Below are 100,311 nucleotides of genomic sequence, written 5' to 3'. Positions count from 1 at the left end.
CTGCGGATCTGCTGGTCATGACCTCGCTACAGATCGGTGCGTGCAGTCGTCAGCAGGCCGAGGAGCAGCACAGGTATGAGGTTGGAAAAGGCTCAAGGAGTGGTCGGGGCCGACGGGAGTGGCGACACTCGCTTTAGGAGTTCGATCGCTGCTCGGCACTGCTGGGGACCTCCCCGGTCACACTGGCCGCGTCGGACCGCCCAGCAGTGTTGGCGCCCGGCGTCGTTGAAGTCACTCGTAGATGTCAGAGCGGAGCAACTCGCGCGCTCGCTGGCACGATGATCCTGTGGGTGACCTGGAGCGCATCAAGGCAGAGACCGTGGCGTACTTCCGAGCACTCGATGAGAACGCCACACTGCGGCACCACTTCCGCGGCACTGACGAGGATGGCGGCTTCTGGTACTTCGAGGCCGTGCCCGACCGCGGTGAGTTGATCGCCGTCAAGCAAGCCGAGCTGACCTCGGCCGGCCAACTCCACCGGTACAGCTGGGAGCACCTGGAGGACGAGCACGGCTTCCTCACAGACCAAGCGATCGACCCCGTACAAGATCCGCTGGAGGCCATCCCGCCCGAAGAGTTCCAGCGGGTGTGGACTCGGTGAGCGGGCTGGACGACCACTTTAGGAGAGAGGCTGGGGCGCCAGGCCGGTGACCTGCGGCCTCGTTGGCTGAGCTAGCAGGCGCGGACGCGCCCGCTAGCCACGATCGTTGACCGCTGCTGACCCCTGTTTATGGCACGGCTATGGCACGCAGGCAGGAGTTTGAGGTGCGGCGAGCACCTAGGCCATAGATCTACAGGGATCGGTCAACGGCGTCATACGTGCTCGGCTGGTTACCGCGCGGAAGTCCTCTCCGAACGGTAACCCTGACGTGGATGCTGCCCACCAGGGACGACCCACTGCCGATTGCAGCGACCGTTGCAGCAGCCCCAGCGGCACCATTCCACGCGAGCAGTGCTGCGGTGATTACAGCAATGAGCCCCGTGAGCGCCGTGATCCAGCCCAGTGCGGTGGACCCGTCGACGCACCGTGTGCGCCCTCGGGGGTGTCACAGCCGCTTGTGATCGGACAGCCCGGAGACCGCCACCTTGAGCTGTCCGGTCTGTTTATGCAGGTGCGAGGTGTAACCGGACGGCCGGACAGCTAGGAGACCCCACCAGCAGGGGTGCTCGCGGGAAGTTGGTTCCTGCAGATCAGGCACACTGGCTTGTGGTGATAGTCGTACCAGGTCGTCGCTATCTGCCCTTGTCCGCCACGTTGATGTCAGATGCTGCTAGGTACTGATCAGAGTGTGACGTCCTCTCCCTGTCGGTAGGACGGGCTCATGTTCCGGAGATATCTTCAGGCCCAATACGCCACAGGTGCCTGAGTGGGCCACGGTGAAGGGGCCGAACGACCAATGGAAACCGACGCTGCCACGCGCACCCGCCTCAGTGTCCGACAGCAGGAACTTTTGGACGAACTTGAGCAGGTGCAAGCCGAGTTGATCCAACTCGACACACAGGTAGTCGTGTCTCAGTGGTGGGACAGGCCTAGCGGTCCGTATGGGCGGGGCAGCATCTATCACACGGGTCTAGATGAGCGCTGCCGCCCCACTAACCTCCCGGAGCAGATCACGCTGTACCGAGCCTTGCGTGCGAACCTTTCCCCGTGTCCGAGGTGCAGGCCGGCGAAGGCGTAGCGCAAGTTCCATCGGCAGGAGTGGCCACCGGCATCTTGTGCTGTTTCGACGGAGAGGTCGGCACGCCGACGGGCTGTAACACCCGGGCGTGTTGCAGCCTTCTGTGACCGGACAGCCCGGACAGCGGTCCATCGAGCTGTCCGGGCTGTGACGGCCCTTGCCGTGTTGCCAGTTTTGGTTCGTGACCAGAACCAGCGATCGTATGGCGTCATGTTCATGGTCGCAATCGAACATTCATGGTAACAGTTACGGCAAATATTCAACTTGCAAGATCTCCGGCGCCCGCCCCTGGCGAGCGGTCCGAGTGAGCGCAATAATCTCAGGGTGGCGAAGATGTAATCTGCCGGAGGAGTTATGGGGGAGCGTAAAAGCAGCTGGCTCGGGCGAAATAGCGAGAGCTTAAAAGAAGGCTGTGCGGTATCGGGGTGCTCGGGCTTATTTTTCTTCCTCATTTTTGTTGTTGTTTTGATAACTCCGTTTGCCGGCTGCGGTACGGCTGGCTTCTCAACGGATGACCAGGTGACTTTCCAGTCAAGCGTGGTGAATGATCGGAAAAAGTTATTCGGTGGCGAATTGCGTTATAGGCCCGTTATCTCCAAATCGATTGGTAGTGAATTTTCCTACAGAGTCGACCTTACGGCGTTTGGGCAGAAGGAGGCTAAGAAAGCTGCAGCTGGCTGCCCACCCGTGCCATCCACGGCTTGGTCATCTGAGGGGCGGGGTATGAGGGTCATGCGCTGTCGACCCTTTAGGGTCGGCGGAATCGAGGGAGCGGAGCTCGAACCTACTAGCCGAAACGTCGAAGTGCGTCCAATTTCGGGAGCCAAGGCGAAGCAAGTCATTGCAGAGCCAGGTGACTCCGTCAGCTGGATTTGGATTGTTTCCGCCAAGGAGCCTGGAAATTACACCCTGTGTCTCACTGTTACTACTTATCAAGGTAACTCTAATCGGGCTCTCGACGTATTGAGGCCTCCAGTGTATGTGCAATTTGTTGTCGAGGAGACTGCCTCGCATCGGATTCACTCGATGACGGGATTCCTTGCTGGTGTCGGGGGTATTATCGGTGGGCTCACTGCCGCCTTTTTGGCACTTTTTACGTTCCGCTCACAGATAGTTCAATCCTTCCGAGAGTGGAGGGAGGGTGTCCGGAGGAGTCGCGATGAATCCCGACATGACTTCCGAAATAATAAATATAGGTGATTTGTTCACGCTCCTGTTAGTAGCTCACTGCAGTCTTTCGGCGCCCACCGAAATTCACAGTTGTCGGTCTAGAGCAAGCAGTGAAATTTTCGGCCCTGCTGGGAGCCCGGCTGCAGCGAGTAGATCGGAAGTCACTTCCGGCTCCTGCGTCCATTGATGGGTCGGCTTCGCCGACGGGCTGTAACACCACCGGGGTGTTGCAGCCGCTTGTGACCGGACAGCCCGGACACCGGCGCTTTGAGCTGTCCCGCCTGTTTGTACAGGTGAGAGGCCTAACCGGACAGCTAGGACACTCCACCAGCATGGACGCCCGTGGGAAGCTGGGATGCGTCGGTTTCCGAAGGAGGAATGCGTGTCGAGCCCCAGTCCACGCGGGACGTACCAGGTGATCTCTCGGGCGTTGCGCGAGCGGATCGCCGCTGGGGCTTACTCGGACGGGCTGCCGTCCGAGGCGGAGATCGGGCGCGAGTTCGGGGTGGCCCGGACGACAGTTCGGCGCGCCCTGCTGGCTCTTGAGGAGTCGGGGGACATCCAGACCGTTGCCGGCGTCGGCCCAAGGTTGCTGCGGACGCAGGGACCGCACCGTACGAACAGATCATGGCGGACCTGTTGGAGCAGATCCGGAGGGGCGACCTGCCTGCCGACGCGCGTCTTCCGAGCGAAGCGGCGCTAAGCGAGAAGTACGGCGTAGCCCGCGGCACGGTTCGCCGCTCATCATGGCAGCGGGCGGAGGGTGCGCACACAGGATTTTGCGGAGCCCGCCCCTCGCCGATCAAAAGGCAAGTTGAGAGGGGTCTGGCACGGCAGGGCGTGTACGTGGCGGTGGGGCAGGGTGTATCGCAGATAGTGCGCGAACAGTGAGAGACAACGAGAGAGGGCGGGAGTCAGTGAGACTGACTCCCGCCCTCTTCTGTCGGCATCCGCCCTGGTCAGCTAGGAACGTTCCTAGGTGATTGGCGAGTGCCCCCGGCAGGATTCGAACCTGCGCACACGGCTCCGGAGGCCGTTGCTCTATCCCCTGAGCTACGGGGGCGTGTCGGCTGCGGAGCTGCTCGCTCGCGGCGACGGGTAGAACACTACCAGCTCTGTCGGGGTGTTCATGAACGGGTTTGCGCACGCGGGGAGGGGCGGCTCGCTCGCACGGGGTGGAAGTGGGGAAAACCCGGACGCGGTGGCCGGTCCGGACCTACTCTCGAGTTGTGCCGGGCGCGTCGGGTCGGGTGCTTGTTGTGGACGACAACAAGGTCATCCGGCAGCTGATCAGGGTCAATCTCGAGCTGGAGGGTCTCGAGGTCGTGACCGCGGCCGATGGTGCCGAGTGTCTGGATGTGGTTCATCAGGTGCGGCCCGATGTGGTCACGCTCGATGTCGTGATGCCCCGGCTGGACGGGCTGCGGACCGCCGCGCAGTTGCGGGCCGACCCGCGGACGCATGACCTTCCGCTGGCCATCGTCAGTGCCTGTACGCAGCACGAGGTGGAGGCCGGCCTCGATGTCGGCGTCGATGCCTTTCTCGCCAAGCCCTTCGAGCCCGCCGACCTCGTGCAGCTCGTCCGGCGCTTGATCGACCGGGGGAGGGGGGACGGGGACGGGGTGGCGGGTGACCGGCCTCAGCACCAGGAGTACCAAGAGCGCTGAGCGTCAGAAGTACCGGGAGCACTAAGAAGTACCGGGAGCACTAAGAAGTACCGGGAGTACTAAGAAGTACCGGGAGCATTAAGAAGTACCGGGAGCATTAAGAAGTACCAGGAGCACCAAGAAGTACCAGGAGCACTAACAGGTGCGCCAAAAGGGGCTTCCTGATGTGCCGAGCCCCACCCGTCCATATCCCGGACCCCCACCGAAACCGACTCGCCTACCCACCCCCCTCCTCCCCTACCCTGGTCCCGTGACCCCCGTCGAGCTCTCGCGCACCGTGCTGCACGCGGTGCGTCGTGCTGTCGACGAGGGGGAGCTGAGTGTCGCCGTGCCGGAGCGGGTCGTGGTCACGCCGCCCGGGCCGGGAGGGTGTGGGGACTACGCGACGAACATCGCGTTGCAGCTCGCGCGCCCGGCGGGGCAGCCGCCCCTGAGGGTCGCCGAGATACTGCTGGCGCATCTGGCCACGGCGGACGGTGTCGGTGACGTCGTCGTCACCGGGCCGGGGTTCCTCAACATCAGCCTGCTGCTGGACGCCGATCCCACCTCCGAGCTCGTACGGGAGATCCGGGGGCGCGGGACGGCGTACGGGTTCGGAGACGCCCTTGCCGGGCAGGTCGTCACCCTGCGGGTGCCGTACGACACCCGTGCCGAGGTCGTCGCCGACGCGCTGGTGCGGATCGTCGCCACGCAGGGCGGGCGCGTCGAGGTCGAGCACGGGGAGCCCGTCAATCTGCGGCCCGTGCCCGCGCCGGAGGACCCCGCCCCGCTCGGGCCGGACGCCGCCCGCTGGGCCCTGCTGCATCCCGCGCCGCACGACCGGCCCCGGATCACCGCCGACCACCTGGTGCAGCGCGAGGGCAACCCCCTCTTCCGGGTGCGGTACGCGCACGCCCGTACCCGGGCCCTGACCCGCAACGCCGCGCGCCTCGGCTTCACCGCCGAGACCGGTGACCCCGGCACGGCCCCCGCCGACACCCGCGCACTCGTCACCGCCCTGGCCGACCACCCCCGCATCCTCACCGCGGCCGCCACCCACCGCGCCCCCGACCGGCTCGCCCGGCATCTCGTCACCGTCGCCGATGCCGCGCTGCCCTTTCTGCTGACCGTGCTGCCGCGTGGGGAGGAGAAACCCTCGGCCGCCCACCGTGCCCGGCTCGCCCTCGCCGAAGCCGCCGGGACGGTGCTGGCCGGTGGCCTGTCCCTGCTAGGCATCGACGCACCCGAATACCTCTGAGACTGCGAACAGAGAGCCCACCAGAAGTCATGAGCCGTTCCGCACACCCCGCCGGGCCCCGTCACGCCGACGTCCTCCCCGAGGGGCACTATTCCGCGCCGCCCGCCGACCTCAACACCCTCGACCCGAAGGTGTGGGCGCAGACCGTCACCCGCGACGCCGACGGTGTCGTCACCGTCGGCGGTGTCGACGTCAAGACGCTCGCCGAGCAGTACGGCACCCCCGCCTATGTCATGGACGAGGCCGACTTCCGTGCCCGCGCCCGGGCCTGGCGTACCGCGTTCGGGCAGGACGCCGACGTCTTCTACGCGGGCAAGGCGTTCCTGTCGCGTGCCGTCGTGCGGTGGCTGCACGAGGAGGGGCTGAACCTCGACGTCTGCTCCGGCGGCGAGCTCGCCACCGCCCTCTCCGCCGGCATGCCCGCCGAGCGCATCGCCTTCCACGGCAACAACAAGTCCGGCGAGGAGATCCACCGGGCGATCGAGGCCGGTGTCGGGCGGATCGTCCTCGACTCCTTCCAGGAGATCGTCCGCGTCGCGCACATCGCCCAGTCGCTGGGCAAGCGGCAGCGCGTGCAGATCCGTATCACGGTGGGCGTCGAGGCCCACACGCACGAGTTCATCGCCACCGCGCACGAGGACCAGAAGTTCGGCATCCCGCTCGCCGGGGGGCAGGCCGCCGAGGCCGTGCGGCGGGCCCTTCAGCTCGACGGGCTGGAGCTGATCGGGATCCACTCGCACATCGGGTCGCAGATCTTCGACATGTCCGGCTTCGAGGTCGCCGCGCACCGGGTCGTCGGGCTGCTGAAGGTCATCCGGGACGAGCACGGTGTCGAACTGCCCGAGATCGACCTCGGGGGTGGGCTCGGTATCGCCTACACCAGCGACGACGATCCCCGTGAGCCGCACGAGATCGCCAAGGCGCTGACCGAGATCGTGACCCGGGAGTGCGAGGCCGCCCGGCTGCGTACCCCGAGGATCTCCGTCGAGCCCGGGCGCGCCATCGTCGGGCCCACCGCCTTCACGCTCTACGAGGTCGGCACTGTGAAGCCCCTCGACGGGCTGCGGACGTACGTCTCCGTCGACGGCGGCATGTCCGACAACATCCGCACCGCGCTGTACGACGCCGAGTACAGCGTGGCCCTCGTCTCGCGTACGTCGGACGCGGCGCCGATGCTCGCGCGTGTGGTCGGCAAGCACTGCGAGAGCGGGGACATCGTGGTCAAGGACGCGTTCCTGCCCGCCGACCTGGCACCGGGTGACCTGATCGCGGTGCCGGCGACCGGCGCGTACTGCCGGTCCATGGCCAGCAACTACAACCACGTGCTCCGGCCGCCCGTCGTCGCGGTCGACGAGGGCGAGGCCCGGGTGATCGTCCGCCGCGAGACCGAGGAGGACCTGCTGCGCCTCGACGTGGGGTGAGCACGGAGCACGGCACTGGCCGGGTGGAAGATCTCCTGTCTCCCACCCCGGCAGAAATGAAATCGATGTCTCACGATCCGGACATGGGATAGAAACTCCCGTCCGGTGAGTGAGACTGGTCCAACCGTATTCGGTATGAGGAAACGAGGTCGGATGATGCGTACGCGTCCGCTGAAGGTGGCGCTGCTGGGCTGTGGGGTTGTCGGCTCAGAGGTGGCGCGCATCATGACGACGCACGCGGAAGACCTCGCCGCCCGGATCGGTGCCCCGGTGGAGCTCGCGGGAGTGGCCGTGCGGCGGCCCTCCAAGGTCCGCGAGGGCATCGACCCCGCGCTCGTCACCACCGACGCCACCGCCCTGGTCAAACGCGGCGACCTCGACGTCGTCGTCGAGGTCATCGGCGGGATCGAGCCCGCCCGTACGCTCATCACCACCGCCTTCGAGCACGGGGCCTCGGTCGTCTCGGCCAACAAGGCCCTCCTCGCCCAGGACGGCGCCGCCCTGCACGCGGCGGCCGAGGCGAACGACAAGGACCTCTACTACGAGGCCGCCGTCGCCGGTGCCATCCCGCTGATCCGGCCGCTGCGCGAGTCCCTCGCCGGTGACAAGGTCAACCGGGTGCTCGGCATCGTCAATGGCACGACGAACTTCATCCTCGACAAGATGGACTCGACGGGGGCGGGCTACCAGGAGGCGCTCGACGAGGCCACCGCCCTGGGATACGCGGAGGCCGACCCCACCGCCGACGTCGAGGGCTTCGACGCCGCGGCCAAGGCCGCCATCCTCGCCGGGATCGCCTTCCACACCCGGGTGCGCCTCGACGACGTCTACCGCGAGGGCATGACCGAGGTGACGGCGTCCGACTTCGCCTCCGCCAAGGCGATGGGCTGCACCATCAAGCTGCTCGCCATCTGTGAGCGCTCGAAGGACGGAGCCTCCGTCACCGCGCGCGTGCACCCCGCGATGATCCCGCTGAGCCACCCGCTCGCCTCCGTGCGCGGCGCCTACAACGCGGTCTTCGTGGAGTCGGACGCGGCGGGGCAGCTCATGTTCTACGGCCCCGGCGCCGGCGGCGCCCCCACCGCCTCGGCCGTGCTCGGCGACCTGGTCGCCGTCTGCCGCAACCGGCTCAGCGGGTCCACCGGGCCCGGCGAGTCGGCGTACGCCGCGCTGACCGTCTCGCCGATGGGCGATGTCGTCACGCGCTACCACATCAGCCTCGACGTCGCCGACAAACCGGGTGTTCTCGCCCAGGTGGCGACCGTCTTCGCCGAGCACGGCGTATCGATCGATACGGTGCGGCAGCAAGGACGACAGGACGGTGGCGGTGAGGCCTCCCTCGTCGTCGTCACCCACCGCGCCTCCGACGCCTCCCTGACCGGGACCGTCGAGGCGCTGCGCAAGCTCGACACCGTGCGGGGTGTCGCCAGCATCATGCGGGTTGAAGGAGAGTAACCAGCAATGACCCACCAGTGGCGCGGAATCATCGAGGAGTACCGGGACCGGTTGCCGGTATCCGACACCACGCCGGTCGTGACGCTCCGCGAGGGCGGCACGCCCCTCGTGCCCGCGCAGGTGCTCTCGGAGCGCACGGGCTGCGAGGTCCACCTGAAGGTGGAGGGTGCCAACCCCACCGGGTCCTTCAAGGACCGCGGCATGACCATGGCCATCAGCAAGGCCAAGGAGGAGGGGGCGAAGGCCGTCATCTGCGCCTCCACGGGCAACACCTCCGCCTCGGCCGCCGCGTACGCGGTGCGCGCCCAGATGGTCTCCGCCGTACTCGTGCCGCAGGGCAAGATCGCGCTCGGCAAGATGGGCCAGGCCCTGGTGCACGGCGCGAAGATCCTCCAGGTCGACGGAAACTTCGACGACTGCCTCACGCTCGCCCGCGCCCTGAGCGAGAACTACCCCGTGGCGCTGGTGAATTCGGTCAACCCGGTGCGCATCGAGGGCCAGAAGACGGCCGCCTTCGAGATCGTCGACATGCTCGGGGACGCCCCGGACATCCACGTCCTCCCGGTCGGCAACGCGGGCAACATCACCGCGTACTGGAAGGGGTACAAGGAGTACGCCGCGGACGGCATCGCCGCCAAGACCCCCCGGATGTGGGGTTTCCAGGCCTCCGGCAGTGCCCCGATCGTGCGCGGCGAGGTGGTCAAGGACCCGTCGACCATCGCCACCGCGATCCGGATCGGCAACCCCGCCTCCTGGAAGTACGCCCTGGCGGCGCGGGACGAGTCGGGCGGTTTCATCGACGAGGTGACGGACCGTGAAATCCTGCGCGCCTACCGGCTGTTGGCCGCTCAGGAGGGCGTCTTCGTGGAGCCCGCGTCCGCCGCGTCCGTGGCCGGTCTGCTGAAGGCCGCCGAGCAGGGCAAGGTCGACCCGGGCCAGCGGATCGTGTGCACGGTCACCGGCAACGGCCTGAAGGACCCCGACTGGGCCGTCGCGGGCGCCCCGCAGCCGGTCACGGTACCGGTCGACGCGGCGACGGCGGCGGAGCGCCTCGGCCTCGCCTGAGACAGCCTCGCGAGGAATCCCGGGGAATCTCGAGGAATCCCGGGGAGTGTCCGGGGAGTCCCTGGGGAATCCCTGAAGGATCCCTGGGAAGTCCCTACAGAGGGGGCACAGGGGGCCCACGACACGCATCGTGCGCCTCCCGTGCGCCCTATGTCGCCACAGAACCTTCCTTCGATAGGCTGTACTGAACCCGCCCACTGCATATGCCCCGCATATGGCAGGGTGCCGCGCCGTCTGCGCGGCCCGGAGGGCCTTCAGGTACCTATCGAATGTCATTCGACCATCACGCAGCTCAAGGAGAGTCATCGAGCGATGGCCGGTCCAGCGTTCCGCGCCGCCGCCGTCCGGGTGCGCGTCCCCGCCACCAGCGCCAACCTCGGCCCGGGCTTCGACGCCCTCGGCCTCGCGCTGGGGTTGTACGACGACGTCGTCGTCCGGGTGGCCGACTCCGGGCTGCACATCGACATCGCGGGTGAGGGCAGCGAGACGCTCCCGCGTGACGAAGGCCACCTCCTCGTCCGCTCTCTGCGCACCGCCTTCGATCTGCTGGGCGGACAGCCCCGCGGCCTCGAAATCGTCTGCGCCAACCGCATTCCGCACGGCCGCGGCCTGGGCTCCTCCTCCGCCGCCATCTGCGCCGGCATCGTCGCCGCGCGGGCTGTGACCATAGGCGGCGAGTCCCGGCTCGACGACACCGCCCTGCTCGAACTGGCCACCGAGATCGAGGGCCACCCGGACAACGTGGCGGCCTGTCTGCTGGGCGGCTTCACCCTCTCCTGGATGGAGGCGGGTGCCGCGCGGGCGATCAGGATGGAGCCCGACGATTCCATCGTTCCGGTGGTTTTCGTGCCCGGAAAGCCGGTACTGACCGAGACCGCCCGCGGTCTGCTGCCGCGCACCGTGCCGCACGTCGACGCCGCCGTCAACGCGGGCCGCGCCGCCCTGCTCGTCGAGGCCCTGACCAGGCGCCCCGAGCTGCTGCTGCCCGCCACCGAGGACCGCCTCCACCAGGAGTACCGCGCCCCCGCGATGCCGGAGAGCGCCGCGCTGGTGGAACGGCTGCGGGCGGACGGGATTCCCGCGGTGATCTCCGGCGCCGGGCCCACCGTCATGGCGCTGGCGGACGCGGGAACCGCCGACAAGGTGGAACGGCTGGCGGGCGCCGGCTGGGCCGCCAACCGGCTGAGCCTGGATGTCCAGGGAGCGAGCGTGCTGCCGCTTGCGACCTGACACACGGTTGCCGGATTTCGAGAGGGGGAATGTTTGTTGGATCCGGTAGTGTTAATCTCAAGTCTGCACCCGACCCCACCATGGCGAGGTGCTTCGTGTCCCCGTCCGGGACAGACATTCTTCCGGGAGTCTCCCAAGCCACTCCGTGTTCCGTACGTCGTACCTGGGCAGCACGCCGTACGCGGGCACTGAGCGGGCCACTGGGCACGCTTCGGAATCGGTGCGACCACGCCACGTGACACTGGGTGCCACGGCTTAAGGAAGCGCCATCACCAGATATCTCTTACGCCGCTTTGGCGGATTACCGCCCCGGCTTCGTCCACAAAGACAGGACCGAAGCCGGACAGCACAACCGGTCGCCGAGCCAGACAGGCCGACGTCCGCTCCAGGGAAGGACCCTTCGTGAGCGACACCACCGATCTGATGGGCGCACGTGTCGAGGAGACCGCTGCCGCGCCCGCCACGGACGCCTCCGCGCCTGCCACCGGTGCCGGCTCCCGGCGGCGCCGCGGTACCGGCCTCGAGGGCATGGTGCTGGCAGAGCTGCAGCAGGTCGCATCCGGCCTCGGTATCAGGGGCACCGCGCGTATGCGCAAGAGCCAGCTGATCGAGGTCATCAAGGAGGCGCAGGCGGGCGGCGGCGCCGCTCCGGCCCCGAAGGCTTCGAATGCCGCGGGCGAGGCCACCGAGACCAAGCCCAAGCGCCGGGCCACCTCCAAGGCCCGTACGGGCGAGGGGGCCGCCGAGAAGAAGGCCGAGAAGGCCACCGAGGCGCCCGCCGACAAGGCCCCGCAGCAGATCGAGATCCCCGGCCAGCCGGCTGGGGGCGAGGACGCCCCGACCGAGCGCCGTCGCCGCCGTGCCACCGCCGACGCGGGCGCGCCGGCGAGCAGCAGCCCCGAGACGGTCGCCGCCGAGGCGAAGAGCGAGCCGAAGGCCGAGACGCCCGCCCAGGCCCAGCCGCAGGGCGAGGCCAAGGCCGACGCCGGTGACGGCGAGGGCCGTGGCCGCCGCGACCGCCGCGAGCGTGGCCGGGACCGTGACCGGGACGGCCGCGACCGCGACCGCCGCGGCAAGGGCGACGACCAGCAGCAGGGCCAGGGCGGCGGCCGTCAGGACCGCCAGCAGCAGGGCCAGCAGCAGGGCGGCGGCCGTCAGGACCGCAACGCCGGTCCGCAGGACGACGACGACTTCGAGGGTGGCCGCCGGGGCCGTCGCGGGCGCTACCGTGACCGCCGGGGCCGGCGTGGCCGCGACGAGATCGCCGAGCCGCAGGTGGCCGAGGACGACGTCCTGATCCCCGTCGCGGGCATCCTGGACATCCTCGACAACTACGCCTTCATCCGTACGTCGGGCTACCTGCCGGGTCCGAACGACGTGTACGTCTCCCTCGCCCAGGTCCGCAAGAACGGCCTGCGCAAGGGTGACCACGTCACCGGCGCGGTCCGTCAGCCGAAGGAAGGCGAGCGGCGCGAGAAGTTCAACGCGCTGGTCCGGCTGGACTCCGTCAACGGCATGGCGCCCGAACACGGCCGTGGCCGCCCGGAGTTCAACAAGCTGACCCCGCTGTACCCGCAGGACCGCCTCCGCCTGGAGACGGACCCCGGTGTCCTCACCACCCGCATCATCGACCTGGTGTCGCCGATCGGTAAGGGGCAGCGTGGTCTGATCGTGGCCCCGCCGAAGACCGGCAAGACCATGATCATGCAGGCGATCGCCAACGCGATCACCCACAACAACCCCGAGTGCCACCTGATGGTCGTCCTCGTCGACGAGCGTCCGGAAGAGGTCACCGACATGCAGCGGTCGGTCAAGGGCGAGGTCATCTCCTCGACCTTCGACCGCCCGGCCGAGGACCACACCACGGTCGCCGAGCTGGCGATCGAGCGTGCGAAGCGTCTGGTCGAGCTCGGCCACGACGTCGTCGTGCTGCTCGACTCGATCACGCGTCTGGGTCGTGCGTACAACCTGGCCGCGCCCGCTTCCGGCCGCATCCTGTCCGGTGGTGTCGACTCGACCGCGCTGTACCCGCCGAAGCGGTTCTTCGGTGCCGCGCGGAACATCGAGGACGGCGGCTCGCTCACCATCCTCGCCACCGCGCTGGTGGACACCGGGTCCCGCATGGACGAGGTGATCTTCGAGGAGTTCAAGGGCACGGGCAACGCCGAGCTCAAGCTCGACCGGAAGCTCGCCGACAAGCGCATCTTCCCGGCGGTGGACGTCGACGCGTCCGGTACCCGCAAGGAAGAGATCCTGCTCGCCAGCGACGAGCTCGCCATCGTCTGGAAGCTGCGCCGGGTGCTGCACGCCCTCGACCAGCAGCAGGCGGTCGAACTGCTCCTCGACAAGATGAAGCAGACGAAGTCGAACGCCGAGTTCCTGATGCAGATCCAGAAGACGACCCCGACCCCCGGCAACGGCGACTGAGCCTGAACCGGAGCCTCCAGGGCGTTCCGAAGGCCGACCCCCGTCACATGAGTGACGGGGGTCGGCCTTTTGGCGCTGTTATGAACGGACGCACCACGCGCCCCTTCCGACTCATCTCTCCCTGGGGACTCCCTTGCCCACAGCCTTGCCCGGCAACGGTCGTCACAGACGCCGGATACGTATCGCCCTGCCCGTCGCCGCCGCCGGTGTGGCCGCTGCCGTGGCCGCAGCGCTGATGACCTCGTCCGCGGGCGCGGCCACCGCACCGCCGACGCCGAAGGTCAAGCCCGCCGTCAGCTCGCCGTCGCTCGCCGAGCTGGAGAAGCGGGTAGCGGGCGCCCTCGCCGGTGACGACACCGCGGGACAGACGACCCAGAAGTCGTCCATGAGCGCCAGCACCGGCAGCGGCTCCGTCGACCCGAAGATCATCGGCGGCACCGAGACCACCGTCACGTCGGCGCCGTGGATGGCCCAGCTCTGGTACTACGACGACAAGGGCACCACCGACGAGAGCGACGACCTCGGCTTCTTCTGCGGCGGGGCGGTCGTCTCGCCGACGAAGATCCTCACCGCCGCGCACTGCGTCAAGGGCTACGACTGGCACGCCAACGGCGCCGTCATCACCGGCACCTCGCAGCTGCCCACCACCGACGACTCCGGCAACACCGACCTGCACGGCGGCACGGTCACCGGTGTCTGGCGGCAGTGGAACCACCCGTCGTACAGCGCGACCACGATCGACAACGACGTCGCCGTGCTGACCCTGCCGGTCGCCATCAAGGCCACGCCGATCCGCATGACCACGTCCGGTGACACCGCCTCGTACGCCGCGGGCACCAGCGCCAAGGTCTACGGCTGGGGCCGCACCAGCTCCACCAGCCAGGACATCTCCGACACGCTGAAGACGGCCACGCTGCCCATCCAGTCGGACAGCACCTGCGCCGGCTACTACGGCTCGGACTTCATCAAGGGCCACATGGTCTGCGCGGGCCAGCCCGCCACCGGCAGCGACACCGGCACCACCTCCGCCTGCAACGGCGACTCCGGCGGCCCGCTGATCGTGAACAACCGGATCGTGGGCGTGGTCTCCTGGGGCGTGGTGGACTGCGTGAAGAAGGGCGCCTACAGCGTCTTCTCGAAGGTCAGCACCTACGTCGGCGCGGCCTACCCGCGCGTCGAGGACACCAACCTCAGCGGCGACCACAAGGCCGACCTGTGGGTGCGCAACTCCTCCACCAAGACCGGCTACGAGAAGGACTCCACGGGCAGCGCGTTCGGCGCCCGCCAGTCCTGGGGCGACTGGGACGGAGTGAACGTCGTCCTGCAGACCGACCTCGACCGGGACGGTTACCAGGACCTGATCGTGCGCGACAGCGCCTCCGGCGACGTCTTCTGGTCGCACTACGTGACGTCCAGCGGCTCCTGGACCACGAAGCAGATCTTCGACAACTGGAAGACCCGCACCCGCATCCTCGCGCCCGGTGACGTCACCGGCGACTACCTGCCCGACCTGCTGTCCGTCGACTCCGGCGGCACCCTGTGGATCTACCCGGGCAAGGGCGACGGCACCTTCGCCGCGCGCGTGCAGGTCGGCACGGGCTGGAACCAGTACAACTCGGTGCGCGGCCACGGCGACTTCAACGGCGACGGCAAGGCCGACCTGCTCGCCCGCCAGAGCAGCACCGGTGATGTGTACCTGTACAAGGGCACCGGCAAGTCCGGCACCGGGGCGTTCTCCACCCGGGTCAAGGTGCGCACCTGGAGCAGCACGACGTACAACGCCTTCGACGCGGTCGGAGACGTCAACGGCGACGGCAAGGCCGACTTCCTGGCCCGGACGCCCGGCGGCACGCTGTACCTGTACAAGGGCACCGGCAAGGCCACCAGCGAGATCTTCGCCACAAGGGTTTCCGTCGGTACCGATTTCAAGCAGTACGACATCTTCGGCTGAACCCGCAGGTGAGCGGGGCGCGCCCCGCTCGGCCGACTACGGACTGTGCCCACCGCCGTACGCGGTGGGCACAGTCCGTTTGTGCAACCCTTTCCCGAGTTTCCCCGTCTGACCGGGTGGAGTGACGATGGTGCGGTAAGGGTCGCTACGGACCAGGCCTGTCCCTGACTGCAGGGGGTAACCGACCGGACGAGAATTCGAGGAGCACATGTCTGCCGAGAGCACGCCGGAGCCCGTCATACCGGAGCCCGGCACGAAGAGCCGCCACCGATCCAAGGGGCGCCGCCGCAAGGCCCGTGGCAAGCGCCACAAAGCCCTGCTGGTCACCGCCTGGACCGCAGCGGGCGTCGTCGTGCTGGGCGGCACCGGTGCCGGGTACGTGTACTTCAAGCTCAACGGCAACCTCAAGAGCGTCGACATCAACCAGGCGCTGGGCAGTGACCGGCCGGCCAAGGCCGACAACGGCTCCGAGAACATCCTGGTGCTCGGTTCGGACACCCGCTCCGGCTCCAACAAGAAGCTCGGCGGCGGCACCGACGACGGCAGCGCCCGCTCCGACACCGCGATGATCATCCACGTCTACAAGGGGCACAAGAAGGCCAGCGTGGTCTCCATGCCGCGCGACACCCTCATCAACCGCCCCGCCTGCACCGACACCAAGGGCACCAGCCATCCGGCGGCCAGGGGCGTCATGTTCAACGAGGCGTACTCCACCGGCGGTGCCGCCTGCACCGTGAAGACCGTCGAGTCCCTCACCGGCCTGCGCATGGACCACTATCTGGAGGTCGACTTCGCCGGCTTCGAGAAGCTCATCGACGAGCTCGGCGGCGTCCAGGTGACCACCACCAAGAACATCAAGGACCCGCAGAGCCACCTGGACCTCAAGGCCGGCCCGCACAAGCTCTCCGGACAGCAGGCCCTCGGCCTGGTCCGCACCCGGCATGGCGTCGGCGACGGCTCCGACCTCGGCCGCATCCAGCTCCAGCAGGCCTTCATCAAGGCCCTGGTCAACCAGGCCAAGCAGCTCGGCGTCCTCACCAGCCCGAAGAAGCTGCTGGATCTCGCCGACACCGCCACCAAGGCCGTCACCACCGACTCCGACCTGGGCTCGGTGAACTCCCTCATGGACTTCGCCGACGGCCTCAAGGGCATCAGCGCCTCGCACATGCGCATGGTCACGATGCCCGTGCGGTACGACCCCTCCAACCCCAACCGGGTCATCGTCGCCGAGGCCAAGGCCAAGCAGATGTGGACCGCCCTGAAGAACGACCGGCCGATCCCGGCGAGCGCCACGAAGGGCACCGCGACGGGCGAGGCCAAGGGCGTGGTGACCTCGTCGTAGGGGTGTGGACCGGGCGGTCCCGCACCGCCGGGGAATACCCGGCCCCCGCCCCCGGTTTTGGGGGATGGCCCCAGTCCTGGCAGACTGGTACGTCGGCTCCGGTTCACGCCTGTCGCATCCCGCGGCGGCGACCCGGCGCCCTCCCGAAACCTAGGAGACACCTTGAAGCGCGACATCCACCCCGAGTACGTCGAGACGCAGGTCAGCTGCACCTGCGGCGCGTCGTTCACCACTCGTAGCACCATCGAGTCCGGCACCATCCGGGCCGAGGTCTGCTCCGAGTGCCACCCGTTCTACACGGGCAAGCAGAAGATCCTCGACACCGGTGGCCGTGTGGCCCGCTTCGAGGCCCGCTTCGGCAAGGCTGCCGCCGGCTCCAAGAAGTAGCGAGCCCCAAACCGCCGGTCCACGGCCGCGCGCCCCTCTCAGGCGCGCGCCGGGACCGGCGTTTTTGGTCGCCCGCCAGCCCTTCACCCGCAGTACAGGAGCCCCAAGATGTTCGAGGCCGTCGAGGAACTCGTCGCCGAGCACGCCGACCTGGAGAAGAAGCTCGCCGACCCGTCGGTCCACTCCGACCAGGCCAACGCGCGCAAGCTGAACAAGCGTTACGCCGAGCTCACCCCGATCGTCGCCACGTACCGCTCCTGGAAGCAGACGGGCGACGACGTCGAGACCGCGCGTGAATTCGCCGCCGACGACCCGGACTTCGCCGCCGAGGTCAAGGAACTGGAGAAGCAGCGCGAGGAGCTGACCGAGAAGCTGCGCCTCCTGCTCGTCCCGCGCGACCCCAGCGACGACAAGGACGTCATCCTGGAGATCAAGGCGGGCGCGGGCGGCGACGAGTCCGCCCTGTTCGCCGGCGACCTGCTGCGCATGTATCTGCGCTACGCCGAGCGGGTCGGCTGGAAGACCGAGATCATCGACGCCACCGAGTCCGAACTGGGCGGCTACAAGGACGTCCAGGTCGCCGTGAAGACCAAGGGCGGCCAGGGTGCCACCGAGCCCGGCCAGGGCGTGTGGGCGCGCCTGAAGTACGAGGGCGGCGTGCACCGCGTGCAGCGGGTGCCCGCGACCGAGTCCCAGGGCCGTATCCACACCTCCGCGGCCGGTGTCCTGGTCACTCCGGAGGCCGAGGAGGTGGACGTGGAGATCAACCCCAACGATCTTCGCATCGACGTCTACCGCTCCTCCGGTCCCGGCGGACAGTCGGTCAACACCACCGACTCCGCGGTGCGCATCACGCATCTGCCGACCGGAGTCGTCGCCTCCTGCCAGAACGAGAAGAGCCAGCTGCAGAACAAGGAGCAGGCACTGCGTATCCTGCGCTCCAGGCTGCTCGCCGCGGCGCAGGAGGAGGCGGAGAGGGAGGCGGCCGACGCCCGCCGCAGCCAGGTCCGCACCGTCGACCGCTCCGAGAAGATCCGCACCTACAACTTCCCGGAGAACCGCATCTCGGACCACCGCGTCGGCTTCAAGGCCTACAACCTGGACCAGGTCCTGGACGGCGACCTCGACGCGGTGATCCAGGCCTGCGTCGACGCGGACTCGGCGGCGAAGCTCGCGGCCGCGTAGGGCGCGCAAGGCAGGCAGTACCAAGCACCGAGTACCGGAGGACGAGCGTGCAGCAAGATTTTGGGGGGCGACCCCCAAGCCCCCGCAGCGTGCTGCTCGCGGAGGTGGCGCAGGCCACCCAGCGGCTGGCCGACGCCGGCGTGCCCTCGCCGCGCAACGACGCGGAGGAACTCGCCGCGTTCGTGCACGGCGTGAAGCGGGGCCAGCTGCACTCCGTGAAGGACGCCGACTTCGACGCCCGCTACTGGGAGGTCATCGCCCGCCGTGAGCAGCGCGAGCCGCTGCAGCACATCACCGGGCGGGCCTACTTCCGCTACCTGGAACTCCAGGTCGGGCCGGGCGTGTTCGTGCCCCGTCCGGAGACCGAGTCCGTGGTCGGATGGGCCATAGACGCGGTACGCGCCATGGACGTGGTCGAGCCGTGCATCGTCGACCTGTGCACCGGCTCCGGCGCCATCGCGCTCGCCCTCGCCCAGGAGGTCCCGCGCTCCCGGGTGCACGCCGTGGAGCTGTCCGAGAACGCCCTGGTGTGGACCCGCAAGAACGTGGCCGGGTCCAGGGTCGACCTGCGCCAGGGCGACGCCCTGACCGCCTTCCCCGACCTCGACGGCCAGGTCGACCTGGTCATCTCCAACCCGCCGTACATCCCGCTCACCGAATGGGAGTACGTCGCCCCGGAGGCCCGCGACTACGACCCGGAACTGGCGTTGTTCTCCGGGGAGGACGGTCTCGACCTCATCCGTGGCATCGAACGCACCGCACACCGGCTGCTGCGCCCCGGCGGTGTCGTCGTCATCGAGCACGCCGACACGCAGGGCGGCCAGGTGCCGTGGATCTTCACCGAGGAGCGGGGCTGGGCCGACGCGGCCGACCACCCCGATTTGAACAACCGCCCCCGGTTCGCCACGGCGCGCAAGGCGCTGCCGTGAGCACCGGCACTTTCGACCCGCAGCAGTACGTGTACGAGGAGGCCCGCTAGACATGGCACGGCGATACGACACCAACGACGCGACCGACCGCGCGACGGGTCTGCGCGAGGCCGCCTCCGCCGTCCGCCGGGGCGAACTCGTGGTGCTGCCGACCGACACCGTGTACGGCATCGGCGCGGACGCGTTCTCCTCGGAGGCCGTCTCCGACCTGCTCGACGCCAAGGGCCGGGGCCGCAACATGCCCACCCCCGTCCTGATCGGGTCCCCGAACACGCTCCACGGTCTCGTCACCGACTTCTCCGAGCTGGCCTGGGAGCTGGTCGACGCCTTCTGGCCGGGCGCCCTCACGCTGGTCGCCAGGCACCAGCCGTCCCTCCAGTGGGACCTGGGGGACACCCGGGGCACCGTCGCCGTGCGCATGCCCCTGCACCCGGTCGCCATCGAACTGCTGACCGATGTCGGCCCGATGGCCGTGTCGTCGGCGAACCTCACGGGCCACCCGGCGCCGGAGAACTGCGACGCCGCCCAGGACATGCTCGGCGACTCCGTCTCCGTCTACCTCGACGGCGGCCCGACCCCCGGCAACGTTCCCTCGTCCATCGTCGACGTCACGGGTGAGGTGCCGCTGCTGCTGCGCGAGGGCGCGATCTCGCCGGACGAGCTGCGGAAGGTCGTACCCGACCTCGAGGTGGCGAATTGACGGCCCCTGACGCGGGGCGTGGCATAGGCGGCGGGGAAGGCAGCGCGGAGGAGACGACGACGTTCGGGTTTCCGCGCGACACCTTCCGCATACTCCACGTCAGTACCGGCAACGTGTGCCGCTCGCCGATCACCGAGCGGCTGACCCGCCATTTCGTGGCGGAGCGGCTCGGCGTCCTGGGCGGCGGGCTGATCGTGGAGAGCGCGGGCACCTGGGGCCACGAGGGTGCGCCGATGGAGGCCAACGCGGAGGCGGTGCTGGCCGACTTCGGCGCGGACGCCTCCGGCTTCGTGGGGCGGGAACTGCTCGACGAGCACGTGATCATGGCCGACCTGGTGCTGACCGCCACACGGGACCACCGGGCGCAGGTGATCTCCATGGGGCATTCGGCGGGGCTGCGTACGTTCACGCTGAAGGAGTTCACGCGTCTGGTGCGGGCGATAGACCCGGCGACGCTGCCGCCTCTGGAGGACGGGGTGGTGGCGCGGGCGCGGGCGTTGGTGCGGGCCGCCGCCGCGCTGCGGGGATGGCTGCTGGCGCCGACCGCCGAGGCGGACGAGGTGTACGACCCGTACGGGGCGCCGTTGCCGTTTTTCCGCTCGGTGGGGGACGAGATACACGAGGCGCTGGATCCGGTGGTGACGGCGCTCACCGGCGTCCCCGCCCGGACGTAGGCGACCGCCGGGCCACCCCCCGGGGGGCCGCTGCCGCGCACCCCGTCCGGTCCGGGCCTACATTGGACTCACGTCACCGTCGACCGCCCGGAGTGCGTCATGTCGGTCAGCCATACCCTTGAGGCGGATGTCCTGCGGCGGCAGGACCCGGAGCTGGCCGAGATCCTGTCGGGGGAGCTGGAGCGGCAGTCGACGGCGCTCCAGCTGATCGCGGCGGAGAACTTCACCTCCCCGGCGGTGATGGCCGCGCTGGGCTCGCCGCTGGCCAACAAGTACGCGGAAGGGTATCCGGGCGCCCGCCACCACGGCGGCTGCGAGATCGTCGACATGGCGGAGCGCCTCGCGGTCGAGCGGGCCAAGCGGCTGTTCGGGGCCGCCCACGCCAACGTACAGGCGCACTCGGGATCGTCGGCCGTGCTCGCCGCCTACGCGGCCCTGCTGCGGCCCGGTGACACCGTCCTCGCCCTCGGGCTGGCCCACGGCGGTCACCTCACCCATGGCTCGCCCGCCAACTTCTCCGGCCGCTGGTTCGACTTCGTCGGGTACGGAGTGGACGCGGAGACCGGGCTGATCGACCACGACCAGGTGCGCACCCTGGCCCTTACGCACCGGCCCAAGGCGATCGTGTGCGGGTCCATCTCCTACCCGCGCCACATGGACTACGCCTTCTTCCGCGAGGTCGCCGACGAGGTCGGGGCGTACCTCATCGCCGACGCCGCCCACCCCATCGGGCTCGTCGCCGGGGGAGCGGCGCCCAGCCCGGTGCCGTACGCCGACATCGTGTGCGCCACCACCCACAAGGTGCTGCGCGGCCCGCGCGGCGGGATGATCCTGTGCGGGGGCGAGCTGGCGGAGCGGGTCGACCGGGCGGTGTTCCCGTTCACCCAGGGCGGCGCGCAGATGCACACCATCGCCGCCAAGGCCGTCGCGTTCGGCGAGGCGGCGGCACCGGCCTTCACCGTGTACGCCCACCAGGTGGTCGCCAACGCGAAGGTGCTGGCCGCCGGGCTCGCCGCCGAGGGCCTCGCGGTCACCACCGGCGGCACCGACACCCACCTGATCACCGCGGACCCGGCACCGCTCGGTGTCGACGGGCGCACCGCGCGGGGCCGGCTCGCCGCCGCCGGGATGGTCCTGGACTGCTGCGCGCTGCCGCACGGCGACGCCCGCGGGCTGCGCCTGGGCACGGCGGCGGTGACCACGCAGGGCATGGGGGAGCCGGAGATGGCGCGGATCTCGGCGCTGCTCGGGGCCGTGCTGCGGGGCGAGACGGAGACCACAGCGGCGCGGGCCGAGGTGCGGGAACTCACGGGCGGATTCCCGCCGTATTCCAGTTGAGCGGGGGTAGGCGCACGGTCGTGGGCGGGGCACACAGCCACCCGTGCAACCATCGTCGCTACCCGGCAGTCCCCACAGTTATGCGTACGTCGCTAGGGTGTGGGGCTGTGATGGCCAGCGAGACCTGTGGGGAAGCCCGTGCGTGAATACCTGCTGACGCTCTGCATCACGGCCGCGGTGACGTACCTGCTGACAGGACCGGTACGGAAGTTCGCGATCGTGGCGGGGGCGATGCCGGAGATCCGGGCACGGGACGTGCACCGGGAACCCACTCCGCGGCTCGGCGGGATCGCGATGTTCTTCGGCCTGTGCGCGGGCCTGCTGGTCGCCGACCACCTGACCAACCTCAACGAGGTCTTCGCCAAGTCGAACGAGCCCCGCGCGCTGCTCTCCGGGGCGGCGCTGATCTGGCTGATCGGTGTGCTCGACGACAAGTTCGAGATCGACGCCCTGATCAAGCTGGGCGGGCAGATGATCGCCGCCGGCGTGATGGTCATGCAGGGTCTGACGATCCTGTGGCTGCCCATCCCTGGCGTCGGCAACGTGGCGCTGACCCAGTGGCAGGGCACGCTGCTCACCGTCGCGCTCGTGGTCATCACGATCAACGCGGTCAACTTCGTGGACGGGCTCGACGGCCTCGCCTCCGGCATGGTGTGCATCGCCGCCGCCGCGTTCTTCCTGTACGCCTACCGGATCTGGTACTCGTACGGCATCGAGGCCGCCGCCCCGGCCACGCTGTTCTCGGCGATCCTGATGGGCATGTGCCTGGGCTTCCTGCCGCACAACATGCACCCGGCGCGGATCTTCATGGGCGACTCCGGCTCGATGCTGATCGGCCTGGTGCTGGCCGCGGGCGCGATCTCCATCACCGGCCAGGTGGACCCGGACGCGCTGGCCCTGTTCACCGGCTCCGAGAAGGCGGCCGTGCACCAGACGGTGCCGGTCTACATCCCGCTGCTGCTGCCGCTGACCATCATCGCCGTGCCGGCCGCCGACCTGGTGCTGGCGATCGTGCGCCGTACCTGGCGCGGCCAGTCGCCGTTCGCCGCCGACCGCGGCCATCTGCACCACCGGCTCCTGGAGATCGGCCACTCGCACAGCCGGGCCGTGCTGATCATGTACTTCTGGTCGGCGCTGATCGGGTTCGGGGCGCTGGCCTACTCCGTGAACTCCGCCTCGATGTGGATCGTGCTCGGGATCGTCTTCCTCAGCGCGATCGGCCTGGTGCTGCTCCTGCTGCCGCGGTTCACGCCGCGCGCTCCGCGCTGGGCCGAGCGGTTCGTGCCGCCGCGCTACCGGCGCCGCCGGGAGGCGGCGCCCGAGGCGGCCCCCGAGGCAACCGCCGAGCCCGCTCTGCCCGTTGAGGAGGAACAGCCCGCTCCGGTCGCCGCCGGAGTGACGGGAGTCAACGGTGCGACCGCCGTCGGCGCCCGTTCACGCTTCCGGGTCGGCGGCGGCTCAAGGTAAGAATCTGACTAGAGCATTGCCAAGTCGTGGGGGAGCAAAGCTCCCTAATACCAGACATGTCGGCCCGGTCTCTGCACAGACGCGCGCTGTCACTCTCATGTGTGACAGCAAGCACACCCTCAGGTAAAGACCTCATCAAATAGTTTGTGATACGGTTCACGAGAACCCCGGACAGAGCCGAAGGACCGCAGTGCGCCGGTCCATTGGCGTGAGTCTCTGAACTCGGACCGGGACTACGCTCGTCCATGACGACACCCTGCCCCCCTGTGAAAGCGGAGTTGCCGCCATGCCGTCCAATGACGTCCGGATCCTGGCCCAGGCCGCCGTACCCACGGCTGCCGTCGGCGCGATCGCCGCCGTCGTCAGCGGTGTGGTCGCGGGCGGCAAGGGAGCGGTCGGGGCGGCCGTCGCGACGGTGATCGTGATCCTCTTCATGGGCGTCGGCCTCTATGTGCTGCAGCGCACCGCCAAATCATTTCCGCAGCTCTTCCAGATGATGGGCCTGATGCTCTACGCGGCCCAGCTGCTGCTGCTGTTCATCTTCCTCGCCGCGTTCAAGAACACGACGCTGTTCAACCCCAGGGCCTTCGCCATCGTGCTCGTGGTCGCCACCCTCACGTGGATCGCCGCGCAGACGCGTGCCCATATGAAGGCCAAGATCCTCTACGTCGAACCCGATTCGACCGCCTCCGCGAAGGGTGACAAGCCCGAGAAATCGGGGCACTCGTCGTGAGAGGTAGGGCCGGGATAAAGGCGCACGAGAGATCCTGCTATCGTCCGGTGCCAACTGCGGCATCGCGGGCGCGGGCATCTGAGCTGACGCCTGCTCAATCGCGAGGCACGATGCCCCACAGCCGCCCCCACATCCGAAACACCAGTCCCGTGCCGAACCGCGGCCCTGCGCCGCGCCGACACAACGAGGTTGCCGTACCCATGCGCCACGATGAAGGAGCCCGCGGTGAGTGCTGATCCGACGCAGACGCTCGCTTTCGACACGAGCTGCCACCTGTTCGACGGGTGCGGCTTCCCGGCTCCGGGCCTGCACTCGTTCCTCTTCCAGCCGCTCTGGGGCGACGCGGACAGCAACTTGTACTTCAACAAGACGATGCTGCTGGCGCTGCTCGGCTCGATCATCATCGTCGGCTTCTTCTGGGCCGCCTTCGCCAAGCCGAAGGTCGTCCCGGGCAAGCTGCAGATGGTGGCCGAGGCCGGCTACGACTTCGTGCGGCGCGGTGTCGTCTACGAGACCATCGGCAAGAAGGAAGGCGAGAAGTACGTCCCGCTCATCGTCTCGCTGTTCTTCTTCGTCTGGATGATGAACCTGTGGTCGGTGATCCCGGTCGCGGCGTTCCCGGTCACGGCGATCATCTCGTACCCCGCCGTCCTGGCCGGCATCGTCTACATCCTCTGGGTCTCCCTGACCTTCAAGCGCCACGGCTTCGTCGGCGCCTTCAAGAACTTCACCGGCTACGACAAGTCGCTCGGCGCGGTGCTCCCGCTGTCGATGACCATCGAGCTCTTCTCGAACCTGCTGGTGCGGCCCTTCACGCACGCCGTGCGACTCTTCGCGAACATGTTCGCCGGTCACACGCTGCTGCTGCTCTTCACGATCGCCAGCTGGTACATGCTGAACGGCATCGGTATCGCGTACTCCGGTGTCTCGTTCGTGATGGTCATCGTGATGACCGCCTTCGAACTCTTCATCCAGGCTGTCCAGGCGTATGTCTTCGTACTGCTGACCTGCAGCTTCATCCAGGGCGCGCTCGCCGAGCACCACTGAGCACCCCGACCACCCACCCAGACATCCGGTGGCCAACCCCCACCGGTCATTGAAAGAGAAGGAAGAACCGGCATGTCCGCTCTCCAGACCCTTGCCGCCGGCGTCGAGATCAAGGGCAACCTCGGCTCGATCGGTTACGGCCTCGCCGCGATCGGCCCGGGCGTCGGCGTCGGCATCATCTTCGGTAACGGCACGCAGGCCCTCGCCCGCCAGCCCGAGGCGGCCGGCCTGATCCGCGCCAACCAGATCCTCGGCTTCGCCTTCTGTGAGGCGCTCGCCCTGATCGGTCTGGTCATGCCGTTCGTCTACCCGAGCAGCTGATCCGACCCACGCGCACCATTAGACGAAAGGCACTGATATGAGCCCCCTGGTTCTGCTGGCGGCGGAGGAGGCCGAAAACCCCCTCATCCCGCCGATCCCAGAGCTCGTCATCGGCCTGATCGCCTTCGTCATCGTCTTCGGCTTCCTCGCCAAGAAGCTCCTTCCGAACATCAACAAGGTTCTGGAGCAGCGCCGCGAGGCGATCGAGGGCGGTATCGAGAAGGCCGAGGCCGCGCAGACCGAGGCCCAGAGCGTCCTTGAGCAGTACAAGGCCCAGCTCGCCGAGGCCCGGCACGAGGCCGCGCGCCTGCGCCAGGAGGCTCAGGAGCAGGGTGCCGCGCTCATCGCCGAGATGCGCGCCGAAGGCCAGCGGCAGCGCGAGGAGATCGTCGTCGCCGGTCACGCCCAGATCGAGGCCGACCGCAAGGCCGCGGCGTCCGCGCTCCGTCAGGACGTCGGCAAGCTCGCCACCGAACTGGCCGGCAAGCTCGTCGGCGAGTCCCTCGAGGACCACGCCCGCCAGAGCCGTGTCATCGACCGCTTCCTCGACGAGCTCGAGGAGAAGGCCGAGGCCACGCGATGAACGGAGCGAGCCGCGAGGCCCTGGCAGCCGCACGTGAGCGTCTCGACGCGCTGACGGACGCCACGTCCGTGGACGCGAGCTCGCTCGCCGACGAGCTGGCGGCCGTCACCGCGCTGCTCGACCGCGAGGTGTCGCTGCGTCGGGTCTTCACCGACCCGGCGCAGCCCGGCGAGGCCAAGGCCACCCTGGTCCAGCGCCTGATCGGCGGCCAGGTCAGCGGTGCCACCGCCGACCTGGTGTCCGGCCTGGTGCGTGCCCGCTGGTCGCAGTCCCGCGACCTGGTGGACGCGCTGGAGGAGCTGGCCGGCGTCGCCGACCTCACCGCCGCTCAGCGGGCGGGCACGCTCGACGACGTCGAGGACGAGCTGTTCCGGTTCGGCCGCATCGTCAGCTCGAACACCGGGCTGCGCGCCGCGCTGACCGACCGCAGGGCCACCGCCTCGGCCAAGATCGAGCTGCTGCACCGGCTGCTCGGCGGCCGGGCCAAGGTGACCACCGAGCGTCTGGTGACGCGCCTTGTGACCGCGCCGCGGGGACGTAGCCTGGAAGCGGGACTCGAGTCCCTGTCCAAGCTCGCCGCCGAGCGGCGGGACCGCGCGGTCGCCGTCGTCACCTCGGCGGTGCCGCTGAGCGACACGCAGAAGCAGCGCCTGGGCGCCGCCCTGGCGAAGCTCTACGGGCGTCGGATGCACCTCAACCTCGACGTGGACCCCGATGTCGTCGGCGGCATCCGGGTACAGGTCGGCGACGAGGTCATCAACGGCTCCCTCGCGGACCGGCTCGAGGACGCCGCCCGCCGCATGGCGGGCTAGCCGCAACTCAACACGCAAGACGTACACGACGGCCCTGGTTGGGCCGTGCAGAGGATTCACCTCTTATTGGGGGGAGTCCCCCAACCCCCCAAGTGAAACTTCGGGCCCAACAAGGAGAGCAGGGAACCCAGATGGCGGAGCTCACGATCCGGCCGGAGGAGATCCGGGACGCGCTGGAGAACTTCGTCCAGTCGTACCAGCCGGACGCGGCCTCGCGCGAGGAGGTCGGCACGGTCACCTTTGCCGGCGACGGCATCGCCAAGGTGGAGGGTCTTCCCTCCGCCATGGCCAACGAGCTGCTGAAGTTCGAGGACGGCACCCTCGGCCTCGCCCTCAACCTCGAGGAGCGCGAGATCGGTGCCATCGTCCTCGGCGAGTTCAGCGGTATCGAGGAGGGGCAGCCGGTCACCCGTACCGGTGAGGTCCTCTCCGTCGGAGTGGGCGAGGGTTACCTCGGCCGCGTCGTCGACCCGCTCGGCGCCCCGATCGACGGCCTCGGCGAGATCGAGACGTCCGGCCGCCGCGCCCTCGAGCTGCAGGCCCCGGGCGTCATGGTCCGTAAGTCGGTGCACGAGCCGATGGAGACCGGCTACAAGGCCGTCGACGCGATGACCCCGATCGGCCGTGGTCAGCGTCAGCTGATCATCGGTGACCGCCAGACCGGCAAGACCGCCCTGGCCGTCGACACGATCATCAACCAGCGCGACAACTGGCGCTCGGGCGACCCGAAGAAGCAGGTCCGCTGCATCTACGTCGCCATCGGCCAGAAGGGCTCCACCATCGCCGGCGTCCGCCGCGCGCTGGAGGAGAACGGCGCCCTGGAGTACACGACCATCGTCGCCGCCCCGGCGTCCGACCCGGCCGGCTTCAAGTACCTGGCGCCGTACACCGGTTCGGCCATCGGCCAGCAGTGGATGTACGACGGCAAGCACGTCCTCATCATCTTCGACGACCTGTCCAAGCAGGCCGACGCCTACCGCGCCGTGTCCCTGCTGCTGCGCCGCCCGCCGGGCCGTGAGGCCTACCCGGGTGACGTCTTCTACCTGCACTCCCGTCTGCTGGAGCGCTGCGCCAAGCTCTCCGACGACATGGGCGCCGGCTCGATGACCGGTCTGCCGATCGTCGAGACCAAGGCCAACGACGTCTCGGCGTTCATCCCGACCAACGTCATCTCCATCACCGACGGCCAGTGCTTCCTGGAGTCGGACCTGTTCAACGCCGGTCAGCGCCCCGCGCTGAACGTCGGTATCTCCGTCTCCCGAGTCGGTGGTTCCGCGCAGCACAAGGCGATGCGCCAGGTCTCCGGCCGTCTGCGTGTCGACCTCGCCCAGTTCCGTGAGCTGGAGGCGTTCGCCGCCTTCGGTTCCGACCTGGACGCCGCGTCGAAGGCGCAGCTGGAGCGCGGTCAGCGCATGGTCGAGCTGCTGAAGCAGGCCCAGTACGAGCCGATGGCCACCGAGGACCAGGTCGTCTCCGTGTGGGCCGGCACCACCGGCAAGATGGACGACGTCCCGGTCGCCGACATCCGCCGGTTCGAGCGTGAGCTGCTGGAGTTCCTGCACCGCAAGCACCAGGGCCTGATGACCTCCATCAAGGAGGGCGGCAAGATGTCGGACGACACCCTGCAGGCCATCGCCGACGCGATCGCGGAGTTCAAGAAGCAGTTCGAGACTTCGGACGGCAAGCTGCTCGGCGAGGACGCCCCGGCCACCTCCGGCAAGTGACGACGGAAGGGACCTGACTCATGGGAGCCCAGCTCCGGGTCTACAAGCGTCGCATCCGATCCGTCTCCGCGACCAAGAAGATCACGAAGGCGATGGAGATGATCGCCGCCTCGCGCGTCGTCAAGGCGCAGCGCAAGGTGGCGGCCTCCACGCCGTACGCGACCGAGCTCACCCGAGCGGTCACGGCGGTCGGCACCGGTTCGAACACCAAGCACCCGCTCACCACGGAGGCGGACAACCCGGCCCGTGCCGCGGTCCTGCTCCTCACGAGCGACCGCGGTCTGGCCGGCGCCTTCAACTCCAACGCCATCAAGGCGGCGGAGCAGCTGACCGAGCGCCTGGAGCGCGAGGGCAAGGAGGTCGACACGTACATCGTCGGCCGCCGCGGTCTGGCCCACTACAACTTCCGTGAGCGCAAGGTCGCGGAGTCGTGGACGGGTTTCACCGACGAGCCCTCGTACGCGGACGCCAAGAAGGTCGCGGCGCCGCTGATCGAGGCGATCGAGAAGGAGACGGCGGACGGCGGCGTGGACGAACTCCACATCGTCTTCACCGAGTTCGTCTCGATGATGACGCAGACGGCGCTCGACGCCCGTCTGCTGCCGCTGCGCCTCGAAGAGGTGGCGGAGGAGAAGCCGCAGGGCGAGATCCTTCCGCTGTACGACTTCGAGCCGTCGGCGGAGGACGTCCTCGACGCCCTGCTGCCGCGGTACGTCGAGAGCCGTATCTACAACGCGCTGCTCCAGTCGGCCGCTTCGAAGCACGCCGCCACGCGGCGCGCGATGAAGTCGGCCACGGACAACGCCGGTGAGCTCATCGAGACGCTCACCCGGCTTGCCAACCAGGCCCGCCAGGCCGAAATCACCCAGGAAATCAGCGAGATCGTCGGTGGCGCGAGCGCTCTCGCCGACGCGACCGCGGGGAGTGACCGCTAATGACCACCACTGTTGAGACCGCGACGGCTACGGGCCGCGTCGCCCGGGTCATCGGCCCGGTCGTCGACGTGGAGTTCCCCGTCGACGCGATGCCGGAGATCTACAACGCCCTCCACGTCGAGGTCGCCGACCCGGCGAACGCCGGCGAGAAGAAGACGCTGACCCTGGAGGTCGCCCAGCACCTGGGTGACGGCCTGGTCCGCGCCATCTCCATGCAGCCCACCGACGGCCTGGTCCGCCAGGCTCCGGTGACCGACACCGGCTCGGGCATCAGCGTCCCGGTCGGCGACTTCACCAAGGGCAAGGTGTTCAACACCCTCGGTGAGGTGCTGAACGTCGACGAGACCTACGAGGGCGAGCGCTGGTCCATCCACCGCAAGGCCCCCGCGTTCGACCAGCTCGAGTCGAAGACCGAGATGTTCGAGACCGGCCTGAAGGTCGTCGACCTGCTGACCCCGTACGTCAAGGGCGGCAAGATCGGTCTGTTCGGTGGCGCCGGTGTCGGCAAGACCGTGCTGATCCAGGAAATGATCATGCGTGTCGCCAACCTCCACGAGGGCGTCTCCGTCTTCGCGGGCGTCGGCGAGCGCACCCGTGAGGGCAACGACCTCATCCAGGAGATGGAGGAGTCCGGCGTCCTCGACAAGACCGCGCTGGTCTTCGGTCAGATGGACGAGCCCCCGGGTACCCGTCTGCGCGTCGCCCTGGCCGGTCTGACGATGGCGGAGTACTTCCGCGACGTCCAGAAGCAGGACGTGCTGTTCTTCATCGACAACATCTTCCGCTTCACCCAGGCCGGTTCCGAGGTCTCCACGCTGCTGGGCCGTATGCCCTCCGCGGTGGGTTACCAGCCGAACCTGGCGGACGAGATGGGTCAGCTCCAGGAGCGCATCACCTCGACCCGCGGTCACTCGATCACCTCGATGCAGGCGATCTACGTCCCCGCGGACGACCTGACCGACCCGGCGCCGGCCACCACCTTCGCCCACCTCGACGCGACGACGGTGCTCTCCCGTCCGATCTCGGAGAAGGGCATCTACCCGGCCGTGGACCCGCTGGACTCCACGTCCCGGATCCTGGACCCGCGCTACATCGCGCAGGACCACTACAACGCGGCCATGCGCGTGAAGACGATCCTGCAGAAGTACAAGGACCTGCAGGACATCATCGCGATCCTCGGTATCGACGAGCTCGGCGAGGAGGACAAGCTCGTCGTCCACCGTGCCCGTCGTGTGGAGCGCTTCCTGTCCCAGAACACCCACGCCGCCAAGCAGTTCACCGGCGTGGACGGGTCGGACGTTCCGCTGGACGAGTCGATCGCCGCGTTCAACGCGATCTGCGACGGTGAGTACGACCACTTCCCCGAGCAGGCGTTCTTCATGTGCGGTGGTCTCGAGGACCTGCGCAAGAACGCGAAGGAGCTGGGCGTCTCCTGAGCCCCGCGCTCGCTGTGAGAGGGGCGGGGACGCACCCCAGCGGGGTGTGTCCTGCCCCTCTCGCCACGCCTACTAGAATTGACCCCAACACCCGGCACTACCGCCGGGTGGTGACCCGAGGAGCCAACCTTGGCTGCTGAGCTGCACGTCGCGCTGGTCGCGGCCGACCGAGAGGTCTGGTCCGGCGAGGCCACCCTGGTCGTCGCGCGCACCACGTCCGGCGACATCGGCGTCATGCCCGGTCACCAGCCGCTGCTCGGTGTGCTGGAGTCGGGCCCGGTGACCATCCGTACGAGTGATGGTGGAACGGTCGTCGCCGCGGTGCACGGCGGTTTCATCTCGTTCGCGGACAACAAGCTGTCGCTGCTGGCCGAGATCGCCGAGCTGTCGGACGAGATCGATGTCCAGCGCGCGCAGCGGGAGCTGGAGCGCGCGAAGGCGGAGGGCGACGCCACCGCCGAGCGCCGCGCGGACGTCCGACTGCGCGCGGCGGCGGCGCGCTGAACCAGCGCGCCGTGCTATGACGTCACTCAGCCGCGGTTGGGACCGGAGCAATCCGGACCCGGCCGCGGCTGAGGCGAATGCGGGTGTTTTTTCCGTTCCGTTACCTAGGAGACGAGGAGGTCGGTGCCGATGGTCCTCGCTCTGACTGTGTGCGGGATCGTGGTCGCGCTCGTGGTGGTGGGACTGTTCCTGTTCGGTCTGCGCCGCAGGCTGATCCAGCGCTCCGGCGGCACCTTCGACTGTTCCCTGCGCTGGGACGTGCCGGAGAAACCCGACACCGGCGGCAAGGGCTGGAGCTACGGCGTCGCCCGCTACAACGGCGACCGCATCGAGTGGTACCGCGTCTTCTCCTACGCCCCCCGTCCCCGCCGGATCCTGGAGCGGGCGCAGATCGAGGTGGCCGGCCGCCGCCTCCCCGAGGGCGAGGAGGAGCTGGCACTGCTCTCCGACGCCGTCATCCTCGCCTGCACCCACCGGGGCACGCGCCTGGAACTCGCCATGAGCGAGGACGCGTTGACCGGTTTCCTCGCCTGGCTGGAGGCGGCACCTCCCGGTCAGCGCGTCAACGTGGCCTGACTGGTGGAGACCTCAAAGACGCCGCGGACAGACCCGGAGGGCCTGCCCGCGGTGGGGGGGAAGGGGACGGAGATCAGCCGAGTGAGCTGTTGATGGCGCTCACCAGCTCGCCGCTCGCGGTGTCGCCGCTGAACTCCCAGAAGAAGGCGCCGCCCAGACCCTGGGTCTTGGCCCACGCCATCTTCGTACCGATGGTGGCCGGAGTGTCGTACGACCACCAGTTGCTGCCGCAGTGCGCGTAGGCCGTGCCCGCGACGGTGCCGGTGGCCGGACAGGACGTCTTGAGCACCTTGTAGTCCTCGATGCCCTGCTCGTACGTGCCGGCCGCCGGGCCCGTGGCCGTGCCGCCCGGGGCGTCCTGGGTGACGCCGGTCCAGCCGCGGCCGTAGAAGCCGATGCCGATGAGCAGCTTGCTCGCCGGCACGCCCTTGGCCCTGAACTTGGCCATCGCGTCGGCGGTGGTGAAGCCCGCCTTCGGGATGCCGCTGTACGAGGTGAGCGGGGAGTGCGGGGCGGTCGGGCCCTGCGCGTCCCAGGCGCCGAAGAAGTCGTACGTCATCACGTTGTACCAGTCGACGTAGGCGGCGGCGCCCGCGTAGTCGGCGGCGTCGATCTTGCCGCCGGAGGAGCCGTCGGCGGTGGTGGCCGCGGTGACCAGGTTGTTCGAGCCGAACTTGGCGCGCAGCGCCGACATCAGGTTCTTGAAGGCCGCCGCCCCGCTGGTGTCACAGGACAGGCCGCAGGCGTTCGGGTACTCCCAGTCGATGTCGATGCCGTCGAACACGTCGGCCCAGCGCGGGTCCTCGACCAGGTCGTAGCAGGACTGGGCGAAGGCGGCCGGGTTCTTGGCGGCCTCGCCGAAGCCACCGGACCAGGTCCAGCCGCCGAAGGACCACAGCACCTTGATGTTCGGGTACTTGGCCTTCAGCTGGCGCAGCTGGTTGAAGTTGCCGCGCAGCGGCTGGTCCCAGGTGTCGGCGGTGCCGCTGACGGACTGGTCGGCGGTGAAGGCCTTGTCGTAGTCGGCGTAGGAGTCGCCGATCGCGCACTTGCCGCCGGTGACGTTGCCGAAGGCGTAGTTGATGTGCGTGATCTTCGAGGCGGAGCCGGAGGTCACCAGGTTCTTGACGTTGTAGTTGCGCCCGTAGATGCCCCACTCGGTGAAGTACCCGAGCTTGACCTTGTTGCCGGTGGTCGGGGGAGTGGTACCGCCGCCGGTGGTGTGCACGGCGACCGCGCCGCTGACCGGGCCGGTCTGGTTGGCGGTGTCCCGGGCCTGGACGGTGTAGGAGTAGTCGGTGCCGGCGGTCAGGCCGGTGTCCGTGTACGAGGTCGTCGTCACGGTGGCGACCGTCTTGCCGTCCCGCAGCACGTCGTAGTTCTTGACCCCCTTGTCGTCGGTGGCCGCGCTCCAGCCGAGCTTCACCGAGGTGTCGGTGATGTTCGAGGCGGTCGGCGTCCCGGGCGCGGAGGGCGCCGCGTCGCCGGGGACCGTCGTGCCGTCACAGCTGTCGCCGTCGAGCTTGCAGTTGGACGGCGAGCCGGAGCCCGCGCCGTTGAAGCCGAAGGAGACGGAGGCGCCCGGGGCGAGGGTGCCGTTGTAGGACTTGTTCTTGGCCGTCCAGTGGGTGCCCGAGGACGTGACGTCCGCGTCCCAGGCCGAGGTGACCGAGGTGCCGGAAGGGAAGTCCCACTCCACGGTCCACGCGCTGATGGTGGTGGTGCCGGTGTTCTTGACGGTCCACTTGCCTTCGAAGCCGGTGCCCCAGTCCGAGGCCTTGGTGTAGGTGGCGGTGGCGGTCGTCGCGGCCTGGGCGGGGCTCGCGAGGCCGACCAGTCCGGCCAGCGGGAGCAACAGTGTCGCGAACCCTGCCGCGGCTCTGTGTCTGAAGCGCATCGTGCGCCTCCTCGGGGGTGTGGGGGCGTGACTGAGCCTTCACGCCCAACGTGCCGCGAGAATAGAAAGGTCTGGACCATAGGTCAATAGGTCTGGACCACTCCTCCGGTGGCGCGTTAGATCCCCAACTCCTGCGCCAGCACCGCCGCTTGCACTCGGCTGCGCAGCTCCAGCTTCCCCAGCAGACGGCTGACGTGCGTCTTCACGGTCCCCTCGGCCATCTCCAGCCGCCCGGCGATCTCGGCGTTCGACAGCCCCTCGCCGATGCACGCCAGCACCTCGCGCTCACGGCGCGTCAGCGCCTCCAGCACGGCCGGGTCGACGGACGGCTCCCGCACCGGCCCGGCGGCGAACTCGGCGATCAGCCGCCGTGTGACGGCCGGGGCGACCACGCCCTCCCCGCGCGCCACCGTCCGCACCGCCTCCAGCAGGTCACGGGCCTCGGCGTTCTTGAGCAGGAACCCGGCCGCCCCGGCCCGCAGCGCACCGAACACATACTCGTCGTGGTCGAAGGTGGTCAGCACGAGCACGTCCGCGAGCCGCTCCGCGACCACCTCCCGGGTCGCCGACACCCCGTCCAGCCGCGGCATCTGCACGTCCATCAGCACCAGGTCCGGCCTGAGCTCCCGGGCCAGCGTCACCGCCTGCCGCCCGTCCGTGGCCTCGCCGACCACCTCGATGTCGGGCGCGCTGCCCAGGATGAGCACCAGCCCGGCGCGGACGGCCAACTGGTCCTCGGCGACCAGGACACGGATCATGCGGGGTCTCCCTCGGTGAGCGGAAGTTCGGCGCGTACGGCCCACAGCGCGCCGTCGGGGCCGGCCTCGAAACCGCCGCCCAGCAGTGCGGCCCGCTCCCGCATCCCCACCAGACCGGCGCCGGAGCCGGGGGCGCGCGGGCCGTCACCGCGGCCGTACGGGCTGGTCACCCGGATGTGCAGGGCCTCGCCGACCTGGCGCAGCCCGACCCGGACGCGGCCCGGCGCGGCATGCTTGAGGGCGTTGGTCAGCGACTCCTGCACGATCCGGTAGGCGGCCAGGGCGACCGGTGCGGGCACGTGCGCGTGGTCGGTGTGCAGGGTGACGTCGAGGCCGTTGGCGCGGGCGCCGTCGACCAGGGCGGTGAGGCCGTCGAGGGTGGGGGTGGCCACGGGTTCCCGGTCGCCGCCCCGGTCCCGCAGGATGCCGATGAGCCGCCGCATCTCCGCCAGCCCGTCGACGCTGTTCTCCCGGATGACGGCGAGGGCGTTCCTGGAGGTCTCCGGGGCGTCGAGGGAGAGCGCGGCCGTGGAGTGGATGGCGATCGCGGACAGGTGGTTGGCGACCATGTCGTGCAGCTCCCGTGCCACCCGCGCCCGCTCGGCCGTGACCGCCTGGACCCGGTCCATCTCGGCGAGCAGCGCGGTCTGCTCGGCGCGCAGCCGGGCTGCCTCGGCCGCGTCGCGGTGGTTGCGCACCACCCAGCCGGTGCCGGCGGGGGCGAGTGCGACGACGCCGACCGCCACGCCGATCAGCAGCCCCTGCGGATCGCGCCACAGCGCGGCCGGCACCACCCCGCAGACCACCGTGAGCAGTCCGGTGACCCAGGGGATGCGCCGGGCGGCGGCCGGAGTGCCGTACAGGACGGCCGCGTACATCAGGTCCGTGTAGAGCACGACCGTGACGATGCTGCCCCGGGTCACCGTGTCCACGACCAGCGCCGCCGTGCCGGCCACCAGGGCGGGCCGGGGCCGGGTGCGGCGCAGCAGCTCGCAGGCGGCGGTCACGGCCAGCGGCAGCAGGGCCGCCCACCGCTGGTGCAGAAGGACCGTGTCGTCCGAGGACACCCGCGGGAAGATCCCCAGCGCCCACAGCAGCAGCCCGCCGAGCAGCCCGCCCACGGCGATCCACACGTCGTCGGGGTGCGGGCGGGTCAGTCGTACGGGCATGCCCCCATCCCAACACGGGCCGGGTGCCGCCCGCCTGCTCCTCGGGAAGGGTCCCGAACTGCAACTTTCGATGTACCGCGGGTTCGTCGGAGGCGACGACGACGGGTGCGCCCCCTGGCGGGAGCCTGGAGGGAACGAGAGGAGCGAACCGTGATCGTCGGGTTGATCGTCGCCTGCGAGGTGGCTTTCTGGGTGCTGCTGGCCGGGGGGCTGGCGTTCCGGTACGTGTTCCGGATGCCCCGCCTGGGCCTCGCCCTGCTGTTGTGCGAGCCGCTCCTGGAGGCCGTGCTGTTCGCCGTCACCGCCATCGACCTCAAGAACGGCGCCGAGCCCGACTGGCGGCACGGCCTGGCCGCCGTCTACATCGGCTTCACCGCCGGCCTCGGCCACTCCACGATCCGGTGGGCGGACGCCCGGGTCGCCCACCGCTTCGCGGGCGGCCCGCCTCCCGTACGCCCCCCGAAGTACGGCACGGCCCGCGCCGTCCACGAATGGAAGGTCGCGGGCCGCTGGATCCTCGCGGCACTGGTGGCCACGGTCCTGCTGCAGGCCGCCGTCTGGTACGTCGGCGGCGACGGCGAGACCGGTTCGCTGCGGGCGTGGCAGGTGCGGATGCTGTGGCTGATCGGCATCAATGTGCTCATTGCCGCGAGCTACACACTGTTCCCGAAGCGGCAGCCGGTGCGCCGCCGCTGACGTCTCCGGCGGCACCGTGTACGCGCCTCGTCGTCCAGGTGGGGCACCGCAGGGAGATCTACCGCCGGATGTGATGCCCGCGTCAGCGTTCCCCGCCCGGTACCCACAGCACATCGCCCGTCTCCTTGTTCGCCGTCCGGGCCAGGATGAACAGCAGGTCGGACAGGCGGTTGAGGTAGGTCGCGGTGAGGGGGTTCATCGTCTCGCCGTGGGCCTCCAGGGCGGTCCACGTCGATCGCTCGGCCCGCCGTACGACGGTGCACGCCTGGTGGAGCAGGGCCGCGCCGGGGGTGCCGCCGGGGAGGATGAAGGAGCGGAGCTTCTCCAGCTCCTCGTTGAAGCGGTCGCAGTCCGCCTCCAGCTTGTCGATGTAGAACTGCTCGACCCGAAGGGGCGGGAACTCGGGGTTCTCGACCACCGGCGTCGCCAGGTCCGCACCCACGTCGAACAGGTCGTTCTGCACGCGGGTGAGGACCTTGACGATCTCCTCGTCCAGGTTTCCCAGCGCGATCGCCGTGCCGATCACCGCGTTCGCCTCGTTGGCGTCCGCGTACGCCGAGATCCGCAGATCGGTCTTGGCGACCCGGCTCATGTCGCCGAGGGCGGTGGTGCCCTGGTCGCCGGTCCTGGTGTAGATGCGCGTCAGATTGACCATGAGGCCAGCGTAGTTACGCTCCGGACGTCCGGAAGACCCGTGTGCCCACCGTCACGGCCAGCGCGGCGAAGCCCAGGGCGACCAGCGCGCCGTACAGCATGTGGGCCGACGCGTACGAGCCGACGTACGCGTCCCGCACCGCGTCCACCAGATAGCGGAACGGCACGAAGTGGGAGAGCACGTCCAGCCAGGCGGGCGCCAGGGTCATCGGGAGCATCAGGCCGGACAGCAGCATGGACGGCATGGTCAGCGCGTTGATCGTGGGCCCGAACTCCTGCGGGGTGCGCATCTTCATCGCCAGCGCGTATGACAGCGACCCCAGCGAGATCGTCAGCAGCGCGACGAACACGAAGCCGATGAGGACGCCGGGCAGCGGCGCGCGCAGGCCCATGACCACGGCCGCGAGGACCAGCAGCACGGCCTGGAAGACGAAGACCGTGGCGTCCCGCAGTACGCGGCCGAGCAGCAGGGCCAGCCTGCTGACGGGCGTCACCCGCATCCGCTCCACCACCCCCTGCCCCTTCTCGATGATGATCGAGAAGCCCGCGAAGGCGGCTCCGAACAGGCCGAGTTGCAGTAGCAGCCCGGGCACCAGCACCTGCCAGGAACTGCCCCGCGCGCCCAGTGGCAGGCCGGTGAGCAGGGGGCCGAAGAAGAGGAGATAGAGGAGCGGCATCAGGACGCCGAACAGCAGCGCGAAGCGGGAGCGCAGGGACTGGCGGAGACAGCGGCCGTAGATGAGCGCGGTGTCGTGGAGGAGCATCGGGGTCCTATACGGCTACGGGGGCGGTGTCGGCCGGGGAGGGCCCGCGGCCGGTGATGGCGAGGAAGGTGTCCTGGAGCGTGGCGTCGATCGAGCCGCCGTGCTCCAGCTTGAGCGCGCCCGGCGTGCCCTCGGCCGCCACCACGCCCTGGTCGACGACGACCAGCCGGTCGGCGAGGGCGTCCGCCTCGTCGAGGTAGTGGGTGGTGAGGAAGACGGTCGTGCCGTGCTCGTCGCGCAGGCGGCGGATCAGGGCCCAGAGGCCGGCGCGGCTGCCGGGGTCGAGACCCGTGGTCGGCTCGTCCAGGAACAGGACCTTCGGGCGGTGTGTGAGGCCCATCGCGATGTCCAGGCGGCGCCGTTGACCGCCGGAGAGCGCGCCCGCCTTGCGGTCGAGTAATCCGGTCAGGTCCAGGTCCCGCGCCAACTCCTCTGCCCGGTCCTCGGCCTGGCGCCTCGTCAGCCGGTAGAGGCGGCCCTGGGTGACCAGTTCCTCGCGTACGGAGATCTGCGGGTCGGCGCCGCCCGACTGGGCCACGTACCCGCACGTCCCGCGTACACCGGCCGGGTCGGTGGCCAGGTCGTGGCCCGCGACGGTGGCCGTGCCGCCGGTAGGGGCCAGCAGGGTGGTGAGCATCCGGAGGGTGGTCGTCTTGCCCGCTCCGTTGGGGCCGAGGAAGCCGAGGATCTCGCCCTCGCGGACGGTGAGGTCGATTCCGCGTACGGCCCGCACCGGGCCGCGTTTCGTCTGGAAGGTGTGGGCCAGTCCGGCCGCACTGATGACTGGGGTCATGGCCACCAGAAAAACAGAGTCCCTGAAATTTTGCAATGACTCCAAAATTCAAGGGAGCCCAGCGAAGCTAGGATGGGGACATGGCCGAGGGACTCAGGGAGCGGAAGAAGCGGCAGACGCGGCAGTACATCTCGGATGTCGCCACGGGACTGTTCGTCGAACGCGGTTTCGACGCGGTGACGGTCGCGGAGATCGCCGAAGCCGCCGACGTCTCCGTCAACACCGTCTACAACTACTTCCCGGCCAAAGAGGACCTCTTCTTCGACCGCTCCAGCGGGATGGTCGACCGGCTCGCCCGCTGGGTGCGCGGTCGCGGCAAGGGTGAGTCGGCCGCCGGGGCCGTCCTGCGCGAGTTGCGCGAGGAGGTCGAGGCGGTTTCTCCCCGGGTCGGCCTGATGCCTGGATACGCCCGTTTCATGCGGGTCGTCGAGGGGGCGCCCACTCTGCGTTCGCGGCTGTGGTGCATCGCACAGGAGGTCCAGGCGAATCTGGAGCAGGTCCTGCGCGAGGAGACCGGCGCGGAGGACGGCGACGAGCGGCCGTATCTGATGGCCGGTCAGATCGGCTGGGTGCACAGTACGGTCATGGCGGTCATCGGGCGCGAGATGGTCAAGGGGCGCAATCCGCACGAAGTGTCACGAGAGGCACTGGCCCTCCTCGATGACATGGAGGACATGTTGAGTGACACGGTGCTCAACTACGCCGTCCGGGGCGAGGCGTGACCCCTGCCGGTGTGATGTCCGTCAAATGAGACGTGACGCGCATTACTTACCGGTCACACGGCCCCTCACGAGCGCTATGGTCCGCCGAAGAGGCAGACGTATACAGCGTGTAAGGGGAGTCGGAGTGGCACGGAAGCTCGCCGTCATCGGGGCCGGTCTCATGGGTTCCGGCATCGCCCAGGTCTCCGCGCAGGCGGGCTGGGAGGTCGTTCTGCGGGACGTCACCGACGAGGCACTGAGGCGTGGCACCGACGGCATCAAGGCCTCGTACGACAAGTTCGTCAGCAAGGGCAAGCTGGAGGCGCACGACGCCGACGCCGCCCTCGCCCGCATCACCGCGACCACCGACCTGGACGCCGCCGCCGACGCGGACATCGTCGTCGAGGCCGTCTTCGAGAAGCTCGAAGTCAAGCACGACATCTTCCGCACCCTGGACAAGATCGTGCGCGACGACACCGTCCTCGCCTCCAACACCTCCGCCATCCCGATCACCAAGATCGCGGCCGTGACGGAACGCCCGGAGCGCGTCGTCGGCGCCCACTTCTTCTCGCCGGTCCCGATGATGCAACTGTGCGAGCTGGTACGCGGCTACAAGACCAGCGACGAAACCCTCGCCTTCACGCGGGAGTTCGCCGAGTCCGTCGGCAAGACCTGCATCGTCGTCAACCGGGACGTGGCCGGCTTCGTCACCACCCGGCTCATCTCCGCCCTCGTCGTCGAGGCTACGAAGCTGTACGAGTCGGGCGTCGCCAGCGCCGAGGACATCGACATCGCCTGCAAGCTGGGCTTCGGCCACGCCATGGGCCCGCTGGCCACGGCCGACCTGACCGGCGTCGACATCCTGCTGCACGCCACCGGCAACATCTACACCGAGTCGCAGGACGAGAAGTTCGCCCCGCCGGAGCTGATGCGCCGGATGGTGGACGCCGGTGACATCGGGCGCAAGAGCGGGCAGGGCTTCTACAAGTACTGAGCTCTACCCCCGGGCATCACTCCCGCGGGTGAATTCGGTATCGGTTCGCTCACAGACGGCAACCTCTGACCGCTCAACGCCGTCAGAGGTTGCATCAACAGACATCGCCGAGCACGAGACGCACTCACGGGGAGCGGATATGTACATCAGGGGCGACCACGCCGAGCTGGTCGTCGGGGGCCGCCTCGATGTCCGCAGCGCGGCGGACGCCCGTACGGTCCTGCACTCGGCCGTCGACGACGGAGTCGGCGACCTGGTGCTCGACCTGTCCGAGCTGGACTCCTGGGACGCCACCGGACTCGGGGTGATCATGGGGGCCCACCGGCGGGCCGGCCGCTGCGGCCGACGCCTGGTGCTGCGCGGCGTACCGCCGCAGATGCAGCGCCTGCTGGTGGCCACCCGGCTGCACCGGATCCTGGCGATCGAGGGCGGCATCGGCGTGGAGTCGCTGCCCCGGGTGTGAGCCCCGCACGGGACGCCGCGAGCGGGTGTGAACCCGGCGACGGGGGAGACCCGGGCGGACACGTCCCTCCGAGCGTCGCGTGCAATCCTCACGAGACCGTGACGTCTCGGACGGCGTGGCACCCCGGACTGTCGTAGATACTGTGCGAAGGTTTAGGGTTCGGTCGCCCGCTGCCTCGCAACCCTCGAGCGGGCCCGGACCAGAAGCGACAGCGCGGTGTGCAGCAGGCCGGGAGGGGCCGGACACGGGCACACGACGCTTTTGGGGGGCTTGAACCTATGGACCCGATCAACCGGGGACCCGAGGACCACGGCCATGACGGCGACGGCAGCCCGCCGCGTCAGCGCCCGCCCAGGGAATCCCTCACCACCGACTTCGGCCAGAGCGCACCGGCACTCGCCCGCACGGTACGGCTCGTCACCGGCGACTTCCTGCTGACCGTCAATCCGGTCGACGGCAGCGAGATCGAGCCCTGCCCGCCGGGAGCACAGCCCGGCACGCCCGGGAAGCGCGCCGCCGCCGACCGCGCGGCCCGGCCACCCGTACCGCCCGGCCCGGCCCAGTCCGCGCTGCCGCTCCTGGAACGCCAGGACGAGCGGGAGCGCCTGGTGCGCCTGCTCGCCCGCGGCCGCTCCGTACGCCTCACCGGTCCCTCCGGGTCCGGCCGTACCGCCCTGCTCGACCTCGTCGCCGAGGACTGCGCGGACCTCGCCCCCGACGGCGTGGTCCGGCTCACCGGCTACCACCGCACGGCGACCGACCTGCTGTACGACCTCTGCCACGCCGTCCACGACGCGCCCCTGTACCGCCCCGGCCACGACGAACTGCTCGCACTGGTCCGCGAGATCGGCGCGGTCGTCGTCCTGGACGACATCGAGTTCGGCGGCGCCGCCCTCGACGAGCTCCTCGACGCCACCCCCGAGTGCGCGTTCCTGATCTCCGCGACTCCGGAGGTGCCCGCGCCGTCCGCCGACTCGCCCCTCGAGGAGGTCTTCCTCAGCGGCCTGGACCGCACCGGTGGCGTGGAGCTCCTCGAACGGGCCGTCGGCCGCGTCCTCACCGAGGAGGAGGCCAACTGGGCCGGCGACCTCTGGTTCGAGTCCGAGGGCCTGCCCCTGCGGTTCGTCCAGGCCGGGGCACTGCTCAGGCAGCGCGAACAGCTGCGGGCCAGCGCGGGCGCGGTGGACGAGTTCGGCGTCTTCGAGGACGTACGACCGTCGGCCGACGCGCCCTTCGACACGGACCCCGAGGACGGCGAGGACGTACCCCTGCCCTCGCTCGGCGAGACCGCGGCGCCCGCCCGGCTGCTCGCCTCCCGGCTGAGCGCCTCCGCCCGCGCCACCCTGCGCTTCGCCGTCGCGCTCGGCGGCGAGGTCCCGCACCAGGCACACCTGCCCGCCCTGGTCGGCGACACCCACGCGGACGCCGCCCTCGGTGAACTCGTCGCCTGCGGACTGGTCTCCCCGGTCGGCTCCCGCTACCGCCTCGCGGCCGGCGTGCGGACCCAGCTGGAGGCCGCCGGATACGCCGACGACATCGCGGCCGGCGCCCTCGCCGCCGCCCAGCACTACGCCTGGTGGGCCGGTCACCCCTCGGTCACGCCCGAGCGGGTGTGCGCCGAGGCCGACGCCGTACTCGCCGCGCTGACCGTCCTGGTGCCGCTCACCACACCCCCCGCCGAGGGTGAGGAGAGCGCCGCCGTCCGGCTGGCCCGCACCGCCGCGCCCGCCTTCGCCGCGGGCCTGCACTGGAGCGCCTGGGAGCGGACTCTGCGCGCCGGCGCCGAGGCCTCCCGGCTCGCCGGGGAGATCGCCGACCAGGCCTACTTCCACCACGAGCTGGGCATCCTCGCGCTCTGCGGCGGACAGCTCGACCGGGCCCGCGCCGAACTGGAATCCTCCATCGGGCTGCGCGGCGCCCTCGCCGACAAGCGCGGCACCGTCGCCGGCCGCCGTGCCCTCGCCCTGGTCGCCGACCGCGCGGGCGACGTGCCCGGGCTGGGCGCGACGGCGGGCGAGGAGGTGCCCGACGCGCGCTACGAGGAGTCGGCCTCGCCCCCCGGCGGGGTCCCGGCCCCCTTCCCGCCGCTCCAGCTGCCCGCCGACACGCTGGTCACCCACCGGACCGCGGCGACCGCGCGGCTGCCGAAGGCCCAAGGCGGCGGCAGCGGCATCCGGCGGCTGGCCCGGCGCAACCTCGTCGCGGCCGGTTCCGGCGCGCTGCTCGCCGCCGTGCTCGGCACGGTCGTGACCCTCGGCATGACCTCCCACGACAACGCCGACAACCCGGCGGACAACGTGAGCGTCAACCCGTCCGCCAGCCAGGGCACCGACGACGGCGGCGGTCTGGGCGCGGACACACCGCAGAAGGACGGCGACGACGGCAAGGGCGACACGGACACGGTGGTCAGCCGCCCGACGGACCCCGGCCCCGACGGCGCCTACGGCACGGCGGACGACCCGACACCGACCCAGGAGCCGGTGCAGCCTTCGGACGACCCGAGCGGTACGAAGGGCTCCGGGGGCGGGGGTTCGTCGAGTACGCCGTCGAAGCCGTCGACGACCAAGCCGTCGACGCCGGACCCGACCCCGACGAAGACGACCCCTTCGCAGACACCGACCAAGTCGGCGACCCCGACGCCGACCGACACCACGACGCCCACTCCCACGCAGACGGCGCCGTCGACACCGTCCACCTCCAACTCGGCCAGCGGCCCCGCCTCCAGCGCCCCGGCGGCATCCAGCAGCTCGGCCGGCGCCCCCGAGAGCAGCGGCACGGGCTCGCTGATGTGACGCAGGTGGGGGCCGGTTCCCTCCTCAGGACCCGGCCCCCACCCTCGTACCGCCGTTGCTCAGAACAGCCGCAGCTTGTCGTCCTCGATGCCCCTGAGCGCGTCGTAGTCCAGCACCTGGCAGCCGATGCCGCGGTCGGTGGCGAGGACGCGGGCCTGAGGCTTGATCTCCTGGGCGGCGAAGACGCCCCGGACGGGGGCGAGATGCGGGTCGCGGTTCAACAGCTCCAGGTAGCGGGTGAGTTGCTCCACGCCGTCGATCTCACCGCGCCGCTTGATCTCCACGGCGACGGTCTGCCCCTCGGCGTCCCGGCACAGGATGTCGACCGGGCCGATGGCCGTCATGTACTCACGCCGGATCAGGGTGTAGCCCTCCCCGAGCGTTTCGATGCGGTCGGCGAGCAGCTCCTGGAGGTGCGCTTCCACGCCGTCCTTGATCAGGCCGGGGTCCACGCCGAGTTCGTGCGAGGAATCGTGGAGGATCTCCTCCATTGTGATGATCAGCTTCTCGCCCGCTTTGTTGGTGACGGTCCAGACGCCCTCCTCCTCGCCCGAGCCCTCCTTCAGCGCGCAGGGCGGCGACATCCAGTTGAGGGGCTTGTACGCCCGGTCGTCCGCGTGGATCGAGACGCTGCCGTCCGCCTTGACCAGGATCAGACGGGGAGCCGAGGGGAGGTGGGCGGTGAGCCGGCCGGCGTAGTCGACCGAGCACCGGGCAATGACGAGACGCATGGTCGGCAACGCTACTCGACGTCCCACGGCCCACGCGATTCGCCCTGGAAACCCTTGTTCATCCTTGGCCGATTGTGTGCCTAAAGGGATCGGCCCATGTACGCATTCTCCTGGTGCGGTCACCGTCCGTTGCCTACGGTAGTAAACGGGAGGTCGCGATGTGTGTACTCAGCGTGTCCGGTATCGCGAACCCCCTTATCTGTCCGGCAACCCCTGCTGGTCGGGGGTGCGAGAGGAGTACCCATGTCGCTCGACGTCTCACCGGCCCTACTCGAACAGGCCGAGCGAGGCGAGGTCGACGAAGCTGCCTTCGTCGACTGCGTCCGGACCTCCCTGCCCTACGCATGGGAGATGATCAGCTCCCTGGTGGCCCAGCTGAAGGTGGACGGCGGAGAGTTCGCCGACAACCAGACGCCCCCGCCGGACGAGCAGGCACGCGGTCAGCTGCTGCGCGCGCTCGCCAGTGACGCGATACGCGGCGCGCTGCAGCGGCACTTCGGTGTGCGGTTGGCCTTCCAGAACTGCCACCGGGTGGCGGTCTTCCCGCTGGACGCCTCGGCCGACGCACGACTGGCCCGCTTCACCTCGGTACGCGGTCAACTGCTGAACCAGTCCCCGGAGCTCAGGGACTGCTGACGCGGAGCTCAGGGACTGCCGACGCAGTGAGCCGCTTGCTTGCCGCTCCATCCGGGGGAGGTGCGATCAGTACGAGGGGCGGCAAGCTTCCGGCCGGGCAGAGGAGTTGCCCGGCACGGTGGTCCTGGCGGGCTCAGCGCAGCTGGGGCAGTACCTCGGCGCCCAGCCGCCGCACGTTCTCCTCCGTCGCCGCGAGGTCCCCCGAGCCCTCGACGAGCAGCGCGAAGCGGGAGATGCCGGTCCGCTCCGCGGTCGCCGCGAGCCGGTCGACGCACAGGCGGGGGGTGCCCACCGGGTGCAGCCCGCAGAGCAGTTCGGTGTAGGCGAGGGGGTCGCGCATCGCCCGTGGTCGGCCGTCCACCGTCACATGGGCCTCCAGCCCCTGCTTCAGCCAGCCCGGCATCACCTTCAGCAGTGTCTCCGCCGCGTCGGTGCGCCGGTCCGCGATCTGGCAGACGCCGGCGGAGACATGGGCCGCGCGGGCGATCTCCTGGGCCGGCCGTCCCGCCGCGCGCGCGTGGCGCCGCCACAGGGCGACCATCTCGGCCTTCTCCTCGTCCCCGACATGCATCCCGAGCAGCATCGGCAGCCCGCGCTCGGCCGCCAGCCGCACGCTCGCGGGGGAGGTGCAGGCGACGACGACCTCGGGTCCCGGGGCGTCCGACAGCGCCTCGGACGGGCGGGGCACGACGGGGACCTCACGGAAGGCGAATCGTTCACCCGAGGCCGCCACCGCCGGTTCGCGCAGCCAGCGCACCACCAGATCGAGTGATTCCGGGAACCCGTGCTCGTAGGCCGCGAGGCCGGTGCCGAAGACCTCCAGGTCCACCCACGGCCCGCCGCGCCCCACGCCGAGCGTGAAGCGCCCGCCACTGGTCACGTGCAGCAGCGCGGCCTGCTCGCCGAGGGCGACCGGGTGGACGGTGGGCAGTACGCTGATCGCGGTGCCGACCCGGATACGGCTGGTGCGGCCCAGCAGCAGGGCGGCCAGGGTGACCGCCGACGGGCATGTGCCGTACGGCACGAAGTGGTGTTCGGCCAGCCACACGGCGTCGAGGCCCGCCTCTTCGGAGACCTCCGCGGTGCGCACCGCCCGGTGCAGCGCCTCCCCCTGGCCCTGGCCCGGGAACTGGGCGGCCAGCACGAAACTTCCTACGCGCATTGCATTTCCTGCTTCCTTGGCTCCGACACGGAGCTCCCCCACCCGGCATAACCGGGTGACACGTGCCGAGGACACGGCCTGGCGAAGGGATTTGCGGATTGTCTGCGGAATGAGGCGGCCGGCAGGGGGACTTGTGGGGGTTGGTTCCCTACGCGTACCCCTCCCTCTGCCGCGTAGGCTGGACACAGCCCGTGATTCCTGTATAGCCCCGTGAGGTGTCCCGTGTCCCCGCGTCGCAACCGACCCAAGGGCCCCAAGGGTGCGGCCGTGTCCGGCCCGAGCGCCGAGGACGAGCGCGCCGGCCGGTACGGCGGCTGGGAGTCCACGGAGAGCTGGCGGGGCGAGGAGTGGAGCGTGCGCCATGTGGCCGGGGCCAGCGCGCAGGGCAAGACCTACCGCTGCCCGGGCTGCGACCAGGTGATCCCCTCCGGTGTCCCGCACGTCGTGGCCTGGCCGGAGCACTCGGGCATCGACGACCGCCGCCACTGGCACAAGGCGTGCTGGAACGCGAAGGACCGCCGCACCACGCGGGTGCAGCGGTCCCGTAACGCGCCGAGGTTCTGAGGCTCCTGGGAGGTCCGAGGTATCAGACGTCCCGCTTCTGCAGCAGCGCGTACGCCCCGGCGAACGCGGCGGCCGTCACGCCCAGGATGACCCACAGCGGGTCCCAGCCGGACGGGCCGGACTCGGAGAGGGAGTTGGAGTAGAAGACGCTCAGCTGGTTCGGGATCGAGTACTCGACCAGCGCCTGGCGCAGATCCTCCAGCGACTGGGAGAACATGAAGAGCGCGATCACCAGCGGGGCGAGCACGGCGCCGATCATGATGGTGATGGCGCCCGCCGAGTGCCGGATGATCGAGCCGACCACCAGCGAGAGCAGCCCGAGCAGGGCGATGTAGAGGCTGACGCCGACCGTGCCCTTCAGCCACTCCCCGCCGGAGGGGTCCTTGGCGCCGGTGCCGTCGAGCATGGACACCTGGGTCATGGCCACGAAGGACGCCGACGCCAGGGTGACCACGAAGGCGACGACGAAGAACACGATCGCCTTCGCCGCGAGCACCCGCGCCCGGCTGGGGCAGGCGACCATCGTCGTACGGATCATGCCGGTGCCGTACTCCGAGGCCGTGGTCAGCACGCCGAGCGTGATGATGCACATGCTGCCCAGGAGCAGTCCGAAGAAGCCCAGGCCCAGCGGGTTCTCGCCCTCCAGGTCCGAGGAGGAGGAGTTGCCCGACACCAGCGCGCCGGCGGCGAGCCCGATGCCCACCACCAGCAGGACGAACACGCCCAGCGTCCAGATCGTCGAACGCACCGACTTGATCTTCGTCCACTCGGAGGCCACCGCGTGCCCGAGGTGCGTGCGCACCACCGGGATCGGCGAGGTGTATCCGGGGTACGAGGCTCCGGGCGCCGCCTGCCACTCGGGCGCGGCGGCGGCTGCCTGCTGCATCGGGGGCTGGTGGGTGCTCATCGGGCGTCCTCGGGCTTGGTCAGGTCGGCGGGGGCGGAGGGCTGAGACGATTCGGCAGCGGGAGCCGCGGCCTGGGCCACGGGCGGCTGCTGCGGCGCGGGCGGTGCCGCCGGGGCGGCCGGCGCCTGGGCCGGGGCGGCGGGAGCCTGGGCGGCGTACGGGTTCGGCTGCCCGGCGCCGGGAGCCGCGGCCGGCGCCGGCGGAGCACCGTACGGGCTGGGCGCGCCCGCGGGACCGCCGTACGGCCCCGAGGGGACCTGCCCCTGCGGCACCGGCTGTCCCGGAGCCATGGCGAACGGCTGGCCGCCCTGCTGGGGCGGCGGCGGGGCGTACCAGCCCGGCTGGCCCTGGCCCGGTACCGGCATGGGCGGCTGGGCGCCGGGCGGCAGCGGCTGCTGCAGGCCCGCCTTCTGGTCGATCGTCGAGCGGTAGTCGACGGCGCCCTGCGTCATCCGCATGTACGCCTCCTCCAGCGAGGCCTGATGCGGCGACAGCTCCCACAGACGTACGTCGGTTTCGTGCGCCAGATCGCTGATGCGGGGGAGCGGGAGCCCCATGACGCGCAGCGCGCCGTCCTGCTCGGGCAGCACGTGCCCGCCCGCCTCGGTGAGCGCGGAGGTCAGCTTCTCGCGCAGCTGCGGCTCGGTGTCCGGCGTCCGTACCCGCGCGAAGTCGGCGGAGTTGGCCGAAATGAAGTCCCGCACGCTCATGTCGGCGAGCAGCTGGCCGCGCCCGATGACGATGAGATGGTCGGCGGTCAGCGCCATCTCGCTCATCAGGTGCGAGGAGACGAAGACCGTACGGCCCTCGGCCGCCAGCGCCTTCATCAGGTTGCGCACCCAGAGGATGCCCTCGGGGTCGAGGCCGTTGACCGGCTCGTCGAACAGCAGCACCTGCGGGTCACCGAGCAGCGCGGCGGCGATGCCGAGCCGCTGCCCCATGCCCAGCGAGAAGCCCTTGGACCGCTTCTTCGCCACGTCCTGCAGACCGACGACGCCGAGCACCTCGTCCACCCGGCGGGCCGGGATGCCGGACAGCTGGGCCAGGCACAGCAGGTGGTTGCGGGCGTGCCGGCCGCCGTGCACGGCCTTGGCGTCGAGCAGCGCGCCGACCTGGCGGGGAGCGTTGGGCAGCTTGCGGTACGGGTAGCCGCCGATCGTCACCGTGCCCGCGGTGGGGTTGTCCAGGCCCAGGATCATCCGCATGGTCGTCGACTTGCCCGAGCCGTTGGGCCCGAGGAAGCCGGTGACGGCTCCGGGCCGCACCTGGAAGGAAAGGTTGTACACGGCGGTCTTGTCGCCGTAGCGCTTGGTCAGGCCGACAGCCTCGATCATGCTCCGCACCCATCGAAAGGTTCAGGACAGCGGGGCACACGCCCCCGTAAGGGTTAGGAGGATATCCGGGCGCTGACGGTTCCGCCCAAGGGTAAGTAAAGCTGCGAATGCTATGCGTCCCTTTTCCTGAGCAGGACATAACCGCCCACAACCGCGGCGACCACCCATAGCACCATGATCCCCAGCCCGCCCCAGGGGCCGTACGGGGTGTCGTCGCCGAGCCGCGGGACCACCTGCATGATCCGGCTGCCCGCCTGGTCGGGCAGATACCGGCCGATCCGCTTGGTCGCGTCGACGTTGCCGAGGATGTTGGAGATCAGGAAGAAGAACGGCATCAGGATGCCCAGCGACAGCATCGGCGAGCGCAGCATCGCGGCCACACCCATCGAGAACACGGCGATGAGGGTCATGTAGAGCCCGCCGCCGATCACCGCCCGCAGCACGCCCGGGTCCCCGAGGTGGGTCCGGTGGCTGCCGAGCACGGCCTGCCCGAGGAAGAAGGCGGCGAAACTGGTGGCGAAGGCGACGACCAGCGCGAGCCCGGTGGCCACCGCGATCTTGCCGAACAGGAAGGTGCCGCGCCGGGGCACGGCGGCCAGCGAGGTGCGGATCATGCCGGTGCTGTACTCGTTCGACACGACCAGCACCCCGAACACGATCAACGCCAGCTGCCCGAGGGTCATCCCGGCGAAGCTGACGTACGTGGGGTCGAACGACAGCCGCTCCCGCACGGGCATCCTGTCGAACTGGCTCCTCGACAGCGCGGAGATCAGCATGCCGAGGGCGATGGTCACGACCACGGCCAGGGACAGCGTCCACACCGTGGACGCGACGGACCGGATCTTGGTCCACTCGGACCGGATGACCTGGACGGCCGCCATGCTCAGGCCCCCTTCCGCCAGTCGTCGTTCCAGCCGGCGCCCCACTCCTGCGGGACCCGGGTGGGGCCGGAGTGCGCGTGATACTCCACGGTCTCAGCCGTCAGCCGCATGAACGCCTCCTCCAGCGAGGCCTGCTGGGGGCTCAGCTCGTGCAGCGCGATCCGGTGCCCGGCCGCGAGCTCGCCGATGAGCTCGGCCTTCCCGCCATCCACCTCCAGCACCCCGCCGCCCGCCTGCACGACCGTGATCCCGGCGTCGTGCAGCACGTCCAGCAGCCGCTCACGCTGCGGGGTGCGGATCCGGACGTAACTGCGGGAGTTGCGCCGGATGAACTCGGCCATCGAGGTGTCCGCGAGCAGCCGCCCCTGCCCGATGACGACGATGTGGTCGGCGGTCAGCGCCATCTCGCTCATCAGATGGCTCGACACGAACACCGTCCGCCCCTCGGCGGCCAGCGATTTCATCAGGGTGCGGATCCAGTGGATGCCCTCGGGATCCAGGCCGTTGACCGGCTCGTCGAACATCAGGATCCGCGGATCGCCCAGCAGCGCCCCCGCGATCCCGAGCCGCTGCCCCATCCCGAGCGAGAACCCCTTGGCCTTCTTCCGCGCCACCGCCGTCAGCCCCACGGTGTCGAGCACCTCACGCACCCGGCTCCCGGGGATCCCGTTGCTCTGCGCGAGGCACAGCAGATGGTTGAACGCGCTCCGGCCCCCGTGCACGGCCTTGGCGTCCAGCAGCGCCCCGATGTACGTCAGCGGGTCCTTCAGCTGGTCGTAGTGCTTGCCGTCGATACGGACGTCCCCGGCGGTGGGGTGGTCGAGCCCGAGGATCATCCGCATGGTGGTGGACTTCCCTGCGCCGTTGGGCCCCAGGAACCCGGTGACGATCCCCGGCCGCACGGCGAAGCTGAGGCCGTCCACCGCGACCTTCTCGCCGTACCGCTTGGTCAGCCCTTCGAGCTCGATCATGGGCCCACGCTAGAACGGGACAAAGCCCCCTGCCACCGGAGCGGCAGAGGGCTTCGCGTGAGTGCGGCCTCGGTACGTCCCCGCTGTTACCGGGACTGCTGGGCCGGGACGCCCCGGGAGATCGGCTCGTCCTCGGCCGGCGCACCGGTGGCGGCCACCGCGGCGCCCGTGAGCGTGGCGAGCATCTCGCGCACGTTCGTGAGCTGGGCGTTGATGCTGTCGCGGCGGTTGGTCAGAGCCGCCAGCTCGCGCTCGGATTCCGAGCGGATGCGGTCCGCCTTGGCGTTGGCGTCGGCCACGATGTCCTCGGCCTGGCGCTGCGCCGTCTCGACGGTCTGGCGGGCGCGGCGCTCGGCGTCGGTGCGCAGCTTCTCCGCCTCCAGGCGCAGCTGCTCCGCCCGGTGCTCGATCTCTGCCAGGCGCTTCTCGGCCTTCTGCTGACGCGAAGCCAGGTCCCGCTCGGACTGCTCGCGCCGCTTGGCGAGGTTCGTCTCGAAGTCGGCGGCGGCCTGCGCGGCCTTGGCGCGGGTCTCCTCGAAGAGGGCGTCCGCCTCCTCACGCTTCGACTGCGCGTCCTTCTGCGCCTCGGACCGCAGCTGCGAGGCGTCACTCTTGGCCTTCTCGACGATCCGGACGCCCTCGTCCTCGGCCTTGGCCTTGCGCTCCGCCGCGAACGACTCCGCGTCGTTGCGCACCTGCTGCGCCGCCGACTCCGCGAGCTCACGGTGCTGCTCGGCCGCGCGCCGGGCCTCCTCACGCAGATCCTTGGCCTCCTCCTCGGCGAGGCGGAGGATCTTCTCGACCCGCGCGCCGAGACCCGCGTACGACGGCTCCGCGTCGGTGATCTGGGCCTGGGCGTTCTGCGTCTCGAGGTGGAGCTCTTCGATGCGCTTTTCCAGAGCGGTGATGCGGGCGAGAGCGCTGTCACGGTCGGAGACGAGCTTGGAGATTCGTTCGTCCACCTGAGCGCGGTCGTATCCACGCCGCACAAGCTCGAAGCCGTAGGGGGAAGTGTCGCTCATGGGGTTCCTGTCGAATGAGACCGGTGAGGTGATAGATGGAATCCTAGGGGCCGAAGCGGTGTGTCATCGAGCGGATACGGGTTTGATCTGGAGAATGACACCTTCTTTTGGGTGGCGAACCGCCGGACGACTTGCCAAGGACCTCGCCGAGGACATGGTCAAAGCGCCCAGAAGACACCAGAACCCACCCTGCCCGCTAGCCGTCTGACGACTTGCCACCCGAACGAGGGGCCCCCACCGTGGCGCCCGCCTTGACTCCGTTGTCCTTGCCGGACGACGGGGCCTCAAACGACTCCAACGCCTCCAGCACGTCCTGGACACGGGAGATCTCCGCGTTGATGTCCTCGCGCCGGCGCACCAGGACCTCCAGTTCGCGCTTTCCTTCCTCGACCGTGCGCTGCGCCTCGCGGATCGCCTCGGCCTTGAGCTCCTCGGCCTCCCGGACGAGCGTGGCCTTCTTCTGCTCGGCCTCCTTGAGCAGCCCCTCCGCCTTCTTCACCGCGGCGATACGGACCTTGCCCGCCTCGGAGTTGGCCTCCGACACGAGCTCCTTCGCCTTGGCCTGCGCCTTGGCGAGCTGCTCCTCGGAGGCCTTGATCAGCGCGTCGCAGCGGTCACCGGTGGACTTCATCGTCTCGGCGGCCTCGCGGCGGGCCCGCTCGTGCAGCTCCTCGATCTCGGCGGTGAGGCGGTCGCGCAGCTCCTCCGCGCGCTCCCTGATGGCGGTGGCGTCCCGGCGGGCGCCGACCAGCAGCTCGTCCGCGTCCGTCCGGGCCTTCTCCACCATCGAGTTGCCCTCGACCCGCGACTCCGACACCAGCCGGTCGGCCTCCCGGCGAGCCACGCCCACCATCGTGTCGGCCTGCGACTCGGCGTCCGCGGTGGTCTTCAGCGCCTGCTGCTGCGCCTCGGTCAGCAGCTTGTCGGCCTCCGCGGTGGTCTCCGTGATGAGCTTGTCGACCTGCTCGGCCGCCTCCGAGCGGCGCTTGTTGGCGTCCTTGCGGGCCTCGTCGAGGGTCCGCTCCGCCTCCGCACGCGCGGAGGTCAGCAGCCGCTCGACCTCCTCGGCCGCCTCCGCCGCGGCCCGATCGGCCTCGCCGCGCATCCGGTCCGCGTGCTGCTGCGCCGAGCCGACCGTGTCGGCGGCCTCGGCACGCAGCCGCTCCGCGTCGCCGGTGGCGTCCGCGATCAGCTTCTCCGCCCTGGCGATCGCATCGGCCCGCACCCGGTCGGCCTCCGCGATCGTCTCCGACTGCAGCCGCTCGGCCTCGCTCCGCGCCTCCGTGATGAGCGTGTCCGCCTGCGACGCCGCGTCCGAACGGATGCGGTTCGCGTCCTCCCGGGCCTCCGCACGGGTACGCGAGGCGGCCTGGTCGGCCTCGGCGAGGGTGTCCGAGGCCTCGGTGCGCACCCGCTGGGCGTGCGTGGCCGCTTCCGTGCGCAGCCGCTCGGACTCGGCGATCGCCTCCGCCATCGTCCGCTCGGCGAGCCCCTTGGCGGCCTCGGACTCCTCCTGCGCCTCGCGCCTGAGCCGGCTCGCGTCCTCGCTGGCCCGCTCCCGCTCGGCGTAGGCGTCGGCCCGGACCCGGTCCGCCTCCTCCTCGGCCTCCCGGCGGGTACGGTCCGCCGCGTGCTCGGCGGCGGAGCGCAGGCCCGCGATCTCCTCCTGGGCCTGCTCGTGCAGACCGGCGACGGAGTCCCGTACCTGCTGGGCGTGCTGTTCGGCCGCCGACACCATCTCGGTGGCGCGCCGGTCCGCCTCCTCCACCAGCCGGGTCGCCTCGGCCTGCGCGTCCTCGACGCGCCGGCGCGCGGAGGCCAGCAGCTCCTCGCTCTGCTCCCGGGCCCGCTCCCGCTCCTGGTCGGCCTCGGCACGCGCGGCACCGAGCAGCTCCTCGGCCTCGCGGCGGCGCCGGGCGGCCTCCTCCTGCGCGGCGGCCAGCGTCTCGGACGCCTCCGTGGCGATCCGCTCGGCGGCGGCCTGCGCCTCCGCCCGCACCCGGTCGGCGGTGTCCTGGGCCTCCGACTTCAGCCGCTCGGCCTCGGCCGCGGCCTCCGACCGCAGGCGTACGGCGATGGCCTCGCCCTCCGCCCGGGACGCGGAGGCGTCCGCGGCGGCCTCGTCGCGCAGCCGCTCGGCCTCCGCCTCGGCCTGCTGCTGGAGCGAACGGATCCGGTCACCGGCCTCGGCGCGCAGCCGCTCGGTCTCCTCGGCGGCCTCGCGGCGGATCCGGGCGCCCTCCTCGCGGGCGTCGGACAGCGCCTGCTCGGCCGACGCGAGCCGTTCCTCGGCCTCGGTGTGCAGCCGGGTCAGGTCCTCGGCCGCCTCCGCGTGCCGGGCCGCGACCGCCCGCTCGGTCTCCTCGCGCAGCTCGCGCGCGGCCCGCTCGGCGTCCGCCTGCAACGCCTCGACCTGCTCGACCGCCTCCGCGCGGTGCCGTTCGGCCTCCTTGCGGGTGCGCTCCAGGGTCTCCTCGGCCTGCCGGCGCAGTGTCGTCGCCCGCTCGATGGCCTCCGTACGGACCTTCTCGCTGTCCGTCGTGGCCTTCTGCCGGAGCTCGTCCGCGTCCGCCTTCGCCTTGGCCAGCAGCTCCTCGGCGGACTTGGCCGCCTCCTCGATCTGCGCCACGGCCTCGCGCCGGGCCTCGGCGCGGATGCGCTCGCCCTCGGCGACCGCGTCGGAGCGCAGCTGCTCGGCCTCGCCGCGCAGCCGGCGGGCCTCCTCCTGCAGCTCGACCGTCTTGGCGCGGTACTCCTTGGTGTCGTCCTTCGCCGCGCCCTTGAGCTGCTCGGCGATGTCGTGCGCCTCGGCGCGCAGCCGGTCCGACTCGGCCTCGGCCTCGCGCCGGATCCGCTCGGCCTCCTCGGCCGCCGCCTTGGTGGTGTTCCGGGCGTCCTCGGCCGCCTTGTTCAGCACGTCCTCGGCCGTTTTGGCCGCCTTCGACAGCTGGGTGGCGCTCTCCTCGGCGGTGACCGTGCGGGCCTTCTCGGCGGCCTCCGCGAGGATCTTCTCGGCCTCCGCGCGGGCGTCCGCGACCAGGTGTTCGGCCTCGGACTTGGTGTTCTCGGCCTCCTTGGTGGCCTCCTCGACCAGCCGGGCGACCTGCTCCTTCGCCGTCCGCGTGCGCTGCTCGTTGGCGGACTCGGCGCTGGAGAGGGCCTTGGCGGCGGCCTCCTTGGCCTCCGTGACCAGCTTCTCGGCCTCGGACTGCGCCTTGCGCAGCGCCTCCTCGGCCTCCGTCATGCGCTGCTCGGCGGCCCGGCTCAGCTCGGTGGCCTGGCGGCGGGCGGCGTCCGACTCCGTCGCGGTGGAGGTGCGCAGCTGCTCGGCGTGGTCGGTGGCCTCCTGGGCCTGCGTGGAGGCGGCGTTCAGCAGCCGCTCGGCGTCCGTACGGGCGCGGCGCAGGATCTGCTCGGCCTCCGTGCGGGCCGCCTCGGCGTCGCTCTGCAGTCGCTGGCGGGCCTCGGTGGTCAGCCGCTCGGCCTCCGCGCGGGCGGCGGCCATGGCCTGCTCGGCCTCGGCTCGGGACTCCTCCAGGAGCCGGCGGGCCTGGGACTCCGTACGCGCCCGCAGCTGCTCGGCCCACGCCACGTTCTCGTTGACGTGCGACTCGACCGTCTGGCGCCGCTCGGCCAGCTCCTGGTCCAGCTGCTGGCGGCGGGCCACGGCCTCGGCGTGCAGCTCGGCCTGGAGCCTGGCCGCCTGCTCGGCGTGTTCCTGGAGGATGCGCTGGGTCTGGGCCCGGGCCTGGCTCAGCTCACGCTCGGCGTCCTGGCGCAGCTGATCCGCCTGGATCTGGGCGTTGCGCAGCAGCTGTTCGGCCTGGTAGCCGATGTCACCGCCGTCGAACGCGGGCCGGGACATGATGGTGCGGCGCGCCTCGTGCAACTTGGCGCGCAGCACCTCGACCTGGTAGCCGAGGTCCTCGGCATGCTGGATCGCCTTTTCCCGCTCGGTCTTCAGCCGCTTCATCTCGGCCTCGAACCGAGAGAGGTGGTCGACGTCAGCCGCCGGCTCTCGCTCCTGGCTCTCGTAGCCCCGCACTGCGCGGTCCCATCCGTCCCCTGGTCGCAAGCCTGTCCAAACGAGCTCCGTCCATCCGCCGAACGGGGCCCCCGGGGAATGGTGTCAGATCAACGGCGGAGCATGGGCTGCTGCCCCGACGCTCGTCCCCCGAAACCCGGACCCCGGAATGCGGTCGTCCCGGGTTCCCGGGGCGACCGCCCCCAACCCTACCGGCCCTTATGTACGAGGGTCAGTGCTCAGGTGACTCAACAGGCGCCGATGTGACCAGTTCTGTCAGTACGCCATGGCAGTCCTTGGGGTGCAGGAAGGTGATCCGCGACCCCATGGAGCCGCGTCGTGGCTCCTCGTACAGAACGCGTACGCCCTTCTCGCGGATGTCGGCGGCGTCCTGGTCCACATCCGCCGTACCGAAGGCGATGTGGTGGACGCCCTCCCCGTTCTTCGCCAGCCATTTGGCGACGGTGGAGTCCTCCCGGGTCGGTTCGAGGAGCTGGAGGTAGGAGGCCCCGCCGTCGGAGGTCTCGTTGATCTTGAGCATGGCCTCGCGCACGCCCTGTTCCTCGTTGACCTCGGTGTGGAACACCTCGAAGCCGTACGTGGCCCGGTAGAACTCGACGGTCGCGTCCAGGTCGTGGCAGGCGATCCCGATGTGGTCGATTCGCGTCAGCATGGTGTTAGTGCAGCGCGCCTCCGGTGGTTACGCAACGTGCGCGCGATCACACCGACGGCCCGATGACGGGGTGCACTACCGCTCAGTACATTCGAAGTAAACCCTCGTTCACTCCTCAGCTTTGTGCAGCTGGAAGGGGATCCCCCTCATGTCAGCAACGAACAGCTCGACCTCCGTCATCGTCGCGGGTGCACGCACCCCGATGGGGCGGCTGCTCGGCTCGCTCAAGTCCTTCTCCGGAGCCGACCTGGGCGGCTTCGCGATCAAGGCCGCCCTCGACCGTGCGGGGATCGGCGGCGACCAGGTGCAGTACGTGATCATGGGCCAGGTCCTGCAGGCCGGCGCGGGCCAGATCCCGGCCCGCCAGGCCGCGGTCAAGGCGGGCATCCCGATGAACGTCCCGGCGCTCACCATCAACAAGGTGTGTCTGTCCGGCCTCGACGCCATCGCCCTCGCCGACCAGCTGATCCGGGCCGGCGAGTTCGACATCGTCGTCGCCGGCGGCCAGGAGTCCATGACCAACGCGCCCCACCTGCTGCCCAAGTCCCGGGAGGGCTTCAAGTACGGCGCGGTCGAGATGCTCGACGCGATGGCGTACGACGGCCTCACCGACGCCTTCGAGAACATCGCCATGGGCGAGTCCACCGAGAAGCACAACACGCGGCTCGGCATCAAGCGCCCGGAGCAGGACGAGATCGCCGCCCTGTCCCACCAGCGCGCCGCCGCCGCCCAGAAGAACGGCATCTTCGAGGCCGAGATCACCCCGGTGGAGATCCCGCAGCGCAAGGGCGAGCCGGTCGTCTTCAGCAAGGACGAGGGCATCCGCGGTGACACCACGGCGGAGTCCCTCGGCAAGCTGCGACCGGCCTTCACCAGGGACGGCACGATCACCGCGGGCTCGTCCTCGCAGATCTCCGACGGCGCGGCGGCCGTGGTCGTGATGAGCAAGGCCAAGGCGCAGGAACTGGGCCTGGACTGGATCGCCGAGATCGGCGCGCACGGCAATGTGGCGGGCCCGGACAACTCCCTGCAGTCCCAGCCCTCCAACGCGATCCTGCACGCCCTGAAGAAGGAGGGCCTGGAGGTCTCCGACCTCGACCTCATCGAGATCAACGAGGCCTTCGCCGCCGTCGCGGTGCAGTCAATGAAGGACCTCGGGGTATCCACGGAAAAGGTGAACGTCAACGGCGGCGCCATTGCCCTGGGTCACCCGATCGGCATGTCCGGTGCCCGTCTGGTGCTGCACCTGGCGCTGGAGCTGAAGCGCCGGGGCGGCGGGGTCGGCGCGGCGGCGCTGTGCGGTGGCGGCGGTCAGGGTGACGCGCTGATCGTCCGGGTGCCGAAGGCGTGAGTTTCCGGTAGGTCTCGTAGTTCCCCGTACGTCGTTGCCGGTACGGCGTACGTCTCGTATGCGAACGGAGCTGTGATGCAGGACGTCTCCTCTCTGGTGGCCCAGGCCAGGGAAGGCCGGCCGCGGGCCGTGGCCCGGCTGATCTCCCTGGTGGAGGGGGCGTCCCCACAGCTCAGGGAGGTCATGGCGACGCTGGCCCCCTTGACCGGCAACGCCTATGTGGTCGGTCTCACCGGCTCTCCGGGGGTCGGTAAGTCGACATCCACCTCGGCGCTGGTGACGGCGTACCGCAAACAGGGCAAACGGGTGGGGGTTCTCGCGGTGGACCCCTCCTCGCCCTTCTCCGGCGGTGCCCTGCTCGGTGACCGGGTCCGGATGTCGGAGCACGCCTCCGACCCCGGCGTCTACATCCGCTCCATGGCCACCCGCGGCCACCTCGGTGGCCTCGCCTGGGCGGCCCCGCAGGCGATCCGGGTGCTGGACGCCGCGGGCTGCGAGGTGATCCTGGTCGAGACGGTGGGCGTGGGCCAGTCGGAGGTCGAGATCGCCTCCCAGGCGGACACCTCGGTGGTCCTGCTGGCCCCCGGCATGGGCGACGGCATCCAGGCCGCCAAGGCGGGCATCCTGGAGATCGGCGACGTGTACGTCGTCAACAAGGCCGACCGCGACGGCGCGGACGCCACCGCCCGTGAGCTCAACCACATGCTCGGCCTCGGCGAGTCCCGCGGCCCCGGCGACTGGCGCCCGCCCATCGTCAAGACCGTCGCGGCCCGGTCCGAGGGCATCGACGAGCTCGTCGAGGCCCTGGAGAAGCACCGGGCCTGGATGGAGGAGCGCGGAGTCCTCACCGAACGCCGCCGCGCCCGCGCCGCCCGCGAGGTCGAGACCATCGCCGTCACCGCCCTGCGCGAACGCATCGGCGACCTCCACGGCGACCGCCGCCTCGGCGTACTCGCGGAAAAGATCATCACAGGCGAACTCGACCCCTACCGAGCCGCCGACGAACTGGTCACCAGCCTCACGGAGAACTGACCGACACCGGCACACGCAGCCGCCGCCGCGCGCCGCGGCGCGTGTGCGGCTCGCGGGGCGCCGCCGTCTGCTCGGGTGGGGGGCCTTGGCCGCTGTCGGGCTGCGGGTGAGCTGGGGGCGGGCCTCTCGGAGAGGTGAGCGGGGCCGTCCCCTGGCGGCACGGGCCGACGCGGAGTCGCCGCCGTGCGCTGCGGTGCTTGTGCGGTCGGCGGGGCGCCGCCGTCTGCTCGGGTGGGGGGCCTTGGCCGCTGTCGGGCTGCGGATGAGCCGGTGGCAGGCCTGATGGAGAGCTGACCGGGGCCGCCCCTTGGCGGCACGGGCCGACGCGGAGTCGTCGCCGTCTGCGGTGCCTGTGCGGCTGGCGGGGTGGAGAGGTGTGGAGTATCGCCGTCGTCGCGCTGCGGAGCGGACCGGGCGGGGGACTTGACCTGCTGTCACGGGCCGGCCGGGGCGTCTGCGCCGTGCTGTCCTGCTGGTGAGGTGGGGACGGTCGGCGTCGCTCGTGGAGGGGTAATTCGGGTGACTGGTGGGTGGGGGCGCTGCTAGCTTGATCGGCATGTTCCTCCTCTTGGCATAGAGCGCGCGCCGCGCCCGCGCCCGGGTGGCCCGTCGGCCGTCGGTGACGCGGGACTTCGGTGTTCCCTCTTCCGCCCTCAGCGAGGAATCGACTCATGTCCGCGCTCACTTCGTCGCGCACTTCTTCCGCCCCGCGGCCGTCGTACGCCGCCGTCCTCCGCGTCCCGCACGCCCGCCGCACCTTCGCCGCCGCGCTGACGGCCCGTCTGTCGTACGGCACGGTCGGGCTGGCCATGGTGCTGGCGGTGACCCGGGCGACCGGCTCGTACGCCGTCTCCGGGACGGTGATGGCCCTGTTCGGCGCCGCCACCGTCTTCCTGATGCCGTTGCGGGCGGCGCTGGTCGACCGGCACGGCCCGCGCCGGGCCCTGATCCCGATGGCGTCGCTGTACGGCGCCCTGCTGTGCGCCCTGACGGTGCTGGCCTGGCGCCCGGGCGCCCCGCCGGCGCTCCTCGGCACGGTCGCCGCCCTCGCCGGTGCCTGCGCGCCCCCGCTGGGCCCCACCATGCGTACGGTGTGGGCCGAACTCCTGGACGACCCCCGGCTGGTGCAGCGGGCCTACAGCCTGGACGGGGTCGCGGAGGAACTGCTGTACGTCTCCGGCCCGATGCTGGTCGGCGTCCTCGTCCGCTTCGCCCCACCGCCGGCCGGGGTGGCGCTGAGCGCGCTGCTGATCGTGGCCGGGACCTACGCGTTCGTGGCCTCCCCCGCGATGCCCGGCCCCCGGCCCGCCGCGCCGAAGGACAAGCCCGGGCGCCGGTTCGACCGCAGGCTGCTCTCCCCGGTCGCCGTGGCCGCGGGCATGGGCCTCGCGCTCAGTGGTGTGGAGCTGCTGGTGATGGCCTTCGCGACCGAGCGCTCGTACGACGACGCCGTGGTCCCCTGGATCCTGGCCGCGCTCTCGGCGGGCAGCGCGGTGGGCGGACTGCTCAACGGGGCGGTCGACTGGCACAGGTCCGCCCGGGTGCGCCTGGCCTGCTTCGCCGCCGCTCTCGGTCTGGTGCTCGCCGTCACGGGTCTCGCCCCCGGCCTGTGGACCCTCATGGCGGCCATGGCGGCCGCGGGCCTGTTCATCGCCCCGGCCCTGACGACGGCGTACCTCCTCGCGGAGGAGACCGCGGACCCGGGATCCCGGACGCAGGCGGGGGCGTGGGTGAACACCGCGGTGAACGCGGGCAGCTCCAGCGGTGCGCTGGCGGCCGGGATGCTGATCGGCCGGGTGCCGATCGGGGTGTGCTTCGCACTGGCGGGCGGGGTGGCGCTGGCAGCCGGCGTCACCTGCCTGGCCGTGGGCGGCGCCGGAAACGGAACGGCAGGCGGGACCTGAACACCCGCCTGCCGTTCCGCCCCCGGACCAAGGGTCAGGGACGCCCCCGCTGCCCCCGCAGGTGCTCCGCGATCGGCTTCAGGGCCTTGTCCAGTTCCACCAGGGCCTCGGACGACAGCAGATCGATGAAGTGCCTGCGGACGGAAGCGACATGATGGGGCGCGACCTTCTGCATCGTCTCCATGCCGTGCTCGGTGAGGACGGCGTACAGCCCTCTACGGTCGGACTCGCAGTTCTCCCGGCGCACCAGGTTCGCGTTCTCCATGCGTGTGATCTGGTGCGAGAGCCGGCTCTTGGACTGCAGCGTGGCGGAGGCGAGGTCACTCATCCGCATCCGTACGTCCTCGGACTCGGACAGATTCACCAGGATCTCGTAGTCGTTCATTGTCAGGCCGAACGGCTGCAGATCCTTTTCGAGCTGGTAGGTCAACAGCCTGTTGACCTCCAGGTGGGTGCGCCAGGCGCACTGCTCCGCATCCGTCAGCCAGCGCGTGGCCGTCTCGGTCTCCATAAGTGAAGTCTACCTAAAATGTTGAAAGGCGAACTAGTGAGGGTGGTGTGACAGTGCGCACGCGTTCGACGTCACACTCCGCAGACTACCGCTCACAGCCCGAAGCGACGCTGGAGGTCCCCCAGCTGTCCGGGAAGGCGCGGTACCCCCGGCGGTTGCGCTCCGTGTCCGCCAGGTGCCCCTGCGCCACCGCCGGGCACCCCGGGTTCCGGTGGAACCGCCCCGGTGGCCTGCTCCGCCATCAGCGTCTCGGTCGACTGCAGCAGGACCGTCCCGGCTCCCACGAACTCGAACTGGTGCTCCTCCCCGGAAGCCCCGCCGAGGCCCGTCATCGCACGTAGACCGCCCATTACGCCCGTGAGGTAACCGTGGTCGTAGTGGTGGCACGGCGAGGGGCAGTCGGCCCAGCCGACGAGCGCCTGCGGATCCACCCGGATCGGGGGTTCCATGAACACCACCGGCCCGTTAGATGCGGCCACGAACTTTCCGGTTCCGATCAGTGTCAGAAAACCCGGCACGATCGACTGCTTGAGGGCAAGAGTTGGCTGAAAAGCGAGCAAGTTGCCCGAGCGAATGGTCAGATTGCCCTCGTCCAGGTCGTACGAGTTCACATCAAACGCCCGGTCGGCGAGGAGCATCTTGCCCGAGCCCTCCGCCACGACCCAGTCGCTCGCGTGCAGAGGCGAATGAAAGGACGTACGGACAAGTCGGTCGAGCCGCCCCTGCCCGATGCCGTTGAACTCGATCGCCCCGTAGTAGGCGATCATCTTCCCCTTCTGCAGGAACCACTGCGTGCCCTTGAGCTCGACGCAGAAGGTGTACTTGTTGACGTTGTCGTCGACGGGCAGCGTCATCGGGTCGTGGATCACGGTGCTCACAGCTTCTCCTCCGAGGCCTGCACGTACACCGTGCCGCTGCCGCTGAGCTCCAGCTGGAACGCCTCGCCGGAGCCGCGCCCCACCATGTCGCGCCAGCCCAGGGCGGTGGACAGCTTGTTGCGCACGTCGCCGTGGTGGGCGACGTACGCCTGAGGGTCGACGTGGACGGGCCGCTGCGGTGTGATCGGGACCTCGAAGACACCCCCGTGGGCCATGACGGCCACCGCCCCCTGCCCCTTCAGGGTGGTCGTGAACAGCCCCTGGCCGGTGACCTGGCCCCGCACCATGCCCATGACCCCGCCCTGCGAGCCCATGAACATCGTCCCCTGCTGGAGCGTGCCCTCGAAGGCGAGCAGCCGGTCGGCCTCCACGTACAGGGTGTCGCCGGAGAGGTTGATGACATGGACGTGGTGGCCGCCGTGCCCGAAGAAGACGGTGCCGCTGCCCTCGACGGTCATCAGGGGAGTGGCCTCACCGGCCACCCGCCGCCCGATCATCGACATCAGTCCCCCCTGGCCACCCTGCGTGTTGGGGGTGAAGGAGACGTCGCCCTTGTAGGCGAGCATGGCGCCGCGCTGGCTGAACAGCCGCCGGCCGGGCAGGACCGTGGCCTCGATCATCTTGGAGTTGATCTCTCGCAGCCCCATCTCACACGTCCCCCGCGACGGTATTCCGCTCACTGGGCTGCACGTACACCAGCCCGTCCCCCTCGAACCGGATCTGGAACGCCTCGCCGCCACCCTCCCCGAGGAAGGTGCGGAAGGTCACACCGGACTGGAAGGACTGCCGGACGTCGCCCTGGTGGGCGACGTAGGCGCCGGGGTCGACGATCAGCGGGTACTGCGGGCTGACCCGGAGCACCACGGCCGGCCCGTCGGACGTGATGGCCGCCTGGCCGTGCCCCTCGACGGTCGTGGTGAACAGTCCGTTGCCCTGCGAGGCGCCGCGCAGCCCCGTGAAGCTCGTGCCGGTCCTCAGTCCGGCGTCGGTCGCCAGCAGGTTGCTCGATTCCACGTACAGCTTGTCCCCCTGGAGACTGACGAGGTTGATCTCGGAGGCGCGGTCGGCGAACCAGCACGTCCCCTGCCCCCTCACCTCCATCACGGTCATCTGCTCACCGGTGAGCCGCCGGGTCACCATCCCGCGCAGCCCCTCACCGCCACCGCTCATCTTCTTGAAGGCCATCTGCCCGTCGTACGCGACCATGGAGCCGTTCTTCGCCTTCACGGCGTCCCCGGTCATGTCGACGGCGAGCACCTTGCTGCCTTGCAGTCGGAACATCGCCACGGAGTGAAGGTAGCGGCGGGCGGGGGCGACCGACAGACCCCTCTCGCGGGGCATGCCCGGTCGTTTGTCACAATGGACGAACGCTTGTGCTTCCGTTCACAAGGCGACCGCCTCGTCAGCGACTCTTCCACCGAAGGTGACCCGTGGACCTCAAGACAGCCTCCGCCATCCGCCGCCTGCGTCTGGTCTCCGTGCCGGAGGGCATCTCCTGGATCGTGCTCGCGACCTGCACCGTCATCAAGTACACGGTCGCCTCCGGGTTCGACGTCGCCCCCGTGCTGGGCCCGATCCACGGCGTGCTGTTCATCCTCTACGTGATCTTCTGGGCCGACGCCTGGAACCGCACCAAGTGGGGCAAGGGGACGGCCGCCCTCTACTTCTCCTACTCGGTCATCCCCGGCGGCGGCTTCATCGCCGAGCGCAGGCTCCGTCGCGAGGCCGAGGACGCGGTCATCGCCGCCCGGGCCCGTAAGGAAGGGGTCGTGAACGCATGATCGTCGCCTTCTCCGTGACGCCCCTGGGTGTGGGCGAGGAGGTGGGGGAGTACGTCGCCGACGCCGTCCGGGTGGTCCGCGAGTCCGGACTGCCCCACCGCACCGACGCCATGTTCACCTCCGTAGAAGGTGACTGGGACGAAGTCATGGCCGTCGTGAAGCGGGCCGTCGCCGTCGTCGAGGAGCGGGCCCCGCGGGTGTCGCTGGTGCTCAAGGCCGACATCCGACCCGGGGTGACCGACGGCCTCACCTCCAAGGTCGAGACCGTCGAGCGGCACCTGGCCACCGGCTGACGAACCCGCCCCCGACAGCCGGCCCCGGCGCCCCGGACAGCGGGCGCCGGGGTCTTCCCATGCCCGCTGTTTGAGCGACCGCTCAAGGGGGTGTATTTTCGCGACTTGGTTTGAGCGACTGCTCAAATGGCTAGGGCAGTGGGCTTACTTGGGGGAACACAGTGGCGCTCTATGTGGAGACGTGCATACGCGCCGACCTCGACGAGCTCTGGACCCGCACCCAGCAACCGTCCGACCGCAGCCGCTGGGACCTCCGCTTCACCGAGATCGCCCACCTCCCGCGCACGGAGGGCGAACCGCAGCGCTTCCGGTACACCACCCGCGTCCCGCCCTTCCTCACCCTCTCCGGCACCGGCGTCCTGGCCGGCGAGAGGGAGCGCCCGGACGGCACCCGCACCTCCGCCCTGCGCTTCACCTCCCCGGACCCGCTCTCCCTGATCGCCGAGGGCAGCGGCTACTGGCGCTACGTCCCCGAATCCGAAGGCGTCCGCTTCCTCACCGGCTACGACTACCGCCCCCGCTGGGGCACCCCCGGCGCGCTCGCCGACCGGCTGCTGCTGCGCCCCTTCATGGGCTGGGCGACGGCGTGGTCCTTCGACCGGCTCAGGCTGTGGCTGGAACGGGGGATCACGCCGGAGCGGGCCCGCCGCTACTGGCTGGCGGAGCTGGTGGTGCGGGCGCTGGTGCTCACCGCCTGCTGCACCGGCCTGGGGCTCGGCCGCTTCATCCGCGTCTTCGGCCCGCTCGCCCCCGCCGTGGCCTACCTGTGCCCGCTGCTCCTCGTCGTCGGCATCTCCCTCGCCCTCTTCAAGGCGCCCCTGTCCTGCACCCCGGCCGCCCGCCGCTGCCTGCGCACCCCGCCCATGCGGGTGAGTGCGCCCCGGCTCCTGCGCACCCTGGAGAACGGGTCTTGACCGTGCCGTACACCGACACCGCCGGCCGTGAGACGGTGAGGTGCGTGCGCACCTTAGACCTGCCCGGCCGTACCCGGCGCCGCGACACCCGGCCGGTTCCCGGCCCCCGGGGACCGCGGGCGGTGCGGGAGGAGGCGCGCGCATGAGTCCCGAGCCGGCCAAGCCCCGGGACAAGGCGGCGCCCAAGTCCCAGGAGACCAAGACCAAGCTCCTGGAGGGTGCCCTGCGGGTGCTCACCGAGCAGGGGATCGCCAGGACGTCCGCCCGCACGGTCGCGGCGGCGGCCGGGGTCAACCAGGCGCTGGTCTTCTACCACTTCGGCTCGGTGGACGAACTCCTCGCCGCGGCCTGCCGGTACGGCGCCGAGAAGGCGGTGGCCCGGTACCGTACGCGTCTCGCCGCCGTCTCCTCCCTCTCCGAGCTCCTGGCCGTCGGCCGGGAGATCCACGCCCAGGAACGCGCCGGCGGCCATGTCGCCCTCCTCGGCCAGCTCCTGGCCGGCGCCCAGACCCACGCCGCCCTGGGCCCCGCCGCGGCGGCGGGCCTGGACCTGTGGATCACGGAAATCGAGCGGGTGCTCGGCAGGGTGCTCGCGGCGACGCCCCTCGGCGAGTTCACCGACCCCGCGAGCCTGGCCCGCGCCGTCGCCGCGTCGTTCGTGGGCATCGAGCTGTACGAAGGCGTGGACGAGGCGGGTGCACACGCCGCCCTCGACGCCCTGGAGCAGCTCGCCGACCTCGTGGCCGCCCTGGAGGACCTCGGCCCCGTCGCACAGCGGGCGGTCCGCCACCGCCTGCGCCGCGCTGACCGAAAGCCGAGACGGAGCTGACCGCCATATGACCGGCCGGTAATGTCTGATGACGTGCCCAAGCCTCTCAGTCTTCCCTTCGACCCCATCGCCCGTGCGGACGAGCTCTGGAAGCAGCGGTGGGGAAACGTGCCGTCGATGGCGGCGATCACCTCGATCATGCGGGCGCACCAGATCCTGCTGGCCGAGGTCGACGCGGTGGTCAAGCCGTACGGGCTGACCTTCGCGCGGTACGAGGCGCTGGTGCTGCTCAACTTCTCCAAGGCCGGCGAGCTGCCGATGTCCAAGATCGGTGAGCGGCTCATGGTGCATCCCACCTCCGTGACGAACACCGTCGACCGGCTGGTGAGGTCGGGTCTGGTGGCCAAGCGCCCCAATCCGAACGACGGGCGCGGCACGCTCGCCAGCATCACCGACAAGGGGCGCGAGGTGGTCGACGCGGCCACCCGGGACCTGATGGCGATGGACTTCGGGCTCGGGGCGTACGACGCTGAGGAGTGCGGGGAGATCTTCGCGATGCTGCGGCCGCTGAGGATCGCCGCGCACGACTTCGACGAGGACTGACCCGGGGCAAGATCTCCCGGAACGGGCGGTTACGCTCGTCGGCATGAAGAAAAGCGTGCTGACCCGCTACCGCGTCTTGGCCTATGTCACCGGTGTGCTGCTGGTGCTGCTGTGCCTGAGCATGATCGCGAAGTACGGGCTGGACATCGACGGTGCCGCCGACTTCACCCGGGTCGTCGCCATCGCGCACGGCTGGCTGTACGTCGTGTACCTCGTCTTCGCCTTCGACCTGGGTTCCAAGGCGAAGTGGCCGGTCGGCAAGCAGGTGTGGGTGCTGCTCGCGGGCACGATTCCGACCGCCGCCTTCTTCGTCGAGCGCAAGATCAGCCACGAGCTGGAGGCCAAGGTCGAGGACCGGGCCCCGGCCGTCGCCAAGGCGTAAAGGCCGCCGGCCCGACCCCGGCTTCCACCGCCGCGCGAGCGCCGCGCGGCGGTCAGCCGTCGACATTTACTAGGACGTCCTAGTAAATTCGATGGTATGGACGCTGACGCCATCGAGGAAGGCCGCCGTCGCTGGCAGGCCCGCTACGACGCCGCGCGCAAGCGCGACGCTGACTTCACCACGCTCTCCGGGGATCCTGTGGAGCCGGTGTACGGACCCCGCCCCGGGGACACCTACGAGGGCTTCGAGCGGATCGGCTGGCCGGGGGAGTACCCCTTCACCCGCGGCCTGTATCCGACCGGCTACCGCGGGCGCACCTGGACCATCCGGCAGTTCGCCGGATTCGGGAACGCCGAGCAGACCAACGAGCGGTACAAGATGATCCTCGCCGCCGGCGGTGGCGGTCTGTCCGTCGCCTTCGACATGCCGACGCTGATGGGGCGCGACTCCGACGATCCGCGCTCGCTGGGCGAGGTGGGCCACTGCGGGGTGGCCATCGACTCGGCCGCCGACATGGAGGTCCTGTTCAAGGACATCCCGCTGGGCGACGTGACGACGTCCATGACCATCAGCGGACCGGCCGTGCCCGTCTTCTGCATGTACCTCGTCGCCGCCGAGCGGCAGGGCGTCGACCCGTCGGTCCTCAACGGCACGCTGCAGACCGACATCTTCAAGGAGTACATCGCCCAGAAGGAGTGGCTCTTCCAGCCCGAGCCCCATCTGCGGCTGATCGGCGACCTGATGGAGTACTGCGCGGCCGGCATCCCCGCCTACAAGCCGCTGTCCGTCTCCGGCTACCACATCCGCGAGGCCGGTTCGACGGCGGCGCAGGAGCTCGCCTACACGCTGGCCGACGGGTTCGGGTACGTCGAACTGGGGCTGTCGCGCGGCCTGGACGTGGATGTCTTCGCGCCCGGGCTCTCCTTCTTCTTCGACGCGCACCTCGACTTCTTCGAGGAGATCGCCAAGTTCCGGGCCGCGCGGCGGATCTGGGCGCGGTGGATGCGGGACGTGTACGGGGCGAAGAGCGAGAAGGCGCAGTGGCTGCGCTTCCACACGCAGACCGCCGGTGTCTCGCTGACCGCCCAGCAGCCGTACAACAACGTGGTCCGTACGGCCGTGGAGGCCCTGGCGGCGGTGCTCGGCGGGACGAACTCGCTGCACACCAACGCCCTGGACGAGACCCTCGCCCTGCCCTCCGAACAGGCCGCGGAGATCGCGCTGCGCACGCAGCAGGTGCTGATGGAGGAGACCGGGGTCGCCAACGTGGCGGATCCGCTGGGCGGTTCGTGGTACGTCGAGCAGCTGACGGACCGGATCGAGGCGGACGCGGAGAAGATCTTCGACCGCATCAAGGAACGGGGCCTCAGGGCCCACCCGGACGGGCGGCACCCGATCGGGCCGGTCACCTCCGGCATCCTGCGGGGCATCGAGGACGGGTGGTTCACCGGCGAGATCGCCGAGTCGGCGTTCCGCTATCAGCAGGCCCTGGAGAAGGGCGACAAGAAGGTGGTGGGCGTCAACGTCGCCACCGGCTCCGTCACCGGGGACCTGGAGATCCTCCGGGTCAGCCACGAGGTGGAGCGGGAGCAGGTCCGGGTGCTCGGGCACCGCAAGAGCGGGCGGGACGACGGGGCCGTACGCGCCGCCCTGGACGCCATGCTCGCGGCCGCGCGCTCGGGGGCCAACATGATCGAGCCGATGCTCGACGCGGTGCGTGCGGAGGCGACGCTGGGGGAGATCTGCGGAGTGCTGCGCGACGAGTGGGGGGTGTACACGGAGCCTGCCGGTTTCTAGCCCGCGGTACGGGGCTACGCGGAGGGTGCCAGTCCGTGCAGCAGGACCCGGGTGAAGCTCCGTACCCACTCCTCGTCCGCCGGTTTGCCGCTCACCAGGGTGCGGTGGACCACGGCGCCGGCGACCACGTCGAAGATGAGGTCGACCGTGCGGGCGGCCTCCGCGGGGTCGGGTTCGAGGGGGAGCTCGCCGCGTAGTTGCGCTCTCGCCCGGCCCTCCCGGACGAGGCGCTTTTGCCGGTCCACGATGGAGTCGCGGATGCGTTCCCGCAGCGCGTCGTCCCGCGTGGACTCGGCGACCGCCGCCATCAGGCCGCTCTTGGCCTCCGGGCGGGCCAGGATGGCCGCGAACTGCAGGACGACGCCCTCGATGTCGGCGGCGAGGGTGCCGCGGTCGGGGAGTTCCAGTTCGTCGAAGAGTTCGGCCACCGCGTCCACGACGAGTTCGTTCTTGCCCGCCCAGCGGCGGTAGAGGGTCGTCTTCGCAACCCCCGCGCGCATCGCCACGTCTCCCAAGGTGAGCTTGGACCAGCCCAGTTCGACCAGGGCCTCCCGGGTCGCGGCCAGGATCGCGGTGTCCGCGGCGGCGCTGCGCGGGCGTCCGGGGCGGCTGGCGGGGGTGCGGCTCTGCATTCCCCGACCATAACCGGCGGTTCCTGTGCGGCCGTGAGGGAGATCACCGGGGCGTGGTGTCGCGCGGACCCCCGATGGCATTACGCTACGACTCGTAGCGAAAGCTCGTGAGAGACCGCACGGGCGACGACCACATGGGCGTGGGGTGGGGACCCGGCGCCGAAGCCACACAGCCGGCCGGCTTGCACAACGCTTTTCACACACGCGCGGGAACGGGGGAGGATAGACGCATGCAGCCACGGAACATGTCCATGAGCGGCGTCGTCGACCTCGCCGCGGTGAAGGCGGCCCAGGAGGCCAAGGCCAAGGCGGAGCAGGCGCGTGCCGATGCTTCCCGTCAGGGCGGGCCGGATGCCGTCTCCCCGGCCGATCTCGTCATCGACGCCGACGAGGCCACCTTCGAGCGCGACGTCCTCCAGCGCTCCGCAGAGGTACCGGTCGTCATCGACTTCTGGGCCGAGTGGTGTCAGCCCTGCAAGCAGCTGAGCCCGGTCCTCGAGCGGCTGGCCGTCGAATACAACGGCCGCTTCCTGCTTGCCAAGATCGACGTCGACGCCAACCAGATGCTGATGCAGCAGTTCGGGGTGCAGGGCATCCCGGCCGTCTTCGCGGTCGTCGCGGGGCAGGCGCTGCCGCTCTTCCAGGGGGCCGCCAGTGAGACGCAGATCCGGCAGACCCTCGACCAGCTGGTGCAGGTCGCCGAGCAGCGCTTCGGGCTGACCGGCCTGACCGTCGACCCGGACGCCCAGCCGGGCGGCGCCGCGCCGACGGAGGCCAGGGTGCCGGCGGGACCGTACGACGCGCTCCTCGAAGCCGCCGTACAGGCCCTGGACGCGGGCGACCTGGGCGGGGCGATCCAGGCGTACAAGAACGTGCTGAGCGACGACCCCGGCAACACCGAGGCCAAACTCGGTCTGTCGCAGGCGGAATTGCTGCAGCGCGTGCAGGGTGTCGACCCGCAGCGGGTGCGCCGGGACGCGGCCGACAAGCCGAACGACGTCGAGGCGCAGATCGCCGCCGCCGACCTGGACCTGGTGGGCGGGCACGTCGAGGACGCGTTCGGGCGGCTGATCGAGGCCGTGCGGCGCACGGCGGGCGACGACCGGGACGCCGTTCGGCGCCGGCTCCTTGAACTGTTCGAGGTGGTCGGGTCGGAGGACCCGCGGGTCGTGGGGGCGCGACGGGCGCTGGCGCGCGCCCTGTTCTGAAGCGGCTGTTGACCAGTCGCTAAACGTCCGGGCATCTGTTGCCGGGGTGAAAGATTCGCCAGTGAGGCGCCACGGCGGCCGCGCTTTACCAAATCTTGGTAATCGCGGCCGCTGTTACTCGCAGTAAAACAGGGGCGTTGATCTGTCTGGTTCCGTCCAAGGATCAATAGTTTTGTTCTGCCCTTGGATGACACCCAGCGTCGCACTCCGAGACCTGCGGGTCGTTGTTCGGTTATCCGGCCGTTACTAGCCAGTAACGAACCCCCTTGTGCGGGCGGCGAGAATGCACCACGATCGGCGACGCTCGGTCCATTCCCGTACCCCGACAGCCGGTCGGGTCAACGGGGCAATCTGGGTCCCCACCGAGCAGAGCCGGCGGCAGTGGCGCCGGCTCTAGGACAGGGGGGTCTTCACCACACGGTGAAGCCTGTCCAGCAAGGTTGTGCGTGATGCGTGTCAGGCGCGACCAGTGGTTGTCGCTCGGGGGTGATCGCCGGTGACTCGGGCGCGGTTCGCGCCATCGGGCGCGGGCGCTCTCCTTCCCGAGGACGTAGCACTTCTCCCATCCCTGCCCGGCACCGAGCCGCCGACGTGGCGGCGAGCCCGGGCCAGGAGATGTACGTCCGAGAAGGAGGAAATATGGAGTCCCAGGTGCGTGGCGGGACCAGATGGAAGCGCTTCGCTGTGGTCATGGTGCCCAGCGTCGCCGCTACGGCCGCGATAGGTGTCGCCCTCGCGCAGGGCGCTCTCGCCGCGTCCTTCAGCGTGTCCGGCCAGTCGTTCAAGGTGTCGGCCGACAAGCTCGAGGGCACCGGCTTCTCGCAGTACGGTGCGATCGACTCCGGCTACACGATGGACGGCAAGAAGACGGCTCACCCCGTCGCCGTCTCGGCGTTCAAGCACGCCGACATCACGAACCTCTGCCAGTCCGTGGTCACCCCGGACATCCCGGTCTTCGGTTCGGTCAGCCTGATCCTGAAGGCGGGCGGCGGCAGCACGCCGGTCCAGGCCGACAACATCTACATCGATGTTGCCGACCTGGAAGCCGATGCCACGTTCAAGGGCATCGACATCGGTGTGGCCGCCAAGGACGCCTCCAAGGGTCCGGGCATGAAGGGCGGCGGCGAGCAGGCCAACCCGTTCGGCTTCGCCCAGCAGGCCGACTCGGCCACGCTGGTCGGCGTGAAGCAGACGGCGTGGGCGACCACCGCCGGAACCTTCAAGCTCAGCGGTCTGAAGATGTCGCTGGCGACGGGTGCCAAGGAGTGCTTCTAGGCACTCGATGACGGGCGGGGGAGCCTCTGGTGCCCCCGCCCGTCCCCTTCCCTGCCGCGCTTTCACAGGCGGCACACATCACCACCACAGCAACGCCGCACCAGGGAGCTGTTTTCCATGAGCGCCGAGACCCCTGCCGCATCCGGCCAGTTCACCCGCAGGAGGCAGCAGTTCCGCGTCTGGCGGGGCTCGAGGCCGTTCTGGGCGGGTCTGTTCGTCCTGCTCGGCGGACTCCCCATCGCCTACTTCCCGTACGCGCACCTGCAGCTGGGCCATCTGACGCTGGCGATGTCCACCACCGCGGGCGCCGGGTCCCTGATCATCGGTGTGCTGCTCGTCGTCCTGGGCATCAGCCTCTGGTTCCAGAAGCACGTACGGGTCTTCGCGGGTGTCGCGGCGATCCTGCTGGCGCTGGTGTCCATCCCCGTCTCCAACCTCGGCGGCTTCCTTCTGGGCTTCATGCTCGCGCTGATCGGCGGGGCCATGGCCGTCTCCTGGGCGCCGGGCGCGGAGCCCGGGCCGCAGCTCGCCGAGCCGGGTGCCGCCGCGGGGCCGGACGACGCCCCCGAGACCGCGCCGCCCACCGCGGACGCGTTCGGGGCCGGAAACGGGGGCCCCTCCGAGCCCTTCGAGGCGCTGGGGAAGAACGACCTGTCAGGAACGAGCCCGGGCAACGGGGCGAACGGGAGGCACAGTGCCGGCTGACGAGGTGACCCACGGGACTGAGGTGGACGAGTCCCGTGTGAGAACCGGGCCGCGCCACGCGGCACCCAAGAAGCCGCTGTTCACCAGGTTCCAGATGCCGGCCGGCAAGGCGATAGCCACCGTGGCCATGCCGACCGCGGTCCTCATGGGCATGGGATTCACGTCCAGCCTCGCCCTCGCCGACAACAACTCCTCGCCGTCGCCGTCGGCTTCGTCGAAGAGCCTGACGGCCGACGAGTACAAGGACTGCGTCAAGGCCCTGGACTCCGAGGACTCCGAGGACGACTCCAAGGACTCCTCCGCGTCGCCGTCGCCGTCCGCCTCGCCGAGCGCGAGCGAGTCGGCCGACACGGGCACGCCCGACACCTCGTCCTCCGGCAGCGACGACTCGTCCGGCAAGCCCTCTTCGCCGGATTCAGGTTCCGACGACAAGGCCACGCCCACGCCGTCGGCGTCCTCGTCCTCCTCCTCGGAGGACAAGGACACCTCGTCCGGCGACACGGCCTCGCCGACCCCGTCGGCGTCCGAGAGCGGCGGCGACCTGCTCGACACCATCGGCGACACGATCGGTGACATCTTCACGGGCGGCGGTGACTCCGGCTCCTCGTCGAGCGCGAGCCCGGCCCCCACCCCCTCGGCGTCGTCCTCCGCGCCGTCCTCGTCGTCCTCCGGCGACACCAAGGACTCCGGCGGCTCCGACACCGTCAAGGAAACGGTCGACAAGACCACCAAGACGGTCGAGGACACCGTCAAGGACACCACCGACACGGCGTCCAAGGCGGCCGACGACACCACCAAGGCGGTCGAGAAGGCGGCCGAGGCGGCCTCCGCCTCGCCCAGCCCGTCATCGAGTCCGAGCACGTCCGCCGAGGACTGCCCGGTCGCCACGGACGACGAGGGCGGCGTCGACAACAAGGTGACGGTCGCTGACGACCCCTGGTACCTGAACGCCAGCTCGCTGACGCTGAAGGGCGCCGACTACCAGGGCATCGTCGAGGTGAAGACGGCCAACGGGACGAAGAAGAAGGTCCTGAAGTACGTCATCTCCGGCGGTACCGAGATCGGCGACCTGCACCAGACGGTGCAGGACAAGCAGTCGGGCAAGACCTACCACGTGCAGGCGGCCAAGGGATCGAAGTCGGAGATCACCGGCGGCACGACCACGATGTACACCGAGAGCATCTCGGGCAACCTGCTGGGCCTGATCCACGTGACGTTCAGCCCCGACAGCCCGCCGCCGCTGAACATCCCGTTGATCTACATGACCGACGTCAAGGTGGTCCAGGCGGCTCAGTTCGGCGGCAACCTGCACATCCCCGGGATGCACGTGTACACCACCGACTGAGCGGCCGCACAGACCCGTTCGGGAGCCGCGCACAATCTGAGGGCGCCCCCTGGCCACAGGGGGCGCCCTCAGCGCCGTACAAGCCCCTTGGCGGGGCGGTCAGTTGCCGTCGCCGCCGAGGTGGTGGACGCGGACCATGTTGGTGGTGCCGGGGACGCCGGGGGGCGAGCCGGCGGTGATGATGACGATCTCGCCCGGGTTGAAGCGGTTGAGCTTGGTGATCTCCTGGTCCACCAGGTCGACCATCTCGTCGGTGCTGTTCACGAACGGCACGACGTGCGACTCCACGCCCCAGCTGAGCGCCAGCTGGTTGCGGGTGCCCTCGTCGGTGGTGAAGGCGATGATCGGCTGGGCCGCGCGGTAGCGCGAGAGGCGGCGGGCGGTGTCGCCGGACTGGGTGAAGGCGACCAGGCCCCGGCCGCCGAGGAAGTCCGCGATCTCACAGGCGGCACGGGCGACCGAACCGCCCTGCGTACGCGGCTTCTTGCCCGGGACCAGCGGCTGCAGGCCCTTGGAGAGCAGCTCCTGCTCGGCCGCGGCGACGATCTTCGACATCGTCTTGACGGTCTCGATCGGGTACGCGCCCACGCTCGACTCGGCGGACAGCATGACCGCGTCGGCGCCGTCCAGGATCGCGTTGGCCACGTCGGAGGCCTCGGCGCGGGTCGGCCGGGAGTTGGTGATCATCGACTCCATCATCTGGGTCGCCACGATCACCGGCTTGGCGTTGCGCCGGCACAGCTCGATCAGGCGCTTCTGCACCATGGGGACCTTTTCGAGCGGATACTCGACGGCGAGGTCACCACGGGCGACCATCACGCCGTCGAACGCCATCACGACGTCCTCCATGTTCTCCACCGCCTGCGGCTTCTCCACCTTGGCGATGACCGGGACGCGGCGGCCCTCCTCGTCCATCACGCGGTGGACGTCGTGGACGTCCTTGGCGTCCCGCACGAAGGACAGCGCGACCAGGTCGCAGCCCATGCGCAGCGCGAACCGCAGGTCCTCGATGTCCTTCTCGCTCAGCGCGGGCACGTTCACGGCCGTGCCGGGCAGGTTGATGCCCTTGTGGTCGGAGACCACGCCGCCCTCGATGACGATCGTCCGCACCCGGGGACCCTCGACGTCCAGCACCTTCAGCTCGACGTTGCCGTCGTTGATCAGGACCTGGTCGCCGCGCGAGACGTCGCCCGGCAGGCCCTTGTAGGTCGTACCGCAGACGTGCTTGTCGCCCGGGACGTCCTCGGTGGTGATGACGAACTCGTCACCGCGTTCGAGCTCGACCGGACCCTCGGCGAAGGTCTCCAGACGGATCTTCGGGCCCTGGAGGTCGGCGAGGACGCCGATGGCGCGGCCCGTCTCCTTGGACGCGGCCCGGACGCGGTCGTACCGCGCCTGGTGCTCGGCGTGAGTGCCGTGGCTGAAGTTGAACCGGGCCACGTTCATGCCGGCCTCGATCATGGAGACGAGCATCTCGTGGGAGTCGACCGCGGGGCCGAGAGTACAGACGATTTTCGAACGGCGCATGGGGCGATCCTATCGGTTTGTTTCGCTACGGAATATTCCGTCTGGTGGAAGATACAAATGCGCGGCTCCGCGCTCAGGCGTGTTACCGCCGTGTATTACTCGGCTGTTCACTCAGCCGTTCTTCTCGACCAGTGCGTAGGTCTGTGTCGCGATCTCCAGTTCCTCGTCGGTCGGCACGACGGCGACGGCCACCCGCGCGTACTCCGGCGAGATCAGCCGCGGCTGGTCACCGCGCACGGCGTTCAGCTCCTCGTCGACCACCAGGCCCAGCTCCTCCAGGCCCGCGACGGCAGCTTCCCGCACGGGGCTCGCGTTTTCCCCGACTCCCGCTGTGAAGGCGACCGCGTCCACCCGCCCCAGCACCGCGTAATAGGCGCCTATGTACTTCTTCAAGCGGTGAATGTAGATGTCGAAGGCGAGTCGTGCCTGTTCGTCGCCCTCGTCGATCCGGCGGCGGATCTCCCGCATGTCGTTGTCACCGCACAGTCCGATCAGACCGCTCTTCTTGTTGAGAAGAGTGTCGATCTCGTCGGCGGACATTCCCCCAACACGCATCAAATGGAAGATGACGGCCGGGTCCATGTCTCCGGAGCGCGTACCCATCACCAGCCCCTCCAAAGGCGTCAGCCCCATGGAGGTGTCCACACACCTGCCGCCCCGTACGGCCGAGGCGGACGCCCCGTTGCCCAGGTGCAGCACGATGATGTTCACCTCCTCCGGCGCCCTGCCCAGCAGTTCGGCGGTGGCCCGGGCGACGTACGCGTGCGAGGTGCCGTGGAAGCCGTAGCGCCGGACGCGGTGCTCGTCGGCGGTCTTGACGTCGATCGCGTAGCGGGCCGCCGACTCCGGCATGGTGGTGTGGAAGGCGGTGTCGAACACCGCGACCTGGGGCAGGTCCGGCCGCAGCGCCCGGGCAGTGCGGATGCCCGTCAGGTTGGCCGGGTTGTGCAGCGGCGCCACGGGTATCAGGCGCTCGATCTCGGCGAGCACGGCGTCGTCGATCACGGTCGGCTCGGTGAAGGACTTCCCGCCGTGCACCACCCGGTGGCCGATCGCGGCCAGTTCGGGCGAGTCCAGGCCCAGGCCGTCCTTCGCCAGTTCCCCCGCCACGGCCTTCAGCGCGGCGTCGTGGTCGGCGATCGGCCCGGTCCACTCACGGGGCTCCCCGCCGCCCGGGCTGTGCCGGACCCGCGAGGACTGCTCGCCGATGCGCTCGACGAGGCCCGCCGCCAGCCGGATCTTGTCGTGCATGTCCAGCAGCTGGTACTTCACCGAGGACGAGCCGGAGTTGAGGACGAGGACGCGGGTGGGGCTCACTGGGCGGTTGCCTTCTCGTTCGGGGACTGGGCCTGTATCGCCGTGATGGCGACGGTGTTGACGATGTCCTGGACGAGCGCGCCCCGGGACAGGTCGTTGACCGGCTTGCGCAGGCCCTGCAGCACCGGGCCGACGGCGATGGCGCCGGCCGAGCGCTGCACGGCCTTGTAGGTGTTGTTGCCGGTGTTGAGGTCGGGGAAGATCAGCACGCTGGCCTGTCCCGCGACCTCGGATCCGGGCAGCTTGGTGGCGGCGACGGAGGGCTCCACGGCGGCGTCGTACTGGATCGGCCCCTCGATCTTCAGGTCCGGCCGCCGGGTGCGGGCCAGCTCGGTCGCCTCGCGCACCTTGTCCACGTCGGCGCCCGAACCGGAGGTGCCGGTGGAGTACGACAGCATCGCGATCCGCGGTTCCACGCCGAACTGCTGTGCGGTGACGGCGGACTGGACGGCGATGTCGGCCAGCTGCTCGGCGTCGGGGTCGGGGTTGACCGCGCAGTCGCCGTAGACCAGCACCTTGTCGGCGAGGCACATGAAGAAGACCGAGGAGACGATGGACGACTCCGGCCTGGTCTTGATGATCTCGAAGGCGGGCCGGATGGTGGCGGCCGTGGAGTGCACGGAACCCGACACCATGCCGTCGGCGAGCCCCTCCTGGACCATCAGCGTGCCGAAGTAGTTGACGTCGGAGACCACGTCGTACGCCAGCTCCACCGTCACGCCCTTGTGGGCGCGCAGCAGGGCGTACTGCTCGGCGAAGGCGTCCCGCAGCTCGGAGGTGGCCGGGTCGATCACCTGGGTGTCGCCGAGGTCGATACCGAGGTCGGCGGCCTTCTTGCGGATCTGCTCGACCGGGCCCAGCAGGGTCAGGTCGCACACGTTCCGGCGCAGCAGCACCTCGGCGGCGTGCAGTACGCGCTCCTCGGTGCCCTCCGGCAGCACCACCCGCCGCTTGTCGGAGCGGGCCTGTTCGAGCAGTTTGTGCTCGAACATCATCGGGGTGAGCCGGTCGCCGCTGGGCGCGGAGACCTGCTTGGCCAGCTCCGCCGTGTCGGTGTACCGCTCGAACAGGCCGAGCGCGGTCTCCGCCTTGCGCGGGGTGGCCGCGTTCAGCTTGCCCTCCAGGGAGAACAGCTGCTCGGCCGTGGGGAAGCTGTTGCCGGCCACGGACAGCACCGGGGTCCCGGGGGCCAGACGGGCGGCGAGGGTGAGGATCTCGTCGGTGGGCCGCTCGTTCAGGGTGAGCAGCACGCCGGCTATCGGCGGGGTGCCGGCGCTGTGCGCCGCCAGCGAGCCGACGACCAGGTCGGCCCGGTCGCCCGGGGTGACCACCAGGCAGCCCGGGGTCAGCGCGCCGAGGAAGTTCGGCAGCATCGCGCCGCCGAAGACGAAGCCCAGCGCGTCCCGGGCCAGCCCCGAGTCGTCCCCGAGCAGCACCTTGGCACCGAGGGCCTGCCCGATCTGGGAGACCGTCGGCGCGGACAGCGCGGGCTCGTCCGGGATGACGTAGCAGGGCACCGGCAGCCGGGAGACGAGCCGCTCGGCGATCTCGTCCCGGTCCTCGCGGGTCACCCGGTTGGCGACCATCGCCAGCACGTCGCAGCCCAGCCCCTCGTACGCCCGGTAGGCGTTGCGCGTCTCCGCCAGCACCGACTCGGCGGGCTGTTTGCGCCCGCCCACCACGGCGATCACGGACGCGCCGAACTCGTTCGCCAGCCGGGCGTTGAGGGACAGCTCGTCCGGGAGCTGGGTGTCGGCGTAGTCGGTGCCGAGGACGAGGACGACGTCGTACTCGCGGGCGACCAGGTGGAAGCGTTCGACGAGGGTGGACACCAGTTCGTCCGCGCCCTGTTCCGCCTGGAGCGCGGACGCCTCGTGGTAGTCCATGCCGTAGACGGTCGCCGGGTCCTGGGACAGCCGGTACCGGGCGCGGAGCAGCTCGAACAGCCGGTCCGGGCTGTGGTGGACGAGCGGCCGGAACACACCCACCCGGTCGACCTGCCGGGTCAGCAGCTCCATGACTCCCAGCTCGACGACCTGGCGGCCGTCACCGCGGTCGATCCCGGTCACGTACACGCTGCGCGTCACGCGTACTCTCCGTTCCGTCTCTCGAGGGCAGAAGGGGTGGCACAAAAATCGCCCACCGAGGTGAGCAGAACCCTCTTGACAATACCTCTGGCGATAGATAAGGCGCCCGTCAAGCTTCGACCGCCGCCCGGGCGACGTGAAACAATCGGACTGGCTGGACCGGTACCCACAGCGAGCAGGAGACACAGCACGATGCGCATCGGAGTTCTCACCGCAGGCGGCGACTGCCCCGGCCTGAACGCCGTGATCCGGTCGGTCGTGCACCGGGCGGTCGCGCAGTACGGGGACGAGGTGATCGGCTTCGAGGACGGTTACCGGGGCCTGCTCGACGGGCACTACCGCTCCCTCGACCTGGACGCGGTCAGCGGCATCCTGGCCCGCGGCGGCACCATCCTCGGCTCCTCCCGCCTGGAGCGCGACCGGCTGCGCGAGGCCTGCGAGCGGGCCACCGACATGGTCGGCGAGTTCGGCATCGACGCCCTGATCCCGATCGGCGGCGAGGGCACGCTGACGGCGGCGCGCATGCTGTCCGACGCGGGCCTGCCGGTGGTCGGCGTCCCGAAGACGATCGACAACGACATCTCCTCCACCGACCGCACCTTCGGCTTCGACACCGCGGTCGGTGTCGCGACGGAGGCCATGGACCGGCTGAAGACGACGGCCGAGTCCCACCAGCGCGTGATGGTCGTCGAGGTCATGGGCCGCCACGCCGGCTGGATCGCCCTGGAGTCCGGTATGGCGGCCGGCGCGCACGGCATCTGCCTGCCCGAGCGTCCCTTCGACCCGGCCCACCTGGTCAAGATGGTCGAGGAGCGGTTCGCCCGCGGCAAGAAGTTCGCTGTCGTCTGCGTCGCCGAGGGCGCCCACCCCGCCGAGGGCACCATGGACTACAGCAAGGGCGAGATCGACCAGTTCGGTCACGAGCGCTTCCAGGGCATCGGCACGGCGCTGGCGTACGAACTGGAGCGCCGCCTCGGCAAGGAGGCCAAGCCGGTCATCCTCGGCCACGTCCAGCGCGGCGGCAGCCCGACCGCGTACGACCGCGTCCTCGCCACCCGCTTCGGCTGGCACGCGGTGGAGGCCGCCCACCGCGGCGAGTTCGGCAGGATGACCGCCCTGCGCGGGACGGACATCGTGATGGTGCCGCTCGCGGAGGCGGTGACGGAGCTGAAGACGGTGCCGAGGAGCCGGATGGACGAGGCGGAGTCGGTCTTCTAGGCGCAGCCGGAGCCCTGCGCCGGACAGCGCCTAGGCGGTGCGCCGGCGGACCGCCGTCCAGAAGTGCTCGACGATCCGGTCCACGAAGTCACGGCCGCCGTCGTCGGCGCGCTCGCCTGCTCCCCAGCTCGGCGTGGCCGCCCTCTGCCTCTGGTAGTCCCGGTGCAGCTCCTGGAGCGTGGCGACCAGGAGCCGCCGGTCCAGCGGGACCACGCGGCTCACCGGCCGGACACAGCCCTGCCACCGTGTGGTGACCGCGCTGCGCAACAGCGCGGCCAGCTTCGGCTCCCGCCCGGCGACGGTGATGAAGTCGGGCAGGGACAGCGCGAGCAGGTCGGCGAGGACGGCGGACTGCCGGTCGGTGCCGCGCCACTCGTCGTTCTCCTCCATGCGCAGATAGGCGAGGAGCTCCAGCCCTACGGCGAGCGCGACGTCCTCGGCGGCGAGCCTGCGCGCGATCCGGTGCTCCCGCAGCGTCCTCGGCCTGCCGATGAGCTCCCCCGGCGAACACCACAGCACCCCCGCGAGTGCCGTGAGCTCCGGGCCGCTGGGGGAGGCGATCCCGCGCTCCCAGTCCGCTACGTGGTCCGGGGTGACATACGGCAGCCCGTACGAGGCCCGCATGCCGTAGGCGACATGCTCGGGTCCCATACCGAGAGCGGTACGGAGTCTTCGGGCGGCGGGGGCGTCGAACGGCGGGCTTGCCTGGTTCGTTCGGTCTGAGGGACTGCGCACGCGGCACAACGTAGGGCGAGGCGGTGTGCCGTGACTACGGGCTGTTCGGCCAGGATCACACAGTGTGGGAACGGGCGGTTCCGGCCCGATGGCGGGGCTGGCTGGAATTGATCGTTCCGGTGGTGTGCGACGGGTGAACGGCAAGGTAAGGCGGCATATGCGCGAGCCGCACCCCGCGCCCGCCGGGGCGTCCGGGCAGGGTATGTGCGCACCGCATCTACCCGGTCACGGTCTGCGATAGGGGTGGAAACCGGCGGCGCGATCTGTACGTTCGCCGGGCCGGGCGGAGGAGGCGATCGAGCCCGCGTACGGGCCCCTGCCCTCACCCCTTGACCGCCCCGCCCAACGCGAACCCCCCACCCACCCGCCGGGCCACCAGCACGTACAACAGGATCACCGGCGTCGAGTAGACGACCGAGAACGCCGCCAGCTGCCCGTAGACCACCATCCCCCGATTCCCGAAGAACTCGTTGATGCTCACGGACGCGGGCATCTGCTCAGGCGTGAGCAGCAGCATGAACGGAACGAAGAAGTTCCCCCACATCATCACGAACGAGAACACGGTCACCACGGCCACCCCCGGCCCCATCAGCGGCAGCACGATCCGCACCAGCGACTGAAGGGAGCCCGCGCCGTCCGTCCACGCTGCCTCCTCCAGCTCCTTCGGCACGCCGTCCATGAAGTTCTTCATCAGCCAGACGGCGAACGGCAGTTGGGACGCCGCGAAGAACAGGATGGTGCCCTGGGTGGTGTCGATGAGGTTCACCCGTACGAACAGCGCGTACACCGGAACCATGATCGCGGTGATCGGCAGACTCGTCGCGAAGAGGATCGTCAGCAGGAACGGGCGGTTCAGCCGCGACCGGTACCGCGACAGCGGATACGCCGCGAGCGCCGCGCACACCACCGTGAGCAGCGTCCCGCCGCCGCACAGGATCAGGCTGTTGAGCAGGGGCGTGAAGGTGATGTCCGGCTTCAGTACGGTGTCGAAGTTGTCCAGGGTGACACCGTCCGGCACCTTCACCCGGAGGTCCGCGCGGGCGTCCAGGGCGGACAGGGCCACCCACGCCAGCGGAAGCGCGAAGGCGGCGGCCACGGTCAGCAGACCCGCGTCGGCGGCCAGGCGGCGGGACGTACGACGACGGGACATCTCAGACCTCCGCCCGCAGCAGCCGCAGGTACACGACGGAGAACAGGGAGCCGACGACGAGGAGGAGCAGGGCCACCGCCGTGCCATAGCCGATCATGCTCTTCTGGAACGCCTGTTCGTACATGAACAGGGGGAGGGTCTGGCTGCGGTCACCCGGCCCGCCTCTCGTCATCACCCAGATCAGGCCGAACACGGAGAGGGTCTGCAGGGTGTTGAGCATCAGGTTCGTACCGATGGAGCGGCGGATCATCGGCAGCGTGATGTGCCACAAACGGCGCCAGCCGCCCGCGCCGTCGACCTCGGCGGCCTCCGTGATCTCCTGGGGGATCTCGTTCAGCGCCGCGGAGTAGACCAGCATCGAGAAGGCCGTGCCCCGCCACACGTTCGCGAACGACACCGCCAGAATCGGGAGCGTGAACAGCCAGTTCTGAGAGGGGAGATGGAGCCGGTCGAGGACGGCGTTGAGCGTGCCCTCCCGCCGGAAGAAGGCGTAGAGCAGGAAGCCCGCCACCACCTCCGGCAGCACCCACGCCGTGATCACCACCCCGCCGGTCAGCGTGCGGACGGGCTTCGACGCGCGCCGCATCAGCGCCGCCAGGGCCAGGCCCAGGGTGTTCTGGCCGACGAGGGACGACAGGACGGTGAAGACGAGGGTCAGCCATACGGCGTTGCGGAACGCCTCGTCCCCGAAAGCCGTACGGAAGTTGTCGAAGCCCACGAAGGAGGCGTGCGCCTGGCCGGTGAGCTGGAGGTCGGTGAAGGCGATGTAGGCGCAGTAGGCGATCGGGCCGGCGAGGAAGAGGATCAGGAGGGCGAGAGCGGGGGCCACCGGCAGCGCCCGCAGGAGGCGACGCGGGATCACTTGCGGATCACTTGGTCGTCCGTCACCTGCTTGAGCTCGTCGTCGTACCCGCTCGCCGCCTCGGCGACGGAGGCGTCACCGGTGGTCACGCTCTCCATCGCCTCCTGGACGGCGGTGGAGACCTTCGGGTAGGCCGGGTAGGCGGGCCGGTAGTGGGTGCTCGCGACGAGATCCGTGAAGAACTCGATGCCGGGCTGGGCGGTGGCGTACGAGGGGTCGTTCGCGACGTCCTCGCGGACCGCGATGCCGGAGTTGGCGATGTACCACTTCTTGGCGTTCGCTGTCGTCTGCATCGTCTTGATGAAGTCGAAGGCGAGGTCCGGGTGGGCCGCCTTGGCGGGGACGGCCCAGGTCCAGCCGCCGGACATGCTCACCCTGCCGGGGGCCTGGCCGTGCTGGGTGGGCATGGCGGCGAGGCCCAGCCGCTCGGACCAGTCGGGCCAGGCGTGCCCGCTGCCGGGGAGCCAGTCCTGCGGGAGCCAGGAGCCGTCGAGGTCGATGCCGAGCCTGCCCTGGGGGAGGAGTTCACCGCGGACGCGGGTGCTGAAGTTGGGGTCGAGGGCGTCGGACACCTCGGGGCCGAGCTTCTCCCGGTAGACGGTCTCCACGAAGGTGAGGGCGTCCTTGAAACCCTTGCTGCCGGAGATCCACTTCTTGGCCGTCCGGTCGTACAGGGGGTCCGATTTGCCGTCGTTGGTGCCGTAGAGCAGCATCTCGAAGCTCTGCATGGTGGCGGCTTCGCCGGCGGGCTTGCCGGTGTAGACGTTGATCGGGGTGACGCCGGGGACCTTCCGCTTGATGGTGCGGGCGGCGGTGAGGATGTCCTCCCAGGTCTTCGGCTGCCAGTCCGCGGGGAGACCGGCCCGCGCGAACACCCGCTTGTCGAACCAGAGTCCGCGGGTGTCGGTGCCGTCCGGGACGCCGTACGTCTTCCCGTCCTCGCCCCTCGCCGCGGACTTCGCCGTGTCGATGAACCGCTCCCAGTCCTTCCACTTGGCGAGGTACGGGTCCAGAGGCCTCAAGTAGCCGCTGGTGATGTCCGAGTTGATGAGGAAGGTGTCCTCGTAGACCAGGTCCGGCGCGGTTCTCGGCGAGCGGAGCATCTGCTGGAGCTTGGTGTAGTACTCCGAGTCCGGGGCCTTGATGGGGACGAGCCGGACCTTCTTGCCGGGGTACCGCTTCTCGAACTGCTTCTTGATGTCGGCGAGGTAGGTGTCCATCACCTTGACGGAGTTGTCCGTCGACTGCTTGAAGGAGACCTTGAGCGTGTTCGCGCTGCTACCGGATCCGCCGCCGCAGGCGGTGAGGGCGGTTGCGGCGAGGGTGGCGGTGAGGAGGGCGGTTAAGACGGCGGTGGGGCGCACGGGCATGACCTCCTGCGGACGCACTTCGTCGTGGCGCGGGGATGGCTGCCGTGTGAAGGTAAGAGGAGTGGTCTAGTCAGGTCAATGCGTCTGCGGCGGATCGGGCTTCGGCGGCAGCGCCGGCTCACCGCCCCCGCTGCTCCACCCCACTCACCCACCGGTACACCAGCTCAGGCCTTCCCACCTGCCCGTACACCGGCTTCCGCTCGGCCCGGCCCCCGTCCACCAGATGCTCCAGATACCGCCGGGCGGTGATCCGGGAAATCCCCACCGCCTCCGCGACCCCCGCCGCGGTCAGCCCCTCCGAAACCTCGCGCAGCGCCCCCGTGACCCGCTCCAGGGTGGGGCCGCTCAGCCCCTTCGGAAGCGCCGCGGGGCCGGGCGCGCGCAGGGTGGCCAGTGCGCGGTCCACCTCGTCCTGGCCGCTCGCCTCGCCGACCGCCGCGTGGAACTCGGCGTAGCGCATCAGCCGGTCCCGCAGCGTGGCGAAGGTGAACGGCTTCAGAACGTATTGCACGACGCCCAGCGAGACCCCCTCCCGCACGACCGTCAGATCCCGTGCCGAGGTCACCGCTATCACGTCGGCGTGGTACCCGGCGGCCCGCAGGGACCGCGCGAGCTGCAGCCCGTGCACATCGGGGAGGTGGAGGTCGAGCAGCAGCAGGTCCACCGCCGTACGGTCCAGCAGGCGCCGCGCCTCCGCCCCGGTGTGCGCCTTGCCGACCGCCACGAACCCCGGCACCCGCCCGACGTACATCACGTGGGCGTCGGCCGCGACGGGGTCGTCCTCCACGACCAGAACGCGGATGGGCTGCCCCGCCGCCCCGGCCGCCGTCATGCGTCACCTCTCAGTGCCGCGTCCCCGGTGACCGCGCCCGCCAACGGCAACCGCACCTCGAACTGCGCCCCGCCTCCGGCCGCCTCGCTCACCGACAGCGTCCCTTCGTGTCGTGTGACCGCCTGCCGCACCAGCGCGAGCCCGAGCCCGCGCCCGTCCGGTCCGGCCGGCTTGGTGGAGAAGCCCCGCTGGAACACCAGCTCGGCATGGCCGGGGTCCACCCCGGAACCCGTGTCCGCGACCCGCATCACCAGTTCGGTGCCTTCCGTGTACGCGGTCACGGTCACCCGGGCCCGCACGCTTCCCTGTGCCGCGTCCACGGCGTTGTCGATGAGATTGCCGAGGATGGTCACCAGGTCGCGGGCCGAGAGGCTCTCCGGGAGCAGGCCGTCGTCCAGGCGGCTGTCCTCGGAGACCACCAGTTCCACGCCCCGCTCGTTGGCCTGGGCCGTCTTGCCCAGCAGCAGCGCCGCCAGCACCGGCTCGCTCACGGCCGCGACCACCTGGTCGGTCAGGGCCTGGGCCAGTTCGAGCTCGGCCGTGGCGAAGTCCACCGCCTCCTCGGACCGGTCCAGCTCGATCAGCGACACCACCGTGTGAAGGCGGTTGGCCGCCTCGTGCGCCTGTGAGCGCAGCGCCTGCGTGAAGCCCCGCTCCGAGTCCAGCTCGCCCATCAGCGACTGGAGCTCGGTCACGTCGCGCAGGGTCACGACCGTGCCCCGGCGCTCACCGCCGGACACCGGCGAGGTGTTCACCACCAGGACCCGCGAGGACGTCAGGTGCACCTCGTCCACCCGCGGCTCCGACGCCAGGAGGGCACCCGTCAGCGGCGCGGGCAGGCCGAGGTCGGCCACCGAGCGGCCCACCACCTCGTCCTCCGGGCCGACCCCCAGCAGCTCCCGCCCCCCGTCGTTGATCAGCGCCACCCGGTACTGCCCGTCCAGCATCAGCAGCCCCTCGCGCACCGCGTGCAGCGCGGCCTGGTGGTAGTCGTGCACATGGCTGAGCTCGGTGGCGTTCATGCCGTGGGTGTGGCGGCGCAGGCGCGCGTTGATGACGTAGGTGCCGATGGCGCCCAGGGCCAGGGCGACCCCCGCGACGCCGACCAGCGCCGTCACCTGGCGCTCCACCCGCCGACTGATCGCCTCCACCCGGATGCCGGCGCTGACCAGGCCGATGACCCTGCCGTTCTCCTCCACCGGCGTCACCGTGCGGACCGAGGCGCCGAGGGTGCCGGTGAAGGTCTCGGTGTAGGTGTGGCCCTGCTGGGCGGCGGTGATGTGGCCCAGGTAGCGCTTGCCGATCTCGTCCTTGTCCGGGTGGGTCCAGCGGATCCCGTCCGGATTCATGATCGTGACGAAGTCGACCTGGGTGTCGCGCATGACCCGCAGGGCGTACGGCTGGAGCTGCCCCGAGGGGTTGGAGGTGTGGATCGCGGCCCGTACGGAAGGCGCGTCGGCGATCGAACGGGCCACCGCCGTGGCCTGGCCGGTCGCCGCCTCCTTGGCCTGTTCGCGGTCGTTGACGTACGTGAACAGCGCATATCCGGCCACGACGACCGCTATCAGCACGGCCTGCATGCCGAACAACTGGCCGGCCAGGCTGCGAGGTCGCCAGATGGCTGGAATACGCATGTCGTCAGTCTGCCTCCGGATAAGTGTGAACTAAATGAACGGAAGGGTGACCGCCCTCACAAGGGCGGGAGATGCTCACGGCATTCCCCCATAACGCCCGGACGTGAGCCGCACGCCGGTGTTAGCCGACGAAGACGTCAAGGAGGGCAGCCGTGGCCGCCAGCACTCCCGATACGGCACCTGCCGCACCCGCCGCGAAGCGGGACCGTACTCACTACCTGTACATCGCCGTGATCGTCGCGGTGGCGCTCGGTATCGCGGTCGGTCTGATCTGGCCCGATGCAGGGGTCGAGCTCAAGCCACTGGGTACGGGCTTTGTGAACCTGATCAAGATGATGATCTCGCCGATCATCTTCTGCACGATCGTGCTCGGCATCGGTTCGGTCCGGAAGGCCGCCAAGGTCGGTGCCGTCGGCGGTATCGCGCTCGGCTACTTCCTGGTGATGTCTCTGGTCGCGCTGGGCATCGGCCTCGTGGTCGGCAACATCCTGCACCCCGGCGACGGGCTGCACCTCACCAACGCGCTCAAGGCGACCGGGCACGAGCAGGTGTCCGCCGACGCGCTGCCGCCGGTCGACTTCGTGCTGTCGATCATCCCGATGTCCTTCGTCTCCGCCTTCACCCAGGGCCAGGTGCTGCAGACCCTGCTGGTCGCGCTGCTCGCCGGGTTCGCGCTGCAGGCGATGGGGCCGGTCGGCCAGCCCATCCTGCGTGGTGTCGAGCACATCCAGCGGCTCGTCTTCCGCATCCTCTCCATGGTGATGTGGGCCGCCCCGATCGGTGCCTTCGGCGCCATCGCCGCGGTGGTCGGCTCGGCCGGTCTGGACGCCCTGAAGAGCCTCGCCGTGCTGATGCTCGGGTTCTACGTGACCTGCTTCCTGTTCGTCTTCGTGGTGCTCGGCGCGCTGCTGCGGGCCATCACCGGTCTGAACATCTTCTCGCTGTTCAAGTACCTGGGCCGGGAGTTCCTGCTGATCCTGTCCACCTCCTCCTCGGAGTCCGCGCTGCCGCGCCTGATCGCGAAGATGGAGCACCTGGGCGTCAGCAAGCCGGTGGTCGGCATCACCGTCCCGACCGGCTACTCCTTCAACCTCGACGGCACCATGATCTACATGACCATGGCCTCGCTGTACATCGCGGACGCGCTGGGCACGCCGATGTCCGTCGGCGAGCAGATCCCGCTGCTGCTGTTCCTGCTGCTCGCCTCCAAGGGCGCGGCGGGCGTCAGCGGCGCCGGTCTGGCGACGCTCGCCGGTGGCCTGCAGTCGCACAAGCCCGCGCTGGTCGACGGCGTCGGCCTGATCGTCGGCATCGACCGCTTCATGAGCGAGGCCCGCGCCCTGACGAACTTCGCGGGCAACGCCGTCGCCACCGTCCTGATCGGCACCTGGACCAAGGAGATCGACCGGGACCGGGTCAAGCGGGTCCTCGCCGGTGAGCTGCCGTTCGACGAGACGACCCTGCTGGACGAGGGCCGGACCGCCGCTCCGGCGGACGGGGTGCCCGCTCCGCGCGAGGACGGCGAGAAGGAACTGGCCAAGGCCTGACCGTCGCCGCCTGAGCGCCCCCTACCCCGGGCGCCCGGCCCCGCCTGAACCCGGGCCGGGCGCCCGGACCACCGTCTCCGGGCGGCTGAGACTCCCCCCGTAAGCTCAGCCGCCCGGTCCTCTACTCGCTCAGCTCGGCCACCAGCGCGGTGGCCGCCGAGGCGGGCACGCCCGCCGCGGTCAGGACACTGACCGCGGCGGAGCTGCCCGCCTCTTCCGCTGTCACCAGGCCGTCGTTGACCGCCTCCATCACCGCGAACAGCATCTGCTCGTGCACATGCGCCAGGGCCGGCGCCGGCAGCGGTGAGCTGAAGGTGCCCTCGTCCATACCGCGCTGCAGCAGTTCGGCGCAGGCCTGGCGGACCGGGGCCAGGCGGTCCCGGATGCCCTGCACGGTGACCGTGCGCTGGGCCAGCGCGACCAGCAGGCGGTACCGGTCGGCGATCTCCCAGAGGGCGAGCACCGACCGGGCCAGTGCCTCGGCCGGGTCGCCGACCCCCTCGCGGCCCGCCGCGTGCGCCGCCGCCAATGAATCCACCGCGCCGTCGACGAGCGTGCTGATCAGCGCCTCACGGTTCGGGAAGTGCCCGTACACCGTCCGCCGCACGACTCCCGCGGCGCGCGCGATCTGATCCATCGAGGCATCGGGGTCGCGCAGCAGCTCGGCGAGGGCGACGTCGAGGATGCGGCGCCGGTTGGCGTCGGCGCGGCTGGTGCTACCCATGGTCATGGCCCTCATTCTGCACTCCCCTCGGCCACCGCACTCCCGTCGACTTGCACAGTGTTGTGCAACGACGTACATTGCGCATCGTTGTGCAATTGCACTGAGCTGTGCAAGTACGTTGAGGAAGGCGACCCCTGCGCATGCGACTCGTCATGAACGAACCGGTCGAAAGGATGGACCGCCCCTACGCCCGGCGCTGGTGGGCGCTCCTGGTGCTCTGCCTGAGCCTGCTGATCATCGTGATGGCCAACACCGCCCTCACGGTCGCGGCGCCGGACATGACCGAGGACCTCGGCCTGTCCAGCGCCGACCTCCAGTGGGTGATCGACGGCTACACCGTTCCGTACGCCGCGCTGATGCTGCTGCTCGGCGCGATCGGCGACAAGTACAGCCGCAGGGGCGCGCTCGTCCTCGGGCTCGTGGTGTTCGCCGGCGGTGCCGTCTCCGGCTACTTCGCGGACAGCGCCACGGCGGTCATCGCGGCCCGCGCCGTGATGGGCGTCGGCGCCGCCCTCATCATGCCCGCCACCCTCTCGCTGCTCGCCGCGACCTTCCCGCGCGCAGAGCGGGCCAAGGCCATCACCCTGTGGACGGCGACCGCCGGGCTCGCCATCGCCGCCGGTCCGGTGGTCGCGGGCGCGCTGCTGAAGGACCACGGCTGGTCCTCGACGTTCCTGATCAACGTGCCCGTCGCCGCCGTCGCGATCGTCGGCGCCTTCGTCCTCGTACCGCCGTCCAGGGCCGATCACCACGACCGGATCGACTACGTCGGCGGGCTGCTGTCGGTGATCTGGATCGGCTCGCTGGTCTACATGATCATCGAGGGGCCGCACTTCGGCTGGGGCGTCAAGGCGGTGACGGCCGCGGTCGTCGCGGGCCTCGCCCTGCTGGGCTTCGTCGCCTGGGAGCTGCGCCACCCGCGCCCGGTCCTCGACGTACGCCGCTTCGCGCACCGCCGGTTCGCCGGCTCCAACCTCGCCGTGGCCCTGTTCTTCCTGGCCGTCTTCGGCGCCTTCTACTACCTCACCCAGCACCTGCAGTTCGTCCTCGGCTACGACGCCCTCGGCACCGGACTGCGCATGCTGCCGCTGGCCGGTGCCGTGTTCGCCGGCTCGGCGCTCACCGGCTTCCTCACCCCGCGCGTCGGCATGAAGTGGACGGTCTCCGCGGGCATGGTCGGCGGCACGACGGCGCTGGCGCTGCTGACCCGGGTCGACGCCGCCTCCTCGTACGGCGACTTCGTCGCGCCCCTGGTCATCCTCGGCCTGGCCATCGGCCTGGCGCTCTCGCCCTGCACGGACGCGATCATGGGCGCGTTCCCGGAGTCCGAGCTGGGCGTCGGCGGCGCGGTGAACGACACCTCTCTGGAGCTCGGCGGCTCGCTCGGCATCGCGATCCTCGGCTCGCTGCTGTCCACCTCGTACGCCGACCACCTCACCGACGCCACCGCCGGCGGCAAGCTCCCGGCGAGCGCCCTGGACACCGCCCAGGACTCGGTCGGTGCCGGGTACGCGGTCGCGCAGGGCATAGGGGAGAAGGCCCAGCAGGTCGCGGCGCGTGCCGCGCAGACCGACGACCCGCAGCAGGCCGCCCAGTTGAAGCAGCAGGCGGCCGAACTCTCCTCCGGCGCACGGCAGATGGCCGACGCGGTCGGATCCTCCTTCTCCGACGCCGTGGCCCACACCAGCCTGGTCGGCGCGGTGGTCCTGGGCATCGGCACGGTCCTGGTGGCGGTGCTGCTGCCGCGCCGGGAGGCCGCCGCACGGGAGGAGCCGGCCGAGGAGGAGAAGGAGCTGGTGGACAGCGGGGCGCGCTGATCCGCGGCCCCTCACGCCGGTCTCTCACCCTCATCCACTAACGTGCCGTCTCCGGATCAACCGGAACGGCACGTTCGTATGCTCGCACGGAGGCACGGGGGATGAAGATCGACTGGGACCGGCGGACCTGCGCCCGCAAGGGCCATGTGACCTACGCGCCGGACGACCCGCGGCTGCGGGTGCGGCTGCACGCCCAGACCGCGCTGGGCGACGTCTGGCGCTGCCTGCGCTGCGGCGACTTCGCGCTCGGCGAGCCGCACGGCTCGGGACCGGCCGCCGACGCGCCGCTGGTGCCGCGCGGCAAGGTGCTGCGGGACCTGTTCGTCCTGCGCTTCCTGGCGATCGAGCGGGCCGTGCGCGGGGTGTTCATCGTGCTGGTCGCGGTGGCGGTGTGGAAGTTCAGCAACAGCCAGGACGCGGTACGGCGGCTGTTCAACGACTACCTGGACGCCTTGCGCCCGGTCTTCAAGCACTTCCACTACGACCTCGACCACTCACCCGTGGTCGGCTCCCTCCAGAAGGCCTTCGGCTACAAGCACTCCACACTGGTGCTGGTGGCCGCCCTGCTCCTGGCCTACGCGCTGATCGAACTCGTCGAGGCGGTCGGCCTCTGGTACGCCAAGCGCTGGGCGGAGTACCTCACGGTGGTCGCCACCGCCGCCTTCCTCCCGCTGGAGATCTACGAACTCACCGAGCACATCAGCTGGCTGAAGATCACCACCCTCGTCCTCAACATCCTCGCCGTCCTCTACATCGCCCTCACCAAGCGCCTGTTCGGCCTGCGCGGCGGCCGGAAGGCCTTCGACGAGGAGCGGCACAGCGCCTCACTGATGGAGGTGGAGGAATCGGCCGGAGTCGCGGTCTAGGGCTGCTCCCTCCCGAGGGTCTCGGCCACGGCCTTCGGGAGCCAGTCCCGTACGTCGCCGAAGGTGAAACCGAGCCGGGCCGCCCGGGAGTTGTCCATGCCGTAGGAGCGGGTGAAGGAGTACGGGGAGGTCTCGCCGTCGCCCTCGGCGGTGCGGTACACCGCCCGGCCGCCCGGCAGGTGCCCCGCCACCGCCGCGCCCAGCTCCTCGGTGCTCAGCAGACCGTGCGAGGCCGCGTTGACCGGCCCGGTGAAGTCCTCGCCCGCCGCCCAGAACAGGAAGTCGGCGATCTCCTCGACGTGGATGTACGTCGCCGGGTGGTTGACCGGCGGTACGACGATCGGTGTCGCGGTGCGGACGCGCTCGGCGTAGTGCGCCAGCCGCCCGGTGAAGTCGTCCTCCCCGCCCAGGACATGGGCCACCCGGACGGCCGCGTACGGGAAGTCCCCGCCGGCCGCGAGCACCGCCTCCGCCTGCCGCTTGCCCTCGCCGTAGTGGGCGTCCAGGAACTCCGGGTCCGACCAGGGGAGTCCGAGGTCGACCGGGACGGTGCCCGGGTCGACGGCGGTCTCCGGTACCGGCGTGGCGGAGTCCTGGTGCTCGTACACCTCGACCGTCGACGTCATCACGTAGCGGCGGGTGCGGCCCGCGAGGGCCCGGCGGGCGATCGCCGCCTGGCGGGGCGAGTAACAGACCTGGTCGACGACGACATCGAAGGTGCGGGAGCCGAGGGCCTCGGTCAGCGCCCTCTCGTCGTCCCGGTCGGCGACGAGGTGGACCACGCCCGGCGGTGGGGCCGAGGAGCCGCGGTTGAGCACCGTCACGCGGTCCCCGGCGGCCAGCAGCCGGGCGATCAGCCGCTTCCCGAAATAGCGGCTGCCGCCGATCACCAATACGTCTCGCACATCCCCAACGTCTCGCATGGACCATAATTTTCCCGGTGCACCCGCGAGGTCTGAAGGGGAAGACATGGGAGATCCGGTCACCACACCGAAAGAACCGCGGCAGCTGCGCGCCATCGCCCACGAAACACCGGTGGCCTTCGACGCGGTGGACCGGCAGATCCTGGAGCTGCTGCAGACCGACGGGCGGATCAAGCTGAGCGAGCTGGGGCGGCGGGTCAGTCTCAGCCCGGCGGCCGTGGCCGAGCGGGTGCGCCGGCTGGAGGCGGCGGGCGCGGTCGGCGGATACGGCGCCCGGGTCACCCCCGCCCGGCTCGGCTACGGCATCCAGGCCTTCGTCCGGGTGAACCCGCACGGCGGCTACACCCTGGGGCACCCCCGGACCCTGGAGCTGCTCGACCGCCCGGAGGTCACCGAGGCCCACCACGTGGTCGGCGAGGACTGCTGGATCCTCAAGGTCGCCGTCACCGACACCGTCCACCTGGAGGAGATCCTCGAACAGGCCTCGGCGCTGGGGCGTACGACGACATCGATCGTGCTGTCCTCCCCGGTGCGGCACAAGCCGCTGCTGCCGCCGGGATGAGGGGCTTGCGTTGACGTCGGCGTCAAGGCCTACGGTCGCGGTATGCGAATCGGCGAGCTGGCCGCACGCGCCGGGACCACCACGCGCACGCTGCGGTACTACGAGACGCGCGGGCTGCTGCCCGCGCGCCGCGACGACAACGGCCACCGCACCTACGACGAGCGCGACCTGCGGCTGCTCACGCAGATCCGGACGCTGCAGGACTTCGGGTTCGACCTGGAGGAGACGCGGCCGTTCGTGGAGTGCCTGCGGGCCGGGCACCCGGAGGGCGACTCCTGCCCGGCCTCGCTGGCGGTCTACCGGCGCAAGCTGGCCGAGCTCGACGGGCTCATCGGCGAGCTGACGGCGGTCCGGGAGACGGTGGCCGGGCAGTTGGCGCGGGCCGAACGGGCCATGGGTGAGCTGGCCGCCGAGGCGCTGGTTCCGGGGGGTCCGGAACCGGGGTGCGAACTGGGAGGGCCGAAGGAATGATCAAGGCGAGCGGTCTGGACGAGGTGACGGACGAGAATTTCGAGGCCGAGGTGATCGGCGCCGATCTCCCGGTGCTGGTGCAGTTCACGGCCGACTGGTGCGGGCCGTGCCGGCAGCTGGCGCCGGTGCTGAAGGACATCGCCTTCGAGGAGGGCGACCGGCTGAGGATCGTCCAGCTGGACGTGGACCACAATCCACGGACCACGATCGCGTACAACGTGCTGTCGACGCCGACCCTGATGGTCTTCCGCGGCGGTGAGCCGGTGAAGTCCATGGTGGGGGCGCGCCCGAAGCGCAGGCTCCTGGAGGAGCTGTCCGACGTGCTGTGACCTGGGTCCGGACCATGAAGAAATCCCCCGAGCAATTGCGCTCGGGGGATTTCTTTGCGTATATTCAATGGTTCGTGACTTCAACACGGTCGAGTCACGGAGAAGTTCAGTGAGCACAGTATATCCGGGCGGGAGCGGAATTGTCAAACACCGAATTTCCAGACGATGAATTGCGCCACGAACAGGAATTCATCGACGGACTGTACGCGCGTGTGGACGCCCTGCGCGGCGACACCGAGGCCTCCGTCACGGACGCCCTCGCCCAGGGCGACAAGCCCATGCAGGCCCGGCTCGAGCGGGACATCCTGGTCGCCGAGCGCTCGGGGCTGCTCGCCGCGCTGAACGCGGTGGACGGTTCGCTCTGCTTCGGCCGCATCGACCTCACCTCCGGCACCACCCACCACATCGGCCGGATCGGGCTGCGCGAGGAGGACGCCGAGCGCACCCCGGTCCTCGTCGACTGGCGGGCCGATGTCGCCCGCCCCTTCTACCTGGCCACCGGCCACACCCCGATGGACCTGCGCCGGCGCCGGCACATCGCCACCGACGGCCGCCGGGTCACCTCCCTGCACGACGAGATCCTCGACCTCGGCGACGCCACCCGCACCGGCCACGAGGACCCGACCGGCGACGCCGTGCTGCTGGCCGCGCTCAACTCCGCCCGCACCGGCCGCATGAGCGACATCGTGCAGACCATCCAGGCCGAACAGGACGAGATCATCCGGGCCCCGCACCGCGGGGTGCTGGTGGTCGAGGGCGGCCCCGGCACCGGCAAGACGGCCGTGGCCCTGCACCGGGCCGCCTATCTCCTCTACGAGCACCGGGAACTGCTGGCCAAGCGGGCCGTTCTCATCGTCGGCCCCAACCCCGCCTTCCTCGGGTACATCGGCGAGGTGCTGCCCTCCCTCGGCGAGACCGGGGTGCTGCTGGCGACGGTCGGCGAACTGTTCCCCGGCGTGAAGGCGACGGCCGCCGACACCCCCGAGGCGGCTGCCGTGAAGGGCCGCGCCGACATGGCCGACGTGCTCGCCGCCGTCGTACGCGACCGGCAGGCGCTGCCCGACCCGGTGATCGCCGTCGAGCACGACCGCGAGGTGCTGATGCTCGACGACGGCCTGGTGAACGTCGCCCGCGAGCGCACCCGGGCCGCCAAGCTGCCGCACAACGTGGCCCGCGAGCACTTCGAGGGCCACATCCTCAACACGCTCACCGAGCTGTACTCCGAGCGCGTGGGCACCGACCCCTATGACGGCGGCAGCCTGCTCGACGCCAGCGACATCACCCAGATCCGCGACGAACTCGCCGAGAACCGCGAAGTCTGGTCCGCCATCGACCGGCTGTGGCCCCGGCTGACCCCGCGCCGGCTGGTCGCCGACTTCCTCGCCGAACCCGACGGGTACCTGTCCGAGGCCGACGCCGACGCCGTCCGGCGCCCGGTGACCCGGGCCTGGACCGTGGCGGACGTACCCCTCCTCGACGAGGCGGCCGAACTCCTCGGCGAGGACGACCGGGTGGCCCGGGCCCGCGCCGAGCGGGAACGGGAGACGCAGATCGCCTACGCGCAGGGCGTGCTCGACGTGTCGTACGCCTCCCGGACGTACGAGTTCGAGGACAAGGAGGACGGCGACCCGGAGGGGTCCGAGGTGCTGTCCGCGCACGACATCATCGACGCCGAGCGGTTCGCCGAGCGGCACGAGGAGGAGGACTTCCGCAGCGCCGCCGAGCGCGCCGCGGCCGACCGGACCTGGGCGTTCGGGCACATCATCGTCGACGAGGCGCAGGAGCTGTCGCCGATGGCGTGGCGGCTGCTGATGCGGCGCAGCCCGACCCGCTCGATGACGCTGGTCGGCGACCCGGCGCAGACCGCGGAGGCGGCGGGCGTCGGCTCCTGGTCCCAGATCCTCCAGCCCTACGTCGAGGACCGCTACGAGCACACCCGCCTCGGCGTCAACTACCGCACCCCGTCCGAGATCATGGACGTGGCGGCGGCCGTGGTCCGCGCCGAGAACCCGGACTTCGACCCGCCGAGCTCGGTCCGCTCGACCGGCGTACGGCCCTGGGCCCGCCGCGCGTACGACGACCTGCCGGGCGCGGTCGCCGAGGCGGTCACCGAACTGACCCCCGCCGAAGGCCGGTTGGCGGTGATCGCCCCACGCGAGCTGCACCGCCGGCTGGCCGCCCGACTGGACGGCGTCACAGCGGGCACCGAACCCGACCTCACCCACACGGTCGTCCTCCTCGACCCGCGCCAGTCCAAGGGCCTCGAATTCGACTCCGTACTCGTCGTCGAGCCTGCCCGCTATGGCACCAGCGACCTGTACGTGGCCCTGACCCGGGCGACGCAGCGGCTCGGCGTGGTGCACACCGAGGAGCTGCCGAAGCCGCTCGCCGAGGCGCTGACGTAAGGGCCGGGAGACCTACGCGGGCCGGAGCCACACGGTCGCCAGCGGTGGCAGGGTCAGCCGGATGCTCGCCGGGTGGCCGTGCCACGGGGTGGCCTCCGGTTTGAGTGGGTCGGGGTTGGTGATGTCGCTGCCGCCGTAGCGGGCGGCGTCGGTGTTGAGGACCTCGTGCCAGGCGGGGATGTCGTCGGGGACGCCGAGGCGGTAGTCGTGGCGGACGACGGGGGAGAAGTGGGAGACCGCCAGCAGGGGGCTGCCCTCGGCGTCGTACCGGAGGAAGGCCAGTACGTTGTCCTCGGCGGCGTCCCCGACGATCCACTGGAAGCCGGACGGGTCGGTGTCGCGCTGCCACAGGGCCGGGGTGTGGCGGTACACCGTGTTGAGGTCGCGGAGCAGGTCGCGGACGCCACGGTGGTCGGCCTCGGCGCCGTAGGCGGGGTCGAGCAGCCACCAGTCGGGGCCGTGGGCCTCCGACCACTCGGCTCCCTGGGCGAACTCCTGGCCCATGAAGAGCAGTTGCTTGCCGGGGTGGGACCACATGAAGCCCAGGTAGGAGCGGTGGTTGGCGCGCTGCTGCCACCAGTCGCCGGGCATCTTCGAGACGAGGGAGCGCTTGCCGTGCACCACCTCGTCGTGGGAGATCGGCAGGACGTAGTTCTCGCTGTAGGCGTACACCATCGAGAAGGTCATCTCGCCGTGGTGGTACCTGCGGTGGACCGGCTCGTGGCTCATGTACTCCAGCGAGTCGTGCATCCAGCCCATGTTCCACTTCAGCCCGAAGCCCAGGCCGCCGAAGCCGCTCGGCCCCTTGTGGTGCGTGGGGCGGGTGACGCCGTCCCAGGCGGTCGACTCCTCGGCCACGGTCACCACGCCCGGGCAGCGCCGGTACAGGGTGGCGTTCATCTCCTGGAGGAAGGCCACCGCGTCCAGGTTCTCCCGGCCGCCGTGCTCGTTCGGCGTCCACTGTCCCGGCTCGCGCGAGTAGTCGAGGTAGAGCATGGAGGCGACGGCGTCCACCCGCAGGCCGTCGATGTGGAACTCCTCGCACCAGTACACGGCGTTGGCGACCAGGAAGTTGCGCACCTCGCGGCGGCCGAAGTCGAACTCCAGCGTGCCCCAGTCGGGGTGGGCGGCGCGCAGCGGGTCGGAGTGCTCGTACAGCGGGCGGCCGTCGAACTCGGCCAGCGCCCAGTCGTCGCGCGGGAAGTGGGCGGGCACCCAGTCCATCAGCACGCCGATCCCGGCCTGGTGCAGCGCGTCCACCAGGTACTTGAAGTCGTCGGGGGTGCCCAGACGGGCCGTGGGCGCGTAGAAGCCGGTGACCTGGTAGCCCCAGGAGCCGCCGAAGGGGTGCTCGGCGACCGGCATCAGCTCGACGTGGGTGAAGCCCAGGTCCTTGACGTACGCGGGGAGCTGTTCGGCGAGCTCGCGGTAGGTGAGGCCCGGGCGCCAGGAGGGCAGGTGGATCTCGTACACCGAGAACGGCGCCTCGTGCACCGGTGTGTCCGCGCGGTGGGCCAGCCAGTCCGCGTCGCCCCACTCGTGGTGCGAGGCCGTCACCACGGACGAGGTGGCGGGCGGGACCTCGGTGCGCCGGGCCAGCGGGTCCGCGCGCAGGGTGCGGGAGCCGTCCGGGCGGGTGATCTCGAACTTGTACAGCTCGCCCTCGCCGAGCTCCGGCACGAACAGTTCCCACACGCCGGAGGAGCCGAGCGAGCGCATCGGGTGCCCGGTGCCGTCCCAGAAGTTGAAGCTCCCCGCCACGCGCACGCCCCGCGCGTTCGGCGCCCACACCGCGAAGCGGGTGCCGGTCACGCCCTGGTGGGTCGTCGGGTGCGCGCCGAGCACCTGCCACAGCTGCTCGTGCCGGCCCTCGCCGAGCAGGTGCAGGTCCAGCTCGCCGAGCGTGGGCAGGAAGCGGTAGGCGTCCTCGGTCTCGTGGACGTTCCCGTCGTACGCCACCAGCAGCCGGTAGTCCGGGACCTCGCGCAGCGGCAGCAGCCCGGAGAAGAAGCCGTCGCCGTCGTCGTGCAGTGCGGCCCGCAGCTCGCCGGAGACGACGGTGACGGCCCGCGCGTACGGGCGGAAGGCCCGGAAGGCGATCCCGCCGGGGACCGGGTGGGCGCCGAGGACGCCGTGCGGGGCGTGATGGGTGCCGTTCAGCAGCCGCTCCCGGTCGCCGGCGTCGACGGCGGGGGAGACGGCGATCTCGGCGTCCGGGGCGGGCGCGGGCTCGGGGATCTTGATGACCGGGGTGGCCGGAGCGGCCTGGGTGGCCGCCTCGGCCGTCTTCTTGGCCGACTTGTTCTTGCCGGACTTCTTGGCGGACTTGGACTTGTCGGGCGCTGGCTTCTTGGACGTCACGGACGCGTCTCCCGGGCGAGGGTCAGGTCAGGTCGGACGTGGCGAGGCGGTGGACCGCCGAGAGGGGTACGGCGAGCCAGTCGGGGCGGTGCCGGGCCTCGTAGACGACCTCGTAGATCGCCTTGTCGGTCTCGTAGGCGCGCAGCAGCACCGGGTCGGTGCGCGGGTCCTGGCCGGCGACCTCGGCGTAACCGGAGCAGTAGGCGGCCCGGCAGGTCGTCGCCCAGTCCGGCGCCGGCGGGCTGACGGAGTGGGCCGCGTAGTCGAAGGAGCGGAGCATCCCCGCGATGTCCCGCACCGCCGGCTGCGGCATGCGCCGCTCGGCCAGGGGCCTGGCCGGTTCGCCCTCGAAGTCGATCAACGACCACTGGCCGGACGGCGAGCGCAGGCACTGGCCGAGGTGCAGGTCGCCGTGGACACGCTGGGCGGTCCAGGTGCGGCCCTCGGCGGCCAGGTCGGCCAGCGCCTCGAAGGCGGAGCGCAGCCCCTTCTCGTACGGAACGAGCGCGGGCACCGCCTGCACGGCCGCCGTCAGCCGCTCGGCCATGCCGTCCACCAGGACCCGCAGATGGCTGTGGCCCAGCGTGGCGGTGGGCAGCGCGCGGGCGAGCGCGGTGTGCACCTCCGCCGTGGCCCGGCCGAGCGCCCGGGCCTCGGCGGCGAAGTCCTCGCCCTTGGCCAGCTCGCGCAGCGCCAGCTCCCAGCCGTCCGTGGCGCCCCGCACGAACGGCTGGAGGACGCCCAGCACGTACGAGCCGCCGTCCAGCTCGGCGTGCAGCCAGGCCGTCGGCGCGGGCACCCGGGCGCAGCCCTCGCGGGCCAGGGCCTGGGGTATCTCCAGGTCGGGGTTGACGCCGGGCACGACCCGGCGCAGGAGCTTCAGAATGAACGTATCTCCGTAGACCACGGAGGTGTTGGACTGCTCGGCGGTCATCAGCCGGGCCACGAGTCCGTCGCGGATCTCCTGGCGCGGGTCGCGGTCGAAACGGAGCCCGCCGATGCGGGCCCGGGAGCGCAGCGCCTCCAGGAACACCTCGGCGGGCCGGGTGTCGTACAGGGCGTCGTACACCGTGCGTCCGGCGAGCGGCCCTTCCTCCACGTGTCCGATCAGCGCGGGCGCGAGCCGGGGCGGCAGCGCCTCGCGCACGCCTATCAGCAGCTGGTAGCAGTCGCCGGGGTGCACGGCGGAGCCCGGCGCGGGCGGCTGGTGGGCGTCCACGAGCAGGTGGTACAGGCCGAGCTTGCCGTCGGCCGGCAGCAGCTCGGTGGCCGCTACCGGTGTGAAGCCGGTGACCGGGCGTCCTTTGCCCGCGAACCAGCGCTGCCTCGGCAGCCACTCGCGCAGCAGTGGGTCGAGCGACGCGAGGATCTGGCCGGGACTGGTGGTGCCGGAAGGGGTGACCGTTTCCGCCATGGCGTCACGTCCTTTCCCCGGGTCGTCGGGGTGGTTACCTTTGCGTGCCCCGGGTGGGGCGGGGGAAACCGCCCCACCCCGGGCTTCTATGCGCCTTCCTTGCGGAGCCGGAACCAGTAGAAGCCGTGGCCCGCGAGGGTGAGGAGGTAGGGCAGTTCGCCGATGGCGGGGAAGCGGACTCCGCCGATGAGTTCGACGG

The 100,311-nt window shown here is 70.3% G+C and carries 92 protein-coding genes and 1 tRNA gene; 58 read left to right on the top strand and 35 right to left on the bottom strand.

What is annotated here, in order from left to right:
• Nucleotides 1–286: 286 nt before the first annotated feature.
• The 3 genes from ACZ7L0_RS39870 to ACZ7L0_RS39860 all read left to right on the top strand — a co-directional run bounded on the left by ACZ7L0_RS39870 (nucleotide 287) and on the right by ACZ7L0_RS39860 (nucleotide 3,740).
• On the top strand, nucleotides 287–601 hold the full coding sequence (locus ACZ7L0_RS39870; RefSeq protein ID WP_471247476.1) for a hypothetical protein: 315 nt from the start codon (nucleotides 287–289) through the stop codon (nucleotides 599–601).
• Between the two features lie 2,603 nt (nucleotides 602–3,204).
• Nucleotides 3,205–3,552: a GntR family transcriptional regulator gene (locus tag ACZ7L0_RS39865; RefSeq protein ID WP_471247475.1), complete on the top strand. Its 348-nt coding sequence runs from the start codon at nucleotides 3,205–3,207 to the stop codon at nucleotides 3,550–3,552.
• Nucleotides 3,474–3,740 (top strand): GntR family transcriptional regulator, encoded by a 267-nt coding sequence (locus tag ACZ7L0_RS39860; RefSeq protein ID WP_471247481.1) that lies wholly within the window; start codon nucleotides 3,474–3,476, stop codon nucleotides 3,738–3,740. The genes ACZ7L0_RS39865 and ACZ7L0_RS39860 overlap by 79 nt, the downstream gene beginning before the upstream one ends.
• 100 nt (nucleotides 3,741–3,840) lie before the next feature.
• Here the strand turns inward: ACZ7L0_RS39860 and ACZ7L0_RS39855 are convergent.
• A tRNA-Arg gene (locus ACZ7L0_RS39855) sits at nucleotides 3,841–3,912 on the bottom strand.
• A 118-nt stretch (nucleotides 3,913–4,030) separates the two neighbouring features.
• On the opposite strand from ACZ7L0_RS39855, the gene ACZ7L0_RS39850 reads away from it, so the two are divergent.
• From ACZ7L0_RS39850 to ACZ7L0_RS39725, 26 genes are all read left to right on the top strand, one after another.
• The gene (locus ACZ7L0_RS39850) at nucleotides 4,031–4,516 is read left to right on the top strand and encodes a response regulator (protein ID WP_471247474.1); all 486 of its coding nucleotides are present in this window, start codon (nucleotides 4,031–4,033) and stop codon (nucleotides 4,514–4,516) included.
• A gap of 250 nt (nucleotides 4,517–4,766) precedes the next feature.
• Nucleotides 4,767–5,753: an ArgS-related anticodon-binding protein NrtL gene (nrtL, locus tag ACZ7L0_RS39845; RefSeq protein WP_471247473.1), complete on the top strand. Its 987-nt coding sequence runs from the start codon at nucleotides 4,767–4,769 to the stop codon at nucleotides 5,751–5,753.
• A gap of 29 nt (nucleotides 5,754–5,782) precedes the next feature.
• Nucleotides 5,783–7,174, top strand: a complete 1,392-nt coding sequence (lysA, locus tag ACZ7L0_RS39840; protein WP_471247472.1) for a diaminopimelate decarboxylase — start codon at nucleotides 5,783–5,785, stop codon at nucleotides 7,172–7,174.
• 156 nt (nucleotides 7,175–7,330) lie between these two features.
• Nucleotides 7,331–8,629: a homoserine dehydrogenase gene (locus ACZ7L0_RS39835; protein ID WP_471247480.1), complete on the top strand. Its 1,299-nt coding sequence runs from the start codon at nucleotides 7,331–7,333 to the stop codon at nucleotides 8,627–8,629.
• A gap of 6 nt (nucleotides 8,630–8,635) precedes the next feature.
• Nucleotides 8,636–9,694: a threonine synthase gene (gene thrC, locus ACZ7L0_RS39830; RefSeq protein ID WP_471247471.1), complete on the top strand. Its 1,059-nt coding sequence runs from the start codon at nucleotides 8,636–8,638 to the stop codon at nucleotides 9,692–9,694.
• Nucleotides 9,695–10,006: 312 nt separating this feature from the next.
• Nucleotides 10,007–10,924, top strand: a complete 918-nt coding sequence (thrB, locus tag ACZ7L0_RS39825; RefSeq protein ID WP_471247470.1) for a homoserine kinase — start codon at nucleotides 10,007–10,009, stop codon at nucleotides 10,922–10,924.
• 402 nt (nucleotides 10,925–11,326) lie between these two features.
• Nucleotides 11,327–13,351: a transcription termination factor Rho gene (gene rho, locus ACZ7L0_RS39820; RefSeq protein ID WP_471247469.1), complete on the top strand. Its 2,025-nt coding sequence runs from the start codon at nucleotides 11,327–11,329 to the stop codon at nucleotides 13,349–13,351.
• A gap of 235 nt (nucleotides 13,352–13,586) precedes the next feature.
• Entirely contained in the window at nucleotides 13,587–15,302 is a 1,716-nt protein-coding gene (locus ACZ7L0_RS39815; RefSeq protein WP_471247479.1) for a trypsin-like serine protease, read from the top strand.
• Nucleotides 15,303–15,510: 208 nt separating this feature from the next.
• Nucleotides 15,511–16,644 carry an LCP family protein gene (locus ACZ7L0_RS39810; RefSeq protein ID WP_471247468.1) on the top strand — a complete coding sequence of 378 codons (1,134 nt, stop codon included), beginning with the start codon at nucleotides 15,511–15,513 and terminating at the stop codon, nucleotides 16,642–16,644.
• Nucleotides 16,645–16,806: 162 nt separating this feature from the next.
• On the top strand, nucleotides 16,807–17,031 hold the full coding sequence (rpmE, locus tag ACZ7L0_RS39805; RefSeq protein WP_019326867.1) for a 50S ribosomal protein L31: 225 nt from the start codon (nucleotides 16,807–16,809) through the stop codon (nucleotides 17,029–17,031).
• A 108-nt stretch (nucleotides 17,032–17,139) separates the two neighbouring features.
• Nucleotides 17,140–18,216, top strand: coding sequence for a peptide chain release factor 1 (gene prfA / locus ACZ7L0_RS39800; protein ID WP_388801966.1), 1,077 nt, complete (start codon nucleotides 17,140–17,142; stop codon nucleotides 18,214–18,216).
• Nucleotides 18,217–18,305: 89 nt separating this feature from the next.
• Complete coding sequence (prmC, locus tag ACZ7L0_RS39795; protein ID WP_471247467.1) at nucleotides 18,306–19,145, top strand: peptide chain release factor N(5)-glutamine methyltransferase; 840 nt, start codon at nucleotides 18,306–18,308, stop codon at nucleotides 19,143–19,145.
• 52 nt (nucleotides 19,146–19,197) lie between these two features.
• Nucleotides 19,198–19,845 (top strand): L-threonylcarbamoyladenylate synthase, encoded by a 648-nt coding sequence (locus tag ACZ7L0_RS39790; RefSeq protein WP_471247466.1) that lies wholly within the window; start codon nucleotides 19,198–19,200, stop codon nucleotides 19,843–19,845.
• Nucleotides 19,842–20,519 (top strand): arsenate reductase/protein-tyrosine-phosphatase family protein, encoded by a 678-nt coding sequence (locus ACZ7L0_RS39785; protein ID WP_471247465.1) that lies wholly within the window; start codon nucleotides 19,842–19,844, stop codon nucleotides 20,517–20,519. Before ACZ7L0_RS39790 ends, ACZ7L0_RS39785 begins: the two co-directional genes overlap by 4 nt.
• A gap of 99 nt (nucleotides 20,520–20,618) precedes the next feature.
• Nucleotides 20,619–21,857, top strand: a complete 1,239-nt coding sequence (locus tag ACZ7L0_RS39780) for a serine hydroxymethyltransferase (protein WP_471247464.1) — start codon at nucleotides 20,619–20,621, stop codon at nucleotides 21,855–21,857.
• A gap of 138 nt (nucleotides 21,858–21,995) precedes the next feature.
• Nucleotides 21,996–23,324 carry an MraY family glycosyltransferase gene (locus ACZ7L0_RS39775; RefSeq protein WP_471247463.1) on the top strand — a complete coding sequence of 443 codons (1,329 nt, stop codon included), beginning with the start codon at nucleotides 21,996–21,998 and terminating at the stop codon, nucleotides 23,322–23,324.
• Nucleotides 23,325–23,610: 286 nt separating this feature from the next.
• Nucleotides 23,611–24,057, top strand: coding sequence for a hypothetical protein (locus ACZ7L0_RS39770; protein WP_471247462.1), 447 nt, complete (start codon nucleotides 23,611–23,613; stop codon nucleotides 24,055–24,057).
• A 210-nt stretch (nucleotides 24,058–24,267) separates the two neighbouring features.
• A complete protein-coding gene (gene atpB / locus ACZ7L0_RS39765; protein ID WP_471247461.1) occupies nucleotides 24,268–25,104 on the top strand; it encodes a F0F1 ATP synthase subunit A in 837 nt (278 codons plus the stop codon).
• Between the two features lie 72 nt (nucleotides 25,105–25,176).
• Nucleotides 25,177–25,425 (top strand): ATP synthase subunit c family protein, encoded by a 249-nt coding sequence (locus ACZ7L0_RS39760; protein ID WP_030610088.1) that lies wholly within the window; start codon nucleotides 25,177–25,179, stop codon nucleotides 25,423–25,425.
• Nucleotides 25,426–25,462: 37 nt separating this feature from the next.
• Complete coding sequence (locus tag ACZ7L0_RS39755; protein ID WP_471247460.1) at nucleotides 25,463–26,008, top strand: F0F1 ATP synthase subunit B; 546 nt, start codon at nucleotides 25,463–25,465, stop codon at nucleotides 26,006–26,008.
• Entirely contained in the window at nucleotides 26,005–26,820 is an 816-nt protein-coding gene (locus ACZ7L0_RS39750; protein WP_471247459.1) for a F0F1 ATP synthase subunit delta, read from the top strand. Before ACZ7L0_RS39755 ends, ACZ7L0_RS39750 begins: the two co-directional genes overlap by 4 nt.
• Before the next feature lie 131 nt (nucleotides 26,821–26,951).
• A complete protein-coding gene (gene atpA, locus ACZ7L0_RS39745) occupies nucleotides 26,952–28,544 on the top strand; it encodes a F0F1 ATP synthase subunit alpha (RefSeq protein ID WP_471247458.1) in 1,593 nt (530 codons plus the stop codon).
• Nucleotides 28,545–28,564: 20 nt separating this feature from the next.
• Entirely contained in the window at nucleotides 28,565–29,479 is a 915-nt protein-coding gene (locus tag ACZ7L0_RS39740) for a F0F1 ATP synthase subunit gamma (protein ID WP_471247457.1), read from the top strand.
• Nucleotides 29,479–30,915: a F0F1 ATP synthase subunit beta gene (atpD, locus tag ACZ7L0_RS39735; protein ID WP_471247456.1), complete on the top strand. Its 1,437-nt coding sequence runs from the start codon at nucleotides 29,479–29,481 to the stop codon at nucleotides 30,913–30,915. Before ACZ7L0_RS39740 ends, atpD begins: the two co-directional genes overlap by 1 nt.
• A 129-nt stretch (nucleotides 30,916–31,044) precedes the next feature.
• Nucleotides 31,045–31,419, top strand: coding sequence for a F0F1 ATP synthase subunit epsilon (locus ACZ7L0_RS39730; RefSeq protein WP_471247455.1), 375 nt, complete (start codon nucleotides 31,045–31,047; stop codon nucleotides 31,417–31,419).
• A 129-nt stretch (nucleotides 31,420–31,548) separates the two neighbouring features.
• The gene (locus tag ACZ7L0_RS39725; protein WP_471247454.1) at nucleotides 31,549–31,995 is read left to right on the top strand and encodes a DUF2550 domain-containing protein; all 447 of its coding nucleotides are present in this window, start codon (nucleotides 31,549–31,551) and stop codon (nucleotides 31,993–31,995) included.
• 73 nt (nucleotides 31,996–32,068) lie between these two features.
• Here ACZ7L0_RS39725 and ACZ7L0_RS39720 read toward each other — a convergent pair whose 3' ends face one another.
• The 3 genes from ACZ7L0_RS39720 to ACZ7L0_RS39710 form a co-directional block, all read right to left on the bottom strand.
• On the bottom strand, nucleotides 32,069–33,892 hold the full coding sequence (locus ACZ7L0_RS39720) for a glycosyl hydrolase family 18 protein (protein WP_471247453.1): 1,824 nt from the start codon (nucleotides 33,890–33,892) through the stop codon (nucleotides 32,069–32,071).
• A 116-nt stretch (nucleotides 33,893–34,008) separates the two neighbouring features.
• Nucleotides 34,009–34,650, bottom strand: a complete 642-nt coding sequence (locus ACZ7L0_RS39715; RefSeq protein WP_471247452.1) for a response regulator — start codon at nucleotides 34,648–34,650, stop codon at nucleotides 34,009–34,011.
• A complete protein-coding gene (locus tag ACZ7L0_RS39710; RefSeq protein WP_471247451.1) occupies nucleotides 34,647–35,819 on the bottom strand; it encodes a sensor histidine kinase in 1,173 nt (390 codons plus the stop codon). The genes ACZ7L0_RS39715 and ACZ7L0_RS39710 overlap by 4 nt, the downstream gene beginning before the upstream one ends.
• Before the next feature lie 150 nt (nucleotides 35,820–35,969).
• Here ACZ7L0_RS39710 and ACZ7L0_RS39705 point away from each other — a divergent pair, with 150 nt between their 5' ends.
• Nucleotides 35,970–36,515, top strand: a complete 546-nt coding sequence (locus ACZ7L0_RS39705; RefSeq protein ID WP_471247450.1) for a hypothetical protein — start codon at nucleotides 35,970–35,972, stop codon at nucleotides 36,513–36,515.
• 82 nt (nucleotides 36,516–36,597) lie between these two features.
• Here the strand turns inward: ACZ7L0_RS39705 and ACZ7L0_RS39700 are convergent, their stop codons facing one another.
• Genes ACZ7L0_RS39700 through ACZ7L0_RS39690 form a run of 3 tightly spaced genes read right to left on the bottom strand, consistent with a single transcriptional unit; the run spans nucleotide 36,598 to nucleotide 38,726 of the window.
• Complete coding sequence (locus tag ACZ7L0_RS39700) at nucleotides 36,598–37,170, bottom strand: cob(I)yrinic acid a,c-diamide adenosyltransferase (RefSeq protein WP_471247449.1); 573 nt, start codon at nucleotides 37,168–37,170, stop codon at nucleotides 36,598–36,600.
• 13 nt (nucleotides 37,171–37,183) lie between these two features.
• Complete coding sequence (locus ACZ7L0_RS39695) at nucleotides 37,184–37,933, bottom strand: ABC transporter permease (protein ID WP_471247448.1); 750 nt, start codon at nucleotides 37,931–37,933, stop codon at nucleotides 37,184–37,186.
• Between the two features lie 7 nt (nucleotides 37,934–37,940).
• A complete protein-coding gene (locus ACZ7L0_RS39690; RefSeq protein WP_471247447.1) occupies nucleotides 37,941–38,726 on the bottom strand; it encodes an ABC transporter ATP-binding protein in 786 nt (261 codons plus the stop codon).
• Nucleotides 38,727–38,806: 80 nt separating this feature from the next.
• Here ACZ7L0_RS39690 and ACZ7L0_RS39685 point away from each other — a divergent pair, with 80 nt between their 5' ends.
• The 4 genes from ACZ7L0_RS39685 (at nucleotide 38,807) to ACZ7L0_RS39670 (ending at nucleotide 43,676) form a co-directional block, all read left to right on the top strand.
• Nucleotides 38,807–39,448 carry a TetR/AcrR family transcriptional regulator gene (locus ACZ7L0_RS39685; RefSeq protein WP_471247446.1) on the top strand — a complete coding sequence of 214 codons (642 nt, stop codon included), beginning with the start codon at nucleotides 38,807–38,809 and terminating at the stop codon, nucleotides 39,446–39,448.
• Between the two features lie 124 nt (nucleotides 39,449–39,572).
• Nucleotides 39,573–40,421: a 3-hydroxyacyl-CoA dehydrogenase family protein gene (locus ACZ7L0_RS39680; protein WP_471247445.1), complete on the top strand. Its 849-nt coding sequence runs from the start codon at nucleotides 39,573–39,575 to the stop codon at nucleotides 40,419–40,421.
• 139 nt (nucleotides 40,422–40,560) lie between these two features.
• Nucleotides 40,561–40,884 (top strand): STAS domain-containing protein, encoded by a 324-nt coding sequence (locus ACZ7L0_RS39675; RefSeq protein WP_030672301.1) that lies wholly within the window; start codon nucleotides 40,561–40,563, stop codon nucleotides 40,882–40,884.
• Nucleotides 40,885–41,162: 278 nt separating this feature from the next.
• The gene (locus ACZ7L0_RS39670; RefSeq protein WP_471247444.1) at nucleotides 41,163–43,676 is read left to right on the top strand and encodes an ATP-binding protein; all 2,514 of its coding nucleotides are present in this window, start codon (nucleotides 41,163–41,165) and stop codon (nucleotides 43,674–43,676) included.
• A gap of 59 nt (nucleotides 43,677–43,735) precedes the next feature.
• On the opposite strand, the gene nucS is transcribed toward ACZ7L0_RS39670, so the two are convergent.
• The gene (gene nucS / locus ACZ7L0_RS39665) at nucleotides 43,736–44,407 is read right to left on the bottom strand and encodes an endonuclease NucS (RefSeq protein ID WP_471247443.1); all 672 of its coding nucleotides are present in this window, start codon (nucleotides 44,405–44,407) and stop codon (nucleotides 43,736–43,738) included.
• A gap of 243 nt (nucleotides 44,408–44,650) precedes the next feature.
• Between nucS and ACZ7L0_RS39660 the strand changes: the two genes are divergently transcribed.
• Complete coding sequence (locus ACZ7L0_RS39660; protein WP_471247442.1) at nucleotides 44,651–45,043, top strand: SCO5389 family protein; 393 nt, start codon at nucleotides 44,651–44,653, stop codon at nucleotides 45,041–45,043.
• 133 nt (nucleotides 45,044–45,176) lie between these two features.
• Here the strand turns inward: ACZ7L0_RS39660 and ACZ7L0_RS39655 are convergent, their stop codons facing one another.
• A complete protein-coding gene (locus ACZ7L0_RS39655) occupies nucleotides 45,177–46,205 on the bottom strand; it encodes an LLM class flavin-dependent oxidoreductase (RefSeq protein ID WP_471247441.1) in 1,029 nt (342 codons plus the stop codon).
• 222 nt (nucleotides 46,206–46,427) lie between these two features.
• Here ACZ7L0_RS39655 and ACZ7L0_RS39650 point away from each other — a divergent pair, with 222 nt between their 5' ends.
• Nucleotides 46,428–46,769 carry an ATP/GTP-binding protein gene (locus tag ACZ7L0_RS39650; protein ID WP_471247440.1) on the top strand — a complete coding sequence of 114 codons (342 nt, stop codon included), beginning with the start codon at nucleotides 46,428–46,430 and terminating at the stop codon, nucleotides 46,767–46,769.
• Between the two features lie 22 nt (nucleotides 46,770–46,791).
• Here the strand turns inward: ACZ7L0_RS39650 and ACZ7L0_RS39645 are convergent, their stop codons facing one another.
• The 7 genes from ACZ7L0_RS39645 to mce form a co-directional block, all read right to left on the bottom strand.
• Nucleotides 46,792–47,676 carry an ABC transporter permease gene (locus tag ACZ7L0_RS39645; RefSeq protein ID WP_471247439.1) on the bottom strand — a complete coding sequence of 295 codons (885 nt, stop codon included), beginning with the start codon at nucleotides 47,674–47,676 and terminating at the stop codon, nucleotides 46,792–46,794.
• Nucleotides 47,673–49,010 (bottom strand): ABC transporter ATP-binding protein, encoded by a 1,338-nt coding sequence (locus ACZ7L0_RS39640; RefSeq protein WP_471247438.1) that lies wholly within the window; start codon nucleotides 49,008–49,010, stop codon nucleotides 47,673–47,675. The genes ACZ7L0_RS39645 and ACZ7L0_RS39640 overlap by 4 nt, the downstream gene beginning before the upstream one ends.
• A 110-nt stretch (nucleotides 49,011–49,120) precedes the next feature.
• Nucleotides 49,121–49,891 (bottom strand): ABC transporter permease, encoded by a 771-nt coding sequence (locus ACZ7L0_RS39635; protein WP_471247437.1) that lies wholly within the window; start codon nucleotides 49,889–49,891, stop codon nucleotides 49,121–49,123.
• Between the two features lie 2 nt (nucleotides 49,892–49,893).
• Nucleotides 49,894–50,862, bottom strand: coding sequence for an ABC transporter ATP-binding protein (locus ACZ7L0_RS39630; protein ID WP_471247436.1), 969 nt, complete (start codon nucleotides 50,860–50,862; stop codon nucleotides 49,894–49,896).
• Nucleotides 50,863–50,948: 86 nt separating this feature from the next.
• Nucleotides 50,949–51,884, bottom strand: coding sequence for a cellulose-binding protein (locus ACZ7L0_RS39625; protein ID WP_471247435.1), 936 nt, complete (start codon nucleotides 51,882–51,884; stop codon nucleotides 50,949–50,951).
• Between the two features lie 196 nt (nucleotides 51,885–52,080).
• Nucleotides 52,081–55,929, bottom strand: coding sequence for a polarized growth protein Scy (scy, locus tag ACZ7L0_RS39620; protein ID WP_471247434.1), 3,849 nt, complete (start codon nucleotides 55,927–55,929; stop codon nucleotides 52,081–52,083).
• A 211-nt stretch (nucleotides 55,930–56,140) separates the two neighbouring features.
• The gene (gene mce / locus ACZ7L0_RS39615) at nucleotides 56,141–56,581 is read right to left on the bottom strand and encodes a methylmalonyl-CoA epimerase (RefSeq protein ID WP_471247433.1); all 441 of its coding nucleotides are present in this window, start codon (nucleotides 56,579–56,581) and stop codon (nucleotides 56,141–56,143) included.
• A gap of 148 nt (nucleotides 56,582–56,729) precedes the next feature.
• On the opposite strand from mce, the gene ACZ7L0_RS39610 reads away from it, so the two are divergent.
• From ACZ7L0_RS39610 to ACZ7L0_RS39600, 3 genes are all read left to right on the top strand, one after another.
• Nucleotides 56,730–57,932, top strand: a complete 1,203-nt coding sequence (locus ACZ7L0_RS39610; protein WP_471247432.1) for an acetyl-CoA C-acetyltransferase — start codon at nucleotides 56,730–56,732, stop codon at nucleotides 57,930–57,932.
• 75 nt (nucleotides 57,933–58,007) lie between these two features.
• A complete protein-coding gene (gene meaB, locus ACZ7L0_RS39605) occupies nucleotides 58,008–58,964 on the top strand; it encodes a methylmalonyl Co-A mutase-associated GTPase MeaB (protein WP_471247431.1) in 957 nt (318 codons plus the stop codon).
• Nucleotides 58,965–59,635: 671 nt separating this feature from the next.
• A complete protein-coding gene (locus tag ACZ7L0_RS39600) occupies nucleotides 59,636–60,868 on the top strand; it encodes an MFS transporter (protein WP_471247430.1) in 1,233 nt (410 codons plus the stop codon).
• 34 nt (nucleotides 60,869–60,902) lie between these two features.
• Here ACZ7L0_RS39600 and ACZ7L0_RS39595 read toward each other — a convergent pair whose 3' ends face one another.
• The 4 genes from ACZ7L0_RS39595 to ACZ7L0_RS39580 all read right to left on the bottom strand — a co-directional run bounded on the left by ACZ7L0_RS39595 (nucleotide 60,903) and on the right by ACZ7L0_RS39580 (nucleotide 63,538).
• Nucleotides 60,903–61,379 carry a MarR family winged helix-turn-helix transcriptional regulator gene (locus ACZ7L0_RS39595; protein ID WP_471247429.1) on the bottom strand — a complete coding sequence of 159 codons (477 nt, stop codon included), beginning with the start codon at nucleotides 61,377–61,379 and terminating at the stop codon, nucleotides 60,903–60,905.
• 92 nt (nucleotides 61,380–61,471) lie between these two features.
• Nucleotides 61,472–62,233: an AIM24 family protein gene (locus ACZ7L0_RS39590; RefSeq protein WP_471247428.1), complete on the bottom strand. Its 762-nt coding sequence runs from the start codon at nucleotides 62,231–62,233 to the stop codon at nucleotides 61,472–61,474.
• Between the two features lie 20 nt (nucleotides 62,234–62,253).
• Complete coding sequence (locus tag ACZ7L0_RS39585; RefSeq protein ID WP_471247427.1) at nucleotides 62,254–62,904, bottom strand: AIM24 family protein; 651 nt, start codon at nucleotides 62,902–62,904, stop codon at nucleotides 62,254–62,256.
• A gap of 1 nt (nucleotide 62,905) precedes the next feature.
• Nucleotides 62,906–63,538 (bottom strand): AIM24 family protein, encoded by a 633-nt coding sequence (locus ACZ7L0_RS39580; protein ID WP_471247478.1) that lies wholly within the window; start codon nucleotides 63,536–63,538, stop codon nucleotides 62,906–62,908.
• A gap of 149 nt (nucleotides 63,539–63,687) precedes the next feature.
• On the opposite strand from ACZ7L0_RS39580, the gene ACZ7L0_RS39575 reads away from it, so the two are divergent.
• From ACZ7L0_RS39575 to ACZ7L0_RS39545, 7 genes are all read left to right on the top strand, one after another.
• A complete protein-coding gene (locus ACZ7L0_RS39575; RefSeq protein WP_471247426.1) occupies nucleotides 63,688–64,038 on the top strand; it encodes a DUF3817 domain-containing protein in 351 nt (116 codons plus the stop codon).
• Nucleotides 64,035–64,331 carry an MTH1187 family thiamine-binding protein gene (locus ACZ7L0_RS39570; protein ID WP_471247425.1) on the top strand — a complete coding sequence of 99 codons (297 nt, stop codon included), beginning with the start codon at nucleotides 64,035–64,037 and terminating at the stop codon, nucleotides 64,329–64,331. The genes ACZ7L0_RS39575 and ACZ7L0_RS39570 overlap by 4 nt, the downstream gene beginning before the upstream one ends.
• Nucleotides 64,332–64,492: 161 nt before the next feature.
• The gene (locus ACZ7L0_RS39565) at nucleotides 64,493–65,245 is read left to right on the top strand and encodes a hypothetical protein (RefSeq protein ID WP_471247424.1); all 753 of its coding nucleotides are present in this window, start codon (nucleotides 64,493–64,495) and stop codon (nucleotides 65,243–65,245) included.
• Nucleotides 65,246–65,387: 142 nt separating this feature from the next.
• Nucleotides 65,388–66,074 (top strand): TetR/AcrR family transcriptional regulator, encoded by a 687-nt coding sequence (locus tag ACZ7L0_RS39560; RefSeq protein WP_471247423.1) that lies wholly within the window; start codon nucleotides 65,388–65,390, stop codon nucleotides 66,072–66,074.
• A 33-nt stretch (nucleotides 66,075–66,107) separates the two neighbouring features.
• On the top strand, nucleotides 66,108–66,617 hold the full coding sequence (locus ACZ7L0_RS39555) for a MarR family winged helix-turn-helix transcriptional regulator (RefSeq protein WP_471247422.1): 510 nt from the start codon (nucleotides 66,108–66,110) through the stop codon (nucleotides 66,615–66,617).
• Between the two features lie 43 nt (nucleotides 66,618–66,660).
• Nucleotides 66,661–66,999: a DUF3817 domain-containing protein gene (locus ACZ7L0_RS39550; protein ID WP_471247421.1), complete on the top strand. Its 339-nt coding sequence runs from the start codon at nucleotides 66,661–66,663 to the stop codon at nucleotides 66,997–66,999.
• A gap of 96 nt (nucleotides 67,000–67,095) precedes the next feature.
• The gene (locus tag ACZ7L0_RS39545) at nucleotides 67,096–68,796 is read left to right on the top strand and encodes an acyl-CoA mutase large subunit family protein (protein WP_471247420.1); all 1,701 of its coding nucleotides are present in this window, start codon (nucleotides 67,096–67,098) and stop codon (nucleotides 68,794–68,796) included.
• 14 nt (nucleotides 68,797–68,810) lie between these two features.
• Here the strand turns inward: ACZ7L0_RS39545 and ACZ7L0_RS39540 are convergent, their stop codons facing one another.
• Nucleotides 68,811–69,428, bottom strand: a complete 618-nt coding sequence (locus ACZ7L0_RS39540; RefSeq protein ID WP_471247419.1) for a TetR/AcrR family transcriptional regulator — start codon at nucleotides 69,426–69,428, stop codon at nucleotides 68,811–68,813.
• A 230-nt stretch (nucleotides 69,429–69,658) separates the two neighbouring features.
• Between ACZ7L0_RS39540 and ACZ7L0_RS39535 the strand changes: the two genes are divergently transcribed.
• The 4 genes from ACZ7L0_RS39535 (at nucleotide 69,659) to ACZ7L0_RS39520 (ending at nucleotide 73,961) form a co-directional block, all read left to right on the top strand.
• Nucleotides 69,659–70,636: a tetratricopeptide repeat protein gene (locus ACZ7L0_RS39535; RefSeq protein ID WP_471247418.1), complete on the top strand. Its 978-nt coding sequence runs from the start codon at nucleotides 69,659–69,661 to the stop codon at nucleotides 70,634–70,636.
• A 639-nt stretch (nucleotides 70,637–71,275) separates the two neighbouring features.
• Entirely contained in the window at nucleotides 71,276–71,911 is a 636-nt protein-coding gene (locus tag ACZ7L0_RS39530) for a DUF6230 family protein (RefSeq protein WP_471247417.1), read from the top strand.
• Between the two features lie 117 nt (nucleotides 71,912–72,028).
• Nucleotides 72,029–72,616: a DUF6114 domain-containing protein gene (locus ACZ7L0_RS39525; protein ID WP_471247416.1), complete on the top strand. Its 588-nt coding sequence runs from the start codon at nucleotides 72,029–72,031 to the stop codon at nucleotides 72,614–72,616.
• Complete coding sequence (locus tag ACZ7L0_RS39520) at nucleotides 72,606–73,961, top strand: hypothetical protein (RefSeq protein ID WP_471247415.1); 1,356 nt, start codon at nucleotides 72,606–72,608, stop codon at nucleotides 73,959–73,961. The genes ACZ7L0_RS39525 and ACZ7L0_RS39520 overlap by 11 nt, the downstream gene beginning before the upstream one ends.
• A 99-nt stretch (nucleotides 73,962–74,060) precedes the next feature.
• Here ACZ7L0_RS39520 and pyk read toward each other — a convergent pair whose 3' ends face one another.
• The 3 genes from pyk to pta all read right to left on the bottom strand — a co-directional run bounded on the left by pyk (nucleotide 74,061) and on the right by pta (nucleotide 78,892).
• Nucleotides 74,061–75,488 (bottom strand): pyruvate kinase, encoded by a 1,428-nt coding sequence (pyk, locus tag ACZ7L0_RS39515; protein WP_471247414.1) that lies wholly within the window; start codon nucleotides 75,486–75,488, stop codon nucleotides 74,061–74,063.
• A gap of 111 nt (nucleotides 75,489–75,599) precedes the next feature.
• Nucleotides 75,600–76,805, bottom strand: coding sequence for an acetate kinase (locus tag ACZ7L0_RS39510; protein WP_471247413.1), 1,206 nt, complete (start codon nucleotides 76,803–76,805; stop codon nucleotides 75,600–75,602).
• Nucleotides 76,802–78,892 carry a phosphate acetyltransferase gene (pta, locus tag ACZ7L0_RS39505; RefSeq protein WP_471247412.1) on the bottom strand — a complete coding sequence of 697 codons (2,091 nt, stop codon included), beginning with the start codon at nucleotides 78,890–78,892 and terminating at the stop codon, nucleotides 76,802–76,804. The genes ACZ7L0_RS39510 and pta overlap by 4 nt, the downstream gene beginning before the upstream one ends.
• A 192-nt stretch (nucleotides 78,893–79,084) precedes the next feature.
• Here pta and ACZ7L0_RS39500 point away from each other — a divergent pair, with 192 nt between their 5' ends.
• Nucleotides 79,085–80,110, top strand: coding sequence for an ATP-dependent 6-phosphofructokinase (locus tag ACZ7L0_RS39500; RefSeq protein ID WP_471247411.1), 1,026 nt, complete (start codon nucleotides 79,085–79,087; stop codon nucleotides 80,108–80,110).
• A 30-nt stretch (nucleotides 80,111–80,140) separates the two neighbouring features.
• On the opposite strand, the gene ACZ7L0_RS39495 is transcribed toward ACZ7L0_RS39500, so the two are convergent.
• The 6 genes from ACZ7L0_RS39495 to ACZ7L0_RS39470 all read right to left on the bottom strand — a co-directional run bounded on the left by ACZ7L0_RS39495 (nucleotide 80,141) and on the right by ACZ7L0_RS39470 (nucleotide 86,693).
• Nucleotides 80,141–80,761 carry a helix-turn-helix domain-containing protein gene (locus ACZ7L0_RS39495; protein WP_471247410.1) on the bottom strand — a complete coding sequence of 207 codons (621 nt, stop codon included), beginning with the start codon at nucleotides 80,759–80,761 and terminating at the stop codon, nucleotides 80,141–80,143.
• Between the two features lie 406 nt (nucleotides 80,762–81,167).
• On the bottom strand, nucleotides 81,168–81,995 hold the full coding sequence (locus ACZ7L0_RS39490; RefSeq protein WP_471247409.1) for a carbohydrate ABC transporter permease: 828 nt from the start codon (nucleotides 81,993–81,995) through the stop codon (nucleotides 81,168–81,170).
• Nucleotide 81,996: 1 nt separating this feature from the next.
• Nucleotides 81,997–82,857 (bottom strand): carbohydrate ABC transporter permease, encoded by an 861-nt coding sequence (locus ACZ7L0_RS39485; protein WP_471247408.1) that lies wholly within the window; start codon nucleotides 82,855–82,857, stop codon nucleotides 81,997–81,999.
• Nucleotides 82,854–84,227 (bottom strand): extracellular solute-binding protein, encoded by a 1,374-nt coding sequence (locus tag ACZ7L0_RS39480; RefSeq protein ID WP_471247407.1) that lies wholly within the window; start codon nucleotides 84,225–84,227, stop codon nucleotides 82,854–82,856. Before ACZ7L0_RS39480 ends, ACZ7L0_RS39485 begins: the two co-directional genes overlap by 4 nt.
• 118 nt (nucleotides 84,228–84,345) lie before the next feature.
• Nucleotides 84,346–85,059: a response regulator gene (locus ACZ7L0_RS39475; protein ID WP_471247406.1), complete on the bottom strand. Its 714-nt coding sequence runs from the start codon at nucleotides 85,057–85,059 to the stop codon at nucleotides 84,346–84,348.
• Complete coding sequence (locus ACZ7L0_RS39470) at nucleotides 85,056–86,693, bottom strand: sensor histidine kinase (RefSeq protein ID WP_471247405.1); 1,638 nt, start codon at nucleotides 86,691–86,693, stop codon at nucleotides 85,056–85,058. Before ACZ7L0_RS39470 ends, ACZ7L0_RS39475 begins: the two co-directional genes overlap by 4 nt.
• Before the next feature lie 152 nt (nucleotides 86,694–86,845).
• Between ACZ7L0_RS39470 and ACZ7L0_RS39465 the strand changes: the two genes are divergently transcribed.
• Nucleotides 86,846–88,240 carry a cation:dicarboxylate symporter family transporter gene (locus ACZ7L0_RS39465; protein ID WP_471247404.1) on the top strand — a complete coding sequence of 465 codons (1,395 nt, stop codon included), beginning with the start codon at nucleotides 86,846–86,848 and terminating at the stop codon, nucleotides 88,238–88,240.
• Between the two features lie 121 nt (nucleotides 88,241–88,361).
• Here ACZ7L0_RS39465 and ACZ7L0_RS39460 read toward each other — a convergent pair whose 3' ends face one another.
• The gene (locus ACZ7L0_RS39460; RefSeq protein ID WP_471247403.1) at nucleotides 88,362–88,979 is read right to left on the bottom strand and encodes a TetR/AcrR family transcriptional regulator; all 618 of its coding nucleotides are present in this window, start codon (nucleotides 88,977–88,979) and stop codon (nucleotides 88,362–88,364) included.
• Nucleotides 88,980–89,104: 125 nt separating this feature from the next.
• Here ACZ7L0_RS39460 and ACZ7L0_RS39455 point away from each other — a divergent pair, with 125 nt between their 5' ends.
• Both ACZ7L0_RS39455 and ACZ7L0_RS39450 read left to right on the top strand, forming a co-directional pair.
• Nucleotides 89,105–90,781: an MFS transporter gene (locus ACZ7L0_RS39455; protein WP_471247402.1), complete on the top strand. Its 1,677-nt coding sequence runs from the start codon at nucleotides 89,105–89,107 to the stop codon at nucleotides 90,779–90,781.
• A 101-nt stretch (nucleotides 90,782–90,882) separates the two neighbouring features.
• On the top strand, nucleotides 90,883–91,647 hold the full coding sequence (locus ACZ7L0_RS39450) for a DUF2127 domain-containing protein (protein ID WP_471247401.1): 765 nt from the start codon (nucleotides 90,883–90,885) through the stop codon (nucleotides 91,645–91,647).
• Here ACZ7L0_RS39450 and ACZ7L0_RS39445 read toward each other — a convergent pair.
• Nucleotides 91,644–92,570: an NAD-dependent epimerase/dehydratase family protein gene (locus ACZ7L0_RS39445; RefSeq protein ID WP_471247400.1), complete on the bottom strand. Its 927-nt coding sequence runs from the start codon at nucleotides 92,568–92,570 to the stop codon at nucleotides 91,644–91,646. The two genes, ACZ7L0_RS39450 and ACZ7L0_RS39445, sit on opposite strands and share 4 nt — an antisense overlap.
• Nucleotides 92,571–92,616: 46 nt before the next feature.
• On the opposite strand from ACZ7L0_RS39445, the gene ACZ7L0_RS39440 reads away from it, so the two are divergent.
• From ACZ7L0_RS39440 to ACZ7L0_RS39425, 4 genes are all read left to right on the top strand, one after another.
• Nucleotides 92,617–93,132 (top strand): Lrp/AsnC family transcriptional regulator, encoded by a 516-nt coding sequence (locus tag ACZ7L0_RS39440; protein ID WP_471247399.1) that lies wholly within the window; start codon nucleotides 92,617–92,619, stop codon nucleotides 93,130–93,132.
• Between the two features lie 42 nt (nucleotides 93,133–93,174).
• Nucleotides 93,175–93,603: a MerR family transcriptional regulator gene (locus ACZ7L0_RS39435; RefSeq protein WP_471247398.1), complete on the top strand. Its 429-nt coding sequence runs from the start codon at nucleotides 93,175–93,177 to the stop codon at nucleotides 93,601–93,603.
• The gene (gene trxA / locus ACZ7L0_RS39430) at nucleotides 93,600–93,932 is read left to right on the top strand and encodes a thioredoxin (protein WP_471247397.1); all 333 of its coding nucleotides are present in this window, start codon (nucleotides 93,600–93,602) and stop codon (nucleotides 93,930–93,932) included. The genes ACZ7L0_RS39435 and trxA overlap by 4 nt, the downstream gene beginning before the upstream one ends.
• A 170-nt stretch (nucleotides 93,933–94,102) precedes the next feature.
• On the top strand, nucleotides 94,103–96,337 hold the full coding sequence (locus tag ACZ7L0_RS39425; protein ID WP_471247396.1) for a HelD family protein: 2,235 nt from the start codon (nucleotides 94,103–94,105) through the stop codon (nucleotides 96,335–96,337).
• A 12-nt stretch (nucleotides 96,338–96,349) separates the two neighbouring features.
• Here the strand turns inward: ACZ7L0_RS39425 and glgB are convergent, their stop codons facing one another.
• The 3 genes from glgB to ACZ7L0_RS39410 all read right to left on the bottom strand — a co-directional run.
• A complete protein-coding gene (gene glgB / locus ACZ7L0_RS39420; RefSeq protein ID WP_471247395.1) occupies nucleotides 96,350–98,698 on the bottom strand; it encodes a 1,4-alpha-glucan branching enzyme in 2,349 nt (782 codons plus the stop codon).
• A 22-nt stretch (nucleotides 98,699–98,720) separates the two neighbouring features.
• Nucleotides 98,721–100,112 carry a maltokinase N-terminal cap-like domain-containing protein gene (locus ACZ7L0_RS39415; RefSeq protein ID WP_471247394.1) on the bottom strand — a complete coding sequence of 464 codons (1,392 nt, stop codon included), beginning with the start codon at nucleotides 100,110–100,112 and terminating at the stop codon, nucleotides 98,721–98,723.
• A gap of 86 nt (nucleotides 100,113–100,198) precedes the next feature.
• On the bottom strand, nucleotides 100,199–100,311 hold a 113-nt coding region (locus ACZ7L0_RS39410), incomplete at its 5' end, for an alpha-glucosidase C-terminal domain-containing protein (RefSeq protein WP_471247477.1).

This window comes from Streptomyces sp. NPDC039424 (assembly GCF_055639495.1).
This window is presented reverse-complemented; position numbering and strand designations above follow the sequence as displayed.

Bases quoted from the DNA above. Each gene is read 5' to 3' on its own strand.
- atpA (WP_471247458.1), top strand. From the start codon at position 26,952: ATGGCGGAGCTCACGATCCGGCCGGAGGAGATCCGGGACGCGCTGGAG.
- ACZ7L0_RS39690 (WP_471247447.1), bottom strand. From the start codon at position 38,726: ATGACCCCAGTCATCAGTGCGGCCGGACTGGCCCACACCTTCCAGACG.
- ACZ7L0_RS39720 (WP_471247453.1), bottom strand. From the start codon at position 33,892: ATGCGCTTCAGACACAGAGCCGCGGCAGGGTTCGCGACACTGTTGCTC.
- ACZ7L0_RS39595 (WP_471247429.1), bottom strand. From the start codon at position 61,379: ATGGAGACCGAGACGGCCACGCGCTGGCTGACGGATGCGGAGCAGTGC.
- ACZ7L0_RS39710 (WP_471247451.1), bottom strand. From the start codon at position 35,819: ATGCCCGTACGACTGACCCGCCCGCACCCCGACGACGTGTGGATCGCC.
- ACZ7L0_RS39580 (WP_471247478.1), bottom strand. From the start codon at position 63,538: ATGTTCCGACTGCAAGGCAGCAAGGTGCTCGCCGTCGACATGACCGGG.
- ACZ7L0_RS39470 (WP_471247405.1), bottom strand. From the start codon at position 86,693: ATGCGTATTCCAGCCATCTGGCGACCTCGCAGCCTGGCCGGCCAGTTG.
- nucS (WP_471247443.1), bottom strand. From the start codon at position 44,407: ATGCGTCTCGTCATTGCCCGGTGCTCGGTCGACTACGCCGGCCGGCTC.
- ACZ7L0_RS39810 (WP_471247468.1), top strand. From the start codon at position 15,511: ATGTCTGCCGAGAGCACGCCGGAGCCCGTCATACCGGAGCCCGGCACG.
- ACZ7L0_RS39630 (WP_471247436.1), bottom strand. From the start codon at position 50,862: ATGATCGAGCTCGAAGGGCTGACCAAGCGGTACGGCGAGAAGGTCGCG.
- ACZ7L0_RS39600 (WP_471247430.1), top strand. From the start codon at position 59,636: ATGTCCGCGCTCACTTCGTCGCGCACTTCTTCCGCCCCGCGGCCGTCG.
- ACZ7L0_RS39540 (WP_471247419.1), bottom strand. From the start codon at position 69,428: ATGCAGAGCCGCACCCCCGCCAGCCGCCCCGGACGCCCGCGCAGCGCC.
- ACZ7L0_RS39865 (WP_471247475.1), top strand. From the start codon at position 3,205: ATGCGTCGGTTTCCGAAGGAGGAATGCGTGTCGAGCCCCAGTCCACGC.
- ACZ7L0_RS39640 (WP_471247438.1), bottom strand. From the start codon at position 49,010: ATGATCGAGGCTGTCGGCCTGACCAAGCGCTACGGCGACAAGACCGCC.
- ACZ7L0_RS39530 (WP_471247417.1), top strand. From the start codon at position 71,276: ATGGAGTCCCAGGTGCGTGGCGGGACCAGATGGAAGCGCTTCGCTGTG.
- ACZ7L0_RS39450 (WP_471247401.1), top strand. From the start codon at position 90,883: ATGAAGATCGACTGGGACCGGCGGACCTGCGCCCGCAAGGGCCATGTG.
- ACZ7L0_RS39550 (WP_471247421.1), top strand. From the start codon at position 66,661: ATGAAGAAAAGCGTGCTGACCCGCTACCGCGTCTTGGCCTATGTCACC.
- ACZ7L0_RS39770 (WP_471247462.1), top strand. From the start codon at position 23,611: ATGCCGTCCAATGACGTCCGGATCCTGGCCCAGGCCGCCGTACCCACG.
- ACZ7L0_RS39625 (WP_471247435.1), bottom strand. From the start codon at position 51,884: ATGAGCGACACTTCCCCCTACGGCTTCGAGCTTGTGCGGCGTGGATAC.
- ACZ7L0_RS39675 (WP_030672301.1), top strand. From the start codon at position 40,561: ATGTACATCAGGGGCGACCACGCCGAGCTGGTCGTCGGGGGCCGCCTC.
- ACZ7L0_RS39480 (WP_471247407.1), bottom strand. From the start codon at position 84,227: ATGCCCGTGCGCCCCACCGCCGTCTTAACCGCCCTCCTCACCGCCACC.
- trxA (WP_471247397.1), top strand. From the start codon at position 93,600: ATGATCAAGGCGAGCGGTCTGGACGAGGTGACGGACGAGAATTTCGAG.
- ACZ7L0_RS39460 (WP_471247403.1), bottom strand. From the start codon at position 88,979: ATGAGGGCCATGACCATGGGTAGCACCAGCCGCGCCGACGCCAACCGG.
- ACZ7L0_RS39435 (WP_471247398.1), top strand. From the start codon at position 93,175: ATGCGAATCGGCGAGCTGGCCGCACGCGCCGGGACCACCACGCGCACG.
- ACZ7L0_RS39570 (WP_471247425.1), top strand. From the start codon at position 64,035: ATGATCGTCGCCTTCTCCGTGACGCCCCTGGGTGTGGGCGAGGAGGTG.
- ACZ7L0_RS39670 (WP_471247444.1), top strand. From the start codon at position 41,163: ATGGACCCGATCAACCGGGGACCCGAGGACCACGGCCATGACGGCGAC.
- ACZ7L0_RS39560 (WP_471247423.1), top strand. From the start codon at position 65,388: ATGAGTCCCGAGCCGGCCAAGCCCCGGGACAAGGCGGCGCCCAAGTCC.
- meaB (WP_471247431.1), top strand. From the start codon at position 58,008: ATGCAGGACGTCTCCTCTCTGGTGGCCCAGGCCAGGGAAGGCCGGCCG.
- ACZ7L0_RS39475 (WP_471247406.1), bottom strand. From the start codon at position 85,059: ATGACGGCGGCCGGGGCGGCGGGGCAGCCCATCCGCGTTCTGGTCGTG.
- ACZ7L0_RS39760 (WP_030610088.1), top strand. From the start codon at position 25,177: ATGTCCGCTCTCCAGACCCTTGCCGCCGGCGTCGAGATCAAGGGCAAC.
- ACZ7L0_RS39440 (WP_471247399.1), top strand. From the start codon at position 92,617: ATGGGAGATCCGGTCACCACACCGAAAGAACCGCGGCAGCTGCGCGCC.
- ACZ7L0_RS39740 (WP_471247457.1), top strand. From the start codon at position 28,565: ATGGGAGCCCAGCTCCGGGTCTACAAGCGTCGCATCCGATCCGTCTCC.
- ACZ7L0_RS39700 (WP_471247449.1), bottom strand. From the start codon at position 37,170: ATGGTCAATCTGACGCGCATCTACACCAGGACCGGCGACCAGGGCACC.
- ACZ7L0_RS39635 (WP_471247437.1), bottom strand. From the start codon at position 49,891: ATGGCGGCCGTCCAGGTCATCCGGTCCGAGTGGACCAAGATCCGGTCC.
- ACZ7L0_RS39645 (WP_471247439.1), bottom strand. From the start codon at position 47,676: ATGAGCACCCACCAGCCCCCGATGCAGCAGGCAGCCGCCGCCGCGCCC.
- atpD (WP_471247456.1), top strand. From the start codon at position 29,479: ATGACCACCACTGTTGAGACCGCGACGGCTACGGGCCGCGTCGCCCGG.
- ACZ7L0_RS39500 (WP_471247411.1), top strand. From the start codon at position 79,085: ATGCGCATCGGAGTTCTCACCGCAGGCGGCGACTGCCCCGGCCTGAAC.
- ACZ7L0_RS39415 (WP_471247394.1), bottom strand. From the start codon at position 100,112: ATGGCGGAAACGGTCACCCCTTCCGGCACCACCAGTCCCGGCCAGATC.
- ACZ7L0_RS39610 (WP_471247432.1), top strand. From the start codon at position 56,730: ATGTCAGCAACGAACAGCTCGACCTCCGTCATCGTCGCGGGTGCACGC.
- ACZ7L0_RS39755 (WP_471247460.1), top strand. From the start codon at position 25,463: ATGAGCCCCCTGGTTCTGCTGGCGGCGGAGGAGGCCGAAAACCCCCTC.
- ACZ7L0_RS39490 (WP_471247409.1), bottom strand. From the start codon at position 81,995: ATGTCCCGTCGTCGTACGTCCCGCCGCCTGGCCGCCGACGCGGGTCTG.
- ACZ7L0_RS39790 (WP_471247466.1), top strand. From the start codon at position 19,198: ATGGCACGGCGATACGACACCAACGACGCGACCGACCGCGCGACGGGT.
- ACZ7L0_RS39685 (WP_471247446.1), top strand. From the start codon at position 38,807: ATGGCCGAGGGACTCAGGGAGCGGAAGAAGCGGCAGACGCGGCAGTAC.
- ACZ7L0_RS39835 (WP_471247480.1), top strand. From the start codon at position 7,331: ATGCGTACGCGTCCGCTGAAGGTGGCGCTGCTGGGCTGTGGGGTTGTC.
- ACZ7L0_RS39585 (WP_471247427.1), bottom strand. From the start codon at position 62,904: ATGGGGCTGCGAGAGATCAACTCCAAGATGATCGAGGCCACGGTCCTG.
- ACZ7L0_RS39780 (WP_471247464.1), top strand. From the start codon at position 20,619: ATGTCGGTCAGCCATACCCTTGAGGCGGATGTCCTGCGGCGGCAGGAC.
- ACZ7L0_RS39590 (WP_471247428.1), bottom strand. From the start codon at position 62,233: ATGACGCTGCCCGTCGACGACAACGTCAACAAGTACACCTTCTGCGTC.
- ACZ7L0_RS39445 (WP_471247400.1), bottom strand. From the start codon at position 92,570: ATGCGAGACGTTGGGGATGTGCGAGACGTATTGGTGATCGGCGGCAGC.
- lysA (WP_471247472.1), top strand. From the start codon at position 5,783: ATGAGCCGTTCCGCACACCCCGCCGGGCCCCGTCACGCCGACGTCCTC.
- pyk (WP_471247414.1), bottom strand. From the start codon at position 75,488: ATGCGCCGTTCGAAAATCGTCTGTACTCTCGGCCCCGCGGTCGACTCC.
- atpB (WP_471247461.1), top strand. From the start codon at position 24,268: ATGAAGGAGCCCGCGGTGAGTGCTGATCCGACGCAGACGCTCGCTTTC.
- thrC (WP_471247471.1), top strand. From the start codon at position 8,636: ATGACCCACCAGTGGCGCGGAATCATCGAGGAGTACCGGGACCGGTTG.
- ACZ7L0_RS39660 (WP_471247442.1), top strand. From the start codon at position 44,651: ATGTCGCTCGACGTCTCACCGGCCCTACTCGAACAGGCCGAGCGAGGC.
- mce (WP_471247433.1), bottom strand. From the start codon at position 56,581: ATGCTGACGCGAATCGACCACATCGGGATCGCCTGCCACGACCTGGAC.
- ACZ7L0_RS39545 (WP_471247420.1), top strand. From the start codon at position 67,096: ATGGACGCTGACGCCATCGAGGAAGGCCGCCGTCGCTGGCAGGCCCGC.
- ACZ7L0_RS39715 (WP_471247452.1), bottom strand. From the start codon at position 34,650: ATGATCCGTGTCCTGGTCGCCGAGGACCAGTTGGCCGTCCGCGCCGGG.
- ACZ7L0_RS39695 (WP_471247448.1), bottom strand. From the start codon at position 37,933: ATGCTCCTCCACGACACCGCGCTCATCTACGGCCGCTGTCTCCGCCAG.
- ACZ7L0_RS39525 (WP_471247416.1), top strand. From the start codon at position 72,029: ATGAGCGCCGAGACCCCTGCCGCATCCGGCCAGTTCACCCGCAGGAGG.
- ACZ7L0_RS39495 (WP_471247410.1), bottom strand. From the start codon at position 80,761: ATGGGACCCGAGCATGTCGCCTACGGCATGCGGGCCTCGTACGGGCTG.
- ACZ7L0_RS39725 (WP_471247454.1), top strand. From the start codon at position 31,549: ATGGTCCTCGCTCTGACTGTGTGCGGGATCGTGGTCGCGCTCGTGGTG.
- ACZ7L0_RS39750 (WP_471247459.1), top strand. From the start codon at position 26,005: ATGAACGGAGCGAGCCGCGAGGCCCTGGCAGCCGCACGTGAGCGTCTC.
- thrB (WP_471247470.1), top strand. From the start codon at position 10,007: ATGGCCGGTCCAGCGTTCCGCGCCGCCGCCGTCCGGGTGCGCGTCCCC.
- ACZ7L0_RS39455 (WP_471247402.1), top strand. From the start codon at position 89,105: ATGCGACTCGTCATGAACGAACCGGTCGAAAGGATGGACCGCCCCTAC.
- ACZ7L0_RS39815 (WP_471247479.1), top strand. From the start codon at position 13,587: ATGACCTCGTCCGCGGGCGCGGCCACCGCACCGCCGACGCCGAAGGTC.
- ACZ7L0_RS39535 (WP_471247418.1), top strand. From the start codon at position 69,659: ATGCAGCCACGGAACATGTCCATGAGCGGCGTCGTCGACCTCGCCGCG.
- ACZ7L0_RS39655 (WP_471247441.1), bottom strand. From the start codon at position 46,205: ATGCGCGTAGGAAGTTTCGTGCTGGCCGCCCAGTTCCCGGGCCAGGGC.
- prfA (WP_388801966.1), top strand. From the start codon at position 17,140: ATGTTCGAGGCCGTCGAGGAACTCGTCGCCGAGCACGCCGACCTGGAG.